Genomic DNA, 115,343 nt, shown 5'->3' on the forward strand with positions numbered 1-115,343 from the left:
AAGTCCCTTGCCTTACCGCTTGGCTATACCCCAATAGCAAAATGCTATAAAAAAACATCTAAGTACTTGACATCGACTATCCCGATTCAGTTTCTTAGACATGGAGAGAGAGGGATTCGAACCCCCGAACCCGAAGGAGCGGATTTACAGTCCGCCGCGTTTAGCCTCTTCGCTATCTCTCCTTAAGAACAAGAAATAGTATATCACAGTTTCTTGACCAAAGCAAGCCTTTACTTTGGATTTTAATGATTAAGATTGTACGATTCAATAATGGCAGCTACTGCATCATCCATTTTTTTGTGGAAACCTGCAACATTTTCCTTATCAACAACGGCAAACTTACTATCAATTTCCACAATTTGTCCAATCACTTTCTTGCCAACAAGAAGTTCAAAACCTTCGATGGTTGCCTTGTTGACGACTACTTTGGCATCATTAATTTGGATTTCAATTTTTTTATCTTTTTTACTCATAGATTTATACCCGATACTTGGCTCGAGCCATCCTTTCTTAATGTATCTCCTTAATTCTACCGAAAAAGAAAAAAGCTTGCAAGAGCAAGCCTTAAAATAATCAATTACTATTAAGAATTAGTCAACTTTGACAATCCATCCTTCTGGTGCTTCAACATCACCAAATTGGATACCTGTCAACTCATCATAAAGTTTACGTGTTACAGGACCTACTTCTGTTTCTGAGTAAAAGACATGGAAGTCATCACCATGTTGTACCCCACCAATTGGTGAGATAACGGCAGCTGTACCGCAGGCACCTGCTTCAACAAATTTATCCAATTCAGAAATCTTAACATCACCTTGGATAGCTTTCATACCGAAGCGATTTTCAGCCAAGTGAAGCAATGAGAACTTGGTGATAGATGGCAAGATAGATGGGCTGAGTGGTGTAATAAATTCGTTATCAGCTGTGATACCAAAGAAGTTTGCAGAACCCACTTCTTCAATCTTAGTGTGAGTTGCTGGATCAAGGTAGATAACATCAGAGAAGTTACGGTCATGTGCAATCTTACCTGGCAACATACTTGCTGCGTAGTTACCACCAACCTTAGCAGCACCTGTACCATGTGGCGCAGCACGGTCATAATCATCTTGAATAAGGAAGTTTGTTGGAGCCAAACCACCCTTGAAGTAGTTACCTACTGGCATAGCAAAAATAGTAAAGATATACTCATCTGCTGGATGCACACCAATAATATCACCAACCCCAATCAAAAGTGGACGGAGATAAAGTGTAGCACCTGTACCATATGGTGGAACGTATTCTTCATTGGCACGCACAACTTGTTTACATGCATCTACAAATTTGTCAACAGAAACTTGTGGCATCAAAAGACGATCAGCAGTACGTTGCAAACGTTTGGCATTTTCATCTGGACGGAACAATTGAATAGAGCCATCTTTAGTACGGTAAGCCTTGAGTCCTTCGAAAGCTTCTTGACCATAGTGAAGGGCTGGAGATGCTTCTGAAATATGCAAAGTTGCATCCTCAGTCAATTGCCCCTCGTCCCATTTACCGTCTTTGAAATATGAGATATAACGGAATGGAAGTTTACGGTAATTAAATCCTAGATTTTCCCAGTCTAAATCAACTGTCATGTGTATGTCCTCTTTTCTGTTACTATGTGCTTTCTAGTATAGTCCTTTTCATTGAAAATTTCAAGGTTGTGTTGCAAAATTCTGACAATTCTTTTTAACATAGTTCTTTAGTCTCTTAAAGAAAAAACTCTGCTCCCTAGTAAGAGAACAAAGCTTTCTTATCATTATTTTTCAATAATCTTAGCAGAAAAGACTTCTTTGTCTGCCAACCCTTCAATAAAACTTCCATTGCTAGTACGATCTGAAAGATTTAGAAGTGACAAATCAACCTCTGCAGTTTCACCTGTCGTGGCTGTCACAAGCAAGGTCTGAGGAGTCTCCTCTGCTGGTGTTGCTAGAAGATCTATCTCACCACCAGAATTTTCTGTAAAGACTGGACCAGCCGTAAAGACGCGATGTGGTTTCGTCTTAAGCTCACGAAGAACTTGGAGACCTCGACCAGCTCGCTTAGCCTGTGGGATATCAGCTGTAGCCACACGTTTGAGACTGGCTCTTTGTGTTAGAAGATAGAAACTTTGAGTATTTGCCACAAAAACAGCCTGAACGATATCATCATCCTTAAGATTGATTGCCTTAACACCTGCTGCCTTGGCCCCAACTACTGGCACTTCGTCCGCGTTAAAGCGAAGGGCATAACCCTTTTGAGTGATAATCATGATATCATCCAATTGAATTGGCGTAACCGTAACAATAAAATCACTATCATCCTTGAGTTTAGCGTATTTAACCGACTTAGACTTGTAGGTACGCCATGGCGTAAATTCCTTGCGTTCGAAACGTTTAATCTGACCCAGCTTGGTAGCTGCTAGGTAAGTACCTGTTTCAAAATCATCCAGGATTTCTGCGTAAAGCACTTCTTCATCCTTAGATAAATTGGTGATAGTTTGTGATAAATGCTCTCCCAAATCCTTCCAACGAATGTCTGGTAACTCATGGATTGGACGATAAATCACATTGGCCTGATTAGTGAAAATCAAGAGGTGTTGTGTCGTCTTAGCTTGCTGAACCAAAATCAAATCATCATCATCACGTTTTCCGACTTCGTCAATCGTTGAAGCATTGAAAGAACGTGGGCTTGTACGTTTGACATAACCACCACGAGTGATGCTGACATAGGTTTCTTCTTCAACAATCAAACTTGCAGTATCAATTTCAATGGTCTTGGTTTCTGCTTGCAACTCTGAACGACGGTCATTACCGAATTTCTTCTTAATGTCACGGAGTTCACGTTTCATGACATTAAACATGGTACGCTCATCACCAATGATAGCAGCCAAGGTCGCAATCTGCTCACGTAAATCAGCTTCCTCATTTTGGAGGGTGACGATATCCGTATTGGTCAAACGATAAAGTTGCAAGGTCACAATAGCTTCGGCTTGTTCTTCTGAAAAATCATAGCTGACCTTAAGATTTTCCTTAGCATCAGCCTTATTTTCAGAAGCTCGGATAAGAGCGATAACCTCATCCAAAATAGAAATAACACGGATCAAACCTTCGACAATATGAAGACGTTTTTCAGCTTTTTCCTTGTCAAATTTTGAACGAGCAACAATAATATCACGACGGTGGGCAATATAGCTAGATAAAATCTTTTGCAAGCCTACTTGACGTGGGGTGAAATTATCAATAGCCACCATGTTGAAATTGTAGTTGACCTGAAGATCCGTATATTTCAAAAGATAGTTAAGAATAGTTTGGCTGTCAGCATCCTTCTTAAGTTCAATAGCAATACGCAACCCAGTACGGTCAGACTCATCACGAACTTCTGCAATGCCTGGAACCTTGTTATTGACTCGAACATCATCGATTTTTTTAACAAGAACTGCCTTATTGACATCGTAAGGAATTTCAGTAACGATGATTTGTTCCTTGCCACCTTTGAGTTGTTCAATTTCAGTACGTGAGCGCACAACGACGCGGCCCTTACCAGTTTCGTAGGCCTTACGAATCTCATCCTTGCCCTGAATGATAGCCCCTGTTGGGAAATCTGGACCAGGCAAGAATTCCATCAATTTATCCAGTTTAGCAGATGGGTGATCAATCATGTAGACAACGGCATCGATGACCTCTGACAGATTATGCGGTGGAATATCTGTGGCATAACCAGCAGAAATCCCTGTAGCCCCATTAACCAAGAGGTTTGGAAAGGCGGCAGGTAATACGGTTGGTTCCTTCTCTGTATCATCAAAGTTCCAAGCCCAAGGAACGGTGTTTTTATCAATATCTTGAAGAAGGTAGCCAGCAATCTCTGACAAGCGCGCCTCTGTATAACGCATAGCCGCTGGTGGATCACCATCCATAGAACCGTTGTTACCGTGCATTTCAACTAAGATTTCACGATTCTTCCAGTCCTGGGACATACGCACCATGGCGTCATAAATGGAACTATCGCCATGTGGGTGAAAATTACCCATAATGTTACCCACCGACTTGGCAGATTTACGATAGCCCTTGTCATGGGTATTGCCATCCTTATTCATGGAATAAAGAATACGACGTTGAACGGGTTTCAAACCGTCACGAATGTCAGGAAGCGCACGCTCCTGAATAATGTATTTGGAGTAGCGTCCAAAACGCTCCCCCATGATGTCCTCAAGGGACATGTTTTGAATATTAGACATAAGATACAAAGCCCGTAAAATACAAAGTGAAAATAAGAAATTTATCTTTTTCACACAGCACTCAGGGCGTGTTCAACTCCTTTCAAAGAATGTTGAGTAGTCTTTTATATATAGAGGAATTCAGTTACACCAAGTAACCAAAGGATCCTATCTGTAGTTTAAAATAGATTAAATTAATGATTAGAAAGTTTCTCTTTAGCATAAGAAATCATTTTCTCAGCTACTTCCTTATCGTAAGTAAATCCCATCTTTTGGGCCAGAATTTGAGCTTCTCGATCGAATCCCTTCATGGAGGAAAATAAGGATTGACTGATCTTCTCTAAACTAGATAGATCAAGCAAAGCTGAGAACTCCTTCTCTTGCTCAGCTGGTAGATACTGGAAGAGGTACTTGTAGTTCTTTCCGATATCAACTGCTCCTCTATCGCTTGTCACCTGCCAAGCTAAGACCTTGAGAAGTTCTTGCTGGCAAATGCCATAGAGGTGGTCGGTCGCATAGATAAGCTGATTTCTTCGAATGGCCTTGACAACATAAGCCGATACCCACCAAAATTCATTGCAGGATGCTGCAAATTCCTCTTCAGTAGGCGGAGCGGTCCAATAGCGCTTCGGACTAGGAATGTAAGAGTCAAACAAACCTTTGTCATCTTTTATAACTTCAAAATTTGCTTCGCTGTCCACCCACTCTTGGATATACTCCTTGAGGCAGAGGGTTAAATCAATACGATTCCCATCTTCAAAGAGCATGAGATACAGACGACGGTGTCCCAGTCGGTTGTGCTGTTCGATGAGTCGATTTCCGAACTGATCCAACCAGGATAAATCTGAAATCAGTTCTTCCAGATCATCAACTATATAGACTACATCGTAATCTTGAAACTCGTCTTTGGTTGCCTGAGGATTCGTTCGGGATCCGGATAAAGCAATCGCTTCTACTTCCAGAGTATCAGCTATTTGCAAAATCAGATTCATCATTTCTGTATCAGTTCTCATGTTGATTCCTTAACATTTCTACATTATAGCTTATTTATTTTATAGTAGAAAGTATTTAAAATACCGTATTTTCTTCCAAAGTAAACTTAACATTATCTTCAATCCATTGACGGCGTGGTGCTGGTTTATCTCCCATAAGGACTGAGACACGACGTTCGGCACGCGCTAGGTCGTCAATCGTCACTCGGATAAGTGTTCTTGTCTCAGGATCCATGGTTGTTTCCCAAAGCTGGTCAGCATTCATCTCACCAAGCCCCTTGTAACGTTGGAGAATCGCTCCACGACCAAATTTTTGACGAAGTTCCTCAAGTTCCCCATCCGTCCAAGCATATTCGACAACTTCCTTCTTTCCTTTCCCTTTAGACATCTTGTAAAGAGGAGGCAAAGCAATATAAACGTGTCCTGCTTCAACCAGTGGACGCATATAACGATAGAAGAAAGTAAGTAGCAAGGTCTGAATGTGAGCCCCATCGGTATCGGCATCGGTCATGATGATAATCTTATCGTAGTTGATATCGTCAAGGTTAAAATCAGCTCCAACACCTGCACCAATAGTGTAAATCATGGTATTAATCTCTTCATTTTTGAGAATATCTGCCATTTTAGCTTTCTCAGTGTTTAGGACCTTACCTCGAAGAGGCAGGATAGCCTGGAATTTACGATCACGGCCTTGTTTGGCTGATCCACCGGCAGAGTCACCCTCGACCAGATAGAGTTCATTTTTCTTAGCATTTTTAGACTGAGCTGGCGTTAATTTCCCTGACAAGAGCCCCTTGTCTTTTTTATTTTTCTTGCCATTTCGACTCGCATCACGCGCTTTTCTAGCAGCTTCACGGGCATCACGGGCCTTGATAGCCTTACGCACCAAGTTAGAAGCTAAGTCCCCATTTTCCATAAGGAAGTAAGTCAGATGCTCTGAAACAATACTATCAACAATAGGACGAGCTAAAGGAGATCCAAGTTTGTCCTTGGTTTGTCCTTCAAACTGAAGGTGTTCTTCAGGAACCAAAAGCGAGATAACTGCTGATAAACCTTCACGGTAATCTGACCCTTCAAGGTTCTTATCCTTTTCTTTGAGAAGACCCGTCTTACGCGCATAATCGTTAAGAGCCTTGGTAATGGCAGACTTAAATCCTGTTTCGTGAGTTCCTCCATCCTTGGTACGGACATTATTGACAAAGGAAAGGATATTGTCAGAGTAACCGTCATTATACTGAAGGGCTAATTCCAAGTGAAATTCTTGCTGATCTCCATCAATATAGATAACTGGTGTCAACGTTTCCTTGTCCTCATTCAGGTATGACACAAAGTCTTGAACCCCATTTTCATAGTGGAATTCTTCACGAACTTCTTCTTCGCCACGCAAGTCTGTCAATGTCATAGTGACATTTTTAAGAAGGAAGGCTGATTCTTTGAGACGCTCTGAGATGGTGTTAAATTTAAAGTCAGTCGTTGAAAAGATGCTTGCATCAGGCATGAAGGTAACTTTTGTACCTGTCTTAGACTTAGGAGCTTTACCAATCTTTTCAAGCCCTGTTACAGGGTGACCACCATTTTCAAAACGTTGGCGATAAACACTACCGTCACGGGTAATTTCTACCTCAAGCCAACTAGACAGCGCATTAACAACTGAGGAACCCACACCGTGAAGACCTCCAGAAGTCTTATAACCACCCTGTCCAAATTTACCACCCGCGTGGAGAACGGTGAAAATAACTTCAACTGTTGGTTTACCCATGGCATGCATACCTGTCGGCATCCCACGTCCAGAGTCAGAAACAGAAACAGAACCATCCTTATTTAGGGTGACAGCGATAACATCACCAAAACCAGAAAGAGCTTCATCGACCGCATTGTCGACAATCTCCCAAACTAGGTGGTGAAGTCCTGTTCCATCTGTTGAGCCAATGTACATTCCAGGGCGCTTGCGAACCGCATCCAACCCTTCTAGTACCTGAATGGCATCATCATTATAATTATTTACATTAATTTCTTTTTTAGCCAAGAGTGACCTCCAAAATTTTCATCCTTATTATTTTATAAGTTTTCAGAAGAATTTGCAAAAGAAATCAAGAAAGTTCAAAAGATATCTTAAGGCTGACTGACTTTGTCAATTACTAGGCTGTATGCTATAATTATCTCATGAAAATCTTATTGTTAATCCTAATCGCCTACTTGCTAGGTTCCATTCAGACCGGCCTCTGGATTGGGAAACTTTTCTTCCATACCAATCTTCGTGAGCATGGCTCTGGAAATACTGGAACAACCAATACCTTTCGTGTTCTAGGTAAGACTGCTGGTACCATCACCTTCTTGGTGGATATGTTCAAGGGTACCTTGGCTGTTCTTCTTCCTATCTGGCTTGGTGTTACAGAGGTTTCACCTCTAGTCATTGGTTTCTTTGCCATTATCGGACATGTTTTTCCAATCTTTGCTGGTTTTAAGGGTGGGAAGGCCGTTGCGACAAGTGCTGGGGTGCTTCTTGGTTTTGCACCACTCTACTGTGTATTCCTACTCTTGGTCTTTGCCCTAACACTCTATCTAACCAGCATGATTTCATTTTCAAGTGTCACTGCTGCAATTGTTGGACTGATTACCTTGGCTGTCTTTCCAGCCATCCATTTCTTGCTAGATGGCTATGACCTTATTTTCACTGGGGTCCTTACCATCATGGCTTTGATTATTATCTTCCGCCACACTGAAAATATGGGGCGAATCCGTAGGCATCAAGAAAACTTGGTACCTTTTGGACTTAATTTAACCAAACAAAATCCAAAGAAATAATCCAGATCTATCAACCACTAGTAAAAAGCTAGTGGTTTTCTTGTCCTCCTAATCAAACAATGCTTCCTAAGACAAAGAATAAAGATCCGAAGTCTACACCTCGGATCTTTTTTAGGCTTAAGCTTTAAAGCTGACACCATTTTCTTTCAATTTTTTAACTGTCGCAGGTCCGACACCCTTGAGGGCAAGAACTTCTTCTTCAGTCACAGTAGCAAAAGCCTCTGCTGAAGTCAAACCTTCATTGTAAAGAGTCTCTACAAGGTTTGAACGAAGGCCTTCAACTTCTGGAAGTTCTGCAAAAGCTTCAAGACTAAGGTCTTTAGCTGCTACTTCTTCCTTAGCAACTGTCTTAGTTTCAGCAACAGGTTGTGGTGCTACTGGTGGGACTGGTGGAACAGGCGCAACTGGTGGGACAGGGGCTTTAACATTATTGAAAAGTCCTTGTTTTTTCAAACGGTGTTTAAAAGCTTTCTTTTTATTTTTTACTTTAGCCATGTTTAGTATTCTCCTATTTTAATCGACGACATCTTTCCATAAAGTACTGTCGCCATTTTCTTTTTCATCCTCTATTAATAGTGACGTTCCCCGAACAAGCCATCTGGCATATCATGGAAACCTTTGCCAGCACGATAGTTGGCAAACTTGCCAATTAGGAAATTGTAAGCATCCAATTTGGCTTCATAACGGTAACTTGCATCACGTGCACGCTCATCGCCATCTTCTTCCCAGATTTTCTTGCTAGCGGCCAAGGCCGTTTCGTTTACTTTAACTTGGGTAACAACCCAGGCTTCGAAGTCTTTTAGAAATTCTTGTTCGTAGGTCATATTTTCCTCTTCATTTTAAAAACCAGCTTAACGCTGGCTTCATTTTCTACTAATAGTGTGTAGAGCTCATAGCCTTACAGTCTCCTATTATAACAAATAATTAGAAATTTGACTAGGTTCTAAACTCTGCATATAAGGCTTTAATGTCATTTGGACGTGTGCGGCAGCAACCACCTAAAATCTTAACCCCAAACTGATCATGCCAATCCTTGCTGTGTTCCACTAAGGTCAGAGCATCCTTATCCTTAGGTTTCCAAGTCTGCGTACTACCATCATAAACCTCACCTGAGTTGGGGTAAGTAATGAGGGCTTTTCCAGTATTTTTAAGAATAGCAAGAGCCTGATTATAGAGCAGAGGCGAACTACAGTTGATTCCTAGGGCCAAGATTTGGTCTGACTGGGAAACAAGCTTGGCAATCTCATCTAAAGAAGTCCCATCACTGATAGTGCCTGATTCTTGGACTGTAAAACTGAGATAAGCTTCTGATTCTGGAAATTCTTCAGCCAGGAGTTCAATCAAGGCTTGTGCTTCTAAACGATTTGGAATAGTTTCCAAAGCTAACAAGTCCACACCTTGATCTAGGAGAATTTGAATCCTAGGCCGATGAAAATCCTTAAGCTCCTCGATAGTAATTTGACCATAATCACCACTATACTCAGAACCATTAGCCAAATAAGCTGCGTAAGGACCGACATCTCCAGAAATCAAAGGATATGGTCGTTTTGCTTTCTCAGTCTCATCTAATGCTGCCCATACCTTATCACGTGCATTCTTTGCCAACTGAACTGTCAAGACAATAATCTGCTCCGCTTCTTTCTCAGTAAGTCCAGCCTCCATCAAGCCTGGCAAGGTCGCCTGATAAGACGATGTGGTAATCAAGTCAGCCCCAGCGGCTACATAGGTTTCGTGGATTTCTTGAATAACTTCTGGCTTTTCAATAAGGTACTTAGCTGACCAGAGCTTACCTGAAATATCATACCCCAAGGCTTCCATCTCTGTTCCTAGAGCTCCATGAAGAATGAGGGGAGATTTATTTTCCAAATAATCTTTAAATGTTGCCATACAAGGCCTCCTTACCATTTTTTAAAGCGAAGGTAGTGATAGAGGTAGCAGAAAATCATGAAAGGAATACCGAAGTAAAGTCCCGCACGTTGTGAACTATCCCAAGCAATCCCAAGCACAGAAATGGCCAAGAGAACGATAGTGATATAAGGTAGGATTGGGTTAAACGGTGTCTTGTAATTCAACTCATCATCAGAATGTTCTAAATTCCACTGTTTACGGAAGTTGATTTGTGCCAAAGGAATGGAGAGCCAGACAACAACAACTGCAAAACCAGCGATTGATACCAAAGCTAGATAAACCGTATCTGCAGCATAGATACTTGAAAAAAGCGATAAAACTGCTCCTGCCATGGAAATCAAAAGGGCTGTCATTGGAACTCCATGTTTATTAATTTTCACTAGCTTTTTATTGAGCATTCCCTCATTGGCCAAAGACCAAAGCATACGGCTTGAAGCGTAGAGTCCCGAATTCCCAGCAGAAAGAATAGCTGTCAAGATTACAAAGTTCATGATGTCTGCCGCAAATGGAATCCCCATCTTGTCAAAAACATCAACGAAAGGTGCTGAAGATACCCCTGCTTCTTTCATGGGAAGAAGCGAAGCCAATACCACAATGGTCAAGACAAAGAAGATAACCAAGCGTCCAATGGTCGTTTTAATAGCACGTGGAACAGCCTCTTTAGGATTATCTGTCTCACCAGCTGCGATACCGATTAACTCTGTTCCCGAAAAGGCGTAGTTAACCGCCAACATGACTGACACAATGGCAAGACCACCATTTGGAAAGAGACCATTAGCCGTCAAATGCTTGAACATAATAGCTTCACGATGACCATCAAAGCTGACCAAACCAAACATAGCCCCCAGACCTAGGATGATAAAAACCAAGATAGCAATAACCTTTATAGAAGAGAAGAAAGATTCCGCTTCCGCAAAAGACCTTACGCTCAGAGCATTAATTCCAAAAATCACCAAGGCAAAGAATGCCGCAAACATCCAAGCCGGAACTGATGGAAACCAACGTTGCATCAACATGGCCGCACCCAGAAATTCTGTTCCCAAGGCTACCGTCCAACAAATCCAATAAAGCCAAGCTACCGTAAAGCCGGTTCCCGGACTGATAAATTTAGTGGCATAGGTGTGAAAGGATCCCGTTACTGGCATAGCAACAGCTAGCTCACCTAATGAAAGCATGACTAAGTAAACAACGATAGCCCCCACAAGATAAGATAGTATCGCACCAAGAGGGCCTGCTTGAGCAATCGTATAGCCTGAACTCAAGAATAGACCGGTACCAATAACACCACCTAGCGAGAGCATAAAGAGGTGGCGTGAGGTCATCTTCCGTTGAAACTGACCTTCATTTTCATAATTATGGTTTTCCATAGATTCCTCCAATAGATGTAATAAAATAAGCTTATCATAATAAAAACCCTTTGGATAATAGGTGGAAACTATCAAAGAGATAGACAAAAACTATCGCAAAAAAACTCGGATCTCTCCGAGCTCTTTTTATAATTCTGCTAAAATCGTATCCCATGCTTCATCATAACCGTCACGTGTGACAGATGAAAAGACGATGAAATGGTCATTTTTATCAAAATTGAGTTTTTTCTTAATAATAGATTCGTGCTTGTTCCATTTTCCGCGAGGAATCTTGTCAGCCTTAGTCCCCACAACGATAACTGGAATTTCATAATACTTAAGAAATTCATACATTTGGATATCGTCTTGAGTTGGTTCATGTCGGAGGTCAACCAAGCTAACAACCACACGAAGATTGTCTCGAGTCACGAGATACTCCTCAATCATTTTCCCCCATTTGGCACGTTCTTTTTTGGACACACGGGCATAACCGTAACCTGGCACATCCACAAAGCGTAGCTTGTCGTCAATATTGTAGAAATTGAGCAACTGAGTTTTTCCTGGTTTCCCAGATGTACGTGCGAGGTTTTTACGACCAAGAAGGGTATTGATAAAGCTTGATTTACCAACATTCGAGCGTCCTGCTAGGGCAACCTCAGGAAGGTCATCTTGGGGATAGTGACTCTTATTTGCTGCACTGAGCAAAATCTCAGCATTGTGCGTATTTAGGACTTGTTCTTCAGCCATAGGTCCTCCTTACGCTGTTTCCAAAACTGGAGCAGCTGTACCGTCAACGGCTTCTTTGGTAATGCGAACCTTAGTCACATCTTCCTGGCTAGGAATTTCAAACATGACATCCATCATAACTTCTTCAATGATAGAGCGAAGCCCACGCGCACCAGTCTTACGTTCAATCGCCTTACTTGCAATAGCTTCAAGAGCATCCTGATCAAACTCAAGTTCAACTCCATCATAAGACAAGAGGGTTTGGTACTGTTTAACCAAGGCATTTCTAGGCTCTGTCAAGATACGAACCAAGTCGTCAACCGTTAACTGTTCAAGGGCAGCAAGGACTGGCAAACGTCCGATAAACTCAGGGATAAGACCGAATTTTTGGATATCTTCAGCCACAATTTCTTGCATGTATGATGAGTCATCATCAATAGCCTTATTATTTTGACCAAAACCAATGATTTTCTCACCAAGACGTTGCTTAACGATATCTTCGATACCATCAAAAGCACCACCCACGATAAAGAGAATATTCTTCGTATCAATTTGAATCATCTCTTGGTTAGGGTGTTTACGACCACCTTGAGGGGGAACACTAGCTACTGTTCCTTCAATAATCTTCAAGAGGGCTTGTTGAACCCCTTCACCAGAAACGTCACGAGTGATTGATACGTTTTCACCTTTTTTAGCAATCTTATCAATCTCGTCGACATAGATAATCCCACGTTCCGCACGTTCAATATTGAAGTCTGCCGCTTGGATCAGTTTGAGCAGGATATTTTCCACGTCCTCACCCACATAACCTGCCTCTGTCAATGATGTCGCATCCGCAATCGCGAAAGGAACATTCAAGCTACGAGCCAAGGTCTGAGCCAAGAAAGTCTTCCCTGAACCAGTTGGTCCAATCATGAGAATATTTGATTTTTGCAAATCCACATCATTGTCTTCACGACTTTCTGTGAAGTTGATACGTTTATAGTGGTTGTAAACAGCTACCGCCAAGGCACGTTTAGCACGGTCTTGCCCCACGACATAGTTGTTCAAAATATCCAAAAGTTCTTTTGGCTTTGGTGTTTCAGCCAAGTCAGCCAAAACTTCTTCTGCCATTTCCTCACGAATGATTTCTTGTGACAAGGCCACACATTCGTTACAGATAAAGACGCCATTCCCAGCGATAATTTTCTTTACTTCTTCTTGGTTTTTGCCACAAAATGAACAATAAACCATTTCTTCATTACGATTTCCAGCCATTTATTCCTCACTCTTTTCTAAAATAGGGTGCCATAGAAGGCGTGAATAGTATTGACAAGGTTGGTAAAAGCATTTAAAAAGAGAAAAACTGCTAACCCATAACGTTTCTTGCGAAAGGCAGGAATGGCAGAGAGCACACAAAGTACTCCCAATAATGCAGTAAATAACCCAAAAACACTACGTTGCATGAACCTAGTCTCCTTCTTTTTCATAGCGACTTATGCTAAAGTCGTAGGCATTTTTATCATCCTTGGCCACACGTTCGTGCGATACCTCTTTAAATGCCGTCATATCTAGTTGTGGAAAATACGTGTCTCCCTCTAAATCAGCCTCAATAGTTGTCTTGATGAGTGCATCATAATGCCCATCAAAAGCCTTGTAGACACCAGCACCACCAGCAATATAGAGATCCTTATCTTGCTGTTCAAACCAAGCTAGGGCTTCCTCAACACTCGTAACGGTCGTTACACCCTCACAGTCGAAGTCCTTGTCTCGTGTCAAAATCAAGGTTTCACGTCCTGGCAGGCAACGACGGTTCATGCCATCAAAGGTCACACGCCCCATGAGAATTGCTGAGCCCATGGTCGTTTTCTTGAAATGTGCCAGTTCAGCAGGCAAATGCCAAGGCATGGTGTGATTCTTCCCAATAACATGGTTATGAGCTTCCGCCCAAATAGCAATGAGTTGTTTAGACACAGTATTTCCTTTTCTTTTTAAGTTTACAATCCATTCTAACAAAAAAAGAGAAAAAGAGCTTGGAAAAACTTTGCCAGCTCTTTATGGGCTTAATTCATAAGCATTTATTAAATTGCTAAGTCAAATTTGAGTTGAGGTTTAACAGGATCATAGTCAACCAATTCGAAATCTTCTGGTTTGATATCGAAGAAATTAGTCCCATCAGGAACATTGAGGACCAAACGTGGTTGGCAATCAGATGGCTGACGTTTGAGAAGTTCTTCAGCTTGCTCAAATTGATTGTCATAGATATGGAGATTGTTGATGAAATAAAAGAATTTACCAACTTTCCAACCAAAGTGCTTGGCAATCATCATCTGAAGAGCCACATACTGCATGGCATTAATATGATGAGCCACCAGCATATCGTTAGAACGTTGCGTCAAAGTGGCGTCCAAATAAATGTCCTCACCCACACGACGAACGTCAAACATGGTTTGGAAGGCACAAGGCTGAAGTCCTGCTGTCTCCTCGAAGGCCTCGTAATCCCAAAGGGAGATGACATTACGGCGATTCCACGGATTAGCCTCCAACTGAGCCAACAAACGGTTAATAATATCGTGCTTCTTAACGACCGCCCCATAACGCTGACCAATCGAACGCTTGTCCCCATTATTGGCAGGTACGCCTTCAACTTCCCAGTCATTCCAATAATGCACATTATACTTGTCTTCAAGGACATCTAGGCTATTTGACTGGTCTTGGTAAATCCAAAGCACTTCTTTGATAGCAGATTTGATAGCAATAGGACGAAGAGTGGTAATAGGAAACTCTCCCTTGCTCAAATCATATTCTGCAAAAGACCCTGTGATGTATTTGGAATTGGCTGTAGTGCCATCCTTGTATTTAGGACGTGCTTGCTCCGACCAAACACCCTCTTCCATGATTTTAGTGATATTTTCTTTAAATATAGTGTCTGCTTTTGTCATGATTTTCCTCTTTATTCAATTGAAAACAAAGTATTTTTTGAGACTTTCCTTAAATGATTACGGACGTCTGCGAACTTCTTCGAAGTTCCAAGACTAATTTTTGAGCCTATGGTCTCAAAAATTCCGAGTGTCTGTAAACAAAACACTTTATTTACAGACACTTATCTCACAGCGGAAAGTCTCACTTAACGCTCGCAATGATTTCAATATATAACAACAATTTTACTTTTCTAACATAGCTAAAAAACAAGTAGATTACCATTTCAATTTTACCTTATTCTGGTGTAAATGAGAAATATAAGCTATGGAATAGCAAATGTAAGTCGTGTAAAATCCCCTAGTTCCTATCAAAAAATGAGATATAATTAACTATCAAAGTTTTTTCAAGGCGAAAGCGCTCTTTTATGGTAAAATCACTATAGATTAGTATCTTCTGGATACTCTACAATGAAGAAAAAAGGAAACATCATATGTCTATTGGAATTGATAAGATTGGTTTTGCGACCAGTCAATATGTTCTAAACATGGCTGATCTCGCTCTTGCCCGTGGGGCGGAGCCTGAAAAATTCAGCAAGGGGCTGATGCTTGATGCAACCAGTATTACGCCGATTACAGAAGATATCGTGACGCTTGCCTCTGATGCGGCGGCTGATTTTTTAAATGACGACGACAAAAATGCTATCGATATGGTCATCGTAGCTACTGAGTCTTCCATTGACCAGTCTAAGGCTGCTGCTGTCTATGTCCACAGTCTTTTAGGTATTCAGCCTTTTGCTCGTTCTTTTGAAATGAAGGAAGCTTGTTACGCTGCAACTGCTGGACTTAACTATGCTAAGTTGCATGTGGCAACTCACCCAGATAGCAAAGTTCTGGTTATCGCTAGTGATATTGCCCGCTATGGTGTCGGATCTTCTGGGGAGTCAACTCAGGGAGCTGGTGCTGTAGCTATGCTAGTCAGTCAGAATCCACGTATTTTGGAACTTGCTGATGATAATGTGGCACAAACTCGTGATGTCATGGACTTCTGGCGTCCAAACTACAGTTCAACGCCTTATGTTCAAGGCATCTATTCAACCAAACAGTACCTTGACAGTTTGAAGACAACTTGGGTAGCTTATCAAGAACGCCATCAGGCTAACTTTGCTGATTTTGCTGCTTTTTGTCTCCATCTTCCTTATCCTAAGCTAGCTCTTAAGGGACTTAATAAGATTATTCCAAAAGATTTGAATCCAGAGAACAAAGAGCGTCTGACAAATAACTTCGATGCTTCAATTACCTATAGTCGTCAAATTGGGAATATCTATACAGGGTCACTCTATCTTGGACTTCTTTCTTTGCTTGAACAGTCGCAAGACCTTAAAGCCGGAGATAAGATTGGCTTCTTCTCTTACGGTTCTGGAGCTGTCTCTGAAATTTTCTCAGGACGTCTGGTTGAAGGTTACAAAGACCTGCTTCGTTCGGACCGCCTAGATACCTTTGCCAAACGTCAACAATTAAGCGTTGCTGATTATGAAAAACTTTTCTATGAGGAGGCGCAGTTGGATGACACTGGTTCTACTCAATTCGCTGATTACCAAACCGGAGCTTTCCGTTTAGCTGAAATCTCTGAACACCAACGTATCTATAAAGGACATTAATATGACTAAACTCTCTTGGACTGGTTTTTCCAAGAAGACACCGCAAGAACGTAAAGAGCATTTGAAAACGAATGCTCTTTTGTCTCAGGAAAATCAAGATCTTCTGGATAAGAACCAACAACTCACCCTTGAAACAGCCAATCAAATGGCTGAAAATGTTATTGGTCGATTCACACTTCCCTTTGCCATTTGCCCAGATGTATTGGTAGATGGTGTGACTTATCAGGTTCCCATGGTTACCGAAGAACCTTCAGTTGTGGCTGCTGCTTCCTACGCTAGCAAGCTCATTAAGCGTTCTGGTGGTTTCACGACTACGATTCATGACCGTCAGATGATTGGCCAAGTTGCCCTCTTTGACGTTCCTGATAAGGCTGCTGCCTCAAGTAAAATTCAAGCAGCCAGTCAGGACCTTATAGAGATTGCCAAAGAGGCTCACCCTTCTATTGTTAAGCGTGGGGGTGGCCCTCGCAAGCTCTGGACTGAGACTAAAGGAAACTTCCTCATTGTCTATCTAGCCGTTGATACCCAAGAAGCCATGGGAGCCAATATGGTCAACACCATGATGGAAGCCCTGGTGCCAGAATTGGAAAACCTCTCAAAAGGTCAAAGCCTCATGGCTATTCTCTCAAATCTAGCCACTGAGAGTCTTGTGACAGCGACTTGTCGTCTTAGCACACGCTTCCTCAGTCGTAATAAGGAAGAGGCACATGACCTAGCCAAGAAAATGGAGATGGCTAGCCAACTGGCTCAGGTGGACCCCTACCGAGCAGCTACCCATAACAAGGGAATTTTCAATGGTATCGATGCCCTAGTTATCGCGACCGGAAACGATTGGCGAGCCGTTGAGGCCGGTAGCCATGCCTATGCTAGCAAGGATGGTAGCTACCGTGGTCTCTCCACATGGACTTATGATCATGAAGCTAAGGAACTAGTGGGAGAATTAACCCTCCCCATGCCAATCGCAACTCGTGGAGGTTCTATCGGACTTAACCCTAGTGCTTCTATCGCCCATGACTTGCTTAATCATCCAGATGCCAAAACTCTAGCCAGTATCATCGTCTCTCTTGGTTTGGCACAAAATCTGGCTGCTCTCAAAGCTCTGACTTCAACAGGAATACAGGCAGGACATATGAAACTCCAAGCCAAATCCCTAGCTTTGTTAGCTGGGGCTATTCCTGAAGAAATGCCTCAGGTTTTGGCTGAACTTCTCAAGGCCAAACATATGAACCAAGAAACTGCACAAGCAATTTTGGAGAAACTCAGAACCCCATAAGAAGTGATCCAAAAGCATAAAAAATCAACCTGCCTTATCACATAAAAAATAAAGATGTTGGAAATTTTATCTCAACATCTTTTTCATATCTTACAAGTTCTGACTTGACTTGAATTTCTATAATGTTATAATCTAGTTATGAAAACTAGATAAAGAGGTTTTTATAATTTGACAACACAACAATACCCTCTCTGGGAAGAATTACCAGAGATTGAACTCTATTTGGATCAGGTTTTGCTCTATGTCAACCAGGTCACCCAAAGTACTTTGGGACCAAACGACAAGGGGCTAACCGCCTCTATGGTCAATAATTATGTCAAACATGGCCATGTCGCAAAACCCATCAAGAAAAAATATAATGCTGCTCAGGTAGCTAGACTTATTGTCATCACAAGTCTGAAGACCGTCTTTGAGATTTCTGAGATTGCTAAAACCTTGGAAATCCTGCGTACAGATGCTGAAAGTCAAAAGAGCTACTACAATGACTTTGTAGCCTGTATGAATGGTCAGTTTCCCCAAGAGGCTCCACAAGTCATCCTTTCAGCCTGTCAGACGCTTCAATGCTACCGAGCTACCCATCAACTTTTGAACGACCTTGAAGGAGGAAACAATGTCTAATACTGCTACTTTTAATACTTCTCCCAACCTCAAACTCAGTAAAAAACTTAGCTTTGGTGAGGAAGTGGCAAACAGTGTGACTCACGCCGTCGGAGCTATGGCCATGCTAGTCTTATTGCCAATTACTGCCGTTCATGCCAACAACGGCTACGGCATGACTGCTGCCATCGGGATGTCCGTTTTTGTCATCAGTCTCTTCCTCATGTTTTTGAGCTCAGCCATCTATCATGCTATGGATTATAACTCACCCCACAAGATGGTTCTAAGAATTATTGATCACAGCATGATTTATATCGCCATTGCTGGAAGCTACACCCCTGTTGCCCTCTCACTAGTTGGCGGATGGCTAGGCTACAGCATCATCGTCCTCCAATGGGGAACAACAATTTTTGGTATTCTCTACAAAATCTTTGCTAAAAAAATCAATGAAAAGTTCTCCCTCTTCCTCTATCTGATGATGGGATGGTTGGTTATCTTCATTATTCCAGCTATCGTTACTAAGACAGGGCCAGCCTTTTGGGGGCTCATGCTTGCTGGAGGATTGTCATACACGGTTGGGGCAGCTTTTTACGCTAAGAAAAAACCATACTTCCACATGATTTGGCACCTCTTCATCATGCTGGCTTCAGCACTCCAATATCTGGGTATCGTCTACTTCATGCTTCCTTAAGCTAATACTAGACTTCAAGGTCTTATGGTATAATAAGGCATACGGAGGTAAATCATATGAAAAAAGAACTCAGACGAGATCCAAACAACAAAATCATTGCCGGTGTTTGTTCTGGTATCGCTAAATATCTTGACATTGACCCTGTCATTATTCGCCTCATTTGGGCTGCAGCGATTTTCTTATTCGGAACAGGCTTTCTTTTCTACATCATTTGCTGGATTATTATCCCAGAAGAAAGCAAATGGTAAGCTATCATTGAATATACAAAAAAGTGATACGGACCTAAATTTCTTACCATTTAGGTCCATATCACTTTCTTTTTTTATTTTCTCAAGCGGAAAATCAAATAGCTGACATTAACAAGGAGTAAAACACTCCAAAGAATGAGAAAGGGAATATTTCCTCGGACAGCATTGTGCCAAATACCTAGGGCGTATAAGGCCATAAAGACTAGTGATCCTAGAATCGCTGTTCCTTTATTGTTTTGTGGTTGTTTAGACATATGAACCTCCTTTGTTTGCTTTTTCTGAATCGATTTAAAGCCATAAACCAGAGCAAGAAAAAGTCTGGCTTGGCGTTTGACATCATTTGCCAAAGACCTATGAGACTGGGCATAAATACCTTTTGGATTGTAGAAAGATTTATCAAACTGTTCAGGCGCTTGCTGTCCCAAACGTTTTTTCAATTTGTTGGGTGAACGAAAGCCCCTAGTCATTCGATTACGAAAATCAGGGTCATGTGGTTGGACCGGCTCCACATCCAGTTGCCAGTGGCGTTTGAAATTACCATAGTTAAAACTGGCACCATTAACCACCCCACTCTCAGTCACCTGCTCCGCATCGACCTCATTGAGAAAGTTTCCCTGACTATCCAGAATAAACTCAATCCGATTATAGAGAAGAATTTTTAGATTAACACTTGGAATCCCATCAGGATAAACCGCCTTGCCATCACAGATAGAAACCTTCTGGTGCAAACGTCCCTGATCAAACATGGTGAAAGGCTTCCATCTCAGATAGACAGCCAAAGCTTCTTTATCTGTCATCCCTGGCTTTTTATAATGCGTCCGCACATACTGTGCCTGTTGACTAGAAATCAGGTATCGTAGCTGATGGATTTGTCGCTCTATAGAAACATTCTTAGACAAACTATCATCAGGAAAAGCCAGATCTACCAATTTCACGACATCCTTCCAGAAGGAATCATGCGGTGCTAAGTCAGAATCGAAATAAGATAAAAGGTGTTGGGTTTCTTCAAGCTCTCCCGATAAGTCCTCTGGCATCTCTATATAAGCTAGCAATAGCTTTAGCACTTGCAATGGTTGGTAGTCCCTTTGCCAGTTCTTCCATAAGTGTCGAAAGGCTTTTGAACCAATGAGCATCACATCTCTCCTCAATAACATACGTAAATTTAATCAGTCGTCTCTTTGATGAACTCCTCTATCTTCTCGGACACCTCTTTGGTCTGATAGTGATAAAGATAATGCGGAGAATCATAAAAAGTCACTTCGATATTTTTCTGGTCCTTTGCAAAGGTAGTCGCATAATGCCGCCAGTCCTCCTGGCTAAAACCTGTACCCTCACCATTCGAGACCATCAGTAAGGTTGGAATATGTGAATCAATGCTAGAAGTAACCTTTTTCGCATTTTCCTTAACAGACAGGCTCTCATTTAACATAGCCTTTGACAATATTTGACGATAGGCTATCCGTTGGTAGAGGCGGCGGTCACTACTACTGAGATTGGCATTAGGCACATATAAGCGACTCGGTAAATACCTTAATAAGCCCAATTGACTTCCCCAACGAGCCATACGTAATATCTGGGGATGCATTTTTAAATGAGCGTAACTTTCTGGTAGGGCCCAATCTAAACCAATGATAGCTTTCACTTCACTAGGATATTTTTCCTGCCACAGAAGTGTCTCTAAGGAGGCCATCGAATGAGAAAGGATAATATAAGGACCTGAGACATGAGCCCTGGCTAGGGCTTGACGTGTCTCTGAAAGAACCTCAGACACATCTCTGGACTTAGATGTGTCCTCACTGTAACCATAGCCAGCTCTCTCTACAACGACTATCTTATACTGCTTAGAAAGCCCATCATCATACAAGTCTTTAAAATCTAGAATGGGAGAGGCCGTTCCAGCACCAGATAGAAAAACTAAGGTTTGTGGACCATTTCCCTTCACAAAGACGCTCATGTCATGGCCATTAACAGACACCATTTGCCCTATAGGGTTGAGAGAGGCCTTTTCTCTTTGCAAGGCTAATCTATGATAGATAAAGCTAGCCAGCAACAAGACTAGAACTGCTCCCATCAGAAATAAAAGTCTTTTCATAAAAACATGCATGGTTTATCCTACTAAAAAGTCAGTTAGCTTAGCTAACCGACCCTTTTTTTATTCGGCATCTGGGCGTGATTTGCGAGCGATATCAGCAAGGATATTTTCTACAAATTCTGACACAGCTTCTGTATGTGTTTGTTTTTGTCCATAACGACGAACGTTAACAGTTCCGTCTTCCATTTCCTTATCACCAACAATCAATTGGTAAGGAATCTTTTGTGTTTGAGACGCACGAATCTTGTATTGCATTTTCTCGTTACGTTCATCCACTTCAACACGGATACCACGGTCACGAAGTTGTTTAGCAACTTCCCAAGCATAATCTGTGTGGGCTTCATTTGAAACTGGGATAACAGTTACTTGTTGAGGTGCCAACCAAGTTGGGAAGGCTCCTTTATAGTTTTCAATAAGAATAGCTGTAAAGCGTTCCATTGTTGAGATAACCCCACGGTGAATCATAACTGGACGGTGTTCTTCTCCATCAGCTCCGATGTATTTAAGGTCAAAACGTTCTGGAAGCAAGAAGTCCAATTGGATAGTAGAAAGGGTTTCTTCATTACCAAGGGCAGTCTTCACTTGGATATCAAGTTTTGGACCGTAGAAGGCAGCTTCACCTTCTGCTTCAAAGTAGTCAAGTTCCATGTCATCCATAGCTGATTTCAACATGCTTTGAGCATTTTCCCACATTTCGTCATTGTCAAAGTATTTGTGAGTATCTTTAGGGTCACGGTATGACAAACGGAAACGATAGTCAGTCAAGTTGAAATCTTCGTAAACATCGATAATCAATTGAAGCGTACGTTGGAACTCATCTTTGATTTGTTCAGGTGTTACGAAAGTATGACCATCATTAAGTGACATTTCACGTACACGTTGAAGTCCTGTAAGGGCACCAGATTTTTCATAACGGTGCATCATACCAATTTCAGCGATACGGATAGGCAATTCACGATAAGAGTGGACATGGTGTTTGTAAACTTCGATGTGGTGAGGACAGTTCATTGGACGAAGGACAAAGGCTTCACCATCTCCCATATCCATTGTTGGGAACATATCTTCACGGTAATGATCCCAGTGTCCTGAAGTTTTATAAAGTTCAACTGAGGCAATTGGTGGAGTGTAGACGTGTTGGTAGCCTGCTGCTACTTCCTTGTCCACGATGTAGCGTTCCAAGACACGACGAATTGTCGCACCGTTTGGCAACCAGAATGGAAGACCTTGACCAACCTCTTGAGAAATCATGAACAAATCAAGTTCTTTACCAAGTTTACGGTGGTCACGTTCTTTAGCTTCTTCAAGGCGTTTAAGGTAAGCCTTGAGATCTTTTTTATCGAACCAAGCTGTACCATAAATACGTTGCATCATAGCATTATCACTATTTCCACGCCAGTAGGCACCTGCAACATTCAAAAGGTGGAAAACTTGGATACGACCAGTTGATGGCACGTGTGGGCCACGGCAAAGGTCAACATATTCACCTTGACGGTAGATAGTCAAACCACCTTCGTCTTCTGAGTGTTCTTCAATCAATTCCAATTTATATGGGTCATTTTTGAAGATTTCACGTGCCTCGTCTTTAGTCACTTCTTCACGAATTGATGGGAAGTTTTCTTTAACGATTTTCTTCATTTCTTCTTCGATACGAGGAAGATCTTCGTTAGAAATTTGACCAGCTTCATTGTCAGTATCGTAGTAGAAACCATCTTCGATAGCTGGACCAACACCCAAGTGGATGTCTGGGAAGAGGCGACGAGCTGCTTGTGCAAACAAGTGGGCCGCTGAGTGACGCAAAATTGGAAGGGCATCTTCGTGATCAGGTGTCACGATTTCGATGCTTCCATCTTCAGTGATGGCACGTGTAGTATCAATCAATTTACCGTTGAATTTACCAGCAAGAGCTTTCTTAGCCAAAGAGTTGCTGATAGATTGTGCAATTTCAAAAGTTGTAACGCCAGATTCGAATTCACGAACAGCGCCATCTGGGAAAGTAATGTTAATCATAATTAAGATGTCAGAGCTCTAAAGGAAGAGCCCTTTCGTCCTTTCTATTTAATGTTTTTGTTGTAATAATTTGTTTCTAGGATACTTTGCAATTCTGTCTTATGCCAACCAGCACCAATCATCATCTTGTTGATATTAAATTCTAATTCCCTACCATCAGTTAGGACGAAGCAAAGTTTGTAACCAATAAACAAACGTTTCTTAAACTGATATGACTTGATCATCTCTTCAGGCAGTGTAGCGATAATCTCCCCTAATTTTCCTAAAGGTGTAATAGAAATAATGAAAATCTCTGTTTCTGTAAAAACAATTAGGAAATAGGCATTGGCTGTTCCACCAAGTCTTTGGGTAGCATAGATAGCGTGCATAGTCTCAGCAAGACTAGCATCCACACCGTGGTCAATCAAGTAGGCCTTGATAGCTCCATATTTGAACCCCATAAATTCTCCTTCAACTAAAAAGATAGTGCCACTTCATTCTAAACAGTCCTTTTTGTAATCAATAGAGAGAATATTTAGTCACAAAGTAAAGCTTTTCTATCTATACTAGACATTCTAAAAAAATCAAAGTATCCCGAACAACATAAAAAGCGACATCCTCAAAAGGACGTCGCAACGTGGTTCCACCTTAGTTCGTGTACGACAAAAAATGCGTCTGTCCTACACCTCTGATTGGCTCTAACGTGGCCACCGTTTTATGTTTGCATAAAAAATTTATCGAGTAGTCCCAATCATGTCCTCTGCGTGATTCCCAGCGACACACGCTCTCTGAAAGATTTCCCATGACTGATATGTCTCTATGCGTTATTATAGCATGAAACTGTAATTTTTCAAGCTAATTATCTCTTTTATTAATCAATTCTAAGATTTTATCTGACTAGGAAAATCTGATAGCTTTCCTAATCCAATAGTTTCGTGATATTTTTGATTTTCTTGACCTGTTTAGCAGAGCCTTTGATGATACGAACAGAGCCGTTAACAGGCAAGGTAATAGCCTTGGTTGGCAAGTAAGTCACCATACGCGTCAAGCGTTTCATGGTACTATCTTCACCATTCAAATCATTGTGGAAATCCTTAGAAATCGTGAGATCCAAGTAATACTCATAGACACGTTTTCCAAAGTTTTCCGCAGAAATTTCATAAAGCTTGTCAGCCCACTTAGTCACGTCTTTTTCTGGCGTTGCAATGGCTGCTTCCAAAATGGCCCCAGCTAAATCATTATCATGATAATAAAGCGTTCCAAACATCTGGTCCGTAATCACATTATCCAAATAAGGATTTCCATGAGCAATAATCGGAGTACCGCTAGCCAAGGCTTCCAGATAGGTCAATCCCTGAGTCTCACTGGTTGATGCCGAGATGAAGAAATCAGCAGCCTTATAGTAAAGAGCTGTTTCGCCAGGTGCAATCATACCTGTGAAAACCACCTTATCCAGAATACCAAGTTTCTTGGCTTGGGACTTCAGGTCTGGTAGGTAAGGGCCATCGCCAGCAACAACTAACCGAACCTTATCGTCTTCCTCTAAAACCGAAGGTAGAGCCGCCAGAACTGCTTGGATATTTTTCTCATAGGACACACGAGACAAGCTCAACAACATGGTTTCATCCGAAGCAATACCAAGCTTGGCTCTCAAGTCCGCTACATCTTCTTCGGTAATCTCTGGACGCTGGAATTTCTCAAGTTCAATGCCTGTTGGAATGACCCGTTTTTCAGCAGCAATCTTGTACTTGAGTAAAAGGTCATAAACAATCTCGCTCGGACAGATAACCCCATCCAGATCGCTCATAAAGCCACGAACAATGTACTTAACCATACTTGGACGGATGACCATACCTTTGGCAATATAGCGGACATAGTCTTCATACTGAGTATGATAGGTATGCACAACAGGAATCCTAAGTTCACGCGCAATGGCAATCCCTAGAAGCCCCAAGGAGAACTCTGTCTGCGTGTGAATAATATCAAGCTTGTATTGTTTTGCAATCTCTAGAGCCTTAGAAAAGCCACGATAAGCCACTCGGCGATCCTTAAAAGCAAAGAAAGGCACACTGGGAATACGGACAATCTGCCAGTCTTCATAGCGGTCAACATCTCTATCAGTCGTGGTAAAGATAAAGACTGTGTGCCCCATTTTTTCCAACTGCGTCTTCAGCGTGCGAATACTGGTCGCAACACCTGATACCTGTGGAAAATAGGTATCTGTAAACAATCCGATACGCATTTAAATCTCCAATACTTCTTTGTAGGCTTCAACAAGTTTCTGAGCCACATCATCAATCGAGCGACTTTCTGCAACCTTGTAACCTTCTTCACGTTTGTCCACTTTACCATCGATAATATCTTGTAAGGCTACTACAAATTCATCCACGTTATGCCCGAATGAGGCAGATTTGTCATCAACCCAACCCTCATAAACAGGAATATCACGCAAAACCACATGTTGGTGACTGGCAAAGGCCTCTAGCACTACGATTCCTTCGGTTTCCTCATAGGACGGAAAAAAGAAGGCGTTAGCACCACTCATAGCTCCCTGGAAGACAGCTCCCTTGAAGTAACCTGGGAAGCTGACATTATCGGGATGCTTACCATTGACAATGTCTCGAATCTTCTTAGGAATTAGCCATTTGCTAATACTACCTAACCAAATGAAACGAACATGAGGCATCTTTTCGGCAACCTTGACGAAATCTTCAATTCCCTTGCGTTGGAAATAAAGACCCGCACAAATAACCACTGGCTGTCCTTCCTCGATACCAAAGTAGTCTCGGAAAACCTCTTCCTTACGTGGATCCTTACCGTATTTTTTCAGATCAATCCCATTTGAAACAGCAATGATTGGTGTGGTAACTCCGTAAGACTGAATCAATTTTTTGGAATACTCAGATGGCGTAATCACGTAATCTGCCTTTTGATACATGTGGGCCAAATATTTCCCAAAAAGTGGGGCCAAAAGGTTAGAACCGATGAATGAATTCTCAAAGTCTTCACGTGTCGAATGACCATGCATGATGACCTTCTTGCCACGGCGTTTTGCAGTATGCAACAACATCAAGCTACGTGGACCATAAGTATTAATATGAACGACATCGTAATCACCCAAGATGTCCGTCGTATAGGGAATCCCCGCCAAGTCCAAGGCATGCATCTGATGGTGGAGAGCCCGTCCGATTCCTGATTTTTCAAGAACCGATTTTCCTTCAAGATAAAGTAGAACTTTCATACTCTTCATTATAGCTTAATTTAGTAGAAATTTCATCCTGCAGTTGGCTTTATCTTGATTTCTCATTTAATGAGATAGGCATTCCAACACTAAAAAAGATCGAGCATTCTCGATCTTTTAGGTCATCATCTTAAACGTCTTTACGGCGACGATGGCTATATGCTACACCCATGACTGCTGCCATTTCTGCTGCCACACCGAGGGCAAGCAAGGCAGTATCGTTAGCTTGACCAGTCTCTGGAAGTTGAGGTCCTGATTTCTCAGAGGATTGAACTGGCTTAGCTGGTTTTGGCGTCACTGGTGGAGTAGGCGGTGTTGGTGGTGTCGGCGGAACCACTGGTGGTTTAGGTGGGACACTTGGTGGTGTCGGTGGTGTTGGCGGTGTAGGAGGTTTTGGAGGAATGTAACTATTGTTAAATTCTGTATCCAAAGGAAGGAGAACTGCTGCTACAAGCAGATTTTCCTTTTCACCCACAGTCTTGGTAACAGTCACCTGGAATTTAGCTACCATGTTATCATAAACCACATCGGCTTCATTGCCCTTGACTTCTTCAACAGTGTAGTAGTAAACACCTGGTTTGTCATAGACAATGTTTTCAAAACTAATGTTTCCTTGTGCATTATTGGTCACTGTTTGGATAACATTACCCTTGTCGTCCTTAAGAACGAAGCTAAATTCACCATCTTTGAGGTTACGGCCCGTAAGAACCTTGGTCAATTCGAATTTGGCCTTGGCTGGTTGCACTTCTTTAACATAGTTATTAAAGACAGTGTCTTTTGGATTAGCGACCGTTGATACCAAAGCATCGCCATCTCGGGTCACTGTAATCCAGACAGTCGCTTTCATACCATCATAGATGATATCTTCGTTAGTTCCCTTAACTTCTTCAACAGTATAAGTGTAAGTTCCTGCCTTATCAAAGTGAAGTTCACTAAATGCAACACGACCATCAGCTGTATTACCAACAGTTTCGACAATATGGCCTGCACTATCTTTGAGGACAAATTGGAACTCATTAGCAGTCAAAGTTTGGTGAACACCTGCCTTAGTCAATTCCTTACTGAACTGAATAGCAGCTTTAGCTGGAGTCACAAACTTGTTGTTAAAGATGGTGTCTTTTGGATTAACTACGGTTGAAACAAGAGCATCACCATCACGTGTTACCGTGATAGAAACAGCAGCTTTCATCGTATCATAGACAATTGCATCATCCTTACCTGCAAGTTCTTCAACAGTGTAGTTGTAGGTACCTACCTTATTAAAGGTCAACTCACTAAAGGCAACCTGACCGTCAGCTGTATTTCCAACAGTTTCAAGGACTTTTCCAAAACGGTCTTTAAGGACAAATTGGAATTGATCTGCTTTTAGATCTTGCTTAACACCTGCCTTGGTCAATTCCTTACCAAATGTAATTTTGGCCTTGGCTGGTGTTACCAATTTATTGTTAAAGATAACGTCATCTGGATAAACCACTTTGGCCACTAATTTTTCTCGGCCATCTGTGGTTTCTCTAGCTACTTGGACAGTCACATCAGCTTGGAGCTTATCATAAACGACGTCACTATCATTACCAGGAACTTCTGTCACACGATAGTGGTAAGTACCTGGTTGGTTAAGTACAAGATTTGAGAAGACAATTTTACCAGAGGCATCATTGGTTGTTTCACCAAGATCAACCATCTTATTATCTGTCATATCAACCAATTTGAAGGTAAATTCCTTATCTTTCAAGGCTCTACCTGCCAACTCTTTGGCTAATTCAAGATTGAAATGTACCTCTTGTTCACCACCTGCATTTCCACGACCTCCAACTAAACGTACTTCAGAAGTATATGTTTTTGACTCAACATCTGCATGAAGGTCAACTTTATTCGTAGGATTATTAGAATCTGATGCTGGGTTGGTCAATCGTGTCTGATACCAAACATAAACCATACGGTCCAAACGACCAAGATTTAACTCAAATTTAGTATTGTCATGAGAGAAACTCTTAATCAATTCCATAGCTGAACCCTTATCAACCCATGGCTCAGCAGAATCAATGTAACGTAACTCTAAAGAATTATCAACAAATCTTTGATTATCAGACCAAGTATCGATCAATTGAAGATTATTCAAGACACGTCTTGCGTAATTAAGACGCATTCCCCAGTTAATTAGGGTTGGATCATTCTTGTCCTGACTACCCCATTTAGCAATGACTTCGTCACTAGGAATAGGATTTGCAGAACCAACTGTCACATTAACGACATGACCATTGAAATTGAGGTGCAATTTTTCGCCACCTTTGAGAGCTTCAGAATAAAGCGTATCTAACTCTAAATTCATATATTTCCCAATAGGGTGATCTTCGAAATAATGATTAAATGTGGTTACAACACTGTTATTCTTAGGATCTACCTGAGCAATACCAACAACTTCGTTATTAGGGTTGTAAACATTAACACTATAGCTTGTCTTAAATTGCAATTCACTTGGAAGAGTGAAGATAACTTTGTCACCTGAATTAATAGCTATATCGTTAGGGAATGAAATATCATGATAAACAACCTTACTTCTTGAGTAAATACTATTTCCGTCTGGAAATTGAAGCTCAACGTTAGGGTTTTGAACATGAATTTCAGTTCCTGTCTTAGTCACCTTAACATCCGCTGGAATTGGACGACTTAGATTGGTAACCTTAAGTCCGAAATTATCAGATGAAGTGGAACTACTATTACTTGCTGCAGCAAGTTCGCTAGCACTAGCTTCTCGTGTTTCACTAACAGTTACAGGTTTCTCACTAAGAGTTTCACTAGTCTTATCTTGCGATGAACTAGTTTGTTCAGAGCTTGCAACCGTTTGCTCTTGACGCGCAACTTCACTAGAAATAGCAGTCACTGAGATAGCACTTGTACTCTCTGCCTGAACAGTAGGTTCAGCTGTCACTTCTTGACTTGAGACGCTAGCGCTTGTCCTTTGGCCCCCACCATCAGACTCACTGGCTTCCTCAAGTATACTCGTAGCTGGCTGTCCCGTAGGCTCTTCAGCTTGTTCTGCATTAGCGGTACTTACACCAAAAACCGCAGACGAAAGTAAGACCGAAGCAACGCCCACCGTAAACTTACGGATGGAGAAACGCTGCCTCGAATCACCGAATAGGTTATTCATGATTCTATCCTCCCATTTTTACAAATCTTAACATTTTTGTAACCCTTTTCAACCAGAATTATACACTATTTTCAGAACTTTGCAAGAAAATTATTTACCCCTTTGGAGGTTTTGTAAAGATTTCTAAGATATCAATAGATAGTGAAATTTTTAAACCCTTATATTATAAGCTTTCTTTCGGAGTCTCTCTTTTAATATTGTTTTTCTTTCTCATTTTATTGCCATAATTTTAATTCAAATTTTGTCTAAAAAATACTAAAATTCAGATTTTCTCTTTGAAAAATGAGAAGATTATCTTGTCTAAAGGAAGAAAAAAACTGCCATTCTTAAAGGAATAACAGTCGTCTTTAAATTTATTAAGAAATTGAGCATAAACACTCATTTAAAGTATTTTAGGCAAGCTCTTTGAGAAACTCCACTAAGATAGCAGCTGATTGTTTTCCCGCCTGAATAATGAATTCGTCAAAAGTAATATTAGCGTCATGGGCTGCTGTATCACTCATAGCACGAACAACGATGAAAGGTTTCTTGACACTGTGTGCAGCTTGAGCAATGGCTGCTCCTTCCATTTCCACGGCTAAGACTTCTGGAAAGTGCCCTTTAATAGCATCAATCTTATCCTGACCTGCAATAAAGCTATCACCAGTCGCAATAAGACCAATTTTAGAGTCGATAGAGGCTTGAGCCAAAACCTTTTCAAAAGTCTCTACAAAGGTAGAGTCACTTTCAAAGTAGAGTGGTTGCATAGACATTTGCCCATAGTCATAGCCAAATGCTGTCAAGTCAACATCGTGATAGGCCAATTTTGATGCCACAACGACATCTCCAATTTTAAGTCCAGGTGCTACTGCTCCTGCAGAACCAGTGTTAATGAGGGCATCAACACCAAAGTGGTCTGCCAAAACAGCCACAGACATGGCTGACATAACCTTACCAACACCTGACTGCACCAAAACGACGTCGTGTTTGCCCAAGCGTCCTGTGTAGTAGGTATTGCCAAGAACAGTTTCTTCAACCTTATTTTCCAATTGCTCCACTAGAAGCACTAACTCCTGCTCCATGGCAGCGATAATTCCAATTTTCATATAGTTCCTTTTCAGCTTGTAATCTTGTCTGAATCAGTAGACAGAGCTATCTGACTCATAGACTTATTAGAAATAAAAGACAGCAATGAAGAGAATAATCAAGAGGACGACAACCCAAAAGAGGATGCGATTAAGCTTGTGTTGAAATTGATTGCGTTTAGCATTCTCAATTCGACGGCTCTTGTAGGCCGAAGGCTGGTAATCAGCCTCATAATCCTCATCGTAGAACTCTTGATCATAGTCCTCATAATAAGGTTGTTCCTCTAAATCGATTTCCCCACGCTTAGCCTGCTCAATGACATCGTCAGTCAAAAGTGGCTTACTCATAACTTATTTTCCTCCAAAATGAAGTGCATAGTATTGGAGAGCGATGATGGTTTTAGCATCTTGAATTGCACCTGAAGCTACGAGTTCCATACACTCCTCATAAGTCAACTCATAGATTTCAAGAAACTCATCTTCGTCAAGTGGGCGTGGATTTTCAACAGGCTTGAGGTTTGTAGCCACATAGAGCTTGATTTTTTCATTACAGAAACCAATGGCTGTGTAAAACTCATGAATCAATTCGAGATCACCCTTATACTGAGTCTCCTCTTCAAGTTCACGCGCTGCTGCAGCCATCTCTTCACCAGCTTCACCGACTTCCAGTTTACCCGCAGGAATCTCGTAGGAAACCGCCTCAATAGCCTTACGGTATTGCTTGACGATAATGATTTTTCCTTCTGGGGTAACCGCTAAAACAGCTACTGCTCCCTTGTGGAAGATGAGTTCACGACCAGCTGTCTTACCGTCTGGCAAGAGGACTTCGTCTACTGCAACTTCAAAAATATGTCCCTTAAATTTTGACTCACGTTTGAGTGTTTTTTCTTCAAACTCCATGAATTGACTCCTTTTACTTCTGACCTCATTCTAAGCTGGTTTTATAAGAACAACCAAGCTCAGATAGCCTTAAGCCTACTTTTGTTGGCTTGGGTGGTGAGGTTTCTTAATGGCATAGCCTTCTTTATTGACCTGACGGCCACGTCCAATGGCGACGCTGTCAGCTGGAACATTCTCTGTAATGGTTGAACCAGCTGCTGTAAGGGCGTTATCCCCAATTTCAAGCGGTGCAATCAAGGTTGAATTGCTTCCGATAAAGACGTTGTTAGCAATTTGGGTCTTGAATTTATGTTGACCATCATAGTTAACGGTAATTGTTCCAGCACCAAAGTTAACGTCAGAACCAACTTCCGCATTACCAATGTAGGTCAAGTGACCAGCCTTAGTATTTTCACCGATGGTAGAACCCTTAACCTCGACGAAGTTACCGATATGAACGCCTTCTTTGAGAATTGAATCCGGACGAACATGGGCAAATGGACCAACAGTAACACCTTCTTCAACCACTGAGTGCTCAATCATAGAGTTAGTGATAACAGTATTGGCACCGATAGTTGAATCAACAATATAAGTCCCATTGGTAAGCACTGACTCTGCACCGACTTTAGTTTGCCCTTTAAGCGTAACATTGGCTTCAATGACAACGTCTGGCTCAATTTCCACATCCACATCGATATAAGTAGCGTTTGGATTTTGGAAAGTAACACCATTAACCATGTGAGCTTGGTTGATGCGACGACGCATAACATCTTCTGCCGTAGCCAAGGCAACACGGTCGTTAACCCCGAGACTTTCTTCAAAGTCACGAAGAGTGAAGGCACCTACTTTTTCACCATTCTCACGGAAAATAGAAATAACATCAGTCAAATAGTATTCCCCTTGAGCGTTGTTAGTGTTGATATTTTTAAGTGCTTCGAAGAGACGTTTATTGTCAAAGACATAAGTCCCTGTATTGATTTCTTTGACCTGTTGTTCGAATTCGTTGGCATCTTTTTGCTCAACAATCTTAGTCACTTCGCCATTTTCGTTACGGATAATACGACCATAACCAAATGGATTGTCTGCAGTTGCAGTCAAGATAGTGGCAACATTTTTGTGATTAACATGGAAATCAATAAGGTTTTTAAGGCTTTCACCAGTAATCAAAGGCGTGTCACCGGCGATAACAAGCGTTTGCCCTTCAAGTCCAGCCAACTCTTCTTCAGCCATCATTACTGCGTGACCAGTCCCCAACTGCTCAGTTTGCATAGTGAAGGCAGATTGACCATCCAAAACCTCACGAACAAGTTCAGCCTTGTGACCAATAACAGTAACGTTTTTAGCTGGTTCGATAGCTGAAACTGCACGGAAGACGTGCTCAAGCATAGTGATGCCCGAAACCTTGTGCAATACTTTTGGAAGATCTGATTTCATGCGAGTTCCTTTACCCGCAGCAAGGATAATAGCGTAATTACTCATTTTCTTTTTCCTTCTTAATATTTTTTGTGATGATTTCTTTCGTGACGGTCTTAGCCTTGAGCCCCAAATCTCAGGGCCTCCACCTCCCACTGGGATAGCCTACGAAAGAAAGGGGCCTTGAAAACATAGTCTCTCATTTCTTAGAAAATATGTCCTCATAACTGACGTTTTTTAGGGCCTCTGATTATCTATAATCGCCCTATTATACCATAAATGAAAAGGTTTTGGCAGAATGAAAGGTAATGAAAAAGAGCTGACGCTCTTTTTCTAAGAATAGTTATCCTATAACCATTCTTTGTATTTCTTAATATAGATATGCTTCACAAAGGTAACACTAAGCATATACAAAGTAATGATGATAAACAAGAGAATGAAATAGAGACCGTTTAGATGGCTGAGTTTTAAGAGACTAGCCAATGGACTGTATGGAAGAGAAGTCACAAAGAAAGCAGCAAATAAGGTTGTCACAACAACTGATAGTGCTGGGTGACTTTGAATAAATGGTAGTTTTGGTGAACGTAACATGTGGATAACCATGGTTTGAGACCACATAGATTCGATAAACCAACCTGTTTGGAAAATAATGATAAAGGCTGCTGCTTCTGGTGAACCATGAACATAGCCATGCCCCAAAATCATTGGCACAATGATGAAATAGAGCAAGATATATGTCAAAATATCAAATACGGACGAAATAGGTCCTATCCAAGCCATGAAACGCATGATTGATTTGGCTTCCCAGATATGTGGCTCTTTAAGAAATTCCTTGTCCACATTGTCAAATGGAAGGGCGATACAAGAGATATCATAGACAAGATTTAGGACAATCAAATGCACAGGTGCCATTGGTAGGAATGGTAAGAAAATGCTGGCAAAGAGGAGAGAAAAGATATTCCCGAAATTTGAAGAAACGGTCATCTTGATATATTTGGTCATATTAGCATAGACCTTCCGTCCTTCAACCAAACCTTTTCCAAGACCATTAAATCCTTATCAAGCAAGATAACATCTGCAGTTTCTTTGGCGATATCAACAGCTGTATCCACAGAAATCCCCACATCTGACACCTTCATGGATGGGGCATCGTTGATACCATCACCCATATAGCCTACCTTATGCCCATTTTCCTTAAGGCTTAGGATAATTCGTGCCTTTTGGTCTGGGGATAACTTAGCAAAGACTGTTGTCGTTTCCACAGCCTTAGCCAAATCTTGATCTGACATGGTATCAAGATCACTTCCAAGTAGAATGTGCGTCACATCTAGACCAACTTTTTCACAGACAGCCTGTGTCACCTTATCATTGTCTCCAGTCAAAATTTTTGTGGTCACACCATATTCCGCCAAAGCCTTGATAGCAGGTGCTGCTGATGGTTTTGGTGGGTCAAGGAAGGCAAGATATCCCGTCAAAATCATATCACTTTCATCTTCAACACTAAAGACGTCATTTTCATTAAGTTGTGATTTGTAGCTAACACCGAGAACACGCAAACCTTGTTCATTCAACTGTGCAACTTCCGCAAGGACTTCCTCACGAACATCGTCAGTCAATGGGATAATGTCTCCCTTGTATTCCACATAGTTAGAAACAGAGAGCATTTCTTCAAGGGCACCTTTTGTCACCATGCTAACAAATCCATCAGTGTCTTGAACAATGACACTCATGCGACGACGTTCAAAATCAAAAGGTAGCTCATCAATCTTGTGGAAGGTCTGGTCAAGGTCACGAACGATGTCATGTTTCTTAGCTTCTCTTTCAGTTCGGCTAATAATGGCACGGTCCATAAGATTTTTTAAGCCAGTTTGGAAATAAGAATTAAGATAGGCTCTCCGAAGTACTGATAGGTCAAGGTCACCATGGATATCAAGAGGGTACTCAAGAACGATTTCATCCTGAGTCAGGGTTCCTGTCTTATCCGTACAAAGGATGTCGATAGCCCCTAGGTCTTGAATAGCATTAAGTTTTTTGATGACCACCTTTTCCTTGGCCATAATGATAGAACCCTTGGCAAGACTGGCTGTGATAATCATCGGCAACATTTCTGGGGTCAAACCGACTCCCACACTAAGGGCAAAGACGCCGGCTTCAAGCCAGTCCCCATCTGTTAAACCGTTAATCACAAAAACAACAGGAACCATAACCAACATGAGTCGAATCAAGAGCCAAGAAATGGAATTCATCTCACGTTCAAATGAAGTTGGTTCGTCATAAGTATTGATGGTCTGCTCAATTGCTCCCATCATGGTTTCATCACCAACAACTAAAACCAAGGCAGTTGCACGACCAGAGATAACATTAGTTCCCATGAAAGCAAGGCTCTCACTTTCAAGCAGGCTCTCTAGATTTTGACCATCTGCTTTAGCCAGACAAGCTTTTTCCACAGCATCGCTTTCACCTGTCAAGCCAGACTGTTGAACAAAGAAATCACGAGAATCTAGTAAGACCACATCAGCCGGAATCATATCTCCCGCACTTAGTTTGACCACATCTCCAACCACAATTTCATCAATTGGGATTTCTTGCTCACTGCCATCTCGAAGTATTGTTGCTGTATTGACAATCATGCGAGACAAATTACTGGCAGCCTTGTCGCTACGAAGTTCTTGAATAAAACGGATACCACCAGATATCAAAACTAGAGTGACAATGATGATAGAAGTCGTTGGGTCTTCTTCACCCGGTTTAGCAAGCCAGACATTGGTGATAAAGGAAACCAGAGCAATGACTAAGAGAATAACAGTAAAGGGATTGATGATAGATTCATAAATCTTTTTGATGATAGAATCCTCTTGTCCTTTGGTTATGACATTTTCCCCATAAAGGTCACGGTTTTCTTCTACTTGGTCTTCCTTCAAGCCATCCAAATGAGTCTTGTAGCGAGTAAGGGTTGTTTCAAGTGGCTCTTGAAGAGCAGCAATAAGTCTTTCTTTATTTGTTGACATTGGAATCTCCTTATTTAATCAGGAGCCAATCACTTATGGAGTCCCTAAGACACTAATCAGCGATTGACTGGTTAGGTGCGGTTCGGGGTGATCGTCGATTAGTCTCATAGGTTTCTCCTTTCATTTTTTTACATAGTGGGTGAACCTCAGACAAAAGAAAAGAGTCCTACCCATATACAGGTAAGACTCTATAAACTCGAGGTTGATTTTTTAATAGATTCTGTCAAAAAATGGACCGTTCAAGCTTTAGCTCCGCAAGGCGATGAAATGAGCTTAGTCTTGACCTTGGCGATCAGGACTGTTGACCAACGAGTAGTGTCTCCACTGCTTTGCGGTAGTCATCCGTATCCTTGTGGTAGCCTCACCTACCGTATTTCACTGAAAATAATACTCCTAAGGCGGTAACTTGTCAAGGGGAAAAGTTACTTTTTTGCTTGAGTGGGTAATAAAAAAAGAGCTTCCGCTCTTTTTTGTAAGATATTCTTTTGTAAAATGGATTTTTTTAGACTTTCCTTAAGTGAGTAGGGACGTCAGCGAACTTCTTCGAAGCTCCATGACTAATTTTTGAGCCCCTTCACTTTTTAATTTCTAGGCTCAGGCTAAAACAGTTCCCCAAACTGTTTTACTCTCAAAAATTCCGAGTTCTAGAAATACTTGTATTTCTAGAACTTTTCTCACAGCGGAAAGTCTCGTTAAGTGCTCGCTTTGCTCGCTAGAAACAAGTCAAATCAAGAATGTCATTATTTATCCTTGACCGGTGTTAAAATCATGTCTCCATAATATCATCGCCTAGAGAAATTGTTTTACCATCTTTAAAAATTAAAAAAGAGCACTTGGCTCTTTCCTACTTTCCTTGCTTGATATATGTCCCTTGCAGCTTACCGTGTAAGATGTAATCAACAGATTTTAGCTCATCAATAGTGCGACAATCGAGGGCACACATGATGAGACGAAGGTCGTCCTTCCAGCCATTAACGATAGCCACAACCTTATCCACAGGGTAACGTTCCACCAATTCAAGCACTGTTCGTGAGAGCCCTACACCTTTTGCTCCTAAGACCAGACATTTAACCATATCAAGTGGATTGCGCACGCCACCAGAGGCTAAGATTTCCACAGCTTCACGAAGGTCTTGGGCTTGCAGGAGGGTCTGAACCGTACTTTGTCCCCAGTCATTTAGGTAATCTCGGTTACCGCCTCTACTATTTTCAATATAGGCAAAGCTAGTTCCACCACGACCTGAGATATCCACAGTTTTGATGCCCTGAGACATGGCGTAACGAATGGTTTCCACATCCATACCAAAGCCGACCTCCTTGAGGACAAGTGGGCACTCTATTTTCTGTGCATAAGCCGCCACATTTTCCTTCCAGGTATGGAAAATACGCTCTCCCTCAGGCATGAGAAGCTCCTGCATAAGATTAACATGGAGCTGTAAAAAGACTGGTTTCATAGCTTCCACCGTCTTAATGCCCAGGTCCACAGACTTATCCACACCGATATTAGTCGCTAGGTCTAAGTCTGGAAACTCTTGGCGATAGTCAAAGGATTCTGGTGCTTCCCCCTTTAGAGCAGCACTGTAGGAACCTGTCACCATGAGAATACCTGTTCGACTGGCCACCTCAGCTAGTTTTCGATTGACAGCCCCACCCTTGGCAGAACCACCTGTCATGGCATTGATATAAAAGGGAAAATTCCAATCTCGTCCCGCAAAATGTGTGGACAAGTCAATCTGATCTAAATCATAAGTCGGTAGAGACTTGTGGATAAGTTCCATATCGTCAAAACTATTGTAGGGCGACTGGTACTTGAGGGCATAACGGATGTGATCGTCTTTACGATTTGTCATAGGTTATTTCTTTACTTTCTTGCGTGATAATGTCTACTTAGCTTACCCCTAAACCTCATACAAAAGCTCTATACCTTCCTGCTGCCAGCGATCAACTAGGCTATCTCGGCTAGCTTGGTCAAAGGCAAAGGCAATACCACAGTCTCCACCTCCTGCTCCAGAGGACTTAGCAATGGCATCTAGGCCTTGCTCAGCTTCTTTGAGTTTTTTCAGCTTGTCCACATAAATATCTGGACTAAGTGATTCCAACTGGTCACTGACAGTTTGAAGGCTGCTCTTAAGTAAATTCTTATTTCCTGTTTCCAGTGCCTTGAGGGCATCTTGGACGGCAACTTCTGTTTCACTTAAATACTTTCTTGATATGCGAGATTTGGCCATTTTAACCATGTCTTTTGAAATAGCAGCTTGCTTGGTCCACCCCACCAAAAAGTGAGCTTTGAGAACTGGCACTACAGGACTGATACGATAGCCCCAGTCTTTTTCCAAAAGCTCTGTTAGAGTTATTTGATCTATAAGCTCTGCTATTTTTGCACGGTCAAAGGAACGATAGGAAATCAGGCTCTCGTATACGATACAAGCTAAATCTCCCATAGAACCATTATCTCCTTGCTTGAGGAGGGTGTAGCTAGCTAGCTTAAAGAGAATGTCTTTGGATAAGTCTTTCTGAAGGGCTGCTGCCAAGGCCTTGAGGGTCAATACCACAACAGAACCCGAAGAACCGATACCAAATTTAACCCCATCTCGTTCCAACTTTCCTGTGATGGAAAGGTCCAGAGCGGGTAACTTCTCACCACAAAAGGCCTCAAAAGTATTCAAAGCCTCTTGAATGAGGGCGTAATTTGCGTCTAGCTCACGGCCCACACTATAGTCAAACATGTCTGAGGACAACTGGGTAGTTTGTGCTTCCTTGACATCTGCTGACATGAAAATGGGAATAAATTGGATTAGGGCTGTCTGCCCAGCTGTTAAGACTGAGTATTCTCCAGCAATGTAGAGTTTCCCACCTGTTTTTACTGTGACCTGATTGACCGACTGCTTAGGCATCTGGCAACTCCTTGGTACGTGAAACAATGACCTGATAGTCCTTACGGAAGTGATCTGCTAGGCGGTCTAGGTCTTCTTCCAGACAGAGCACCTTAACATTTGGTCCTGCATCCATAGTAAAGTAACACTGCTCACCAGAAGCACGGAGGGCCTTAACCTTGTCCATAGCCTGATAAGAGGCTTCCGTTAGATATGAAAATGGTGGGTTAGCCGTGCTTGTGGTTTGGTGCATACGAAGAGCATTAGCTTCAGTGAGCTCACCGACTGCTTGGAAATCATTAGCCTTGAGGTAGTCTAACATATCCTTGTAATCCTGCTCAGACTGTTTAATCCACTCTGGGAAAGAGGTCGATGTTTCGGTGCACAATTTCATACCGTCCCGGCTTGATACGGGTTTCTTTTGATCTGTCAAAACCAGCATAATCATGGCCAATTTAAGGTCTGTTTCAACCGGGTAAACCTCACCACTATCCTTGTCCCAGGCTGCCAATGGTCCAAAGAAGGACCGTGATGACGAACCTGAAGCAAACTTGGCAATTTGAGCTAATTCAGACTGCGTTTTTCCGACTTGGAAGAGCTCGTTAGCTGCTTTAACTAGGGCAGAAAGTCCTGAGGAACTTGATGATAGACCTGCAGCTGTTGGCATGTTGTTCCATGTTTCAATCTTGACATGTTGGTTTGGATTAGTACGGAAGAGGTCTAAAACCTTGCTGGCCTTGATTGTTTCTTTTTCCCCTTGAAGCTCATCATCGATATACATGACATCACCAGTCGCATCCTCAGGCAGAAAAGATAACTTGGTTTCCGTATACATATTTTCCAAAGTCAGTGAGATACTACTGGTTGAAGGAATCATACGCTCCGCATCCGCCTTACCCCAGTATTTGACAATAGCAATATTTGCGTACGATTTGACGCTTACAGGCTTTCTATCCACGTGTTTACGGCTCCTTTTTCTTGAAGTTTTTTAGCAATCGTTCGGGCTTGGTCTTTGGTACTTGTCAGGGCAATAATACAGCCACCAAGTCCTCCACCTGACATCTTGGCTCCCAGTGCACCATGCTCCAGAGCAGTTGCTACTAGAAGATCCGACAAATCACAAGATACCCCTAAAGATTTAAGATGATTATGGGCTTGAGACATGAGTTTCCCAAGAAGCTTTTGATCCTTGGCTTTGAGGGCGCGTTCTGCCTTCTGACTTAATTCGCCCAGTTGGTTGAGATCTGACAAGGCATCTAAACCAATGGCCTCAACCTTTTCCACAGCCTCACGGGTATTTCCATGGATACCCGTATCAGCAATGACCAGATAGGCACCTAAATTGACCTCGATTTCCTTGAAACCGATATTACGCGTAAAGCTAATGGCTTTGTCACTCAAGCAGGTCTTTGCATCTAAACCACTAGGTTTACTATGGGCAATGGTCTCCGCCTGATGAACTAGCATTTCCAAGGTCTCCTGGCTAAGCTCCTGATCAAAATAATCAAAGACCGCTCGAATTGCCGCAATGGCTACAGCCGCAGACGACCCCATGCCACGCTTTTCAGGGACACTAGACTTAATAGCATAGCTAATAGGCTGATTCTTGATTTTCAGATAATTAAGAGCTGAAAAAATCGCCGTCGTCAAGGGATCTTGAGCCTTGAGCGTCAAAGGAGTCTCAGCCGCCTGAATCTGACAGACAACCTCAATATCCTTAAGAGGGAGGGCAAGGGCAGGATGACCATAAACGACCGAGTGCTCCCCCATCAAAATAATCTTACTGTGAGCCTTGCCCACTCCTACTTTCTTAGTCATAAATTACACACACTCACAGACGAATTTGCAGGCGAGTGTCTTTCTAGATTTTTCATACAGATTCTAGTGGTGACTCAAGGTCAATCATGCATTCAAAGGAGACAAAGAGCACCAATATAAAGAATTTTCTTATAGCACTTCTATCTTATCATCAAAGCGCAAAAAAAGCGACATCTAACCTAGAGTGTCGCTTTGTATGGATGATATACTCACAAAAAAGAGCCTCTCGGCTCTTTTCATTTTAAATCGCAAACAAATCGTTTAGGTTCTCAGCCATAGTTGGGTGAGTAAAGATTTGTTTAGCCAAATCTGTATATGGAATGTGATGATTCATCGCTAGGGTAATTAGATTGATAATTTCATGAGATTCTTGACCAAAGAGGGTCACTCCCAAAATTTCCTTAGTTTCAGGATTTACTACAGCTTTGAAAGCACCGCGCAAATCACCGTTAACATGACCACGAGGCATGCCAGCAACTGGAAGTTCCTTGACAGCAACTGGTCCACCTGCTGCTCTGGCTTGGTCTTCAGTAAGGCCAACCTGTGCCAAAGGTGGGTTGAGGAACATGGCAGTTGGAAATGCTCCACGTGTTTCAAGGTTATAGCTACCATCCCCTGTCAAGTAATTAAAGACAATACGGAAATCATCTAGTGAAATGTAAGTGAATTGGAGACCACCATTAACATCCCCCACTGCAAAGACACCGGGAACACTTGTTTCCAAATGTTTATTGACCTGGATACCACCACGTTCAGTCAAGGCAATATCTGTATTTTCCAAGTGAAGGGGTTCGATATTAGGCTTGCGTCCTGTCGCATAGAGGAGAGCATCAAAACGAAACTCACCTTTGTCAGTAACAACGACAACTTCATCCCCGTCATTCTTAACTTCAGAAGTTTTAACACCTTGCTCAAAGACAATGCCATCCTCTTCCATGTATTCCTTGGCCAACTTAGCAATAGATGGCTCCACACGTGGCAAGAAGCTAGTCGCAGCATCCAAGACAGTCACTTGGCTTCCCAAACGGTTATAAAGGCCAGCAAATTCAAGACCGATATTACCACCACCTAGGACACCCAGACGTTTTGGCAAGGCTTTAAGGGTTTGAATACCAGTTGAATCGTAGACATGCTCAGTTGTTGTCAAACCAGGAATAGGTAAGACATTAGACACAGCACCAGTATTGATAACAATAGTCTCAGCTGTAAGCTCTTGGCGGTCATCACCAGCTACTACTTCAATAACCTTATTTGACACAAAATGTGCCTCTGCATCAATGACATCAACGCCATTGTCTGCCAACATTTTATAATTCTTAGCATTAAGACGACCAGTCACCGCACCACGTTCTTTCATAGTGTCCTCAAAAGACCAGCCCTTCTCAGCCGCTACAATCATGGTCTTAGTTGGGATACACGCAATATTAATGCAAGTACCACCATACATGGCTTTACTGCGCTCGATGACAGCAACTTTCTTACCAGCCGCATTCATCTTAGCAGCCAGAGTTTTACCGGCTTTACCGAAACCGATAACAATCAAATCATAGTTTAACATTTCTGTGTCCTCCTATCTATTGCCATTCTATCATTTAATTTTTCAGACTGCACACAATTGAACCGAAAATAAAAAGAGGCTACAAGCTCCACTGTAACCCCTTTCTCATTCTATTTTAATAGGTTTCTATCAGTCCACTACCTAAGCATTCTTTCGCAGAAATTCTAATATCATTTTATTAAATTGCTTACTTTCAATAAAGGCCGCGTGCCCCAGTTTGCTAAATTCATAATAGGAAGCATTTGGAATGCTATTTGCAAGTTCCCTTGCACCATCCACTCCCAGAACCAAATCATTTTTAGCTCCCAAGACAAGAGTCGGGCAGGTAATTTTATCAAGGGACTTATGGCAATCAAACTCAAGAATAGAGTTGGCTAAACGGACAAATCGTTCTTGTTTTTCAACACTCACAGTCTTCAAGAATAGTTTATTAATCACATATAATTTCTTTAAAATAGGAGACGAAAATGTTTTACACATTGAATCCTTATTGAGCTTAGCCATCTCACCATTTTTAGCCATCTCAATCCAGCCTCCGATAGTCTCTCTACTGATATCATTATTTCGAGAGAATGTCAGAGCTAACACCAGACTAGTCACCTTTTGAGGATACTTGATAGCAAACAGCTGAGCAATCATACCACCTTGTGATATGCCTATGATAGAGGCCTTAGCAATATGCAATTCTTGTAAAGAATGGTAGAGGTCATCAGCCATATTCTCAATTGAAACACCTTCTTCGATATGGTCTTTTCTATCAAAAATATAGACCTTATACTCCTTAGCGTATCGATAAAATAACGAGTAAATGGCAAGGTCAGACATATCACTTAAGCCTTGCAAACTTAATCCCGTAATGATAACGAGAACCTTATCTCCTCGACCAAAGGTGACATAGTCAACGCCCTGGTCTGACAAATGATTTCTGTGAATACTATACATTATCTACACTCTTTCATTGCAAGATTTAAGTATTATCATGCGTCCGGTGCATTATTTGATGCCATGATGATAATACTTACCAAGACAACAAAGGTAACTTGCCAAAGAATGAAGGCCATGAAATCCCCACCTTTAAAAATAAGCAGGTCACAAAGTAAAATAGCCAACAGCACAGCATTTTTTCTAAAAAGTTGGTCACAGTTTTTCCAAAAAGTCTCAAAAGAAATATTGGCTCCTATCTTACGAACAAGCCTCACATGATAAATAATCTCAACCAGGGATGCCACAACTACTGTAGTTAGCAGTTCAGTCAAAGAGACATCCATACGAAAACCAAAATAAAGAACGACAAGCTGAGAGAAAACAATTGCTGTGAAAACGCGAATATGGTTGGCCACGATAAAACCTCCTAATGGCAAGCATTATAGATACTCATTACTCCCCTTAATATTTCTACTCATTATAGCATAAAATAAGACCAAAATTAGAAAAAAATCCATCCTTTGCGAGTACTCACCCATCAACTAGCAAAAAAATAATTCACTTCTTATCTCAGATCACAAAAAAAGAGCCAACCAAATCATGGTACGACTCCTCTTTGTTTATGCTAAATAATTTATTTATGCCAATTCATCAATTGATGTATACTCTCTGTCTAAGCCCTTTGCAACCGGTTTGCTAGTAATATGACCTTGGTAGGTTGTAACCCCTTGACAAAGACCTTCGTCGTCGTTAATGGCTTTTCTGAATCCTTTTCCTGCAAGGGCTTCGATATAAGGCAAAGTGACATTGGTAAGGGCAATGGTTGACGTACGTGCCACAGCTCCTGGGATATTGGCAACGGCATAGTGAAGGACACCATGTGTTTCATAAACGGGCTCATCGTGAGTGGTCACGCGATCCGCAGTTGCAACAACCCCACCTTGGTCAACGGCAACGTCAACAATAACAGAACCTGGACGCATTTGTTTAACCATATCGTCAGTAACAAGTTTCGGTGCTTTAGCACCTGGGATAAGAACAGCACCGATAACCACATCAGCATCACGAACACTCGATTCAATATTGAGCGGATTCGACATAAGTGTTTGAATTTGGCTACCAAAGACTTCCTCAAGGACAGACAAACGTTTAGCACTGATATCAAGGATAGTCACTTGAGCTCCAAGTCCAAGGGCAATGCGGGCTGCATGTGTCCCTACGACACCACCACCGATAATAGTCACTTTCCCTTTAGGAACACCAGGTACCCCACCTAGGAGAACGCCAGAGCCACCCTCTTGTTTGGTCAAGAAGTGAGCACCGATTTGAACGGCCATACGTCCTGCAACTTCACTCATTGGAACCAAAAGTGGTAGGTGACCTTCTTGGCCACGTACTGTTTCATAGGCCACACCTGTTGTCTTAGCATTGACCATAGCATCTGCCAATTCTGGAGCTGCTGCCATGTGCAAGTAGGTAAAGAGTAAAAGATCCTCACGAAGGAAGCCATATTCTTCAGCAAGTGGCTCCTTAACTTTAACAACAAGTTCTGCTGCCCATGCTTCTGCAGCAGTTGCAACGATTTTAGCACCTTGATTGGCATAATCTGCATCCGCAAAACCAGAGCCAAGGCCTGCATTTGTTTCGATTAACACGACATGTCCCTTAGCTACAAGACTTTGCACACCAGCAGGCGTTAGAGCCACACGGTTCTCGTTATTTTTGATTTCTTTTGGAATACCAATTAACATACGTTTCTCCTTATTCGGAAGTTATAAGGTCAACCATCAAAAAGATGACTTGACCACTCCCTATCTATTATTTTGAAATGATAACGCTTTCATTTTATCTAAAAAACTCAAAAATAGCAAGTGAAAAATCTTCCCTCCCTTTCTAAGTCCTGAAATCTTGCTTCTAAAATACGACAAAAGAACCCAACCAATCGGCTGGGTTCTTAAGTGTAAACTAAATGATCAAAAGAATATTTTTCCTTAGGCACGTCCTCCTTTTCAATATCAAAAGTAGTACCAATTTAAAGTCCTTAAGCTTTATTTAAAACTCTTAACAAAATAATCAAAGAGTCCTTGGTCTTTTAAGAGCTTATGTCCCAAGAGAAACTCAGGATGCCAATGAACACCTATAAATGGGGCGTCAGTGAAGCTCTCAACTCTCTAACAGGGTTTTCATTACTGGTAATACCGATTAAGGGAATGGTCATTTGCCTTTCTCCTTAAAATAGTCAAGTAGGAAAAGGGCGTTTTCCACATAGTAATTCACAGCTACTGGCAAGGCCTCATCTTTCACAAGGAAATCATCATGGTGCCAGTCTGGTGCATTTTCTTCACCATTTGAGCCAACAAAGGCAAAGACTCCTGGTATTTCCTTTTGATAGGCCGCAAAGTCTTCGCCCCCTGTTGATGGCAGCGTTTCAATCACTTCTGCAAAGGCCTTAGAATTTTCAAAGATGAGTGGTGTGAGTGTCTGGTCATTGTAGGTCACGTAAGGTGAATTACCCCAAGTAATGTCAACTTGAGCACCAAACTGATCCGCTGTCGCCTGAACAACCTTTTCAAAGCGAGCAATGACATCTTCACGAACCTTAGGCTCAAAGGTACGAATTGTTCCTTCAAAAAAGCCTGCTGCTGGAAGAACATTCCAGGTATTTCCAACTTCGATATGAGTAACTGACAATACTGCTGATTCAAAGGGCGATACCGTACGAGCAACAATCTGTTGTAAATTGTTGATGATGATCGTAGTGACCAAGACCGTATCCACACCCAAATCAGGACGGGCCGCATGGGACGAAACACCTTTAATATCAACCCTAAACTGCTCCACACCTGCCATGATAGCTCCCGAACGAAGACCAATCTGACCAGGTTTCAAGTGAGGATTATTGTGATAACCGATGATAGCTGACACACCGTCAAGACCACCCGCTTCAATGACCTGATAGGCCCCTTGGAAATTTTCCTCGGCTGGTTGAAAAATCAAGCGAACAGTCCCCTTAAGCTCGGCTTCTCTTTCTTTTAAAAGCTGAGCAGCTCCGAGAAGAGAGGTCTGGTGAAAATCATGACCACAAGCATGCATGGCCCCATTGTCGCTAGCATAAGGAAGTCCTGTCTTTTCCTTAATCGGTAGGGCATCAATATCAGCACGCAAAGCAATAATCGGATGACCTGACCCAACCTCAGCGATAAGTCCTGTCTTCAAGGGATAATTTAAAGGCTCAATACCTAGATTTCTCAAATAGCCTTTCAAAAAGACTGTCGTCTCGTGCTCCTCCTCAGAAACCTCTGGATGTTGGTGAATCTGATGACGTGTCTTTGCTAAATGATTATAAAATGCTTCTGTCATAATGAACCTCCCTCTCTGATTAGACTTGGTCATTGCTCCTGACTTACTTCAGTTCTCAATCGAATTGATACCATCATACCACCAGAAACAAGGATTGAGAAATTAAAAAAACTTATGGAATGCCATAAGTTTCACTTATACCCCTAGAAAAGACCGTCGTTATGGACCTTACAGTATTAAGCCTAGTGATAGGATAGACCTATCAGGAGATTGAAAGTTCCTATCATACCTTAATAATAAGAAATGACTAGCCAAGATAAGTACGTAAGATTGCTTTTTCCGCTTCGGTCAACGTTCGGTAGGAACCTACAGCTATCCCTTCATCAAGCTTAAACTCTCCAAAAGAAATACGCTTAAGATAGGTTACCTTGACGCCATAAGCCAAAAACATCTTTTTCACTTGATGAAACTTGCCTTCCGAAATCGTAATTCGAGCACAGCTCTTGTCACTCGCAGAACTTAAAACTTCCAGCTGAGCTGATTGACAAATAGTCCCATCTTCAAAGACAACACCAGACTCAAAAAATGCAGGGGCATCAGGCCCCAGAACATCATTGACCTCGACATAATAAGTCTTAGCCACATGATAACGTGGGTGAAGCAGGGCAAAGCCCAAGGGACCATTGTTAGTAATCAGCACCAATCCTTCCGTATCTCTATCCAATCGCCCAACAGGATAAAGCCCCTCTCGCTGATCTTCAGGCTTAATCAAATCAATGACTGTTTGGTGTTCCTTGTCCCTTCGAGCTGACACTACACCTGCTGGCTTATTCATAAGGTAGTAGACTTCTGGCGCATGCTCCAGTTCCTTACCAGAAACCGTGATGGTTTGAAGACTAGCATCCACATTAAGATTATCTTGTTCAGCCAAGATGCCATCCACATATACCTGACGGCTACGAATAAGCTTCTTGACTTGATTGCGAGAACCATAGCCCGCCTGTCCTAATAATTTATCTAAACGCATAACCCTATTGTACCACGGATAAGCTTGGTCTAGCAGACTAAAAAAGCCTACCTAAAAGGTAGACTTATACTACTAACAATTACACATTCACATGGAAGATATGCCCAACCAAGAAGGTCACAAGCATGGTCAAGAGTCCCACTGTCAAATTACGCAACATAGCTTGTTTAATAGGTGCTTTTCCGAGCTTGGCACTAATATAGCCAGTCAAGAGCAAAGTCAGGGCAACCACAACCACTGTTACAGGAATACGGTAAGGCTCTGGGAACAGCATGATAGCTAGTGCTGGTGGCAAGGAACCAACTGAAAATGCCAAGAAACTAGATACGGCAGCATGCCATGGATTGGTAATTTCATTCAAGTCCACTCCATATTTTTCTTCAACCAAGACCTTGATAGGATTTTTACTGAAGGCTTGATTGACCTTGACTTCGGCTGCTGTTTCGCAATCCCCCTGACTGAGGAAGGTTTGGTACAAACTCTCTCTAGCTGCTTCAGGTGAGCGATCCAGGAGAGCTTGTTCCTTAGCGATGGCAGCTTCTTCGGTATCTTTTTGCGTTGAGACACTGACATATTCGCCACCGGCCATCGAAAAGGCACCGGCAAAAATCGCTGACAAGGCAGAAATCAAAATAAACCAGATGTTTGATGTCGCACTAGCCACACCGATAACCACTCCCGCAATGGAAATGATTCCATCATTGGCACCTAAAACACCAGCTCTCAAAATATTTAAACGCTCTGCAAAATTCTTATCTTCCAATTTATTTGCTCCTTATTTAGAATCATTCTAAATAGTATTATAACAGTTATTTAGAATAATTACAAATAAGAAAACTAAAAAGTAGAATTTTTAAGGTTCACTCCAGTCACACGCAAACTCCAATGCTAATAAAGCTACCTTGTCCTTTTCATCCAAATCTGCATGATTCATCAAGTTACGGGCATCCCAATTACCTTCAGAAAGGTGATCTGCAGCATAGAAGAAATGACAGATCTCAACACCTCTAAACTTTGCTAAAGCTGCAACTGCTGAACATTCCATATCCACACAAATGGCTCCTGCTGCCTTTCGAGCTTTGAGTTTACCATTCGTCTCACGGTAAATGCCATCAGTTGTCCAAACTTTGCCTTCCTTATGAGAAATCTGACGTTCATTGAGATAGGAACGAAAACGGTCTAAAACACCCACATTTACCGCAATCTCATCGCTGGCTTCCACATAGTGAAAACTCGTCCCTTCATCTCTAAGGGCATGACTAGGAATAATAATAGAAGTCTCTTTAATATCTTCATCAAGAACACCACAAGTCCCAAAGAGTACAAGTTTATCAGCTCCCAAGGCGAAAATATCCTCTAAAATAGCCACACAGGCAGAGGCGCCTACAGGTGCATTAAAAAGAGCCAACTCCTGCTCTGCAATAACAAGCTTATAAATCGGAATAGCCACATTCGCCATGGACGTCTCATAGATAAGTTCATGGGGAAACATCTCAATCATTCGTTGAAAGGTCGAACGAGAAAAACAGGACACAGCTATTTTAGGAAACCCCTCAAGAGGCTCATTCAAGTCCTCGGGATTGATAATCGCTTGTCTATTCGCATCAAATTCAGTTAGTAGCATACGTGACCTCCTTAATTTTAGGACCCATTATAACATAAAAAAATCAGACCAAACAGAACAGTCTGATTCTATCACTATTTATTCTTCATTCTCCAAATCGTCCAGCTGTTTTTCGAGACGTCTTCTCTCATATCTTCCCAATGCAACGATAGACCAATTCATAAAAAAGACAAAGGGAATATACAAAATATAAGTAAGTGGCCAAGCCATGAGATATCTAGGATCCAGGGGATTATTATGATAGACATTGTGGTTAAACCGATAGTTAGCTGACATTATCATAAGAGTGATAAGCGCAGTCACCAGTAAACAACCTAAGACTGTCATTCCGGAACCCCCAAATGTGTTAACACTAAGTCGTTCAGATCTATAAATAGACCAAATCCATGCTATCAACATTGGAAAGGTCAAGTAATTAGAGGTGATGACCCCCTTGTTAAAGAAGGAGCTATAGACCAAGCATGCAAGTGTCCCTGCAATCATTATGTAAAAACATTCGGCACCAACTTTATTATTTAGAGCTTTTTCGCGTTCATCTGTAACTTTATTATTAACAAGCTTAAATTTCATCATCTTTACTTCCTTCCTAAATCTCCCAAAACAGTTGATCCAAGGTCCTGTCCAGTGTTTTGCAAATGGCAATACATAGGGCTAGACTGGGATTGTACTTTCCAGCTTCAATCAACCCTATGGTTTGTCTTGTTGCACCTACCGCTTCTGCCAAGTCACCCTGGGTCATATCATGCTCTGCTCGAGCTGCTTTTAAGCGTAAATTCTTTGCCACATGCCCCCTCCTTTTTCATCATATCTGATATTATCGTCGAAATTGACTAGGTTCACCATCTGTTTTCATCTTAATTATACACTATATATTTTCATTTGCAATATATATATGTCATTATTTTAGAAATAAATTGCAAAAAAAGAGCCGAGAACTCTCTCAGCTTCTTCACTATTTAAACTTAAGCAGGTGTTACATCCAAGCTTTCACCAATTGCCGCAAGACGTTCGACAACTTCTTCTTGGTTCAAACCATTTTCAGAGACATAACGGTTGCGTGGGTGAACACGGCATTCATGTGAGCAGCCACGAAGGTACTTGTCTTCATTTTCCTCTGAAGCAAGCATACGACGGTTACAGAATGGGTTACCGCAGTTGACATAGCGTTCGCAAGGCGTCCCATCGAACCAATCCTTACCGACAACGACAGGATCTACATGGTTGATGTCAACGGCAATACGCTCGTCAAAGACATACATCTTACCATCCCAAAGCTCCCCTTGAACCTCTGGATCTTTTCCGTAAGTCGCGATACCACCGTGCAATTGACCAACATCTTTGTAGCCTTCACGGACCATCCAACCTGAAAATTTCTCACAGCGTACACCACCAGTACAGTACACAACCACGCGCTTGTCCATGAACTCTTCTTTATGGTCACGGACCCATTGTGGCAATTCACGGAAGTTGCGAATGTCTGGACGAATGGCTCCACGGAAGTGACCAAGGTCATACTCATAGTCATTACGTGTGTCAAGGACAACTGTGTCCTCATCTAGAAGGGCGTCTTTAAACTCTTTTGGTGACAAGTAAGCACCCGTTGTTTCAAGCGGATTGATGTCGCTGTCAAAGTTATCATCCTCTAAACCAAGGTGAACGATTTCCTTCTTGTAGCGAACAAACATCTTCTTGAAAGCTTGCTCCTCTTCCTCATCAATCTTGAACCAAAGGTCCTCCATCCCTGGAAGGCTGTGAACATAGTCCATGTATTTTTGAGTGGTTTCATAGTCACCAGAAACCGTTCCATTAATTCCCTCGTCGGCGACCAAGATGCGTCCTTTCAGACCGATTGACTTACAGAAAGCCAAGTGGTCAGCCGCAAATTGCTCAGCATTTTCGATGGGAAGGTATTTATAATAAAGCAATACTCGAATAGGTTTTGCCATTGTATGTCCTCTTTCTTTATGAAATATCTATATCTGTTGTTTGATAGTCAAAGTCAACTTAACTATTATAGCGCTATCAAAGAGGGCTAGGCAATTGATTTGCTTGGAAGTGACTTTTCACAAAAGAAAAAGGCTGAGCGCTAAATGCCTCAACCTGAGTTTCGTGGATTGATTTTCCACAAGATAGCATTACAATTTCGCAGCGGCTGCCTCATCTAGGATAAGAGTCACATCTGGATGATTTTGTAGGACACTAGCTGGTACTTCCTCTGTCACAGGACCCTTGACCATCTTGAAAATGGCATCTGCCTTCTTGTCACCATAGGCAAACAAGATAATCTTCTTAGCAGCCATAATAGAAGCAATTCCCATCGAAATAGCCTTAGTAGGAACCTGATCACGACTAGCAAAGAAACGGCTATTGGCTTCAATGGTGCTGTCAGTCAAGTCGACCACATGAGTTTGACTATCAAAAGGCGTACCTGGCTCATTAAAACCAATATGCCCATTACTTCCGATTCCTAGGATTTGCAGGTCAATGGCATGTTGTGCCAAGACGTCATCGTAATCCTTAGCCGCCTGCTCCAAGTCCTCAGCCATGCCGTCAGGCAAGAAGCTCTCCTTAAATGGCTTAGCATCAAAGAGTTGAGCCTTCATAAAGGCATGGTAGCTCTGCTCATGGTCTGGTGCTAGTCCAACATATTCATCCAAATTGACGCTGTAAAGTTCTGAAAAATCCACGTCGCTTTCAACCATCTCTTGGTAAAGAGCGATAGGTGAACTACCTGTCGCCAAGCCCAATGTTTGAGCACCTGCTGCAAGGCTCTCTTTAAGAAGATCAAAGGCAACTTGGCCTCCCTCAACTTGATTCTTAACTAAAATCTTTTTCATTCTATTCACCTCAATATTGGTATATACCATTTTCTTTATTATCTCTTTTTTTAACCTTTTTGTCAAGCGCTTTCACTCAACTCCTTTAATGACGGTCGCCCTATATCGTGCTATAATAAAAAGGCTGAACATTTTTAAACGAGGAAAGAAATGAATACAAACGATTTTGATTTTGAACTGCCAGAGGAACTGATTGCTCAAACCCCATTGGAACAACGTGATGCCTCTAAACTCTTGGTCATTGATCCTGTAACCAAGGAAATGACTGATACCCACTTTGACCACATCATCGACCAGCTTAACCCTGGCGATGCCTTGGTCATGAACAATACACGTGTGCTTCCAGCCCGCCTATATGGTGAAAAGCCTGATACCCACGGCCATGTGGAATTCCTACTTTTGAAAAATACCCAAGGGGATAAATGGGAAGTATTGGCCAAACCAGCCAAACGCCTTAAAGTAGGTGCTAAAGTCAGTTTTGGCGATGGCCGCTTGACTGCCACTGTCACTGAGGAACTAGATCACGGTGGTCGAATCGTAGAATTTAGCTACGACGGTATCTTCCTTGAGGTCTTGGAAAGTTTGGGCGAGATGCCACTGCCACCTTATATCCATGAAAAATTAGAAGACCGTGACCGTTACCAAACGGTCTATGCCAAGGAAAATGGCTCTGCCGCTGCTCCTACAGCTGGCCTCCATTTCACTCCTGAATTACTTCAAAAGATTGAAGCTAAAGGTGTAAAATTGGTCTACCTCACCCTTCACGTTGGACTGGGAACCTTCCGACCTGTTTCTGTCGATAATGTCGACGAACATGAGATGCACTCAGAATTTTACACCCTCAGCCAAGACGCTGCCGATACACTCAATAGTGTCAAAGCCGCTGGAGGACGCATCATTGCAGTGGGAACAACCTCTATTCGAACACTAGAAACAATCGGCAATAAATACGATGGTCAACTCCAAGCCGACTCAGGCTGGACCAATATCTTTATCAAACCAGGCTACCAATTCACAGTCGTAGATGCCTTTTCAACCAACTTCCACCTTCCAAAATCAACCTTGGTGATGTTGGTTTCAGCCTTTGCTGGCCGTGAATTCGTCCTTGATGCCTATAAACACGCCGTCCAAGAACGCTACCGCTTCTTCAGTTTCGGAGATGCCATGTTCGTCACACGACCTGCTGAGAAATAATATTGATTTTGAGACTTTTCCCTATAGGAGAAGTCTCTTTTATTGCTCGTCAAATTCAGAAAAAATCCACCAGCTATGAACTGATGGATTTTTTATTTATTTCTCTGCAAACTGGCTATTATACAAGTCGTAATAGAAGCCTTTATCTGCAAGGAGGGATTCATGGTTCCCTTGTTCGATGATTTGACCATCTTTAAGGACCAAAATCTTGTCTGCTTCTTGAATCGTTGATAAGCGGTGGGCAATGACAAAGCTTGTTCGACCCTGCATGAGAGTCTTCATAGCCTTTTGAATCAAGAGTTCCAGACGAGTATCAACTGATGAGGTTGCCTCGTCCAAAATCAAGATTTTAGGATCAGCCAAAAGCGCACGCGCAATGGTCAAAAGTTGCTTTTGTCCCAGTGAAATGTTACTTGATTCCTGGTTCATTTCCATGTTATAACCGCCAGGTAGCATACGGATAAAGTGGTCCACATTGGCAGCCTTAGCGGCTTCAACAATTTCTTCATCAGTTGCCTCAAGATTACCAAAACGAAGATTTTCCTTGATAGTTCCTTCAAAGAGCCAAGCATCCTGAAGCACCATACCAAACTGTTTACGATAATCCTGACGTGATAAGTTACGAATATCATGACCATCAACCGAGATAGAACCTGCAGTCACATCATAGAAACGCATGAGAAGATTGATAATCGTTGATTTTCCGGCACCAGTTGGGCCGACAATAGCGACCATTTCGCCAGGATTGACTTCAAGATTAAAGTCACGAATCAAAGGTTTATCAGCCACATACTGGAAGTCTACATGCTTAAAGCTAACTTGACCGGTCAAATCTCCTTCAAGCACTTCAGTAGCATCATTAGCCTCGTCTGGTTCATCCATCAGTTGGAAAATACGGTCCAAGGAAGATTTAGCACTCTGCAATTGCCCAGCCAACTGAGTCAAGTTCTGAATAGGTTGGTTAATCTGCCAAACGTACTGAACAAAGGCCTGCATATTACCAATCGTCAGACGACCAGCCAAGACTTGCAAACCACCTAGAACAGCGACAATTAGATAGGTCAAGTCAGATAAACCGTTAAGAACCGGCATCATAAGTCCTGAAATGAAATTAGCCTTAAAGCCTACCTTCTGAAGGTCTTCCGTGATTTCTTTAAAGTCGTCCAAGGATCTATCCTCACGGCCAAATAGCTTAAGCACATTGAAGCCGGTCAGATTTTCCTGAACAAAACCATTAAGAGTACCTAGGGCATCAGCCTGCTGTTTAAAGTAGGGCTGAGACTTACTCATGATAAAGCGGGCACCAAAGAAAGTAATCGGAATAGTGATGACAACTATAGTTCCTAATTGAAGATTAAGGTAAAGCACTGTTCCAATAACCAAGGCTAGAGTAAAGACGGCATTAACAACCTGCAAGAATGACTGCTGCAAGGCATTAGATACTGTCTCGACGTCACTAGTAAAGCGGCCCAAGAGGTCCCCAAACTGGTGCTTATCAAAGTATGACACTGAGGTACGATTGATTTTCTCAGTCATCTCATTACGCATATCTTGAACCGTTGCTTGCACAGCATTGGTCATGAAATAGTTGGAATAGTAGGCGGCCAACTCATAAATAAGACCACGCAAGAGATAAACAACTAGAACCCAACCAACATAGGAGACGTTGATACGAGCACCTTCCACACCTTTGATGATGGCCAGCGTATTTTTAGTTAACTCGGTAATAGCTAAACCAATGACCACTGGCTCAAGAACACTCATGATAACACTAACAATTTTCAGGAAAATGGCTAGGTAAAGCGGGAAACGATAAGCCTGCAAGTAGGACCAAAGGCGGCCAAAACTTGAGGAATGATTTGTTTGCATTTTATTTTTCTTCATTTTGACCTCCTTCTAGTCTTCTGTAAGACTCTTTTGATTTAGTTGAGAATTGGCAATTTCACGGTAAATCTCATTGGTTTCCATAAGCTCTTCGTGGCGGCCACGACCCACGATTTCACCCTTATCAAGAACGATAATCTGGTCTGCATCCATGATAGTCCCTACACGTTGAGCCACAATCAAGACTGTCGCATCCTGGGTCACTTCTTTCAGACGACGGCGCAAGGTCGCATCAGTCTTGTAGTCCAAGGCAGAGAAGGAATCATCAAAGATGTAAAGATCAGGACGTTTAACCACAGCACGTGCAATTGACAAACGTTGCTTTTGTCCCCCAGAAAGGTTGCTACCACCCTCAGCCAAGTGAGAATCGTAGCGTTCTTCCTTGCTGTCGATGAATTCCTTCGCCTGAGCGACATCCGTAGCTTGATTCAATTCTTCATGACTGGCATTTTCCTTACCATAACGGATATTTTCACCGATGGTTCCTGTAAAGAGCAGGGCTTTTTGTGGAATAAAGCCAATCTTACGACGAAGAGCCTTAAGATTATAGTCACGAACATCCACACCATCAACAAGAATGCGTCCAAGTGTCACATCATAAAAGCGTGGAATCAACTGTACAAGTGATGATTTTCCTGAACCCGTAGACCCAATAACGGCAATGGTTTCACCAGGTTTTGCCTTGAAAGAAATGTTGTGTAGGACAGGACTTTCAGTTTCACCAGGATAGGCAAAGGTCACATTGTCAAATTCCAAATATCCCTTAGTCTCGGTTTCTGTCACGCCATCTTCATTTGGATTGATAGAAATCGGCATGTCCATAATTTCCTGCAGACGTTCACTAGACACCGCCGTACGAGGATACATGGTAAAGAGGTTGGCTAGGAAAAGGAAAGACAATAGCGCATGGAAACTGTACTCAATAAAGGCAACCAAATCCCCGATTGCCAAAGTCCCAGAACCTAATGGCTCAAGGGCAAACCAAACAATTGCCACAATCATGGCGATGATGATTTGCACAAAAAGTGGCTCAGTCAAACCAGTTAATTTAAAGAGCTTGTTTGAATTATCCGCATAGACAGCATTTTCAGAAGCAAACTTCTTCTCTTGAAAATCTTCTCTAGCGAAAGCTCGGATGACACGAAGTCCAGTCAGATTTTCACGAGCGTACTGGTTAATCTTGTCGAGTGTTGCCTGTTGCTTCTCAGAAAGCGGACGTGTTTTTACCGCCACATACCAGACTACTACGGCTAGGAAAGGCAAGGAAATTGCCACAATCCAAGCCAAAGATGGACTTGTCGTCAAAATCAAAAAGACACTGGAAACCATCATCAAAGGAGTGATAACCCCTAGCTTAAGAACCTGATCCGCAAACTGCATAAGCACAAAAGCATCTGATGTAATACGAGTCACCAAAGAGGATACCCCTATCTGCTCATACTCGTGGTGGGAATACTCCTGAAGCTTAGCATAAATGTCATTACGCATGACTTGCACCATAGTAGTGGTCAACTTTCCAACCGCATAGGACAGAAGTATACGACCAACAATCCCAGTCAAAACTACACCAAACATGACCCAAGCATAAGCGTAAAGCTTATCAACATCACCACGGTTTATTCCCTCATCAATCATTCTGGCAAGAACCGTCGGCAAACCCAAGTTAGCAATAACAAATAAAATGGCTGCCGTAAAATTCATTGCTAGCCACTTAGGATAACGTCTGAGATAAGACCAAATATAAGCCATAAATTTCTCCTTTTCTTTTTAGCATTTACCATGCCTTTAAGATTTTTATAGTTATTTACAACCACTAAAGCCGTAAAAGACACAGAAAAAAGGGCGTGACAAGCACGCACATCACCTACATTCTAACAAATGAAAATATTAAAAGCAATAGAAAAAACCAGAGCTGATGCCCTGGTTTTCTTTATTAAGCGACTTGATATGTTCACGGATAAAAAGAGGTTCACCAAGTTCCTGCTCCAAATCTTTTAACTGACGACTGAGTGTCGGCTGAGTAATCATCAGCTTCTCAGCTGCCTTGGAGATACTCCCCTCCTCAGCAATAGTAATAAAATAACGAAGCACTCTTAACTCCATGCCATCCTCCTAATTTTCCTCATAAGATTTAAACGGTTGATTCTTCTCAGGATATCGGTCTGGTGTAATGGCGAGTCCCATTTGCTCTTTTTCGTGATATAACTCTTTCATAAGCGACCACATCATCAACACTAGTACTATGGAAAATGGAAAAGCGACAATAATGAGCGTGTTTTGTAAAGCTGTCAATCCACCAGAAAACATGAGTGCAATAGCAATCAAGGCCAGCATGACACCCCAAATCACCTTTTTACGATTACTTGGATTTAGATTGCCATCTTCAGACAACATGGCCAAAACATAGGTGGCAGAATCCGCCGAGGTCACAAAGAAGGTTAAAACTAAAATAATTGCCAGGAGTGAAAGGACACTTCCCAGAGGATATTCATTAAAAGAGGCAAAAAGAATTTCTTCTGTGGCAAAACGTATCAAATTAACCCCCGAATCTTGTAGTGAAGTAGATAAGGTACCAAAAGCAGAAAACCAGATAAAACTAAGGACTGTTGGTGCCAAAAGCACTACTGTCAAAAATTCGCGAATAGTCCGACCTTTTGAGATACGGGCAATAAAGACGCCCACAAAAGGTGACCAGGAAATCCACCATGCCCAGTAAAAAATGGTCCATTGGTTAATCCAAGCCCGCTTGGTCTCATCAAAAGCCGCCGCCCGAAAACTCATACGGAAGAAGTTTTGAAAATAAAGGCCGATAGAGTCTGTCATGGTGTCAAATATCTTAACCGTTGGCCCCAAAACTATGACTCCAGCAAGCAAGACAATAGCTAAAATCAAGTTTGTATTAGATAGGATTTTAACACCCTTTCCTAAACCTGATAAGGCAGAAATAAGAAAAAGAATTGTCGCAATGATGATAATGATGACTTGCACAAGACTATTATTAGGAATACCAAAGACATAGGAGAGACCACCATTGATTTGTGAGGCACCAAAGCCGAGCGTTGTCGCTACCCCAATCACTGTCGCAATAATGGTGATGGTATCGATAATGGTTGCTATTGGTCCGTCCGCATATTTTCCAAAAAGAGGCTTAAAGACGACTGAGAGCTGATATTTCTCCCGTTTACGAAAGCCAAAATAAGCCAAAGACAATCCCACCAGGGCATAGACCGCCCAAGCATGAAATCCCCAGTGAAAAAAAGTAAAACGAAAAGCATCTGCGAGAGCATCCGCACTGCCTATTTCTGCATTGGGCGTCGAGATAGCAAAGTGACTCAAAGGCTCTGCTGCCCCATAAAAGACCAGACCAATCCCCATTCCAGCAGAAAACATCATGGCAATCCATGACGTCGTCGAATGCTCTGGCCGACTCGTGGGATTACCCAAGCGAATCTGCCCTATCGGACTTACAATTAAAAAGACACAAAAAATTAAAATCCCCGTAACCAATAACAAGTAAAACCAGCCAACACTAGTTGTTAAGAGATTTTTTAAGTAAGAACTAATATTTTGAAACTGCTGGGGAACAAAGAGCCCTAACAAGACTAAAATAAATATGATGACGAGCGAAAGCTGAAAAACTTTTGTTATTTTAGAATGCTTCACCATTTTACCTCCTTATGTGTTCTTAGTTATAGAAAGTTTTTGAGAAAACTTAAAATTCTATATGGTTTCATTGTAACACAATTGTTTAATTTATACATATAACAACCGAATTCATCAAATCAGATTAAACCTGTTTGTTCCATTTCATTTACCAGTTGAGTTGCTTTTAGATTATCAACTCCCATGATGGTCATGATATGGCTCTTCACGATTTGACGTGATGACTGTTCTTCCTTTTGCATAATTACCTCCGAAACGCAAAAAAAGGGTAGACAATCTAGTGTCTACCCCCGAAAGTTTATTAAAACAAAAAACTGCCAAAGAATTTTTGGCAGGATTTTTGGCAGGAAACCAAATCAATTTATCAGTTTCTATCAATCGCTTATCGTAATAAAAAACCAGAGCTTATGCCCTGGTTTTCTTTATTAAGCGACTTGAGTCGTTACCTTATTATTTAAGAGTAACTGAAGCTCCAGCTTCTTCAAGTTTAGCTTTGATTTCTTCAGCTTCAGCTGCAGCAACACCTTCTTTAATAACTGATGGTGCACCGTCAACGATAGCTTTAGCTTCTTTAAGACCTTCGCCTGTGATTTCACGTACAACTTTGATAACGCCAACTTTTTTGTCGCCTGCAGATGTCAATTCAACGTCGAATGAATCTTTAGCAGCACCAGCGTCAGCAGCACCAGCTGCAGCAGCAGCTACAGGAGCAGCAGCAGTTACGCCAAACTCTTCTTCGATAGCTTTTACAAGGTCGTTCAATTCAAGGATTGAAGCTTCTTTAATTTCAGCAATAATGTTTTCAATGTTCAATGCCATTGTGATTTCCTCCAAATGTGTTTTTTAATATAGTGTTTTAAACGTAGCTTAGGCTACGAGTTGTGAAGATGGGCTTATGCAGCACCGTCTTCTTTGCTTTCTGCAACCGCTTTGACAGCGTATGCAACGTTGCGCACTGGCGCTTGAAGTACAGAAAGGAGCATAGAAAGCATACCTTCTTTGTTTGGAAGTGATGCAAGAGCGTTGATTTCTTCGACTGAAGTGAACGCACCGTCAACAACACCACCTTTGATTTCAAGAGCTTCTGCGTCTTTAGCAAATTCGCTAATAACTTTTGCTGGTGCGATAACATCTTCGTTTGAGAATGCTACTGCAGATGGACCAACAAAAAGTTCTTTAAGGTCTTCAAGACCTGCTTCTTCAGCTGCACGGCTCAAGATAGAGTTTTTGATAACTTTAAATTCAACGCCTGATTCACGAAGATTACGACGAAGAACTGTATCTTGGTCAACTGTAAGTCCACGAGAGTCAACAACAACGATAGATGCTGCTGCTTTCATTTTCTCAGCGACGATAGCAACCTGTTCAGCTTTTTTAGCAATAATAGCTTCACTCATTAGTAGTTTTACCTCCGTTTTTATTTTTGGGCTAGGCACAAAAAAATCGTACCTAAACCTAGACACGAAAGTACAATACGTTACAAAAAAATAGTTACGTTTTGTGCCTCGGTTGGATGTTTACGAGTCTTGCTCCCCAACTGTCTTAGGTCAGTTTTTTCAAACCTTATTTATAATATCATGACCTAAATCAGACGTCAAGAAAAAAATGCAATTTTTTTATTTTTTTCTCTATCTTTTTTCGAAGACCATAAAACCTCTCAAAATCTAAAGATTTCAAGAGGTTATTTCTAATCATACCTAAGGGCCTCGATAGGATCGAGTTTTGAAGCTTTATTAGCCGGTAGAAGGCCAAAGATAATCCCTACAGCTGCTGAGAAGGCTATGCTTCCCATGGCTACACCAAGAGAAACCGTCGCTTTAAGGTCCATGGCATTCCCAATTGGTCCAACAACTAGGGCTGCAAAGCCTAGCCCAATCAAACCTCCCAGAATGGTCAGAACCATCGACTCAATCAAAAACTGAGTCAAGATTTTACGACGTGTAGCACCTAAAGCCTTACGAAGACCAATCTCTCGTGTCCGCTCAGTTACCGAAACCAACATGATGTTCATAACACCGATTCCGCCAACTAATAATGAAATCCCAGCAATAGCTCCGACAACGGTGGTAATGGTTCCAAAGATCGTATTCACCTGATCTAGGGCCGAACTCATATCTGCTGCCTTATATTCTCCATTGTCATCTTGGGCCAACTGGGTCAAGCGTTTAGCAGCATCCTTAGCAACGCTACTACTATTTTTCACATCGGTCACATGGAAAAAAATCTGGCCAATAGCATCAGTGTTATTTTCAGCCGCTAACTGGGTATTGGCCACAAGAGCTGTTCCAATTTCACCATAAGCACCGATTGCTGTGTCTTTATTCTTATAAACACCAATCACACGATAATCATTGTTCCCAATAGTAACCACTTGGTTAAGGGCATCCCCATTCGTCTCAAAGAGTTTTTTAGCCACCATCTGATCAATGACAATAACTCGTGAAAAGTTTTTATAATCATTGTCTTGCAAGGAACGTCCTGTCAACATTTCTAACTTTTTAGCTTTAAAGTAGCCCTGACTGGCACCTGTGATATTAACATTCTTCACGGTCTTTTTTTGGAGGGAGATAGAGGAAGTTAGGCTGTTAGTCACAAAATAACTATCAATACCAGGCGTCTGCCTAGCCACTTGCTCCAACCAAACTTCTTTAACCGGTTTGGTAGGTTGTGCCAAATCTGCATAGGCAGGATCTAGCTCCTCACCCTTGGCTTCATAGTAGACTTGAACTGTATCCTTGTCACCAGTCACACTATCGGTAACACTCTGACGCATTCCATTTCCTAGCCCCATGATAAGTACTACCGCAGCAACACCAATGATAATTCCCAACATGGTCAGGAAGGACCGCATCTTGTGTGAACGAATAGAACTAAGAGCAAATTTCCAATTTTCCATTCTTACCTCCTAGTCAATCCGAACGCTGTCCGTCGTGTCCTGGGTGATTTCACCATCACGAATGACAATCTTACGTCGGGCATAGTCCGCAATCTCTGGCTCATGAGTAACCATGATGATAGTCTTTCCTTCACGGTTCAGCTGGGTTAAGAGCTCCATAATCTGCATCCCTGTCTTGGTATCAAGAGCACCTGTAGGTTCATCCGCCAAAATGATTGCCGGATCGTTAGACAGTGCACGCGCAATGGCAACCCTCTGCTTCTGTCCACCAGACAGCTCCGATGGTAGGTGATGGCTACGGTCTGACAAGCCAACTTTTTCCAAGAATTGTTGTGCCCTTTGCTTACGTTCACGTGGAGATTTCCCTGCATAAATCAAGGGAAGCTCTACGTTCTTTTGGGCACTTAACTTTGGCAAGAGAAAAAACTGTTGAAAGATAAAGCCAATCTGGTCATTTCTTACCTTGGCTAGACGATTTTCAGAGAGTTCAGCCACATCCTCGCCCTCGAGTTGATAGGAACCTGTAGTCGGTTGATCAAGAAGTCCGATAATATTCATGAGGGTTGATTTCCCTGAACCAGAAGGACCCATGATAGCCACAAAATCACCTTCTTCAACTGACAAGTCAATACCCTTAAGGACCTGCAAAGACTCTTGACCATTTTTGAAAGACTTGGTGATGCTCTTTAAAACCATAAGTGCTGGCTTAGTCACTAGACCTCACCTCTTCTCCACTAGTGTCTTTTGATTGTTTGCTATCAGCATCCGTCACATCTTTTAGGGTTTCGCCATCCTTAAAGGATTTATCTGCCTTGGTGATAACTTTTTGACCTTCTTTAAGTCCTGAAGCAATTTCCTGTTGCTTGGCATCCGCATTGCCAAGTTTAACCTTGACTTGCTTAATTTTCTGAGTTTCATCATCGTAAACCCAGACATAGTTGTCAGAGCCTTTCTTGGTCACAGCAGTTACAGGAACCAACAAGGCATCATCATCTTTGGTCACTTCAAGTGATACATTAAAACCTTGCTTCAGTTTTCCGATTGGACTGGTCAATTGAACCTTGTATTCATACTGAGAACCTGACTGACCTGAGTTGCCAGATGTCCCCGTTGACTGGTTGGCATTTTGCTTAGGATAATTGGAAACATAGCTGACCTTCCCTGTCCAAGTTTGGTCTGGGTATACTTTGGAAGTAATCTTGACCTTTTGCCCCACTGAAATATTTGGAATGTCATATTCTGTTAAGGTCCCTTGAATCTCAAATTGGCCTTCACTTGTCACATGAACTAGGGTTTGGCTCTCTTTTGAAGCAGGGTCCACAGAGTCCGCAACTTCTACGACTGTCCCATTAGCATCTGAAACAATCACTGTTTGGTTGAGAACATCTTGTGCCTTTTCTAGCTCCGATGCTGCATTGGCAATAGCATCATTATAATCTTGCAAGGTTTGGTAATTACTTGCCTCGGTTTGCTGACGCTGTTGAGGACTAACGGTAGTTGTCGAATCATCCTCATCCGAATCACTACTTGTTTGTGCTGAAGCCGCAGGAGTCGTCCCATACTGTTGGAAATAATTACGGTCACGAACTGCCTTATTGTAGGCACGACTAGCCGTATCATAAGCCGCTTGGGCTGAGGTGCTGTCGTATTGGACCAGTTGCTGACCGACGCTAACTTCCTCACCCACAGAGACTGTCACAGTGGCATTGCGTCCAATGGTATTGTCAAAATAAACATACTGTTCCGACTGAGCCTTCACCATGCCAGTCAGAAGGGTCGACGAGGCTAGCTGCCCCTTAGTTACCTTACTTGCTGTAGGGGACTCAGAAGCCTTATCTTTCTTGCCACCACCTGCAAAAAGGTTAAAGCCTAGAACCAAAAGGACAAGGAAGCCGATTCCTCCAATGATCCAAACTCTTTTTTTATTTTTAAATAACTTTGGACTGATTTTCTTTCGCATATGTCTCTCTTTTCTTTTTGTATCACATAAGTAAAACAATTGTAATACTTTTAACTTTCAGTGTCAATGGCCTTCGTTTACATCCATGACACCATAATGTAGCTTTTGATTGGGCCGAACCTGGCGTTCAAAACCAAGTTCTTCAAAAACGATATCTCGAAAATGTGCCTTGATGATAATTTTTTCCCGTGCAACACGTTTAGCTTCTTTTAGCCATTCTTCTGTCAGACGGCTACCATTAGCTAGAGGTTTGATAGCTTGTAGATTTTCCGATTCCTTGATGATCTCTGAAAACATAGGATCGGCATAGATGATATCAAAAGAGTGATCAGACTGAGATTTCAAAAAGGATAGGCTATCGCTCTTAATAGCTTTAATAGAACGCATGGCCTTTTCAAGCTGCTTATCATCCGTCTGATAAGAGGCAAGACCACGAGAAACCACCTGAAAAATCACATCTTGACTCTCAAGGGCAGTCACCTGATTTCCCGCTGCTGCCATCACTAGGCTATCAGAAGCCAAACCCATAGTCGTGTCAAGAATAGCCTTGGGAGACTTACCTAAAAGACTGACTAAAGCGTCATGGGGAGCCTTAATCCTGAGAGCAGCCGTATCTGGATGGAAGGTCAACTCACTAGCATCCGAATTGATAAAAGACAGTCTATCTTTATATAGGAGATAGAAAGGTCCAAAGTGCTCTAAACATTTCGCCAAAGATAACTTGCGCCGAGGCTGGTAGTCAGCTCCGAGGTCGAGAGCTAGTTCTTGGGCACGCGCAATCAAGGTCTCGTTTCCCCGTAAAGATGTCGTAATAATCATGTTTCTAGTATAGCAGAATTTAAGTAGTCTAAACCATGGTCTTAGCTTTCATTTTTAACTTTCTAGCTTACATTTGTGTAAGAAAACTCCTCAGCAAGGTTGAGATTCAGAACATAATTAAACTATTTTTAAATATGAAATAGATTTTGCGAACCTAGTCAGCTTAGACCGAGACTTTTGGCAGTGATGAAAACGCCTGAAGCAATTAGTCTCAGGCGTTCGGAAGTTTTGAGACGTTCGGCTCAAAACTTAGTCATGGAACTTCGAAGAAGATCGCTGACGTCCGCCATCACCCAAGAAAAGTCTCAAAAGAAAACTGTGTCTTCAATAAAAAAAGTCCCAGCAATGCTGAGACTCTGTTTTAAAATTAGATAGCTTCTGTTGTAAAGCTACGGCTTTCAAGCACACGCACCATAGCATCTGCTGTATCAAGCGCTGTGAAGAGTGGAATTCCAGCTTCAATAGCTGAGCTACGGATAGCTGCTCCGTCTTCGTCATAAGTACGTTTGTTACCAACCGTATTGATAATAGCTTGCGCTTTACCTGTACGAACGAGGGCTGGAATGTCGTTATCATCATTTTCACCCAATTTGTTAACAAGCGTTGCGTGAACCCCGTGTTCATTCAAGAACTTAGCTGTTCCTTCAGTTGCGTAGATACCATAACCGATAGCATCGAAACGACGGGCCAAGTCAAGGGCTTCTTCTTTAGTATCATCATGAATAGTAAAGATGACATTACCAAAGGTTGGCAAGTGGAGGTAAGATGCTTCAAAGGCTTTATAGAGCGCTTTTTCAAGAGTCGCATCTGTACCCATAACTTCACCAGTTGACTTCATTTCAGGTCCAAGGAGGCTATCTACCTTAGCCAATTTTGTGAATGAGAAGACTGGTGCTTTGACATGGACATGGTTACTTTCTGGGTAAAGACCATCTTTGTAACCTTGCTCAGCCAATGATTTACCAAGAATCAAGTTTGTAGCAACTTGAGCCATTGCGATATCAGTAACCTTAGACAAGAATGGTACGGTACGGCTAGCACGTGGGTTAACCTCGATAACATAGACCGTTTCATCCTTAATAACGAACTGAATGTTCATCATACCGATACAGTTAAGACCAATAGCCAAGCGTTTAGTGTAGTCAGCGATAGTCTCTTGGATTTTCTTAGAAAGGGTTTGTGGTGGGTAAACTGCCATTGAGTCCCCTGAGTGAACCCCTGCACGCTCGATGTGTTCCATAATACCTGGAATCAAGACATCCTTACCATCAGAGATGGCATCCACTTCACACTCACGTCCGATGATATAGCTATCAACAAGAACTGGGTGGTCTGGACTTGCCTTAACGGCTGTACGCATGTAAGAACGAAGGTCATCTTCATTTTCAACAATTTCCATGGCACGTCCACCCAAAACGTATGATGGACGAACAAGAACTGGGAAGCCAATCTTACGAGCTGCTTCAACCGCTTCTTCTTCATTTGTCGCTGTTTGTCCTGGTGGTTGTGGAATGTCCAAATCTTTAAGGGCTTGTTCAAAGAGGTCACGGTCTTCGGCACGGTCAAGGTCGGCAACCTGTGTACCCAAGATTTTCACACCAGCTTTAGACAATGGCTCTGCCAAGTTGATGGCTGTTTGTCCACCAAACTGAACCACGACACCCTTAGGTTGTTCCAATTCGATAACGTTCATCACGTCTTCGAAAGTCAATGGTTCGAAGTAAAGTTTATCTGAAACTGAGAAGTCTGTTGAAACCGTCTCAGGGTTAGAGTTCATGATGATAGCTTCGTAACCTGCAGCCTGGATAGCTTTTACAGAGTGAACTGTCGCATAGTCGAACTCAACCCCTTGTCCAATACGGATAGGACCTGAACCAAGAACGATGACAGATTCTTTATCAGATTTGATTGATTCATTTTCCCACTCGTAAGTTGAGTAGAAATACGGTGTTGATGACTCGAACTCAGCTGCACAGGTATCAACCATCTTGTAGACAGGAACAATATGATTTTCCAAACGTGTCGCACGAACTTGGTCGGCTGTTTGATTCCAAAGATCAGCAATCTTACGATCAGAGAAACCGTTACGTTTAGCTTCTTTCAGAACATCAACATCGCCTACGTGAGTAGCCAATTCTTGTTCCAATTCAAAGATATGGAGCAATTTGTCAAGGAAGAAGATATCAATCTTAGTCAACTCTGACAATTCTTCAATAGTGTATCCACGACGGATGGCTTCAGAAAGGTAGAAGAGACGGTCGTCTTGAGCTTTGACAATCTTTTCAACCAAGGCATCGTCTGTGACATCCGCAAGCTCAGACATTTCATTGTGGTAAACACCGATTTCAAGTGAACGGCAGGCTTTAAGAAGTGACTCTTCGATGTTACGACCGATAGCCATAACTTCACCTGTTGCTTTCATCTGAGTACCAAGGCGACGTTCACCATGTTCAAATTTATCAAATGGGAAACGTGGAATCTTAGCAACCACATAGTCAAGAGCTGGTTCAAACATGGCATAAGTTGTACCAGTGACTGGGTTAATCATTTCATCAAGTGTCAAACCAACAGCGATCTTGGCTGCCAATTTGGCAATTGGGTAACCAGTTGCTTTTGAGGCAAGGGCTGATGAACGTGATACACGAGGGTTTACTTCGATAACATAGTACTTGAAGCTATTAGGGTCAAGAGCCAACTGTACGTTACATCCACCCTCAATTTTAAGGGCACGGATAATCTTCAAGCTGGCATCACGAAGCATTTGGTTTTCAATATCTGACAAGGTTTGCGTTGGGGCAAATACGATTGAGTCCCCTGTGTGGATACCCACTGGGTCGAAGTTTTCCATGTTACATACCACAAGAGCATTGTCTGCGGCATCACGCATAACTTCGTATTCTATTTCCTTGAAACCAGCGATAGAACGCTCAATCAAACATTGTGTTACTGGTGACAATTTCAAGCCATTTTCAGCGATTTCACGAAGTTCTTCTTCGTTGGCACACATACCACCACCAGTACCACCAAGGGTAAAGGCAGGACGCACGATAACTGGGTAACCAATTTCTGTCGCAAAGGCAACTGCTTCTTCAACCGTATTGACGATTTCAGATTCTGGAATAGGTTGTTCCAAATCTTCCATCAATTGTTTGAAGAGGTCACGGTCTTCGGCTTGGTCAATGGCAGACAATTTTGTTCCCAAAAGCTCTACTCCAAGCTCTTCAAGAATACCAGCTTTTGACAATTTCATTGCCATGTTCAAACCAGTTTGTCCCCCAAGTGTTGGCAAGAGAGCATCAGGACGCTCTTTACGAAGAATACGTGTAACAAATTCAAGCGTAATTGGTTCAATGTAAACCTTGTCTGCGATTTCTTTATCAGTCATGATTGTCGCAGGGTTAGAGTTGACAAGGACAACACTGTAACCTTCTTCTTTCAAGGCCAAGCAGGCTTGCGTACCAGCGTAGTCGAACTCAGCAGCCTGACCAATGATGATAGGACCAGACCCGATAACCATAATTTTTTTAATATCAGAACGTTTAGGCATAATTTATGATACAAAGCCCGTTAAGGACCCAGTGAAAATAGGAAACGTGACGACGCCTAAGCGTCTAGTCACCGTTTATCTTTTTCACACAGTCCTTAGGGCATGTTCACTTCCGTGAACCTGTATCTTCTCCTTTCTATTTGACAACTCTCTGGTTGTCATTAAATAAGGTAGTAGACTGGGGCGAACAAGAGTCACACCCCACTATAGTCACTAGACAGTTGCAATTAACGACGTGCTTTTTCAGCTTGGAAAGCATCAATCAATTCCAAGAACTCATCAAAGAGATAGCTAGCATCGTGTGGACCAGGTGCTGCATCTGGGTGGAATTGCACTGAGAATGCAGGGAAGTCACGGTGACGAACACCTTCAACTGACTTATCGTTAATTTCTTCATGTGTTACCATGAGGCAATCTGGAAGTGACTCACGGTCAATGGCATAACCATGGTTTTGGCTGGTGAAATCAACACGACCAGTCGCAATTTCACGAACCGCATGGTTAAATCCACGGTGACCAAACTTCATCTTGTAGGCCTTGGCACCATTCGCCAAACTAAACAATTGGTGACCCATACAAATACCAAAAATTGGAATTTTACCTTGGATGCCACGAATCATATCAAGTGCATACGGTACATCTTCAGGGTTACCTGGACCATTTGACAACATCACACCATCTGGATTAAGGTGGAGAATTTCTTCAGCAGTGATATCATGTGGCACAACAGTCACGTTACAATCACGTTTTGAAAACTCACGCAAGATAGAGTGCTTGAGACCAAAGTCAACCAAAACGATATTTTTACCAACACCTGGTGCTGGGTAGGCTGTCTTAGTTGATACCTGCTCAATATTGTTGGTTGGCAAAACAGTCGCACGCAATTGATCTTGCAAGTGCTCGATACTGTCACCAGGATTAGCCAAAGTGGCTTTCATGGTACCGTGTTGACGGATAATCTTAGTCAAGGCACGTGTATCAATACCAGAGATACCAGGGATGTTTTTCGCTTTCAAAAACTCATCCAAGGTCATTTGGTTACGCCAGTTGCTGGCACGACGGCTAGCCTCTGACACAACGACACCCTTAGTCGTTGGCGTAATTGACTCATAGTCGTCACGGTTAACACCGTAGTTACCAACAAGTGGATAAGTAAAAGTCAAAATTTGACCATTGTAAGACTGGTCTGTGATAGATTCTTGATAACCTGTCATACCAGTATTAAAGACGATTTCACCCGTCACATCCACATCAGCACCGAAGGCCTGACCTTCAAAAATAGTGCCGTCTTCCAAAATAAGTAAACGTTTTGCCATTATAGTAAATTGTTCCTTTCACTAAGATACAAAGGGCGTTAAAATCTGAATGAAAATCAAATCTAACAAAGAAGCTCTAGCCTCTAGGAAGATTTGTCTCTTTTCAAAGATTTAGCCCATGTTCTTTTTCGTCTGATTCTCTCAGGAATCGGTTAACGTTGTTTACGCTTTGCCATTTAAAATAGCTTCAATAATTGCCATACGGACAAAGACCCCGTTTTGCATCTGAGCAACGATACGAGCCTTAGGCGCCTCAACCAGGCTATCAGCAATCTCCACATCACGATTAACCGGAGCAGGGTGCATGATAATCGCCTGATCAGCTAACTTGGCATAACGTTCTTCAGTCAAACCATAGAGAGCATGGTAGTCTTCTTTTGAAAATCCTTTATCGTCCCCATGACGTTCGTGCTGAACACGAAGCAACATGAGAACATCCAAGTCCTCAATGACGTCGTCAATGGCCACATGCTGACCATAAACATCAAACTCATTCGAGTACCACTCTGCAGGACCAGCAAAATAAAGCTGAGCACCCAAACGCTTGAGAATCTGCATATTGGACTTAGCGACACGCGAATGCGTAATGTCACCCGCAATACAAATCTTAAGATTTTCAAAGGTTCCGAACTCTTCGTAAATGGTCATCAAGTCAAGCAAACACTGACTTGGGTGTTGCCCTGAACCATCACCACCATTGACAATAGAGGTCTGAATAGTCCTACTATCAATCAACTGCTTGTAGTAATCGACTTCCGAGTGGCGAACCACACAGATGTCAACGCCCAAGGCAGACATGGTCAAAATGGTATCATAGAGAGTCTCACCCTTATTCACCGAGCTAGTTCCAGCATCGAACTCAATCACATCCAAGCCAAGTTTTTTCTCAGCCACTTCGAAGGACTTGTGTGTTCGTGTTGAATTTTCAAAAAAGAGATTGGCAGCGAAATACTGTCGATCCAGCTGGAAATCAGCTCTGCCATTTTTAAAATCTCCACCTCGACGAATCAGGCCCAAGACCTCTTCATTCGTGAGGGTTTCCATGGTCACCAAATGTATCAGTGACACTTTTCCATCTGCAATCGCCATAGTTTTTCCTTTTAAATTGATTGACTAATCTTTACTACCTTTTTTAGGATCTGGCAAAATTTGATAGAGCAAGATACCAAGAATAGTTGAGCTTGCCACACCCGTGATTTGAAGACCACCAAGGTCAATCATCAAACCACCGATACCAGAAACCAAGATAACACTAGCAATCAAGAGATTCTTTTTATTATCAAAATCAATCTTATGTTCAACTAAAATTTTCAAACCGCTAGCAGCGATAACCCCAAAGAGGGCAATAGATAATCCCCCTAATACAGGAGTTGGAATAGAATGCAAGAGTGCTGATAGCTTACCAATAAAGCTCATCAAGACCGCAATCACTGCTGCGCCCGCAATAACGTAAACTGAGTAGACCTTACTGAGGGCCATAACCCCAATATTTTCACCATAAGAAGTTACCGGAGGAGCTCCAAAGAATCCAGCGATAATCTGTGCCAAACCATCACCAGTAAGGGTACGGTCAAGACCTGGATCTTTAAAGTAATCACGCTCAGTCAAACTGTTTAGAACCATGACGTGACCAAAGTGTTCAGTCATCGTCACAAAGGCAATCGGAGCCATGGTCAAAATCGCACTTGGATAGAGCTTGAAGCTATAATCCACAAATGGAATGTCAAAGTTTGGAACCTGAATCCAATGTGCCGCTGCTACCTCTGAGAAATTGATAAAGCTATGTCCTGTCAGCAAACCAAGAACCGCTGAGAAAATATAGCCCACAATTAAACCAAGTAAAATTGGGATAACACCGATAATCTTCTTGCCATACATGTTAAAGAGGATAACCGCAAAGAGGGTCACCATAGAAATCAAGAGAGCATAGATACTATAGCTTTTATTTAAAGTTGTCGCATCATTGACTGCATTAGCCGCAAGGTTCAAACCAATCACCATGATAATAGGGCCAACCACAATTGGTGGAAGGACCTTATCAATCCAGTCTTTACCCGCATACTTAACAATCAGAGCCACAAGCAAGTAAACCAAACCACCTGCCATGGCACCTTGAGCCACGGCCGCAATGCCATCAGTCTTCATAAGTGTCTGCATAGCCGCAATATAGGCAAAACTAGACCCCATGTAAGCTGGAATTTTGTACTTGGTCACCGTCAAGTGAGCCAAAGTTCCCAAACCAGATGAGAAAAGAGCAATAGCGGGATCAATCCCAACCAAAATCGGCACAAGCACCGTCGCACCAAACATGGCAAACAAGTGCTGGAATGACAAACCAACCAATAAACCAGGTTTTGGCATATCATTCACATCATATTTTACGTTATTCACGATATCAAAGGACTCCTTAAAATTAAGATACAAAGGGACGTTTTAGCGTAGCTAAACATTTCTGTAGAAAAATAGGAAGTCGACAAGGCACTCCAAAGAGTGCTAGGAGACTTATCTTTTTTCCTAAGAAATGAGTCCCGTGTTCAATTAACAAGATACAAAGCCCGTCTAAAGCCTAAAGCAAAAATAGGAAATACGATGACGGAGCGCCAGCTCCTAAGAGTATTTATCTTTTTTGCACAAGGCTTAGGGCGCGTTCAATTAACAAGATACAAAGGGCGTATAAAGAGCAAAGTAAAATTAGGAAATCTGACGCCGAAGCTTTAGCTTCTAGGAAGATTTATCTATTTTACACAGCTCTTAGCCCGTGTTCAATTAACAAGATACAAAGGGCGTTTCACCCTATCTGTCAGCCAACTTAGCTTGGATCAATAATGTTGACGCTATCTTTGCCATCAACTTCTGTCACCAAAACTTCGATTTCTTCTGACTCACTTGTTGGGATATTTTTACCAACATAGTCCGCACGGATTGGCAATTCACGGTGACCACGGTCAACCAAGACAGCCAAACCAACACGCGCTGGACGTCCATGGCTAACGATATTGTCAATAGCTGCACGGATAGTACGACCTGTGTAAAGCACATCATCCACAAGGATAACATCCGTTCCATCAATTTCAATAGGAAAAACAGATGTGTCTTGTTCAGCCTTAACATCATCACGGAAAGCCTTAGTATCAAGCTCAATCAATGGCACATCAAGGTTTTCCAACTGTTTCAAGCGCTCTTGGATACGCTGAGCAATATAAACACCACGTGTCTTAATACCAGCCAAGACAATCTTGTCGAGATTTTTGTTACGCTCAATAATCTCATAAGTGATACGTGTAATGGCACGTTTCATGGTTACGTCATCGACGATCTCTTTTTTCTTCATAAAAAGAACCTTTCTAAATACAAAAAAATCCCCTCGAAAACAAGGAGATACACAAAAATATGAGTACAGTTCACCCGTACACTTCTCATGGCTCCTTGCCTGCCTCTCTGGACAGTGATTAAAGGACTTATTTAATTAGGTAAATTATAGCAAATTTCAGACTCTTTTACAAGAAAAAAACGGACGCCTCTCCCAAGAAAGACTATCCGTTTAATAACTGTTAAGCTTCTCTCAGCTTCTCCAAGGTTTCCTTGAAAATAGCAGGTTCTTCCGCTGTAAATTCAACCAATTCTCCAGTCGTAGGATGCGTGAAACCAAGGGTCTTGGCATGTAGAAATTGGCCATGGCCCTTGAGGGTCTTGCGTGGCCCATAAAGAGGATCTCCCGCCACCGGGTGACCGATATAAGCCATGTGCACACGAATCTGGTGCGTGCGACCTGTTTCCAGCTGCAACTCTACCAAGGTATAGTTGCCAAAACGTTCAAGAACGGTAAATCGTGTAACTGCAGGTTTTCCTTTAGCTGTAACCGCCTGCTTCTTGCGGTCCTTGTCTGAGCGCCCAATCGGAGCCTCAATCACGCCTCGATCGTTAGGCAGATTGCCATGCACGATAGCCACATACTTACGAAGGGACTTCTTATCCTTAAGCTCCGCCGCCAAAGCATTGTGAGCCTTATCATTCTTAGCAATCATAAGAAGACCAGACGTGTCCTTGTCGATACGGTGGACAATTCCTGGACGAACCACACCATTGATAGACGAGAGGTCCTTGACATGATACATCAGGGCATTGACCAAGGTACCAGACGTGTGACCAGCTGAGGGATGGACCACCATACCTTGAGGTTTGTTGACCACTGCCACATCCGCATCTTCGTAGATAATATCCAAAGGAATATCCTCAGCCTTGTACTCCAAGACCTCTTCTTCTGGCAATTCATAGGTGATGACATCACCCTCTTTAACCGCATACTTGGCCTTTGCCGACTTACCATTAACCAAGACTGTCCCAGCCTTGATTGCTTCATTGGCCTGACTACGTGACAATTCTGTCAAATCTGCCAAAGCCTTGTCCAGACGGTTTCCCGCCTCTTTAATGATGACTTCCATTTTCCTCTTTCCATAAGATTAAAATCAAGAGTAGCACACCCACCGTTAGATAGGAGTCTGCCACGTTAAATATCGCAAAATCAATAAAATCAAGCTGAACCATATCAACCACGTAACCCAAGTGCAGACGGTCAATAAAGTTACCAATACCACCTGAGATAATCAAAACCAAAGATAGCACCAGCCAAAGACTCTTCTGATAATTCTTAACCAGATAAACCAAAGCCGCACCAATCACTAGAACCGTCAAAATCACAAAGAAATATTTCTGATCCTGTAAAATCGAAAAGGCAGCACCACGGTTCTGTAGATAGGTCAAGCTGAAAAGTCCAGGAATAGCCTTGATAACTTGGTTAAGGGCAATATTTGCCACAACCCAATGCTTAAACCACTGATCCAAACCAATCAGAGCTAGAATAGCCAAAGGAATCACAACCTTACGCATAAATCCTCCTATGGTTTGTATGTATCAAAGTAGTCAAACATAACATTGACAAACTTGAGAGCACAAGACGACAAGTTAATCCCCTTACGACGGACATAAACCATCTTGTTATCCAAATTATCCTCAAGCGGAATCACCGTAATCCCATTCACACTTTGTGCATCCAAGAAGCCAGACCCCGTCGCATAAGCATCCGTACGTTCCAAGATACCGTTCAAAGTCGCACGGTCTGTCACGTTAAACATAAGAGATGAATCTGACGTATCCACAAAGTTCTCAGAATAGTAAAGGTACTCGTCCTTCTCCTGAGTGAAACGCACCGTAGGCAAGGCTGCCAAGTCCTCCATGACCAGACTTTCTTTTTTAGCCAGAGGATGCCCCTTACGGAGATAAATGTGAGTCTTAAACGGAATCAAATCAATAGCCTCAAGCCCAAGCTTGTCCATATTTTGCTGGATTCCCTTGCTATTTTGACGATTCAAATAGATAATCCCAATCTCACTGTGCCCCTTGGCTACCTCATCCAAAATCTGAATGGTCGTAGACTCAAAGATACGGAAATCCTTGTAATCAGGGTAACGCTCTGAAAAAGTCGTAATCAAAGGTGGCAAAAAGTCATAGTGCTGGCTGGCAATCGAAAACTGGTTCCCCTTTTCAGAAGCATTGAGATAGCGATTTTCAAAACTATCAAAACTGCGTACCACTTCAAGTGCACGTTCGTAAAAGGTCATGCCCTGACTGGTCAAGACAGCCCCCGTCGTTGTACGGGTGAAAATTTGAAAATTCAACTCCTGCTCCAAATCCTTGATAGCCACTGATAGGCTAGGCTGGCTCACAAAGAGCTTGCTGGCTGCCTCACGAAAGGTTCCGCTGTTGGCAATGGCTACGACATAACGTAGTTGTTGTATGTTCATCTGTGACACTTCTTTCTTGAAAAATCAATCAATTTTATTATACCAGATTTTATCCTCTTTTGTTGATACTAAAAAGCCCAGGCAACCCTGAGCTTGAATGACTAACAAAGTAGTCTTATTCGTCTGATTTATCTGTCAAGAAGTACTCGTTTTCACGTTTGTCATAGTCGAAGGTCAAACGAACAGTATCTACCTTACCATTTTCTGGATTATAATCTCGGTAGCTAAGACTCACTGACTGAGTGAGATCGCCCTGTTCAGTTTGTGTCATTTCATGATAAGTGAAGCTAGCCTCTGGGTGTTTTTCAACCACTTCAGAAAGTCGTGTCCCCTTAAGCAAATCAGCTTGTGTACCTACAGCCAACTTTTCATAGTCATCTTTTGTCCAGTTGCTATGATAGTCATCGACTTCTTTGACCTTATCATAGTCGAAGGTTGCTGAGGCAGATTTCAAAACATAGACACCGTCTTTTATCTCGAAAGTCAAACGAACATAGTTGTTTCCATCTGTATTTTCTTTTCTATAGGTGAGGTCTAGCAAATCTGGTTTATCTTCCTCGTAAGCATCACTATACTCGGCATCAGTCGCCTTACCGTGAGCGTCCAAGACCTCGTCCAATGTCAAAGTACCAACCTTCAACTCCTTAAACTGATCCTCAGTCCAGTCAAACTTATAATTCTCATCGATGTACAGATAAGCTCTATCGTGACCGTCACTTTGGAACTGTTCAGCATGGTTCATGACATATTTCACCGCTTGATAACCTGCTCCAGCAAGCGAAGTCATGAAGAAGATAATTGACATGACTAGGGCAATAATAGATAGTACCTTGCGTGTCGATTTCAGACTCAAAACCAAAGTCACAATAGCCAAAATGATAAGGAAGAAGGCAAGGAAGGTAAAGACAAAACCGATAGGAAGTGTCCAAGACAAAACGACAAATAGAATCCCCAAAACTAGAATAATGATTGGCAAAGCAATATTAACAAAAGCATTGTTCTTGGTTACTTTTGGTTTGTAATAAGGGTTTTCCAAAGGTATCTGACTTGCCTTTGGAGTTTCTTTTTCTTGCTCTTTCTCCAGATTCAACTCAGGCATGTGATTAGGAGCTTCCTCCTCTAATGTCACCTGAACTTCGTCTAGTTGCGTATCTGCTACTGAGTCAGCAGACACCTCTTCAGTAGTTTCAGAGCTATCCACTTGCTGAGACTCAACCTGCTCAGACACTTGGGCACTTGGTTCCTCCGAAGCGATGACAAAGCCCTCTTTCTTAGCTTCCATAAACTCCTCAGGACTTGGTTTACGACCATTGACGTCCTCAAAGTGACGCACCCATTCTTCTCTAGTTGCCATAGCTGACTCCTTTATTTCTTTTTCTTTATTTTATCATACTTTAATCTGGTCTTATGAAAATAAGGTCGGATATAAGAGAGAATTTTTTGAGACTGCCTGATGCGCTTTAGTGTCAAGCTATCTCATAGAAAATGGATGAAAGTCGAAAAAAACTGCATCCTAAAGTTTGATTTTCTCTGTCACACTTTTTGGGGCAGTTCACATTGTGGTTTATTTATTACTCATCAGACAACATCAATTCATCTATCTTTTCTCTATCTTCAGCAATACCCTTATATGACTCAATTGTATTACTAAGGAATTCCATACTTACTTCATGATTTCCTTCGTATAAATATATTTGTGCACCTAATGTTTCAAGACTTTCTAGGAGGGGCCTCATTTTTATTAATTCCTCTAAATCTAGAAAATTACATTCTAATAAAACTTCTCCCTTTTGAATCCTATTTTTTATCTCACCAATTGGTATACTCATAAAGTTTCTTACCAATTTACAAGCTTCAAAAATATTATTTGACATTTTTACTTTTGAGTAGATTACTGACATAACCTCATCCTTTAGAAATCTTGCACATATATACAGTCTAGTATTAGTAAGAGTAGTTTTTTATATTTATATGTATATCTAGGTATCTAATCCTTTTTGATTTCCAAACTAAGCTTATAAAAACTATAAAGGCTATAAGATATTGCAATAATTCCCAAGAAACCAAAGTATACATTATCCTTTAAACTCTTCATATAAATGCCAATTATTACAAAGAGAAAGGTATTAATCAAAATGACTAATCTTTTATTTTCTATCTTGCCTATTTTAACTACCAATAGTCTAATAATAAGTATCGATGGAGAGAATAAAACGGCAATTATTGTAAGTAAAATATTTTTTCTGCTAATTAATTTAGCTTTAATGCCTTTTTGAGATTCTTTTTCAATATTCATCTCTTTAAATAATAAATCCAGTGAAACATTATCAGGTTCACTTTTTCCTAATTCCCATTTAGAAATGGTCTGACGAGTAACAAATACTTTATCTGCAAGTTCTTGCTGAGTCATACCCGTTTTAGTTCTATATTCTTTAATCAACGTAGCAATGTCCATTTTAATACCCCTAGCTTATTTCTATTCTTTGATAAAAGGTTCTGCTAGCAAAATTACTATTAATATTATATAGAGAGGATGTTTATAAATAAAGTAAACAGCAACGAGTAATAGAAACAATAAAATTCTCGTAACCCACGGATATTTGTTTGATAAACTGACCGATAAATTAACTAAAGGTTTCAGTATCAGCCCCATTAATCCAAAAGTAAGTACCCATATAAAATTAGTTTTGTTTTTCTTAATAAATTGTAACATTAAGAATACCTCCTTAAATTTGTTACTTTAAATTTATCAAGACCTATGACTAAAAGCACGCAACGAATAGTAAAATATGCGCAACTCCCTTAAAAACTAGGGTGCAACGCCCCATTTCATTATGCAACGAGGAGAATATTACCTCTTAAAAGTGCGAAATGGCAGTACATTAGAATCTAAAGACAGTAAAATTTTATAATAATTAAGCCGTACTATTTTAAAGTCTATATTTACATAAACTTCTGTTTGTCTTCGAGACCAAAACGTTGGACTACGACCTTCATATTTTTGAAGCTTCTACTTTTGTAGTTACACTTTCATTAACTTTAATCATCTTTATTACGTTTCCATCAATCTTATAATTAACTTCAAAACCTGTTGGTCTTCTCTATGCACCTTACCCCTGCATACTCCTATACTCCTTCGACTTCTCGCCATACCAGTCCTTAGCTGAGTAGCCAAACTGCTCTCTATATCGCTCGGAGTATTTGAAGAGGTAATAGCCTCGTAGCAAATCAATGGAAAAGACATAAGTCGCAAAGACAAAAATAGCAGGCATTAGGGGCATCAAAACTGCATCAATACTCCCTCTGATGTCGCTCCCGGTAGAGCGGTCAAACAGTACCAGTCCAGCTGTAATCCCCGTTCCTCCTAAAAAGACCAAGCCATCTGAAATTTTTTCGGTTACAAGAGCTACCATAGGGCTAAACTCTGTCTGATTTTGAACGGCTTCTCTCAGTTTACGGGGAACCGTTCGAATCAAATAATAAATGGACAGAAGAAACATAGCCCCCGATAGTATACTGACAATATTTCGTCGTGTCATCATCATTATACCAGCACATACTGTAAAGATAGCGAGTAAGACGACCATATAAAAGTAGGTGCAGAATTTTAGTTTCATCGGGCTTCTTCTGTACTTTATTGAAAAGAAAAGATAGATCAGATACATGACTACATACAAGAGAATGACTGGCCACTGAATCCAAGAAAATGTTGGATTTTGATCAACTGTCAATCCTTTTATAAACATGGGCATAGCAATGGAGAAGAAATAAATAACAATTGAAGTGATTAACAAGCCAATAAATCGTTTCCAGCTTCCTTTTTGATTGAGCTTTTCTACGGTCTCCTTAGTGACAAGAGACTGACTTTGCTCGAATGTATAATTTAAGAATTTCAATAGCTTTCTCCTTTTATCAAGAAAAAAAAGGAAGGTTTCCCCTCCTGTCCCTTAATTAATCCTCATCTGGACCTGATTTATAAGTAAGGTAGAATGTATCTTCACCTTCTTTGGTATCAAATGACAAGTAAACACTCTTGAGTTTGCCATCTTCAGCCTTATAATCACTATAAGAAATAGTCATTTCTTTTTTGAATTCACCTTGACGAGATGTTGAAATCGTGTATTCTGCACTTGAAGCTTTAGGGTGATCCTTAACGACATCTTCAAGTTTTGTACCGTTTGATGGATCAGTGTAATCCCCCTTATTGAGAGCATCAAACTGTTCTTTTGTCCAGTCAGCTTTATAAGACTTATCAACTTCTACCTTATCTTGAGGGAATCTACCTGAAGCATATGACAAGATAAATGTACCATCATATTGTTTCGTAAAGGTTAGGTAAACACTTTCACCATAGTCTTTACCAGAGTAGTTCAACTTCATCTCATCGCCAGAGATTTGTGCATCAGAAGCCTTACCATAAGTCTTGATGATAGACTTAACGGTATCTTTACCGACTTTCAATTTCTGGAACTTAGATTCATTCCAGTCAAATTTAGCATTTTTGTCAATGTAATCGTTGACGTCAGTGCTATCACCTTTTGAATCAGATTTAGAATCAGATTTAGAGTCAGATTTTGAATCGCTGTCATCATCTTTCTTGTCAGCGTCATCATCATCTTTATCAGCAACTTTTGATGTCTTGCTTGAGCTTGTGTTGTCACTAGCGTTTTGAGAGATTTGGAAAATCAAACCACCAATAGAAACAAAGAGCATGAGACCAGCAACACCTGTTGCAATAATTGAGAGCAATTTCTTACTTGATTTAAGGCTAAAGACAAGTGAAACAACTGCCACCGCAACTGCGAGGACTGTCAAGATGATGAAGAGCCAAGCAGGACCTACGAACCATGCCAAGATTGCAAAGATTACTGAAAGTGCAATCGCAACGATTGGCAAGATAAGATTGAAAAGAGGTTTATCTGCTGAGCCAGCTGCTGCTGGATTAGGAACTGTTCCAAATCCTTGAGCTGAAGAGATAGGTGCCTTTTCAAACATGCTTGAATCAAATTGTGGGGTTGGTTGTTGCACAGGTGCTTCTGAGAAAGCTTCTGCACCAACTGGTGATTCACTGCTTGCTTGTTCTGCGACAGCATCTTCAGCTGTTTCAGCCACATCTGCGATGTCATCTTGTTCTGTGACTTCTTCAGTAGCAACTGGTTCTGTCGCTACTTCTTCAGCGACAGGTTCATTAGCTGGTGCTTCTACAGATGCTGCTTGAGCAGTCAAAGCGCTAGTATCAAAGTCAGCTGCTTTAGCGTCCAAAAATTCTTGGGGGCTAGGTTTACGCCCATGTACCGACTCAAAGAGTTCAGCCCATTCTGCTTTAGTTGACATAAAAATCTCCTTTTATCAAGAAATCTAAACAAGAGGTCCCTTCGACTTGGCGAAGTTTTCTATAGTTAGGATTTAGACACCTCTCTCTGATAAGAGCAAGTAGCATATGTCCCTTAAAAAGTCCGACCTCACTTTATAACTTGAGGCAACCTTTCCCTATATCTAGTCCCGTGTTCATTTTCTTGTTGATAGTTCCATTCTACCATATTTAAAGACCTCTGTTAACCGTTTCCCAAAAGGTTTTTTTCTGCTACAATAGTAGGTATAATGCACCAAAGGAGTTATATATGAAAAACATTAAAAAGTACATTCCATTAATTATTGTACTTGTTATCGCAGGCCTAGGTTTTGCCTTTCGTGAGAACATCTCACGCGCCGTTCGTGGAGATGCCTACGTTGATAACAAGATATTCACTAAACAATTAGAAAAGGCTCAAAAATCTGGAAAAGATGCCTTTCCACAGTTGTCAGACAAGGTTGGTAAGGACGAAGCTGAAGTTATCCTCCACACTTCAAAGGGGGATATCACAGTCAAACTCTTCCCTACACTTGCTCCTAAGGCTTCTGAAAACTTCTTGAAGCATGCCAAGGACAAATACTATGATGGGCTTACCTTCCACCGTGTAATCAAGGACTTCATGATTCAAAGTGGTGACCCTAAGGGTGACGGTACTGGCGGAGAATCTATCTGGAAGAAAGGTTTCGCTGTTGAGCCTACACCGTTCCTATACAACATCCGTGGCGCACTTGCTATGGCTAATACTGGTGCTAAAGAGTCAAACGGCAGCCAATTCTACATTGTTCAAAACAAGGATGATCAAAGCAAACAGCTAGGAAATGCTGGCTATCCAAAACCTATCATTGACGCCTACAAAAAAGGTGGTTACCCAGCTGGTGATACCAAATATACTGTCTTTGGACAAGTCATCAAAGGCATGGATGTCGTTGATACCATTGGCAATCTTGAAGTCGATGACAACAGCAAACCAAAAGAAAATGTAACGGTCAATTCCGTTGAAGTCGTTAAAGACTACAAATTCAAATAAACAAAAATCCGAGAAGGTGATTCTCGGATTTCTTTTTTATTTAACAGCAGTGAGGAGATAATCACCAGTGTTAACACGAGCTTCTTTAGTTGTTAAGACATCATCAAAGTCAGCTGTATTGGTTACAATGACTGGTGTGATAACTGGTAATTTAGCGTCTCGGATAGTTGCTAGGTCAAATTCTATAAGTTTTTGACCCGCTTCTACGACATCCCCTGCTTCCACATAGGTCTTGAACCCTTTTCCAGCAAGAGAAACAGTGTCCATACCGATATGGATGAGAAGCTCTGCACCATTTTCAGTTGTCAAACCAATCGCATGACCAGTAGGAAAGACTAAATTCACCGTTGCCTTAGTTGGTGCAACAACAACACCATCGGTAGGATCAATAGCGATACCTTTACCCATAGCTCCTGAAGCAAAGACTTGGTCAGGCACTTGGTCAAGTGGTACGACATTCCCGATGAGTGGGCTAGCAATGATTTCTTGTTGAATTTCTTTAGGAGCAGGTGCAGCTTCTTCAGCTTTTTCCTCAACCTTAGCTGCTCCACCACCGTATAGATTTGGTACTCGCACAAAGAGTTGGATGAGGAAGGCAAGAACACCACCCACAATGGCAATAATAATGGCAAAGATAACTTTAGAAAGGTTACCATCCGGTCCAATAAGGCTTGGGAAGACAAAAACACCCAGACCACCTATTGAATACGTCTTAATATCTAGGGCCATCATGGCAGCCCCCATAAGTCCTGAAACACCACATGAAATGTAGAATGGTGTTTTCATTGGAAGAGTCACCCCATAGATAGCAGGTTCTGTTACACCAAAAATAGATGAAACAAAGGCTGGCATAGAAATGATACGGACTTTTTCTTCTTTTGTCTTAAGCATGATAGCCCCCAATACACCTGTTTGCGTGAAACATGGAAGGATAGCTGCTGAAAGAATCGTAGAACTTCCGTTTGTTGCCACATCTAAGATAGCAAGGGGAACAAGCGCCCAGTGCATTCCGAACATAACCAAGACTTGCCATAGGATACCAAGTACAAGACCAAAGACAATCGGACTAAAGTTCATGATCGCTTGGAAAAGACTTGTCAATCCATCAGAGAAAGTGTTGGCAATTGGTCCCACCACCAAGAATGTTAATGGTACTGTAATGAGCAATGTAAAGAAAGGTACTACGAAGACTTTAATGACATCTGGAGTAATCTTAGTAAAGAATTTTTGAATGTAAGAAGCCACCCAGATTGCCAAGATAGAAGGCATTACTGTTGAGAGGTAACCCCCTGCAGGAAGCGTAAACGGAATAACCCCTAGAACATGACCTTGACCTGCCTTTTGAAGAGCTGTCACTAGCGTAGCAATATCAGGATAAACAAGTGCTCCTGCAACCGCAATAGCTGTAAACTCATTAACCTTGAAACGACGAGCAGAAGTCAAGGCAATCAAGATTGGCAAGAACTGGAAGAAACCATCCCCCGCCGCATTAAGGATGACATACATAGGGCTTGTTGCAGCTGACAGGCCACATGCTGCCATGACAGCGACTATTCCTTTGATAATCCCGGCTGCAGCCAAAGGCCCAAGGAAAGGTTGGAAAATACTTGATACCAAAGATACAAAGCGGTCAAAGAGATTTCCCTTTGGTGCATCCCCCTCATCAAGATCAAGACTTCCACCTGCTGGAAGACCACCAACTTGGAGAACCTCCGCATAAACATCAGGCACATGGTTACCGATAACCACCTGATATTGTCCACCTGCCTTAACAACAGTAACAACTCCGTCACGGTTCTTAAGGTAGTCATCATCTGCTTTAGATTCATCTTTCAAATCAAAGCGCAAACGTGTCACACAGTGTTTCAAGCTATTGACATTTTCCTTGCCACCAACGTGTTTGAGAATGTCCTCAGCTAATTCAGTATATTTAGCCATAAGGGCTCCTTTCTTGTCTAGGATTCTAGTTTTCTTTGAGGCTTTTTCAACGAAAAAAACCTAAATAAATACCAAGAACCAATTGGGATAAGCATACACTACTCCCATTAGTTTTTCGTATTTATCTAGGTTTTGCCTGCTGACCAGTAACAATCCTTTTGCTATGGTTCTATCTTATCAGAGTCCAAACATTTTTGCAAGCCCTTACATAATTGTTTTTTGTTTTTCGAGGTAAATTCTTGACCAAGAGTATAAGTCATGATAAACTATCGTTAGTTTATAAACTAACAGAAAGAGAGTTACACGATGAAAACAAGAGCAATTATTGAATTTAAAGATACATACGCTAGCATGGAATGCCACAAGCTTGGTTACCAAACCAAGGAAACTGCCTTGGCTATTATTTCCCCTACTGGACATATTCTATCAAGTACACCGCTTTTCAGAAAGGCATATGGTTCGAACACTGCTCACATCGACCAGCTTCCTTTCAATATAGATAATCTCAGTATCACAGCAAAAGGTCTCAGTAAGAAAGCCAAAGCCAACTTGGAAGATTGGATTGCCCATACTATCATTCTTCCAATGGACTATGATAAGTACTTTACTAAGCATCAAGAACTTTTGCACCTCCTAGCAGAATCACCTATCGTTGAGTCTGTCCAAGCCTTGACTTATAAGACAGTTAAAATCCATTTTTCTGAAGCACTCAATGATGAGCATATTCGTCAACTACAAGGGTTTATTCTTGCTCAGGCAGGTATTTATAGCTATATTGGGACATCTACAGTTTCAGACCGAAATGCCTACCAGGCTCTTGAATGGGCTAAACTTGATGTTAATGGTCGTTCACACAACGATCATAAGCCTGCTATTTTTCATCGTAGCAAAGGCCTCTTAGGTGGCTTCTTTCACCACGGAAATCAAGAAAGTATTGCATAACTAATAACTGGGACACCTTGTGTCCTTTTTTGCAACAAAAAACTCACCATAAAGGTGAGCTAGATTGATTTATTTACTATGTTTCCAGTTACTATAGATACTAAATACGACAATCCAGATGGCTGCTCCAATAGCTCCGACAACTGTTGACTTTTGCAAGAAGAGACAAACAAAGACGAAGATGAAGAAAAGAATAGTCAATGGATTGAGAATCTTATAGGCTGGCATAAGGAATCCATCTGCCATGAACTCTTGAGATTTACGGTACTTGAGATGAGCAAGCATGGTCAAGATATAGATAGCGATGTAGACACCTGATGATGATGCCGTAATCAAAGCAAATGCATCAGATACACCAGGCAAGACATTGATGAAGGCTGAAACACATACTACAATGGCTGAAACAATGATAGCACGTGAAGGAATACCATTACGTGACAAAGTATCTAGCTTCAATGCTTTCATGACTTTACTATTTGGTGTTTCCTTAGCAATTTGGAAGAGGTGACGACCTGTTGAGTAAAGTGTTGAATTCAATGATGACGCCGCTGCTGTCAAGACAACAAAGTTAATGAAGGCTGCTGCCCACTTGATACCAGCCATTTGGAAGACCGTTACGAACGGTGATTCATTAACTGGAAGTTTTTGCCATGGGAAGATAGCCATGAGGGCAATGAGGGCACCCACATAGAAGATGACAATACGAATCGGAATCTCCTTGATTGCCTTTGGTAAGACCTTACGTGGATTCGCTGTCTCAGAAGTTGTAATCCCTACAAATTCGATGGCTTGGTAAGCAAAGAAGACCATTTGGAAGGTCATAACAAAGCTTACCCAACCTTTAGGGAACATCTGAAAGCCGTGTGTAATATTGGCAAGGCTAGCATGTCCAGCAGGCGTTTCAAAGTTGGTTGCTACCATGAAGATACCTGTTGCGATAAGAGCAAGAATGGTGATAATCTTAATCATCCCAAACCAAAACTCAACTTCCCCGAAAATCTTAACCGCAATCAGGTTAACCGAGCTCAGGATAATCAAGAAGACAATCTGAATCTGCCAGGCAGGCCAACTTGGGAACCAATATTGCACATAGGTTGATACTGCCGTAATTTCTGCCATCCCGAGGAATATCAGTGATACCCAGTAAGACCAACCCGAGAAGAATCCCCAGCCCTTACCAAGGTATTTGGTAATAAAGTTGATAAAGGTGTGCTGGTCAGGATCCATATAGAGCATCTCACCGATCGCTCGCATCATAAGATACATGAAGATACCAGTTAGTATATATACTAAGATGATTGAAGGTCCTGTTAGGGAGAGAGAACGCCCTGCCCCGAGGAAGAGACCTGTACCGATTGTACCAGCGATGGCAATCAGCTGGACGTGACGGTTTTGAAGACCACGCACCATCCCATTCTCAGTCTGGTTGTCGTCGTCTTTATGATGTTGCTTTTGCGACATTTTTTTCACTCCAATTCTATTGAGCACGACTCATTGAATCATGCCATTTTTTAACATAACTTATATTTTACCATTTTTGAAATAATTGGTCAATTTTATACAGAATATTCAGAATTTTATACTTCAAAACAAGGGCTTGGAAAAATTCCAAACCCTTGTACATCGTTATTATGATTCAGGATCATCGAGGCTACGGCCATGCAAACCTTTTTCACGTTGTACTTGACGTAGTTTTTCAGGTGTCACATCGTTACCTTCTTCGTCAACCACTTTAATTCCTTCGATATGGTGACGAACTGAGCGACGGTAACCTTCAATGTATTCTTCACGAAGTTTTGCTTGCTCCACTTCTTCTTCTGGAGTCAAACCTTCGGTTTTTTTCTTTTTAGCAAGCTCATTGATACGAGCGATTTTTTCAGGTGTCATAATAAAACCTACTTCCTACCTGTTACCAGATCATTATTTTGTGTTCAATTGGTTGAAAGCTGCAACAGCTTTGGCTTTGGCTACAAGACCTGCAAGAAGGGCCAAACGGTTGTTTTTAACCGCTTCATCTTCTGCCATGACCATAGTGTTGTCAAAGAAGGCATCGATGACTGGGCTAAGAGCAAAGAGCTTAGCCAATTTGTCACTAGCTGAACCAGTCAATTCAAGCTCTTCAATCGCTTTAGAAAGGGCTTTTTCTTGGTCATTTTCAAAGAGACTGGCATCGACTGCTACTGAAGCATCTGCTTTTTCTGCCAAGTTGAAGGCACGTGAGAGTGATTCAACAGCTGCCTTGTAACCATCAGCCTTAGCAGCTTCTGAGAGGGCGTCAGCTGCTTCAAGCATATCCGCAACCACGAAGTTTGAACCAGCAAGAACGGCTTCTTTGATATCTTTTGATGTGCGTCCCATCATCTTGTCCACACGCGCTTTGATGAAGTTGATTACTTCTGCTTGATTGTCATAAGAAAGACTATCAAATGAAAGGGCGTAAAGGCTGTCGATCAACTCATCCATAGGGATGTGCCAACCAAAAGCATCCAAGATACGAACAATCCCTTGCGTTGCACGACGAAGCGCATAAGGGTCATTAGAACCTGATGGAATCAAGCCAACTGAGAAGAAGGAAAGGAGAGTATCCAATTTATCTGCAAGCGCAAGGATAGCACCAACCTTAGTCTCTGGAAGGGCTCCATCTGCTGAATCAGGAAGGTAGTGCTCACGGATAGCTGTCGCAACCGCAGCATCCTCATCAGCAAGGAGGGCGTATTTTTCACCCATGATTCCTTGCAATTCATCGAACTCTCCGACCATACCAGTCAAGAGGTCAAATTTATAGATTTCAGCTGCACGCGCTACGGCTGCCGTTTCTTCGGCAGTCAAACCAGCTTGCTCAGCCAATGACGCGGCAATGACACCAGCACGGGCCATGTGTTCTGAGAGAGAACCGATTTTTTCATGGAAAGTCACGTTAGCCAATTTAGCAACGAGGTCTTCAATCTTAAGTTTTTGGTCTTCACGCCAGAAGAATTCACCATCTTCAAGACGGGCCACCAATACTTTTTCATTTCCTCGAATAACATTTTCCAAGTGCTCAGCGTTACCATTACGGACTGAGATGAAGTTTGGTTTAAGCTTACCGTCAAGGTCACGTACAACAAAGTAACGTTGGTGCGTTTCCATTGATGTCACCAAAACTTCTTCTGGAACGTCCAAATACTTAGTATCGAAACTTCCCATAAATGCAGTTGGGTATTCGACCAAGTTCAAGACTTCATTCAAAAGCCCTTCTTCGATTTGGACTTGAACACCTTGTTCTGCTTCGATAGCTTTGATTTGCTCACGAATCATGTTTTCACGTTCTTTGCTATCCGCAATCACGTAAACAGTACGAAGGTCTTCCTCATAAGAATCCGCATTGGTAATTTCCACTTCATGTCCAAGGAAACGGTGTCCACGGCTCACACGACCTGACTTGATATCCAAGAAATCAAGGTCAAGTGCTTCGTCGCCCAAAAGAACTGTCAAGGTGTGAACTGGGCGAATGTATTCAAATGTGTTGTTAGCCCAGTGCATGCTGACAGGGAAAGTCAATGAAGCAAGCACTTCTGGAACGCCAACCAAAACTTCTTTAGCAGGTTTTCCAGCTTCGTGTTTAGTAACATAAACGTACTCTTCACCTTTGACTTCACGGAATTCGATATCGTCAACAGTCAAGCCTTTCCCACGGACAAATCCTTGCGCCGCTTTTGAGAAGTTACCTTCTGCATCCAAAGCGATTTTCTTAGAAGGGCCTTTAAAATCTTCGGTCAAATCGGATTGTTGATCAGCCAAACCAATCACACGGACTGCCAAACGGCGTGGTGTTGAGAAGGTTTGAATGCTTTCGTACGAGAGACGGTTATCATCCAAGAAGGCTGCCATTTTCTCCCCGAGTTGTTTTTCACTTGGTGTGACAACGTAGGCTGGCAACTCTTCAAGTCCAAGTTCTACTAATAAGTTTTTTGTCATGTTTCTTCCTTTACAAAATTCTTTTTTTGATAGGCGCCTTAGGTACTGGGGACGTTGCTAACTAACTTTGTGAGGCTGTATGGAAATCTGGTGTCTCCTTGACATAGATTTCCAACAGTCTCATCAAAGTGGATTTAGCTAACTGATTTTTGAACCTAACGTTTCAAAAATCTCCATATACCAGTACGGCGGCGCCTATCCCTTTAGCAAGTCTTCGACTTGCCTCTAGGTAGCCATGTGGGCTCACTTTGTTTGCCCATTTTCCATTCTTGTAACTTTGCTTATTCTTCCTCTTCTGCTAGGAGTTTTGCGCGTGTGGCTTCGTCAAGAAGTGGGTAACCAAGTTTCTTACGTTCTGCGACGAAGGTTTTAGCTACGACACGGGCCAAGTTACGGATGCGGGCAATGTAACCGGCACGTTCTGTAACAGATACTGCTCCACGAGCATCTAGCAAGTTAAAAGTATGTGAACATTTCAAAACATAGTCATAGGCAGGGTGAACAAGACCCAATTCCAAAGCACGTCCTGCTTCTTTTTCAAATTTTTCGAAGTTTTCAAGAAGCATGTCTTGGTCAGAAACTTCAAAGCTGTATTTTGAGTGTTCGTATTCTGGTTGAAGGAAGATTTCTCCGTATTTAACGCCTGGAGCCCACTCAATATCGTAAACAGAATCTACTTCTTGGATGTAAGAAGCCAAACGTTCCAAACCGTAAGTGACCTCAGAAGTTACCGGACCAGTTGCCAATCCACCAACTTGTTGGAAGTAGGTGAACTGAGTGATTTCCATACCGTCAAGCCAAACTTCCCAACCAAGACCAGCTGAACCAGTTGATGGGTTTTCCCAGTTATCTTCAACGAAACGAATATCGTGTTCCAAAGGATTGATGCCCAATTTTTCCAATGACTCAAGGTAGAGCTCTTGGATGTTTGATGGTGATGGTTTCATAACCACTTGGAATTGGTGGTGTTGGTAAAGGCGGTTTGGGTTTTCTCCGTAACGACCATCTGCTGGACGACGAGATGGCTCTACATAAGCCGCATTCCATGGCTCAGGACCAATGGCACGAAGGAAGGTGTAAGGACTCATAGTTCCCGCACCCTTTTCATTATCATAAGCCTGCATCAGCATACAACCCTGGTCATTCCAGTATTGTTGCAAAGTCAAAATTATTTCTTGAAATGTTAATTTCTTAGACATTGAATACTCCTTGATTAAAAATGATTTCTTGCGACACGAGTCTGCCTCGTCGATTATACGAGGCAAGACGAGTTAGTACTGCGTTTAGCTCAGGCACCCTAGTGCTGAGCGTGGGGCAGTCCGACTATAAGGAGGTCTCTGCCACTGACGCAGTGGAAAGTCAATTTTTTAGACATGTTGTACTCCTTATTCATAAAGTTTCTTGTGACTCAGGATACAAAAAGAACCGTGTCTCTGCTCCTAAGTCGTTTGACCTAGGGGCGTCAGAAACGCGGTTCCACCCTAATTTATTACTTCATTTTATCTGTTTGTCTTCAGCCATTTGCTGAGAGAAAGCGCCACTTGCCTACTTTGCTCTACTTGGCTTCCACTGTCCCAAGCTCGCTAGAAAAACGCCATAAGCCCTTCTTTCTTGTCAGTATTATAGCAGAAATAGAGAAACTTGTAAAATAAAATTCTAATCCTTCTTACTAATCCCCATTTCCTGACGAACATGTGCATGAGAGTCTTCATGGAGAATCTCATTATCAATAATTGAAGCTTCTCGAAGTTCTTCGGCCTTTTTCTTGTCCCGATGGGTCAAGTCTTGATTGGGATCATAAGCTTTCTCAACGATAGACAAGAGATGATTTCGAATTTCCTTTTCCTTACGAATCTTAGCTTTTTTGCGGTAGTTAGCCACAACCAGCACGACCAACATCAGCATTCCCAGATAACCGATAATAGGATACATAACCGCTACCAGTTGACGGAAACCCATGAAGGAAATAGCAAAACCAGCAAGGGCAAATGCAGCCACAAAGAACTTGAAGCGTTTCTCACTACCTGCTGAGAAGCGTTTCCCAAGGGCATAGTAGAGACTAAAGACGGTATTAAAAATCAAACCAAAGATCACCAAGGCGTAAAGTGTCGCAAAGATAGGATTCACTGCCTTAGCAATAGCCAACATAGGAACATCCGAGCTAGCAATTCTATCACTGTTAGCAAAGAGAATCAAGGTTGTGACGAAGAAAATCACACCAACCATAAATCCTCCCCAGGCTCCGCTCTTTTCAGCTTCATTGATTTTGAGAATAGAGCCACCCATGACAAAGGCCATGGCTATGGCTGACATGACACAAACGGCAAAATAGTTAACCACAGACAGCCAAATACTCGGAAAAGGAGATTGAATGGTTTGCGACACCTTATCCATCTCAGCAAAATCCCAATGACGTCCTAAAACATTGGTCACGAATATCATGGCAATCATAACCAAAATCATAGGGGTAAAAACTCCAATAACACCGATGATTTTTTTGAAATCTAAGAAACTCACAAAGATAGTCAGAGCTGTACACAGGAAGGCACCTACCCAAATCGGAAAGCCGAACTGTTGGTTTAGGTTAGCCCCTGCCCCCGCTGTCATAACAAAGCCAAACAGGAAACAAGTGATAATCAAAGCGATATCTAAAATACGGTAGATAACAGGATGACTGATTTCTGCCAGGACTACTGAGTGATCGTCTGAGCGATAATAACTTCCCAGAGCAATCATGAGTCGCCCAAAGCCAACATGCAAGATTCCTAGAACTATGACACCTATCAGTCCCCAGGCTCCAAAACTAACAAAATACTGTAAGAGGTCCTGTCCTGAAGATACCCCTGCACCAATCATCACACCGACATAGGCCAGGGCAATGCTCCAAATACGTTTTGACATATTACCTCCTGTAAAATACAAAGTATTTCTATTTTACACTACTCTAACACCTTTGTAAAAATCAATAAAAAACAGCACCTTCATAAGAAAGTGCTACTCATACTCTTATTTTTCCCAACCTTTTCGTCCATCAACAAAGGTTGCTTGTAATTCCAAGGAGTCATCTAATACAATAAAATCAGCTGGTAAACCTGCTTTTAGGCTTCCGCAAGTATTTTCAAGCCCAACCGATTTAGCTGGAACACTAGTGGCCATTTGTAAGGCTTGAGCAACTGTCACAAGTCCCCAATCAACCACATGTTTGACACCGTCTTTAAGTTGTAAGATAGATCCAGCTAGATTACCACCTTCTTTGAGGCGGGCGGTACCATTTTCAACAATAACAGGAAGTTCGCCTAACATATAGTCGCCGTCCGGACAGCCTCCCGCTGACATACAGTCTGTAATTAGGGCAACTCCTTGAGGTGCCTTTTGCTTGATAAGAACCTTACAAGCTGCAGGGACCACGTGATGACCATCTGCAATCAGCTCACCAATCGTTTCAGGACTATCGAAGGCTGCACCAACCATACCTGGCTCACGGTGGGTAAAGCCACGCATCCCGTTGTAGACGTGAACCCAAACGGACGCCCCGGCTTCCACTGCTGCCATGGCTTCTTCATATGTAGCATTGGAATGACCTAGAGCGATTGTCACACCTTGCTTGGTTGCTTCTTGGATAAATTCAGCTACTCCCTCACGTTCAGGAGCAAGGGCCAATTTAATCAGTTTTCCTTGAGCCGCCTCCTGCCATTCCTTCAATTGTTCCACGCTTGGATTGCCCATGTATTTAGGATTTTGAGCCCCCTTATAGGTTTCAGTAAAATAAGGTCCTTCAAAGAAGAGCCCTTGAATTTTGGCACCAGTTTCCTTACCAATAGTATTAGCTGTTGTTTGGCAAATAGCCTTCAGCTCTTCAAATGGCGCTGTTAGGGCTGTCGGTAAGAAAGAGGTCACACCTGCTGAAAGCAAGGCTTGACTCATGCCTAGAAGACTTTCCTCAGAATTATCCATGACATCATAACCCGCAAATCCATGAATATGAGTATCTACAAGACCCGGAGCAATCTGATAATTACTGTAATCCAGTACTTCTGCACCTTCTGGTACCTTTTCTGTCCAGTCACCGAAATGACCATCCACAACCTCTAGGTAGCCACCTTCCTTGATTTTATTCTCAAAGTAAAAACGTTTGGCTGAAATATAATAGGTCATAGGACCACCTCTCATCATTTTTCTATATTCTTAATACGCTTTCATTATATCAAAAAAGCCGAGAATTTTTCTCGGCTTTCTCTATTAAATCACACCCTCTGTAACCTTTTCAACAAGATTAATCGCATGGTCTGCGATACGTGTGTAATGTGAGAGGTAATCAACATAGTTGATACCTGCTTGCGCAGTACATTCACCATTGTTAAGACGTTTGGTATGTATTTTACGCAATTGTTTTTCAAGTTTTTCCAACTCTTCATGACGAAGGATGACTTGACCTGCAAGTACCTTGTCATCATCTACAACCACACGAATACTATCAAGGGCGATGCGGTGAGTACGGTTGTAAACATCCGCAAGCTCAGCCTTGGCAGTATCAGAGAATTCAATTCCCTTACTATGAATGTGTTGTGAAAGGTTAGCACTTGCAAGGGCAAGGTCACCCATACGCTCCAAGTCACGAACAGAATCAAGCACACTTGCCAAAACTTCATTCTCGGAAACGCTAAGAGATTCGTTAGAGATGTCAATCAAGTAAGTTGTCAACTCTTCGTCAATACTATTAACTGCTGTTTCATACTTCTCAACCTTATCATAGTATTTCTCATCTCCCTTAGCAAAGAAAGCGTATGAAGCTTCCAAAGACTGGATGGCGTATGACGCCAAGTGCACCAATTCTTTCTTGGCATTACCAAGGGCGATAGCTGGTGCCTGTGTGATAAGCAAACGGTCCAAGTAAAGTGCTTCGTACTTGTTAATTTCGTCCTCACCAGGAATAATCTTAGTTACAAGGTAAGCTAGAACTCCGATGAATGGGAATTGAACGATAGTATTTGCAATGTTAAAAGTACCGTGAGCAAAGGCGATGGTCATCTCAGGTGTCAATCCAAGCACAGACTTAAACCATTGAATCAAGGCTGTGAATGGTACCAAAAGAATCAAACACAAGACCGTCCCAATAACATTGAACAGGACGTGAGCCCCTGCCACACGTTTAGCCGCAATGTTCGAACCAAGAGCTGCTAGTACCGCTGTGATTGTTGTTCCGATATTATCCCCAAAGAGGATTGGAAGGGCACCTTGCAGATCAAGCAAACCACCTGAGTAGAGACTCTGAAGAATACCGATGGTCGCTGCTGACGACTGAATCAACATGGTCAAGCCAGCACCGATGATAACCCCCATGACTGGGCGATCACCCAAGGTTGCCAAGTAGTCCTTAAAGGCTGTAACTGACTTCAAAGGTTCTACCGCATCTCCCATAAGGTTAAGGGCAAAGAAAATCCCCCCAACACCAAACAAGATACGTCCTAGATTATTGAGCTTCTTATTGCTTGTAAAGAAGAGAAGCGCAGCCCCCAGGAAAATCACTGGAAGGGCATAGTCACCAAGCTTGAAACCAATCATGAAGGAAGTTACGGTTGTACCGATGTTTGCCCCCATGACAATACCAATAGCCTGACGAAGACTCAAAAGCCCTGCCGAAACCAGACCGACGACAATAACGGTAACCCCTGAACTCGATTGAATCAAGGCCGTCATGACAATACCAATCAAAACCCCTAAAAACGGGTTGCTGGTATACTTATCGATGTAAAAGCGCAACTTATCTCCGGCTGCTTGTTGAAGACCATCTCCCATGTACTTGATACTAAAGAGGAAAAGCCCCAAACCACCGAGGAAAGAAAACGCAATATCTTGCCAATTTACTGACACATTTTTGTCCTCATTATTTAAAATTTTTCGGTAAAACCGACCTTTCTATTGTATCGATTTATTAGGGAATAGACAAGGCTTTTTTCCACAAAATAATAGAAAGATCAGAAGAAATTCTGACCTTTCTAGATGTCTCAATTAATCCACTTGAATATAACGTCGAACACCACTATAGCTAATGTAAGAAATCCAACTATGACCGTCTTGCGTAACCTTCATATCAAAGTTAATCTGATCACCTGCTTCTAAGTAAAATTCAACTGGAGCCGTATCACTAGGAGTATTTTTGACAGCCGTACGTTTGGTAAGCTTGTAGCTGCCAGATTCTGCTATGCCACCATCAATTGGAAGTTGATTGTCAGTAACTGTCACGTCTTTAGGTAGCGTCATATTATCTGATTCTTTTAAGTAGACCTTTGTTCCTCCAGTACTGGTTACTTGAATGGTATCTTGTTCGTAGCTTGGACCAGAAATAGCTGCTTTTTTAGAGACAAAGCTAATATCTCCAACGATACCAGAGGTGTCCCCCCTATCTCTTGAGAGGGTAGCATCATACTTACCTGAGCCCTCTTGATAATCATCTTTCGGATGCACATAATTGTGAACTGTCGCTTGACCTTGGGCAGTGATATCTCCTACTAGGCTGGTGTTATTAAAGACCAGACGACTGCCATCACTAGACTTCCAAGTTCCGGCAATACTATCAAACTGACCACGCGCTACCGCACTCACATCCATATCTACAGTGGTCACTTGCGTATCCGTTTTAGCTTGAGCTTGGCTGCTAGATTGACTACTTGAAGCTTGACTATCACTTGAGCTCTTTGGCGCTTGGGATTGACTGGCTGAAGATTGATTCTCGCTTGAAGATTTAGGAGCCTGTGACTGACTGCTTGAGGGAACTGATGAACTATTTGAAGATGATGACTGAGTCTGACTACTGCTTGAACTTGGTGCAGAAGACTTTTTACTACTTGGTGCACTTGAAGATTCAGTATTTGAACCAGAAGACTCCTTGACTTTAGCACTAGGCTTGCTGGTCTTACCACTATCTTTATTGGATGATTTAACTCTACTTGATGAGGTCACCTGGCTGCTCTTAGGCGTCTTATCTGCTGAACTCGATTCCTTATGGCTGGAACAGGCCGTCAGCAAAGCCATTGAGGAAAGGGTAACCATTGAAAGCACGATTGCTTGGGAAAATTTGTTTTTCATAATCATTTCCTCATTTCTAGTCTTTCATAAAAAGTAAAGATAGGGCCTATGTTATAAGGAAACATCAGGTTCTCTCTACTTTTAAGGGAACAATCTTTTCTACACTTTTATTATATCATTTTCTAATGTAAACGCTAACATATTAGCCTTGTAAATTCTAAAAAAGAGATGAAAATATCTTGAATCCTTGTGATATAATGGAGACAAAAATTGAAAGTTATATCATGATAGTCTATCTTCTAGCACAAGTATTCTCAGCCATAGGTGCCCTATGTGTCGCCATATCCTCTTTTGCAAAATCAAAAAATAACATGCTAGTCTGGCAAATTACCGACTACATTTTTACTGCTATTGCTAACCTCTTATTGGGTGGCTATACCGGTGCTTTAACCATTAGTATTTCCATCATACGTAATAGCCTAATGGTCAAAAAGAAGATGACCAAGACAATCTTGACCATCCTCATCATTATTCAAATCATCGTCGGAACCTATCTCAATCAACTTGGGATTATTGGTTATTTACCTATCATCTCTTCAGTTTCCTATAGCCTAGCTATTGCTGCCACACCAAACCTTCAGTGGCTTCGCTGGGTCATTATTGAAAATATGTTACTTTGGCTAATTTACGATTTAACCATTCAGGCTTACCCAGCTGCCATCACTGATGTCACTATCACACTTACTACTCTCATTGCCATTATCAGAAATAGAAAAACCTTTAGCAAACAATAAAGCTAAAGGTCTTTTTCTTATAGAGCCCAAGTACGAATGGCGTGTGCTACACCTGCCTCGTCATTTGTCAAAGTCACATACTTACACAAAGCCTTAATGTCGTCACTCGCATTACCCATGGCAACGCTTTGACCGACGAATTGAAGCATTTCAAGGTCATTGGCAGCATCGCCCAGAGCCATGATTTGATCTGGGTTAATGTCAAGCTTTTCTGCTAAATGTTTAAGCCCGCTAGCCTTTGTTGCCCCCTGCGGCATGATTTCAAAGATATAGTCTTGACTACGAACTGTGCTATAGCTCTGATTAAGTCCATCTTGCACGGCGTTTTGGAAGGCGTCCAAAGATTCAGAATCTGCCATATACATGGCTTGGAAAATCACTTGCCCTTCCGCAAAGATTTCTTCCAAACTCCTAGCTTTCGCTTCTGTGAAGACAGTGCCAGCATCATAAGCTACTAACTCAGGCACCTCATCGCCCACAACATAGTAAGTCTTTTCTCCAGTCAAGGTTAGAGTCACCTCTGGAAAGTCTTCGCAAGCCTGCAAGAGTTCTTCCATCTCAGTGCGAGATAAACTTTCAGATTGAAGCAAGGTCCAATTTTTAGTTTCATAAGTAGAGCAACCATTGTTCATGATAATATACTCTTCTTCACTCAGTCCTAATTTCTCAAAATGAGGAAGAATCCCCGAACGTGGGCGACCCGTACAAAGTACGATTTTAATGCCTGCTTCAGCCGCTTCTTGAATAGCCTTGATATTCTCTTCAGGAATCTCTTTTTGGCTATTTAAGAGCGTCCCGTCCATATCTATTGCAATGAGTTTCACTTGATTCTGATTCATTTTACTCTCCTTCGACCCTAATAAGTGTCATAAATGGTTAACTGGTATTGTTCAATGATACTGTTTAATTTGTCTCCATAGGTTGTATCCGTAGCGTAGACCCCTGTTAGGGCAGCTGTGGCATCCTTATAATTCTTAGTCTTGGAACGGTGTACCCCTACATAGTAGCTTCCCTCAAGGAAGTCTACGTAGTCCTGTAAAGAATTTTCCACAGAGCCATAAGAACGAAAAGCTGCATCAATATAGTAAGGATTGCCCTTACCATCATCCTCCCAGGTTGGTAGGGTTACACTTTGACCTTTGTAGTCCCCCTTAATTCCAAAGAAGTTATAGGACGGCTTCTGACTCAAAGTAGATTGTCCAGAGTCAGATTCCAAGATGGCCTGAGCAATCATGACAGATGCATAAAGATCGTTTCTAGCCGCCAAATAGCGGGACGTCTCGCCAATCTCGGCAATAAAAGCAACCGTCGTCTCATCCGTAGATGTCATGTTCTTTTCCATGGTCAACCTTGGAAAATTTAAACTAGCTAGGAGTCCCAATAAGGCAAATAGGCCAATAAAAATCAGACTCCACTTCTGGAAAAATTTAGGAAAGAGCAAGAAAGACTTCTTTTTCTTTTTAGTTTTCTTAGGTCTAGCTTTCGTGTTGCTTTTCTTTTTTCCTTTTGCCAATCGGTCACCCCCTCAATCATACTAACTCCTCTAAGTATATCAAAATTCACTAAAAAAGACCCAAACCAACCGGTTTAAGCCTCCATTATATTAAATGGCGTCTCCACCACGTTCACCAGTACGAATACGGATAACATCATCAATAGGAACAATAAAAATCTTCCCATCACCAACTTCTCCTGTCGCCACGGCGCTACGAATAGCGTCAACAACTTCGTCAACTGCCATGTCCTTGACTACAATCTCAACCTTAACCTTAGCTAATAAGGTAGGAACAATGCGCTGTCCCCGAACAAACTCTGCAAAGCCACGTTGATTACCATAACCTAGTACTTGACTCACAGTCATCCCTTTGGCCAAGCCACTACCAGTCAAGGCGTTTTTCAAATCTTCTAATTTATCCGAACGAATAATCGCTTCTACTTTTTTCATCTGTATTCTCCTACGAATCTAAGCCCATAAAGGTTGGATAGGCTGTTTCCTTGTGTTCACAGTCATCGAGACCAATAGCTTCATCACGGTCACTAACACGTAAAGGCATATAATGAGCAATTACTTTAATAATACCATAGGTCACAAGAGCAGACCAAATAGCTGTAAAGATAATAGCTAAAATAGTCACTATAAACAGATGCGCCTTTCCATAGATTAAACCAATATTGGCCTTATCTAGGGCTAAATCTGGTGTCGTAAAAATCGCAGTGGCAAAACCACCAAAGATACCTCCAACACCATGGCAACCAAAAGCGTCCAAAGCATCATCATAAGCAAAACGTTTCTTCAAGACTGAAATAGCATAGAAACAAATCGGACTAACCATAAGACCAATTAGAATAGCACTCCAAATTGAAACAAAACCTGCTCCAGGTGTGATTGCAACTAGACCTGCTACCAAACCGGTTGAACCACCAACCAAGGATGGATGTCCTGTGACATGTTTTTCAATTGCCAACCATGAAAACATGGCTGCAGCAGCTGACACATGAGTGGTTACTAGCGCATGAACTGCCAAACCATTGGCAGCCAAGGCTGATCCTGCATTAAAGCCAAACCAACCAAACCATAAGAGACCCGCTCCCAATAGGACAAAAGGAACATTATGAGGACGATGTTCTAAAATGCCAAAATCACGCCGTTTACCAACAACGATTGCCAAAACTAGGGCTGATACACCTGAGGTAATATGAACCACATCACCACCTGCAAAGTCAATCGTCCCCCATTTTGCAAGGAGCCCTTCATCCCAAACCATATGTGCAAATGGATAATAGACCAAAAGTAACCAAAAGACAACAAAAATGGCTAAAGGTGTGAAGCGCATCCGTCCTACCACTGAACCCGTCAATATCGCCACACAGATAATCGAAAACATCATCTGAAAAGCAGCAAACAGCATATCAGAAATGGTTAAACCACGGCTTGAGGCCGTTTCAGACACACCATTTAAAAAAAGGTGACTGAAATTACCGAAGAAATTCCCATGACCGCCAAAAGAAAGCGAGTAGCCAGCAACAATCCACAAGAGAGAAGCTATAGCTAAGGGAAGAACAGACATCATCATGGTATTGATAACATTCTTACGACGTCCAAGCCCACCATAGAAGAAGGCCAAGGCCGGTGTCATCAAACAAACCATGGCAGAACAAATCAATATAAAGGCACTGCTACCTGTATCCATGAAACCACTCCAATGCGTAAATTATTTTATGTCAGATAATATAACACAAAATCATGAGACAAACAAGTGTATTTACGGAATTTTTTGATAATTCTTTCTTTTCTAACATCTTGTGTTGCCACAAAAAAAGAGCCTCTTAAACCCCATGAAAAAGGTTATAAAGCTCTTGTCTATTTATTTTTCGCTCTTTAGCAACGGTTTTTATAGCCTGATTAGGTTTCATTCCAGAGGCAATTAAAGCTTCTACAGCCTCTACCGGGGTAACATTTGATGTTAGATTTTCTTCCTTGTCATTTTCAGAAGCTCCAGCCACAATCAGTAAACATTCACCCTTGAGAGGATTACTAGCAATATAATCTAAAACTTCTGAAATAGATCCTCGTTGGTACTCTTCATAAAGCTTGGTCAATTCTCGAACTAAAGTTACTTGACGGTTGCCATAGATCTCATGCATATTTTCAAGAGTATCCGCCACACGGTAAGGTGACTCGTAAAAAATCTGTGTCTCAGGATAAGACAGTTTTTCCCTGAAGAAATCAATCTGCTGTCCTTTTTTACGGGGAAGGAAGCCATAAAAAATATGAGGTTGGGGTGCTAAACCACTGGCAATCAAGGCTGTAATACCAGCCGATGCTCCCGGTAAGGCCACCACTGGAATATCCTCTGCAATGGCAGCTTTGACCAAATCATGCCCAGGATCCGAAATAGAAGGCATCCCCGCATCAGAAACCTGAGCCAAAGAAAGACCTGACTTCAAGCGCTCCAGTAAATCTGGAATTTTCTCATAAGCATTGTGCTCATGAAAAGAATACTGCTTCGTTTCAATCTCAAAATGCTTGAGCAAGAGACCCGTATTGCGCGTGTCCTCCGCACAAATAAGATCCACCTCTTTCAGGATTTGCACACTACGAAAAGTCATATCCTGCAAATTCCCAATAGGAGTGGGAACCAGATAGAGGGTGCCGTAGCTAGATTGCCCCTTAAAACTCTTTTGAACCTGCATGTTTAGTCTCCGTACAACAATTCTGCACAGAAGCCACAAGCTTCATTATTATCACGACGTTGGCCATAAAAATCTGGACAAATATGGAATCCATCATCATAAATAGCCTCGAGGTTCACCTTACCATGAGACATTTTAGTCCCTGTCTCCTCTTGAACCACTTGACTCAAGTGCTCACGTAGCTTGTCGTTTTCCAACTTGAGGGCCGTATTTTCATCAAGAATCCCTGAGAAGTTCGCCTTAATCGCTTCCACTTCTGCCAACATCGACATCAAATTTTGTGATAATTCCTCGAATTTATCATACAATTCACGCTTTTCCATTTAGCTGAACTTCCTCCACTCCATAAGTTAGGGGCACACGCCCTTTTTCAAATACAACCTTAATGGTCCCTGCAATTACATCAATGGCAACAACCTGACCTTTACCATCCTTGGTTTCAATATCATCACCCAAATCAGGATAACTAGCCTTACTATCTCGGTAAAAGTCATCTTCATAACTGAGACAACACATAAGTCGACCACAGACCCCGTTCATCTTACCAGAATTCAAAGATAAACTTTGGTTTTTAGCCATCTTAATTGATACTGGTGGGAATTCACCCAAAAAACTAGAACAACAAAGTGCCCGCCCACAAGGTCCTAAGCCACCATAAATCTTTGATTCCTCACGACTTGAAATTTGGCGCAACTCAATACGTGTCTTAAAGTAAGAAGCCAGATCTTTGAGCAATTGACGAAAATCTACCCGTTTTTCAGCAACAAAACTGATTAGTACATAAGAGCAATTTAGCGGAAAGACAATATCAACGACCTTCATTTCTAGCTGATTTTGAGCAATTAAATCAGCTACTACTCCCATACTCTTTTCAGCCTTCAAAAGATTTTCATCATATCTAGCAAAATCTTTCTCTCCTGCCAATCCTTCAACCCGATTCAAATCCGCAGGCAAACTAAGCTCAGGAAAATCAGAGTTTTCCATGACAACCTGAGCTAGGCGTTTATCTTTTTTCTCCAAAACGACTACAAAGTCATCTTTGGCGTAATTTTTATCAGGAACAACATATTCTACTGCTCCAGTTTCCTCAAATTTTATTCCAATGACTTCTGTCATGATAATACCATATACTCCATCGCATTTTGAAAGCTGACATTAGCTAGCCACATTTTTCGTGCCTCATAAACCAAGTCTAGCCATCGTCTTGCTTGTGGATTTTGTATATCCTTCCCCAATTGATAAGTTAAAAAAGCCCAGACCATCTCTTGTTCCGACTTTTCACTACACTGGACAGCCAGTTTTGCAACATCCAAATAAAGCAGATCCTGATTAGATAGCAGGGACTGTGTAAAACGCTCTACTGTATTAATCAGATCAAGAATCCTATTATCCTTAGCTAAGTCTAAAGCCTGAACATCATCTTTAGCAAAATCCGCCAACACTTTGGCTTGTGTCAGCAACAAGCCTTCCTTCTGCAGCAATTCTTCCAGATAAGCCCGATTCTTAGGAAAATAAAAGAGTTGAGCTCGACTTTTAATCGTCGGTAACATACGACTATCATCAGCTGTCAAAAGAAAAATATAAATCTGACTTTGAGGTTCTTCAATAAACTTTAATAGACTATTGGCAGCATTGACATGCATCTTATCTGCATCACGAATGATAAACACCTGAGCCTGTCCCTCAAAACTCGATTGACTAAACTCTCTGGTCAACTGACGAATCGTGTCCGTCTTAATAATCTGTCCTTGTGGCTCTACTAATTTAACATCAGAAAAGTCCCCCTGTGCAATCAAGCGACAGGGACGACAATGACCACAAGGTAGACCATTCTCAGGAGTCACACAAAATCGACTCTGTGCTAGCCAAATAGCCATGTCGAGACTTCCAAAATCACCCGAAAACAAATAAGCATGACTCAAACGATTTTCTCTGATAATTTGTGAAAACTCTTCAAATAGTTTGCTTTGACTTTCAGCTAACTTCATCTTGCTCCTTATAAATAGTCTTTAATTACATTCCAAGCTTGCTCTACAACATCCTCAAAATCCTGTGAAGCATCGATTAGCTTGATACGTTCTGGTTCAGCCTGTGCTAAATCTAAATAACCTTGACGTACACGCTGATGTAGGTCAAGTTTCTCTAAATCCAACCGATTGACTTCACGTTCGCTGCTAGCTGCAATGCGGGCCAAACCAGTCTCAGAATCCACATCAAACAATAGGGTCACATCAGGTTTATACCCATCAGTCGCATAGGCATTTAACCAGGCAATCTCATCCTGATCCAAGCCACGACCAGTACCTTGATAGGCAACTGATGAATCAATAAAGCGATCCATGATGACCATATTGCCCTTTTCAAGCTCTGGCAAAACCTTCTCAACCAGATGTTGACGGCGAGCAGCAATATAGAGCAAGAGCTCTGTCTTAGCATCCATAGCCGTATTATCTACATCCAGAATAACCTCACGGATTTGCTCTGCAATAGCTACTCCTCCTGGTTCACGTGTCGTCACAACCTGAGCTGGATAAACCTCTCTTAAACGTGGTAAAAGAGCCTCCAAAACTGTAGTCTTTCCAGCACCATCTGGCCCTTCGATTGAGATTAATAACCCTTTTGACATGATACTTCCTTTATTTTTTTTCATCTTCTATTTTATCAAATTTTAGCTTAAAAGAACAATCAAGGACAAAAGAAAACAGAGGTTTCTAAAAAACCCTGTTTCTATCTGAATACCTCTGACCATGCCGATTGCAGGTTTCGAACCTGTGACCTACGCGTTACGAGTGCGTTGCTCTACCAACTGAGCTAAATCGGCTGACACAGTCATTCTAACACTCTAGACCCAAAAGTCAAGCACTGTGTGAAGTTAAACACTTTTTACAAGAAAAAAGAACTTGGACGAGCCAAGCTCTTTCTTTTCTTACAATGATTTGTAAAGTTGACTTGCATTCTCAACAGTGAAACCATATTCTTTAAAGATACGGTCACCAGGTGCTGAGGCACCCCAAGTATCAATAGTAAGTGTTTTACCTGCAAGACCAACGTATTTGCCCCAACCAAAGCTAGTTCCAGCTTCGATAGCCAAACGTTTTGTCACAGCTGCTGGAAGAACTTCTTCTTTATATGCAGCATCTTGTTCATCAAAGAGATTTTGTGATGGCATTGAAACAACACGGACATGCACGCCTTCAGCTTCAAGAGCCGCTTGAGTATCAAGAGCCAATTTCACTTCAGAACCAGTCGCAATGATGATACCGTCAAGATCACCTTTAGCTTCTGAGATGATGTAAGCCCCTTTATTGACACCAGCTTCAGCATTTTCAGCTGTACCGTCAAGGACTGGCAAGTTTTGACGTGTCAAAACTAGCATTGTTGGACGTTCAGTCTCAGCCAAGGCACGTTTCCATGCAGCATTAGTTTCATTACCATCTGCAGGACGGATAACGTTAAGGTTAGGCATTGAACGCACACTTGCCAATTGTTCGATTGGTTCGTGAGTAGGTCCATCTTCACCAACTGCCACTGAGTCGTGTGTCATAACATAAGTTACTGGCAAGTTTTGAAGAGCTGCCATACGTACTGCTGGAAGCAAGTAGTTTGAGAAGACGAAGAAAGTACCACCATAAACACGAGTACCACCATGAAGAGCAATACCATTCATCGCTGCAGCCATAGCAAACTCACGTACACCAAACCAAATATTACGTCCAGCATAGTTGTCTGCTTGGAAATCAGACTCAGCCTTAACCATAGTATTGTTAGAAGCTGAAAGGTCTGCTGAACCTCCCCAGAATGAAGGAACTTGTTCAGAAATCTGTTGGATAGCTTGTTGGCTTGACACACGGCTAGCTACTGCTGAACCCAATTCATGAGCATTCAAGTCAACGTGTACAGTTTCATTTGCAAAAGCAGTCTTGTATTCAGCAGCCAATTCTGGGTAAGCAGCTTCATATTCTGCAAATTTAGTTTGCCAAGCATTTTCAGCAGCTTCACCACGGAATTTAATACCAACTTCAAAACGACGAGCGACTTCGTCTGGTACTGTAAAGGCTGGGGCATCATATCCGTAAACACCTTTAGCACGGTCGATACCCTCTTGACCAATTGGAGCACCGTGGACAGCTGATGTTCCTTGGCCTTCAGCTCCATAACCAATGATTGTCTTAACTTCAATGATAGATGGTTTATCTGTCTCTGCCTTAGCCTCTTCGATAGCCTTAGCAATAGCTTCCAAATCATTACCATCTTTAACAAGGATGTGTTGCCAACCATAAGCTTCAAACTTAGCCTTAACATCCTCAGTGAAAGCCATTGATGTTGGTCCATCAAGTGAGATATCATTTGAATCGTAAAGAAGAACCAACTTACCAAGTTTAAGATGACCAGCAAGACTAGCAGCTTCTTGAGAAACACCTTCCATCAAACAACCATCTCCATGGAGGGCATAAGTATAATGATCAACAATATCAAAACCAGGCTTGTTAAATTTAGCAGCCAAATGTGCTTCAGCCATTGCCATACCTACTGCATTAGCAATTCCTTGACCAAGAGGACCTGATGTTGCTTCAACACCATCAGTATGATTAACTTCAGGGTGACCTGGAGTCTTAGAACCCCATTGACGGAAGTTCTTCAAATCATCCATTGATACATCATAGCCTGAAAGGTGCAAGAGGCTATAAAGCAAAGCAGAACCATGACCTGCAGAAAGAACAAAACGGTCACGGTTTGTCCAGTTACGGCTAGTCTTTGGATTAACATTCATCACATGGTTCCAAAGTACATATGCCATTGGCGCTGCACCCATAGGAAGACCTGGGTGTCCAGAATTCGCGGCTTGAATGGCCTCGATCGAAAGCGAACGAATAGTGCTGACCGCCATTTGGTCAATTGCATCAAAAGTCATGATTTCTAATTCTCCTCTTCTTGGAAAAATGCGGAGCAAACAGACTATCAGTGCCTGCGCTCTAGTTATACTACTCTCATTATAGCATATTATCTGCCTCTTGGGACAATCCAATTGTACTTGCCTAGGCTCAAAGTTTTAAAAAATCCAAACAAAAAGATAGGGCTTACAAAATAGGAGTTTTTGTTCTACATTTAAGCACCTTTGCTCCCCAAAACAGGATAAGAGAAACCTGGCTTTTTTTAGAAAAACACTTAAGACAAACAAGAAAAAAGCCGAGGGAAACCTCGACTTTATCTAAAATTATTTAACGAAGTCAAGCAATGCCAAGAAGCTTTCAGCTTCAAGTGATGCACCACCTACAAGAGCTCCGTCAACGTCTGGACAAGCCATGTATTCAGCAACGTTTTCAGGTTTAACTGATCCACCGTATTGAACACGTACTTTGTCGGCAACTTCTTGACCAAAATCAGCAGCTACAACGTCACGAACAACTTTACACATTTTTTGTGCGTCGTCTTGTGAAGCTGATTTACCAGTACCGATAGCCCAGATTGGTTCGTAGGCGATTACTGTTGAAGCGACTTGTTCTGCAGTCAATCCAGCAAGAGCAGCTGAAACTTGAGCACCTACGAATTCTGCTGCTTTACCAGCTTCGTAAGTTTCAAGTGATTCACCACAACAGATGATTGGAAGCATACCGTTAGCAAAGATTGCTTTTGCTTTTTTGTTGATGTCTTCATCAGTTTCGTGGAAGTAGTCACGACGTTCTGAGTGACCGATAACAACGTAGTCAGTACCGATTTCTTTCAAAACTTGTGGGCTAGTTTCACCAGTGAAGGCACCAGCATTTTCAAAGTAAGTGTTTTGTGCAGCAACTTTAAGGTCTGAACCTTTAGCGGCAGCAAGTACAGCTGTCAAGTCAACTGCGGGAGCTGCGATACCAGCTTCAACAAGATCTGATGAAGGAAGTTTTGATGCTACAGCTTCAACGAATGCTTTTGCTTCTTCTGGATTTTTGTTCATTTTCCAGTTACCAGCGATAAATGGTTTACGTGACATTTCACATACCTCTTCTTTTATTTATTTACTCGTTTATTTTATCACAAATCCCCTACTATTACTAGGATTTTAGGAAAATTCCGAAAACTCAGCCTGCTTTATGTCTATTTATCACTGTCAAAACTCAGCTTAAGCACCTTAAACAGTTAAAAAGTATAGAATACAAACATTTTCAAACGCCAAAAAGAGCCGAGTAAACTCGACTCTCTCAATTATTGTCTGACGAATAATTGTATTGGGAACTTAATATTAATTAAGCTTCGATTTCAGATACGATACCTGAACCAACAGTACGTCCACCTTCACGGATAGAGAATGTTGTACCTTGTTCAACGGCGATTGGGTGGATCAACTCAACGTCGATAGTCACGTTATCACCAGGCATAACCATTTCAGTACCTGCAGGAAGTTCGATTGAACCTGTTACGTCAGTTGTACGGAAGTAGAACTGTGGACGGTAGTTGTTGAAGAATGGAGTGTGACGTCCACCTTCTTCTTTAGAAAGGATGTAAACTTCACCTTTGAATTTAGTGTGTGGGTTGATTGAACCAGGTGCAGCCAATACTTGACCACGTTCGATTTCATCACGTTGGATACCACGAAGAAGAACACCGACGTTATCTCCGGCAATACCTTCGTCAAGTTGTTTACGGAACATTTCAACACCAGTAACAACTGCTTTTTGGATGTCTTCTTTAAGACCAACGATTTCAACTTCGTCATTGACACGAACAACACCACGGTCGATACGTCCTGAAGCAACAGTACCACGACCAGTGATTGAGAATACGTCTTCGACTGGAAGCAACAATGGTTTGTCAGTGTCACGTTCTGGTTCTGGGATGTATTCGTCAACAGTGTTCATCAAGTCCATGATGATGTCTTCGTATTTAGAATCACCTTCAAGAGCTTTAAGAGCTGAACCTTGGATAACTGGAATGTCATCACCTGGGAAATCGTATTCTGAAAGAAGGTCACGGATTTCCATTTCAACCAATTCAAGCAATTCTTCATCGTCAACCAAGTCAACTTTGTTCATGAAGACGATAAGGTGTTTAACACCAACCTGACGTGAAAGAAGGATGTGCTCACGAGTTTGTGGCATTGGTCCGTCAGTAGATGCTACTACAAGGATCGCACCGTCCATTTGAGCGGCACCAGTGATCATGTTTTTAACGTAGTCCGCGTGTCCTGGCGCATCGATGTGAGCGTAGTGACGTTTTTCAGTTTCGTACTCAACGTGTGCAGTGTTGATTGTGATACCGCGTTCACGTTCTTCTGGAGCAGCGTCGATTGAAGCGTAGTCTTTTGGTGTGTTAACTGCGCTAGGAAGACGACGAGCCAATACAGTTGTGATAGCAGCTGTCAAAGTAGTTTTACCGTGGTCAACGTGTCCGATTGTACCAATGTTAACGTGTGGTTTACTACGATCGTATTTTTCTTTTGCCATTTAGGAAAAGCCTCCAATAAAATATATTTTATAGATAGACAGTAGGCAATACAGTCTAACTTTACTCTACTATTCTATCAAAATGTCATAGAATTGCAAGTATTTTATATAGTTTTCAATTTTTCTTTAGAGTAATCACAAATATTTCTTTCCGTATTTCTATTTCTACTACTTCTATAAGCTTTTAGTAATCTCCTTGCTAATGCAAAAACGCTACCAAGTAAAAAAAGAAGCCGTATTAACGACTTCTTCTTAAAGGTACAATTTTTTCATCTTGACTTTCTAATTCTTGAGTATGAGACAATTCTTCCTCAATAGCTTGAACAATATTATCACGCTTTTCATTAGCAGCGATGTTCAAGACAAAGGCTATCCCAACTGAAGTTACCAAAAGCGAGTTACCACCTTGCGAAAGGAAAGGGAAGGTAACCCCTGTTGATGGAATCAGTCCTGAGATTCCTCCGATATTAACAAAGACCTGCATAAGCATGAGAGCCCCTACACCAAGCGCCATCATAGAGTTAAATGGATTTCTAGCCTTAACTCCCACAATCATAATACGAAGAATGAGGAAAAAGAGAAGGGCCAGAATCAAGCCAGCTCCGATAAGACCTAACTCTTCAATGACAATCGAAAACACAAAGTCTGTTGTAGCTTCTGGGAGATAGCCAGTTTTCTCAATCGAATTTCCAAGCCCGAGACCAAACCATCCTCCATTACTCATAGCATAGTATGAATGAGATAGCTGAAGACCAGATCCTGTCAAATCCTTGAACGGATTAAAATATGCTGCGAAACGCTTGGCAACATATCCAAAGATAGGTACCTTAGCCATGGTTTGAACCCCAACCAAGGCAATTAAACCAAGGAAGGCTGACGAAATCCCTACAATACTGGCAAACAAGGCCGTAAACCAACGGTAGCCAACACCAGAAATTGAAAACATAACTACCGTAGTCAATACAATAATGGCCGCATTACCCAAGTCAGGCTGGATAGCAACCAAACCAATCATAACGAGCAAATAAACACGCCAGTCATTCAGTTCCTTACCATTCCTTGGAATCCATCTATTCTTCGTCAAAGCTTGGTAGTCATAACGTTCTATGGCAGACTGTTTTTTTGAAAAGGTGTGTGCCAAGAACCAGACAACAATGATCTTAAGGTACTCTGCTGGTTGGAAAGACAAGGGTCCAAGCACAATCCAACCATTGGCACCATTGATTTCCCTGGTGAAAAATTTGGCAATGACCAAAAGTAAAATCTCAAAGGCAATAACAACACCCAAAAGCTTATCTTTCCTGAGAAAGTTCAATTTCAGTCGGTAGATGAAAAAAATAGAGAACAAGGATACCAACCAAAAGGCTCCTTGGTTCACAACAGACGCGAAGGGATTGGCACCCAAGGCTACTAAACGAGCACTGGTTGTTGAATACACTACTATCAAACCAACCACGGATAAGATTAAATAAGGTATCAAGATGGTGTAATCTAAAAGATGCTTCTTTTCAATTTTCATATCTTTAAAAAACTCATACTTTCTATTACGTTACTCTACATTCTTTCTAAAAATATAAAGCTAACAGCTTATATTATAACACTTTGATACCTTAAACTAAAGTAAAAGCTAAATTAACCGTTTTCAAGACTGGAAATCTAATTTTTTAACTTACCTTCAGATAGGTTTTACAATGAGCTTTCTTTGATAACCTTGTTACTTCTTATGTTTTCTTTTAAGACAAACAAAAAACAAGACCTAAGTCTCGTTTTTTGTTTATCTTATTTTGTACCGACACTGATACGATTAAGTGCTCGACGGAGAGCAACCTGAGCACGTTGAACTTCATCAATACGGTCAGATTTGGTTGCTTCTTCCAAGTCACGTTCGGCACGTTGCTTGGCACGTTCGGCACGAGAAACGTCAATGTCGCGTTCACGTTCTGCTGAATCGGCAACGATAGTAATAAAATCATCTTTAACTTCGATGATACCACCGTTTACGGCAATCCAATCGACGTGACTCTCGTCATCCACACGACGAACCTTGAGTTCATCCACTTCAAGTGGCGCAATCAAGTTAATATGGCCTGGCAAGATACCAATTTGACCATCTTTAGTAACCGCGTGGATAAAGCTGGCATGGTGGTCGTATTTGAGACCATCCGGAGTTACCACTTGTACGGTCATTTGTGCCATATATTCACCTCATTAGTAGCCCATAGCTTTAGCTTTAGCTACTACATCCTCAATTGGACCTACGCTACGGAAGGCATCTTCTGGAAGATTGTCATATTTACCTTCAAGGATTTCCTTAAAGCTACGAACGGTTTCAGCAACTGGAACATAAGAACCTGGTTGACCTGTAAACTGTTCAGCAACGTTGAAGTTTTGTGACAAGAAGAATTGGATACGACGAGCACGTCCAACCAATGTTTTTTCTTCGTCTGACAATTCATCCATACCAAGGATAGCGATAATATCTTGCAATTCACGGTAACGTTGAAGCACACGTTGAACTTCAGTCGCAACAGCGTAGTGTTCTTCACCAACAATTTCAGGTGAAAGGGCACGTGAGCTTGATGCCAATGGGTCAACGGCTGGGTAAATACCCATTTGTGTCAACTTACGTTCAAGGTTGGTTGTTGAGTCCAAGTGAGCAAATGCTGTAGCTGGCGCTGGGTCAGTATAGTCATCGGCTGGAACGTAGATGGCTTGGATAGATGTAACAGAACCTTTTTTAGTTGATGTGATACGTTCTTGCAATTGACCCATTTCAGTAGCAAGTGTAGGTTGGTAACCAACGGCTGATGGCATACGACCAAGAAGGGCAGAAACCTCAGAACCTGCTTGAGTGAAACGGAAGATGTTATCGATGAAGAGAAGAACGTCTTGACCCTCGACATCACGGAAGTATTCCGCAATTGTCAAACCAGTAAGGGCAACACGCATACGTGCTCCAGGTGGTTCGTTCATTTGACCGAAGACCATGGCTGTTTTCTCGATAACGCCAGATTCTTTCATTTCCCAGTAAAGGTCATTACCTTCACGTGTACGTTCACCAACACCTGTAAACACGGAAATACCACCGTGCTCTTGGGCAATGTTGTGAATCAACTCTTGAATAAGAACGGTTTTACCAACACCGGCACCACCGAAGAGTCCGACTTTACCACCCTTAAGGTAAGGGGCTAGCAAGTCGATAACTTTAATCCCTGTTTCAAGGATTTCAGTAGATGTTGACAATTCATCGAAAGTTGGTGCTTTTTTGTGAATTGGTTCACGCTCTGCATCGTCTGCAAAAGGTGCTTCCAAGTCAATGGTATCACCAAGAACGTTAAAGACACGTCCAAGGGTATCTTTACCAACAGGAACGCTGATTGGACGACCAGTGTCCAGAACTTCTAGTCCACGAGTCAATCCATCAGTAGATTCCATGGCAATGGTACGAACCACACCTTCTCCAAGTTCAAGAGCTACTTCGAGCACGATACGTTTAGACTTTTGTTCATCAGTATAAACGACCAATGCATTGTTAATCTCAGGAAGTTTATCACCAGCTGCAAACGCTACGTCTACAACAGGACCAACAACCTGAGCAATTTTGCCTGAGCTCATTGTTTTCTCCTTATGATAGTTTTCTGGATGACAATCATCCTTTTTTCATGTGTGTCTAATTAAGACAAATCTCTAGCTATTCAAGTGCACTTGCACCACCAACGATTTCAGTAATTTCCTGAGTGATGGCAGCTTGACGCGCACGGTTATATTGGATTGTCAAATCGTTAATCACATTCTTAGCATTATCAGTGGCTGTCTGCATTGCAGTCATACCAGCTGCGTGCTCAGCTGTTTTGGCATCTACGATAGCACCGTAGATAAGGCTCTCAGCATATTGTGGCAAGAGTTGATCCAAAATAGTGTCACGATCTGGTTCCAATTCAAACTTGGTCAACACATGACCTTCTGATTCATTGGGATCCAAATCAGCGATAGGAAGCATTTGTTCAACACGAACCTCACTAGACAAACTATTAACATGATGGTTGTAGCACACATAGAGTTCATCAAAAAGTTCATTTTGATACATTCCTACAGCTTTAGAAATGATTTTTCCGACTTGTTCAAAACTAGGTTGATTTTCAAGGCCACGAAGTTCAAAAGCAACATTCATGTTACGAGCCTTGAAGAAATCTGAACCTGTTCCACCAATAGAAATGATAGCATATTCATCTTCAGAATCATGGTCACGTTTAATCATGTCTAACACAGCTTTAAGAATTGTTGAGTTATAACCCCCAACAAGTCCCTTATCTGAAGTAATGACAATGTAACCTGTCTTACGAACTGGGCGTGCATCCAACATTGGATTTGACGAACCATTAATCAATTCTGAATGTAGAAGATCTGTTGTGATCTGTCTAATTTTTGAGGCATAGATTTGGAAATCTTTAGCAGCTTGCTCAGAACGTGTCAATTTTGAAGCAGAAACCATTTGCATGGCTCCTGTGATTTGACTCGTTTTCTTTGTTGAAGCAATTTTTGCTTGGATTTCTCTTAGAGAGCCTGCCATATGCTGTCCTCCCTATTTCTATTTGTATTCTGACTGATCTTTGAAAGCTTGGATAGCTTCATTAAGTACAGATTCCTCAGGAAGATCCTTAGTTGTACGAATAGTTTCAAAGATATCCTCATGGTGACTATCAAAGTAGTCATAGAGTGCTTCTTCAAAATCCAAGATTTGATCAACCGGAACACTATCCAAGAAACCGTGTGTCAAAGCGTAAAGGATAACAACCTGTTTCTCAACTGGAAGTGGTTTATGAAGCGGTTGTTTCAAAACTTCGATTGTACGACGACCACGGTTCAATTTCGCTTGAGTCGCAGCATCCAAATCTGAACCAAATTGCGTAAAGGCTTCAAGTTCACGATATGAAGCCAAGTCAAGACGAAGTGTACCAGCAACCTTCTTCATCGCTTTAATTTGCGCTGATCCACCTACACGTGATACAGAAGAACCCGCATCAATGGCTGGACGAATACCTGAGTTGAACAAGTTTTCTTGCAAGAAGATTTGTCCATCTGTGATTGAGATAACGTTTGTTGCGATGTAAGCTGAGATATCTCCGGCTTGCGTTTGAATGATTGGCAAGGCAGTAATTGAACCACCACCAAGATCATCTGAAACTTTAGCTGAACGTTCCAAAAGACGTGAGTGGAGATAGAAGACATCCCCTGGGTAGGCTTCACGACCTGGTGGACGACGGAGAAGCAATGAAAGTTCACGGTAGGCCACGGCTTGTTTAGACAAATCATCATAAACAATCAATACGTGTTTTCCGTTATACATGAACTCTTCAGCCATTGCAACACCAGCATAAGGCGCAATGTAAAGCAATGGTGATGGTTGTGATGCAGAGGCAGTCACAACGATTGTGTAATCAAGAGCACCGTGTTTACGGAGAGTTTCTACTTGTGTACGAACTGTTGATTCTTTTTGACCAATAGCCACATAGATACAGATCATATCTTGACCTTTTTGGTTCAAGATAGCATCAATGGCTACTGAAGTTTTACCAGTTTGGCGGTCTCCGATGATCAATTCACGTTGACCACGTCCAATTGGAACCAAGGCATCAATGGCCTTAAGACCAGTTTGCAATGGCTCAGAAACTGATTTACGTTGCATAACACCTGGAGCAGGTGTTTCAACTGGACGGAAACCTGTTGTTTCGATGTCACCAAGACCATCAACTGGTTGCCCAAGTGGGTTTACTACACGACCGATAAGGGCTTCACCAACTGGAACTTCCATGATTTTTCCAGTACGTTTAACAATATCGCCTTCACGAATTGCAACGAAATCCCCCAAGATAATGATACCGACATCATTAGTTTCAAGGTTTTGGGCCATACCATAGGCACCATTTTCAAATTCGAGCAACTCACCACTCATAGCATTATCAAGACCACGAGCACGTGCGATACCGTCACCGATATAGGTAACGACACCAGTTTCAGTGACGTCAAAGTTTGGCTGGAAGTTTTCAATTTGCTTTTTAATTAAAGCGCTAATTTCTTGTGCGTTAATTGCCAAAAGTCACACCACTTTCTATTTCAAATTCGTTTTAAAGGTTTGCAATTGACTGCGAATTGACGTGTCAACAACCTTATTTTTTGCTTTGATGACGAATCCTCCGATGAGGTCCTCATCAATTTTTTCTACTAAACGACGTGTCTTAATCTCAAATTTTTGTGAAACAATCGCCAAAAGTCGGGCTTTTTGTTCCTCAGACAAGGGACTTGCTGATGTCACTGTAACATCGTAAGTATTGTCTTCTTGATCAAAGAGCTCAAGGACCAATTTCAACACATCATAGAGAATGTTGGCACGGTCATTGAGTAAGATTACCTCAAGAAAATTGTTCATATACACTGAACAAGACTCTTGAAACAAGCTCAAACTTTCTTTTTTAGCTTCACTTGTCACATTTTCCTGCGACAAGAAGGTTTTTAGATTTGTTTCAGCAAAAACTGTTAGGATTTGCCTTACTTCTTCTTGGATTGTTGACACGGCGTCTTGTTCAAAAGCGACTTCTACCAGACTTCTGGCATACTGCTCAACAAGAGCTTGTGTTTTCTTATCCATTAAGCATCTCCTAATTGATCAAGATAGCTATCAATCAAGTCAGATTGCGCTTTAGCATCAAGGTTTTGTTTCATAACTTTTTCCGCCAAGAGGACAGTCAAGTCTGCAACTTCACCTTTAACGCCAGCAAGTGCTTCCACACGGCTTTGGGCGATGTCTTGATTTGCTTTTTCTTTCAAGCGTTTAGCTTCATCATGTGCTTCTGCAATGATTTTAGATTCTTGAGTTTTACCAGTTTCCTTGGCCCCATCAATAATTTGAGCCGCTTCAGTGCGAGCACCTGCTAACTCATCTTGACGTTTTTGTGCCAAGCTTTCTGCTTCTTGACGAGCATTTTCAGCACTATCAATATCTGTGGCAATTTTCTTTTCACGAGCAGCAAAGATTCCTGTAATTTGATCCCATGCGAATTTACGGATGAGGTAATACAAGAGAAAAACTGAGCCGAGTGTGATAATGATATTACCAAGTGTCGTACTATTAATCAGTAATGACATTTCATTTCTCCCTTTCTTAATTATTCTTCGTTGACTTTATCACCAATATAGTTTGAACTTAGGATAATAAAGACATAGGATTGGATAAAGCCGATAAAGGCTGAAAAGGCAACCCAGACAAGGTTCAAAGCAAAGGATACAGGTGCTGCAAAAGCAGACCATGTCACCAATTTAAGAATCAAGCCAGTAAGTACCTCACCAGAATAAATGTTACCAAACAAACGCAAGGCCAATGAAGCAAGGTTGGTTAATTGTTCCAAAATGTTCATTGGGAGCATAGCTGGGTATGGTGAAAGGTAGCCTTTTAGATAGCC

At 41.8% G+C, this 115,343-nt stretch carries 103 protein-coding genes, 2 tRNA genes, 3 pseudogenes, 1 riboswitch and 1 other annotated feature (1 of these 110 running past the window's edge); of the genes and pseudogenes, 10 read left to right on the plus strand and 98 right to left on the minus strand.

Annotation, left to right across the window (positions count from 1 at the left end):
* Nucleotides 1–101: 101 nt before the first annotated feature.
* The 6 genes and pseudogenes from HMPREF2867_RS05720 to parE form a co-directional block, all read right to left on the minus strand.
* Nucleotides 102–182: transfer RNA gene (locus tag HMPREF2867_RS05720), tRNA-Tyr, on the minus strand.
* Between the two features lie 60 nt (nucleotides 183–242).
* The gene (locus HMPREF2867_RS05725; protein WP_060775851.1) at nucleotides 243–473 is read right to left on the minus strand and encodes a DUF2969 domain-containing protein; all 231 of its coding nucleotides are present in this window, start codon (nucleotides 471–473) and stop codon (nucleotides 243–245) included.
* A 117-nt stretch (nucleotides 474–590) separates the two neighbouring features.
* Nucleotides 591–1,622 (minus strand): annotated as a pseudogene (locus HMPREF2867_RS05730) (branched-chain amino acid aminotransferase); the annotation flags it as partial.
* A 155-nt stretch (nucleotides 1,623–1,777) separates the two neighbouring features.
* Nucleotides 1,778–4,234 (minus strand): DNA topoisomerase IV subunit A, encoded by a 2,457-nt coding sequence (gene parC / locus HMPREF2867_RS05735; RefSeq protein ID WP_070576628.1) that lies wholly within the window; start codon nucleotides 4,232–4,234, stop codon nucleotides 1,778–1,780.
* A 173-nt stretch (nucleotides 4,235–4,407) separates the two neighbouring features.
* Entirely contained in the window at nucleotides 4,408–5,226 is an 819-nt protein-coding gene (locus HMPREF2867_RS05740; RefSeq protein ID WP_002886205.1) for an aminoglycoside 6-adenylyltransferase, read from the minus strand.
* A gap of 55 nt (nucleotides 5,227–5,281) precedes the next feature.
* On the minus strand, nucleotides 5,282–7,231 hold the full coding sequence (gene parE / locus HMPREF2867_RS05745) for a DNA topoisomerase IV subunit B (protein WP_070576385.1): 1,950 nt from the start codon (nucleotides 7,229–7,231) through the stop codon (nucleotides 5,282–5,284).
* 137 nt (nucleotides 7,232–7,368) lie between these two features.
* Here parE and plsY point away from each other — a divergent pair, with 137 nt between their 5' ends.
* Nucleotides 7,369–8,010: a glycerol-3-phosphate 1-O-acyltransferase PlsY gene (gene plsY, locus HMPREF2867_RS05750; RefSeq protein ID WP_070576386.1), complete on the plus strand. Its 642-nt coding sequence runs from the start codon at nucleotides 7,369–7,371 to the stop codon at nucleotides 8,008–8,010.
* A 117-nt stretch (nucleotides 8,011–8,127) separates the two neighbouring features.
* On the opposite strand, the gene HMPREF2867_RS05755 is transcribed toward plsY, so the two are convergent.
* The 9 genes from HMPREF2867_RS05755 to HMPREF2867_RS05790 all read right to left on the minus strand — a co-directional run bounded on the left by HMPREF2867_RS05755 (nucleotide 8,128) and on the right by HMPREF2867_RS05790 (nucleotide 14,911).
* A complete protein-coding gene (locus HMPREF2867_RS05755; protein WP_002885939.1) occupies nucleotides 8,128–8,505 on the minus strand; it encodes a helix-hairpin-helix domain-containing protein in 378 nt (125 codons plus the stop codon).
* A 74-nt stretch (nucleotides 8,506–8,579) separates the two neighbouring features.
* A complete protein-coding gene (locus HMPREF2867_RS05760; RefSeq protein ID WP_002886199.1) occupies nucleotides 8,580–8,834 on the minus strand; it encodes a DUF1912 family protein in 255 nt (84 codons plus the stop codon).
* A 112-nt stretch (nucleotides 8,835–8,946) separates the two neighbouring features.
* Nucleotides 8,947–9,897 (minus strand): homocysteine S-methyltransferase, encoded by a 951-nt coding sequence (gene mmuM / locus HMPREF2867_RS05765; RefSeq protein WP_070576389.1) that lies wholly within the window; start codon nucleotides 9,895–9,897, stop codon nucleotides 8,947–8,949.
* An 11-nt stretch (nucleotides 9,898–9,908) separates the two neighbouring features.
* Entirely contained in the window at nucleotides 9,909–11,285 is a 1,377-nt protein-coding gene (locus tag HMPREF2867_RS05770) for an amino acid permease (RefSeq protein ID WP_070576392.1), read from the minus strand.
* 126 nt (nucleotides 11,286–11,411) lie between these two features.
* Nucleotides 11,412–12,011, minus strand: a complete 600-nt coding sequence (gene yihA / locus HMPREF2867_RS05775; protein WP_038675553.1) for a ribosome biogenesis GTP-binding protein YihA/YsxC — start codon at nucleotides 12,009–12,011, stop codon at nucleotides 11,412–11,414.
* 9 nt (nucleotides 12,012–12,020) lie between these two features.
* Nucleotides 12,021–13,247: an ATP-dependent Clp protease ATP-binding subunit ClpX gene (gene clpX, locus HMPREF2867_RS05780; RefSeq protein ID WP_002890340.1), complete on the minus strand. Its 1,227-nt coding sequence runs from the start codon at nucleotides 13,245–13,247 to the stop codon at nucleotides 12,021–12,023.
* Nucleotides 13,248–13,264: 17 nt separating this feature from the next.
* Nucleotides 13,265–13,435, minus strand: coding sequence for a hypothetical protein (locus tag HMPREF2867_RS11190; protein ID WP_002886174.1), 171 nt, complete (start codon nucleotides 13,433–13,435; stop codon nucleotides 13,265–13,267).
* A 4-nt stretch (nucleotides 13,436–13,439) separates the two neighbouring features.
* Nucleotides 13,440–13,943 (minus strand): dihydrofolate reductase, encoded by a 504-nt coding sequence (locus HMPREF2867_RS05785; RefSeq protein ID WP_038675550.1) that lies wholly within the window; start codon nucleotides 13,941–13,943, stop codon nucleotides 13,440–13,442.
* A gap of 107 nt (nucleotides 13,944–14,050) precedes the next feature.
* Nucleotides 14,051–14,911, minus strand: coding sequence for a thymidylate synthase (locus HMPREF2867_RS05790; RefSeq protein WP_049546158.1), 861 nt, complete (start codon nucleotides 14,909–14,911; stop codon nucleotides 14,051–14,053).
* 470 nt (nucleotides 14,912–15,381) lie between these two features.
* Between HMPREF2867_RS05790 and HMPREF2867_RS05795 the strand changes: the two genes are divergently transcribed.
* The 5 genes from HMPREF2867_RS05795 (at nucleotide 15,382) to HMPREF2867_RS05815 (ending at nucleotide 19,357) form a co-directional block, all read left to right on the plus strand.
* Nucleotides 15,382–16,548: a hydroxymethylglutaryl-CoA synthase gene (locus tag HMPREF2867_RS05795; protein WP_070576397.1), complete on the plus strand. Its 1,167-nt coding sequence runs from the start codon at nucleotides 15,382–15,384 to the stop codon at nucleotides 16,546–16,548.
* Nucleotide 16,549: 1 nt separating this feature from the next.
* Nucleotides 16,550–17,821 (plus strand): hydroxymethylglutaryl-CoA reductase, degradative, encoded by a 1,272-nt coding sequence (locus HMPREF2867_RS05800; protein WP_021144513.1) that lies wholly within the window; start codon nucleotides 16,550–16,552, stop codon nucleotides 17,819–17,821.
* A 168-nt stretch (nucleotides 17,822–17,989) separates the two neighbouring features.
* Nucleotides 17,990–18,439: a DUF1836 domain-containing protein gene (locus HMPREF2867_RS05805; RefSeq protein WP_002885964.1), complete on the plus strand. Its 450-nt coding sequence runs from the start codon at nucleotides 17,990–17,992 to the stop codon at nucleotides 18,437–18,439.
* Nucleotides 18,432–19,109 carry a PAQR family membrane homeostasis protein TrhA gene (locus HMPREF2867_RS05810; RefSeq protein WP_070576402.1) on the plus strand — a complete coding sequence of 226 codons (678 nt, stop codon included), beginning with the start codon at nucleotides 18,432–18,434 and terminating at the stop codon, nucleotides 19,107–19,109. The genes HMPREF2867_RS05805 and HMPREF2867_RS05810 overlap by 8 nt, the downstream gene beginning before the upstream one ends.
* A 56-nt stretch (nucleotides 19,110–19,165) precedes the next feature.
* Nucleotides 19,166–19,357: a PspC domain-containing protein gene (locus HMPREF2867_RS05815; protein WP_002886147.1), complete on the plus strand. Its 192-nt coding sequence runs from the start codon at nucleotides 19,166–19,168 to the stop codon at nucleotides 19,355–19,357.
* Nucleotides 19,358–19,431: 74 nt separating this feature from the next.
* On the opposite strand, the gene HMPREF2867_RS05820 is transcribed toward HMPREF2867_RS05815, so the two are convergent.
* The 28 genes and pseudogenes from HMPREF2867_RS05820 to HMPREF2867_RS05955 form a co-directional block, all read right to left on the minus strand.
* Nucleotides 19,432–20,490: a DUF3114 domain-containing protein gene (locus HMPREF2867_RS05820; protein WP_070576405.1), complete on the minus strand. Its 1,059-nt coding sequence runs from the start codon at nucleotides 20,488–20,490 to the stop codon at nucleotides 19,432–19,434.
* Between the two features lie 29 nt (nucleotides 20,491–20,519).
* Entirely contained in the window at nucleotides 20,520–21,461 is a 942-nt protein-coding gene (locus tag HMPREF2867_RS05825; protein WP_070576410.1) for an alpha/beta fold hydrolase, read from the minus strand.
* Between the two features lie 48 nt (nucleotides 21,462–21,509).
* The gene (gene thrS, locus HMPREF2867_RS05830; RefSeq protein WP_002890325.1) at nucleotides 21,510–23,456 is read right to left on the minus strand and encodes a threonine--tRNA ligase; all 1,947 of its coding nucleotides are present in this window, start codon (nucleotides 23,454–23,456) and stop codon (nucleotides 21,510–21,512) included.
* A 44-nt stretch (nucleotides 23,457–23,500) separates the two neighbouring features.
* Nucleotides 23,501–23,896 (minus strand): hypothetical protein, encoded by a 396-nt coding sequence (locus HMPREF2867_RS05835; protein ID WP_070576412.1) that lies wholly within the window; start codon nucleotides 23,894–23,896, stop codon nucleotides 23,501–23,503.
* 458 nt (nucleotides 23,897–24,354) lie between these two features.
* Nucleotides 24,355–25,677, minus strand: a complete 1,323-nt coding sequence (locus HMPREF2867_RS05840) for a glycosyltransferase family 4 protein (protein ID WP_070576413.1) — start codon at nucleotides 25,675–25,677, stop codon at nucleotides 24,355–24,357.
* Nucleotides 25,678–26,676 carry an LTA glycolipid anchor biosynthesis glycosyltransferase, IagA/BgsA family gene (locus tag HMPREF2867_RS05845; protein ID WP_070576415.1) on the minus strand — a complete coding sequence of 333 codons (999 nt, stop codon included), beginning with the start codon at nucleotides 26,674–26,676 and terminating at the stop codon, nucleotides 25,678–25,680.
* Nucleotides 26,677–26,806: 130 nt separating this feature from the next.
* Entirely contained in the window at nucleotides 26,807–29,827 is a 3,021-nt protein-coding gene (locus tag HMPREF2867_RS05850; RefSeq protein WP_070576416.1) for a Spy0128 family protein, read from the minus strand.
* Nucleotides 29,828–30,219: 392 nt separating this feature from the next.
* The gene (locus HMPREF2867_RS05855; protein WP_002886153.1) at nucleotides 30,220–30,912 is read right to left on the minus strand and encodes a 5'-methylthioadenosine/adenosylhomocysteine nucleosidase; all 693 of its coding nucleotides are present in this window, start codon (nucleotides 30,910–30,912) and stop codon (nucleotides 30,220–30,222) included.
* 66 nt (nucleotides 30,913–30,978) lie between these two features.
* Nucleotides 30,979–31,239 (minus strand): cell wall synthase accessory phosphoprotein MacP, encoded by a 261-nt coding sequence (gene macP, locus HMPREF2867_RS05860; RefSeq protein ID WP_037601533.1) that lies wholly within the window; start codon nucleotides 31,237–31,239, stop codon nucleotides 30,979–30,981.
* Nucleotides 31,240–31,242: 3 nt separating this feature from the next.
* Entirely contained in the window at nucleotides 31,243–31,791 is a 549-nt protein-coding gene (locus tag HMPREF2867_RS05865; protein WP_002890318.1) for an NUDIX domain-containing protein, read from the minus strand.
* 75 nt (nucleotides 31,792–31,866) lie between these two features.
* Nucleotides 31,867–33,249 carry a bifunctional UDP-N-acetylglucosamine diphosphorylase/glucosamine-1-phosphate N-acetyltransferase GlmU gene (glmU, locus tag HMPREF2867_RS05870; protein WP_070576424.1) on the minus strand — a complete coding sequence of 461 codons (1,383 nt, stop codon included), beginning with the start codon at nucleotides 33,247–33,249 and terminating at the stop codon, nucleotides 31,867–31,869.
* 282 nt (nucleotides 33,250–33,531) lie between these two features.
* Nucleotides 33,532–36,191 (minus strand): annotated as a pseudogene (gene mgtA, locus HMPREF2867_RS05875) (magnesium-translocating P-type ATPase).
* Nucleotides 36,192–36,415: 224 nt separating this feature from the next.
* A riboswitch (M-box (ykoK) riboswitch) is annotated at nucleotides 36,416–36,571 on the minus strand.
* Between the two features lie 464 nt (nucleotides 36,572–37,035).
* Nucleotides 37,036–38,040 (minus strand): type 2 isopentenyl-diphosphate Delta-isomerase, encoded by a 1,005-nt coding sequence (gene fni, locus HMPREF2867_RS05880; protein WP_048790625.1) that lies wholly within the window; start codon nucleotides 38,038–38,040, stop codon nucleotides 37,036–37,038.
* A 48-nt stretch (nucleotides 38,041–38,088) separates the two neighbouring features.
* The gene (locus HMPREF2867_RS05885; RefSeq protein ID WP_070576426.1) at nucleotides 38,089–39,084 is read right to left on the minus strand and encodes a phosphomevalonate kinase; all 996 of its coding nucleotides are present in this window, start codon (nucleotides 39,082–39,084) and stop codon (nucleotides 38,089–38,091) included.
* Nucleotides 39,077–40,021, minus strand: coding sequence for a diphosphomevalonate decarboxylase (gene mvaD / locus HMPREF2867_RS05890; RefSeq protein WP_048790623.1), 945 nt, complete (start codon nucleotides 40,019–40,021; stop codon nucleotides 39,077–39,079). Before mvaD ends, HMPREF2867_RS05885 begins: the two co-directional genes overlap by 8 nt.
* Nucleotides 40,003–40,881 (minus strand): mevalonate kinase, encoded by an 879-nt coding sequence (gene mvk / locus HMPREF2867_RS05895; protein ID WP_048790622.1) that lies wholly within the window; start codon nucleotides 40,879–40,881, stop codon nucleotides 40,003–40,005. Before mvk ends, mvaD begins: the two co-directional genes overlap by 19 nt.
* Before the next feature lie 241 nt (nucleotides 40,882–41,122).
* A complete protein-coding gene (locus tag HMPREF2867_RS05900; RefSeq protein WP_048790621.1) occupies nucleotides 41,123–42,439 on the minus strand; it encodes an FAD-containing oxidoreductase in 1,317 nt (438 codons plus the stop codon).
* Between the two features lie 141 nt (nucleotides 42,440–42,580).
* Nucleotides 42,581–43,381: an alpha/beta fold hydrolase gene (locus tag HMPREF2867_RS05905; RefSeq protein ID WP_070576429.1), complete on the minus strand. Its 801-nt coding sequence runs from the start codon at nucleotides 43,379–43,381 to the stop codon at nucleotides 42,581–42,583.
* A 35-nt stretch (nucleotides 43,382–43,416) separates the two neighbouring features.
* The gene (locus tag HMPREF2867_RS05910) at nucleotides 43,417–43,779 is read right to left on the minus strand and encodes a hypothetical protein (protein ID WP_070576431.1); all 363 of its coding nucleotides are present in this window, start codon (nucleotides 43,777–43,779) and stop codon (nucleotides 43,417–43,419) included.
* A 222-nt stretch (nucleotides 43,780–44,001) separates the two neighbouring features.
* A complete protein-coding gene (gene ald, locus HMPREF2867_RS05915; protein ID WP_070576433.1) occupies nucleotides 44,002–45,114 on the minus strand; it encodes an alanine dehydrogenase in 1,113 nt (370 codons plus the stop codon).
* A gap of 463 nt (nucleotides 45,115–45,577) precedes the next feature.
* Nucleotides 45,578–46,723, minus strand: coding sequence for an amidohydrolase (locus HMPREF2867_RS05920; protein WP_060971300.1), 1,146 nt, complete (start codon nucleotides 46,721–46,723; stop codon nucleotides 45,578–45,580).
* A 247-nt stretch (nucleotides 46,724–46,970) separates the two neighbouring features.
* Nucleotides 46,971–47,690, minus strand: coding sequence for a 16S rRNA pseudouridine(516) synthase (locus HMPREF2867_RS05925; protein WP_037599696.1), 720 nt, complete (start codon nucleotides 47,688–47,690; stop codon nucleotides 46,971–46,973).
* 79 nt (nucleotides 47,691–47,769) lie between these two features.
* Nucleotides 47,770–48,453 (minus strand): VIT1/CCC1 transporter family protein, encoded by a 684-nt coding sequence (locus HMPREF2867_RS05930; protein ID WP_060971299.1) that lies wholly within the window; start codon nucleotides 48,451–48,453, stop codon nucleotides 47,770–47,772.
* A gap of 90 nt (nucleotides 48,454–48,543) precedes the next feature.
* Nucleotides 48,544–49,314, minus strand: a complete 771-nt coding sequence (locus HMPREF2867_RS05935) for a nucleoside phosphorylase (protein ID WP_060971298.1) — start codon at nucleotides 49,312–49,314, stop codon at nucleotides 48,544–48,546.
* 78 nt (nucleotides 49,315–49,392) lie between these two features.
* Nucleotides 49,393–49,887, minus strand: coding sequence for a DUF6773 family protein (locus HMPREF2867_RS05940; RefSeq protein WP_060971297.1), 495 nt, complete (start codon nucleotides 49,885–49,887; stop codon nucleotides 49,393–49,395).
* Nucleotides 49,888–49,900: 13 nt separating this feature from the next.
* On the minus strand, nucleotides 49,901–50,098 hold the full coding sequence (locus HMPREF2867_RS05945; protein ID WP_014621323.1) for a helix-turn-helix transcriptional regulator: 198 nt from the start codon (nucleotides 50,096–50,098) through the stop codon (nucleotides 49,901–49,903).
* Between the two features lie 178 nt (nucleotides 50,099–50,276).
* Nucleotides 50,277–51,260 carry an oxygen-dependent tRNA uridine(34) hydroxylase TrhO gene (locus HMPREF2867_RS05950; RefSeq protein ID WP_037602037.1) on the minus strand — a complete coding sequence of 328 codons (984 nt, stop codon included), beginning with the start codon at nucleotides 51,258–51,260 and terminating at the stop codon, nucleotides 50,277–50,279.
* A gap of 189 nt (nucleotides 51,261–51,449) precedes the next feature.
* Nucleotides 51,450–52,151 carry a glucosamine-6-phosphate deaminase gene (locus HMPREF2867_RS05955; protein WP_060971296.1) on the minus strand — a complete coding sequence of 234 codons (702 nt, stop codon included), beginning with the start codon at nucleotides 52,149–52,151 and terminating at the stop codon, nucleotides 51,450–51,452.
* A 150-nt stretch (nucleotides 52,152–52,301) separates the two neighbouring features.
* Between HMPREF2867_RS05955 and queA the strand changes: the two genes are divergently transcribed.
* Nucleotides 52,302–53,345, plus strand: a complete 1,044-nt coding sequence (gene queA / locus HMPREF2867_RS05960; protein WP_060971295.1) for a tRNA preQ1(34) S-adenosylmethionine ribosyltransferase-isomerase QueA — start codon at nucleotides 52,302–52,304, stop codon at nucleotides 53,343–53,345.
* Between the two features lie 96 nt (nucleotides 53,346–53,441).
* Here the strand turns inward: queA and HMPREF2867_RS05965 are convergent, their stop codons facing one another.
* The 25 genes and pseudogenes from HMPREF2867_RS05965 to HMPREF2867_RS11360 form a co-directional block, all read right to left on the minus strand.
* On the minus strand, nucleotides 53,442–55,229 hold the full coding sequence (locus HMPREF2867_RS05965) for an ABC transporter ATP-binding protein (RefSeq protein WP_070576436.1): 1,788 nt from the start codon (nucleotides 55,227–55,229) through the stop codon (nucleotides 53,442–53,444).
* Nucleotides 55,230–55,241: 12 nt separating this feature from the next.
* Entirely contained in the window at nucleotides 55,242–56,978 is a 1,737-nt protein-coding gene (locus HMPREF2867_RS05970) for an ABC transporter ATP-binding protein (protein ID WP_060971293.1), read from the minus strand.
* Between the two features lie 186 nt (nucleotides 56,979–57,164).
* Nucleotides 57,165–57,332, minus strand: a pseudogene (locus HMPREF2867_RS05975) (LysR family transcriptional regulator); the annotation flags it as partial.
* A 9-nt stretch (nucleotides 57,333–57,341) separates the two neighbouring features.
* Complete coding sequence (locus HMPREF2867_RS05980) at nucleotides 57,342–58,895, minus strand: BCCT family transporter (RefSeq protein ID WP_013990980.1); 1,554 nt, start codon at nucleotides 58,893–58,895, stop codon at nucleotides 57,342–57,344.
* A gap of 116 nt (nucleotides 58,896–59,011) precedes the next feature.
* Nucleotides 59,012–59,134 carry a hypothetical protein gene (locus HMPREF2867_RS11575; protein ID WP_002269975.1) on the minus strand — a complete coding sequence of 41 codons (123 nt, stop codon included), beginning with the start codon at nucleotides 59,132–59,134 and terminating at the stop codon, nucleotides 59,012–59,014.
* Nucleotides 59,135–59,342: 208 nt separating this feature from the next.
* Nucleotides 59,343–59,711 (minus strand): 50S ribosomal protein L7/L12, encoded by a 369-nt coding sequence (gene rplL, locus HMPREF2867_RS05985; RefSeq protein ID WP_004183006.1) that lies wholly within the window; start codon nucleotides 59,709–59,711, stop codon nucleotides 59,343–59,345.
* Nucleotides 59,712–59,785: 74 nt separating this feature from the next.
* On the minus strand, nucleotides 59,786–60,289 hold the full coding sequence (gene rplJ, locus HMPREF2867_RS05990; protein ID WP_003095623.1) for a 50S ribosomal protein L10: 504 nt from the start codon (nucleotides 60,287–60,289) through the stop codon (nucleotides 59,786–59,788).
* Nucleotides 60,290–60,320: 31 nt separating this feature from the next.
* Nucleotides 60,321–60,457, minus strand: a sequence feature (ribosomal protein L10 leader region).
* A 122-nt stretch (nucleotides 60,458–60,579) separates the two neighbouring features.
* Nucleotides 60,580–61,788 (minus strand): ABC transporter permease, encoded by a 1,209-nt coding sequence (locus HMPREF2867_RS05995; RefSeq protein WP_060971850.1) that lies wholly within the window; start codon nucleotides 61,786–61,788, stop codon nucleotides 60,580–60,582.
* Nucleotides 61,789–61,797: 9 nt separating this feature from the next.
* Complete coding sequence (locus HMPREF2867_RS06000) at nucleotides 61,798–62,484, minus strand: ABC transporter ATP-binding protein (RefSeq protein WP_155124436.1); 687 nt, start codon at nucleotides 62,482–62,484, stop codon at nucleotides 61,798–61,800.
* Between the two features lie 10 nt (nucleotides 62,485–62,494).
* On the minus strand, nucleotides 62,495–63,748 hold the full coding sequence (locus HMPREF2867_RS06005) for an efflux RND transporter periplasmic adaptor subunit (RefSeq protein ID WP_060971851.1): 1,254 nt from the start codon (nucleotides 63,746–63,748) through the stop codon (nucleotides 62,495–62,497).
* A 63-nt stretch (nucleotides 63,749–63,811) separates the two neighbouring features.
* Nucleotides 63,812–64,567 (minus strand): class I SAM-dependent methyltransferase, encoded by a 756-nt coding sequence (locus HMPREF2867_RS06010; RefSeq protein ID WP_060971852.1) that lies wholly within the window; start codon nucleotides 64,565–64,567, stop codon nucleotides 63,812–63,814.
* Between the two features lie 367 nt (nucleotides 64,568–64,934).
* Nucleotides 64,935–68,114, minus strand: a complete 3,180-nt coding sequence (gene carB, locus HMPREF2867_RS06015; RefSeq protein ID WP_070576438.1) for a carbamoyl-phosphate synthase large subunit — start codon at nucleotides 68,112–68,114, stop codon at nucleotides 64,935–64,937.
* Between the two features lie 227 nt (nucleotides 68,115–68,341).
* The gene (locus HMPREF2867_RS06020; RefSeq protein ID WP_060971854.1) at nucleotides 68,342–69,430 is read right to left on the minus strand and encodes a carbamoyl phosphate synthase small subunit; all 1,089 of its coding nucleotides are present in this window, start codon (nucleotides 69,428–69,430) and stop codon (nucleotides 68,342–68,344) included.
* 162 nt (nucleotides 69,431–69,592) lie between these two features.
* On the minus strand, nucleotides 69,593–70,519 hold the full coding sequence (locus HMPREF2867_RS06025) for an aspartate carbamoyltransferase catalytic subunit (protein ID WP_060971855.1): 927 nt from the start codon (nucleotides 70,517–70,519) through the stop codon (nucleotides 69,593–69,595).
* Between the two features lie 24 nt (nucleotides 70,520–70,543).
* A complete protein-coding gene (locus HMPREF2867_RS06030) occupies nucleotides 70,544–71,821 on the minus strand; it encodes a uracil-xanthine permease family protein (protein ID WP_048676126.1) in 1,278 nt (425 codons plus the stop codon).
* Nucleotides 71,822–72,239: 418 nt separating this feature from the next.
* Nucleotides 72,240–72,761: a bifunctional pyr operon transcriptional regulator/uracil phosphoribosyltransferase PyrR gene (pyrR, locus tag HMPREF2867_RS06035; RefSeq protein WP_002890254.1), complete on the minus strand. Its 522-nt coding sequence runs from the start codon at nucleotides 72,759–72,761 to the stop codon at nucleotides 72,240–72,242.
* Nucleotides 72,762–72,981: 220 nt separating this feature from the next.
* A complete protein-coding gene (locus HMPREF2867_RS06040) occupies nucleotides 72,982–73,872 on the minus strand; it encodes an RluA family pseudouridine synthase (protein ID WP_002886027.1) in 891 nt (296 codons plus the stop codon).
* Nucleotides 73,856–74,317 (minus strand): signal peptidase II, encoded by a 462-nt coding sequence (lspA, locus tag HMPREF2867_RS06045; protein ID WP_021144555.1) that lies wholly within the window; start codon nucleotides 74,315–74,317, stop codon nucleotides 73,856–73,858. The genes HMPREF2867_RS06040 and lspA overlap by 17 nt, the downstream gene beginning before the upstream one ends.
* Nucleotides 74,318–74,325: 8 nt before the next feature.
* A complete protein-coding gene (locus HMPREF2867_RS06050) occupies nucleotides 74,326–75,231 on the minus strand; it encodes a LysR family transcriptional regulator (RefSeq protein WP_021144556.1) in 906 nt (301 codons plus the stop codon).
* A gap of 115 nt (nucleotides 75,232–75,346) precedes the next feature.
* Nucleotides 75,347–76,585, minus strand: coding sequence for a CD20-like domain-containing protein (locus tag HMPREF2867_RS06055; protein WP_060971856.1), 1,239 nt, complete (start codon nucleotides 76,583–76,585; stop codon nucleotides 75,347–75,349).
* 217 nt (nucleotides 76,586–76,802) lie between these two features.
* A complete protein-coding gene (locus tag HMPREF2867_RS06060; RefSeq protein ID WP_070576440.1) occupies nucleotides 76,803–77,132 on the minus strand; it encodes a hypothetical protein in 330 nt (109 codons plus the stop codon).
* Between the two features lie 86 nt (nucleotides 77,133–77,218).
* Entirely contained in the window at nucleotides 77,219–77,686 is a 468-nt protein-coding gene (locus tag HMPREF2867_RS06065) for a helix-turn-helix transcriptional regulator (RefSeq protein WP_070576443.1), read from the minus strand.
* A gap of 21 nt (nucleotides 77,687–77,707) precedes the next feature.
* Complete coding sequence (locus tag HMPREF2867_RS06070) at nucleotides 77,708–77,944, minus strand: hypothetical protein (RefSeq protein ID WP_070576446.1); 237 nt, start codon at nucleotides 77,942–77,944, stop codon at nucleotides 77,708–77,710.
* A gap of 397 nt (nucleotides 77,945–78,341) precedes the next feature.
* Nucleotides 78,342–78,848 (minus strand): hypothetical protein, encoded by a 507-nt coding sequence (locus HMPREF2867_RS11580; protein WP_231848736.1) that lies wholly within the window; start codon nucleotides 78,846–78,848, stop codon nucleotides 78,342–78,344.
* 334 nt (nucleotides 78,849–79,182) lie between these two features.
* Nucleotides 79,183–80,565 (minus strand): hypothetical protein, encoded by a 1,383-nt coding sequence (locus HMPREF2867_RS11360; protein ID WP_070576448.1) that lies wholly within the window; start codon nucleotides 80,563–80,565, stop codon nucleotides 79,183–79,185.
* 287 nt (nucleotides 80,566–80,852) lie between these two features.
* Between HMPREF2867_RS11360 and HMPREF2867_RS06085 the strand changes: the two genes are divergently transcribed.
* Nucleotides 80,853–81,611 carry a peptidylprolyl isomerase gene (locus HMPREF2867_RS06085; protein ID WP_021144561.1) on the plus strand — a complete coding sequence of 253 codons (759 nt, stop codon included), beginning with the start codon at nucleotides 80,853–80,855 and terminating at the stop codon, nucleotides 81,609–81,611.
* Nucleotides 81,612–81,647: 36 nt separating this feature from the next.
* On the opposite strand, the gene HMPREF2867_RS06090 is transcribed toward HMPREF2867_RS06085, so the two are convergent.
* Entirely contained in the window at nucleotides 81,648–83,549 is a 1,902-nt protein-coding gene (locus tag HMPREF2867_RS06090; RefSeq protein ID WP_070576450.1) for a beta-glucoside-specific PTS transporter subunit IIABC, read from the minus strand.
* A 306-nt stretch (nucleotides 83,550–83,855) separates the two neighbouring features.
* On the opposite strand from HMPREF2867_RS06090, the gene HMPREF2867_RS06095 reads away from it, so the two are divergent.
* Nucleotides 83,856–84,491 (plus strand): hypothetical protein, encoded by a 636-nt coding sequence (locus HMPREF2867_RS06095; protein WP_013990993.1) that lies wholly within the window; start codon nucleotides 83,856–83,858, stop codon nucleotides 84,489–84,491.
* 69 nt (nucleotides 84,492–84,560) lie between these two features.
* On the opposite strand, the gene HMPREF2867_RS06100 is transcribed toward HMPREF2867_RS06095, so the two are convergent.
* From HMPREF2867_RS06100 to HMPREF2867_RS06135, 8 genes are all read right to left on the minus strand, one after another.
* Entirely contained in the window at nucleotides 84,561–85,952 is a 1,392-nt protein-coding gene (locus tag HMPREF2867_RS06100; protein WP_002885919.1) for an amino acid permease, read from the minus strand.
* A gap of 168 nt (nucleotides 85,953–86,120) precedes the next feature.
* A complete protein-coding gene (locus HMPREF2867_RS06105; RefSeq protein WP_002886085.1) occupies nucleotides 86,121–86,378 on the minus strand; it encodes a DUF896 family protein in 258 nt (85 codons plus the stop codon).
* A gap of 33 nt (nucleotides 86,379–86,411) precedes the next feature.
* Nucleotides 86,412–88,448 carry a glycine--tRNA ligase subunit beta gene (gene glyS, locus HMPREF2867_RS06110; protein WP_038675492.1) on the minus strand — a complete coding sequence of 679 codons (2,037 nt, stop codon included), beginning with the start codon at nucleotides 88,446–88,448 and terminating at the stop codon, nucleotides 86,412–86,414.
* 281 nt (nucleotides 88,449–88,729) lie between these two features.
* Complete coding sequence (gene glyQ / locus HMPREF2867_RS06115) at nucleotides 88,730–89,647, minus strand: glycine--tRNA ligase subunit alpha (protein ID WP_002886077.1); 918 nt, start codon at nucleotides 89,645–89,647, stop codon at nucleotides 88,730–88,732.
* A 457-nt stretch (nucleotides 89,648–90,104) separates the two neighbouring features.
* Nucleotides 90,105–91,349 (minus strand): YkvI family membrane protein, encoded by a 1,245-nt coding sequence (locus tag HMPREF2867_RS06120; protein WP_070576453.1) that lies wholly within the window; start codon nucleotides 91,347–91,349, stop codon nucleotides 90,105–90,107.
* A gap of 105 nt (nucleotides 91,350–91,454) precedes the next feature.
* Nucleotides 91,455–92,603, minus strand: a complete 1,149-nt coding sequence (nagA, locus tag HMPREF2867_RS06125) for an N-acetylglucosamine-6-phosphate deacetylase (protein ID WP_070576631.1) — start codon at nucleotides 92,601–92,603, stop codon at nucleotides 91,455–91,457.
* Between the two features lie 84 nt (nucleotides 92,604–92,687).
* Entirely contained in the window at nucleotides 92,688–94,319 is a 1,632-nt protein-coding gene (locus HMPREF2867_RS06130; RefSeq protein WP_022496591.1) for a Na/Pi cotransporter family protein, read from the minus strand.
* A gap of 138 nt (nucleotides 94,320–94,457) precedes the next feature.
* Nucleotides 94,458–95,534: an SH3 domain-containing protein gene (locus tag HMPREF2867_RS06135; RefSeq protein ID WP_070576456.1), complete on the minus strand. Its 1,077-nt coding sequence runs from the start codon at nucleotides 95,532–95,534 to the stop codon at nucleotides 94,458–94,460.
* 224 nt (nucleotides 95,535–95,758) lie between these two features.
* On the opposite strand from HMPREF2867_RS06135, the gene HMPREF2867_RS06140 reads away from it, so the two are divergent.
* Nucleotides 95,759–96,268: a YgjV family protein gene (locus HMPREF2867_RS06140; RefSeq protein ID WP_070576633.1), complete on the plus strand. Its 510-nt coding sequence runs from the start codon at nucleotides 95,759–95,761 to the stop codon at nucleotides 96,266–96,268.
* A 17-nt stretch (nucleotides 96,269–96,285) separates the two neighbouring features.
* Here the strand turns inward: HMPREF2867_RS06140 and HMPREF2867_RS06145 are convergent, their stop codons facing one another.
* The 21 genes from HMPREF2867_RS06145 to atpB form a co-directional block, all read right to left on the minus strand.
* The gene (locus HMPREF2867_RS06145) at nucleotides 96,286–97,107 is read right to left on the minus strand and encodes a Cof-type HAD-IIB family hydrolase (protein WP_070576458.1); all 822 of its coding nucleotides are present in this window, start codon (nucleotides 97,105–97,107) and stop codon (nucleotides 96,286–96,288) included.
* Nucleotides 97,108–97,124: 17 nt separating this feature from the next.
* Complete coding sequence (locus tag HMPREF2867_RS06150) at nucleotides 97,125–97,781, minus strand: glucosaminidase domain-containing protein (RefSeq protein WP_070576461.1); 657 nt, start codon at nucleotides 97,779–97,781, stop codon at nucleotides 97,125–97,127.
* A 90-nt stretch (nucleotides 97,782–97,871) separates the two neighbouring features.
* Nucleotides 97,872–98,213: a P-II family nitrogen regulator gene (locus tag HMPREF2867_RS06155; RefSeq protein WP_002886165.1), complete on the minus strand. Its 342-nt coding sequence runs from the start codon at nucleotides 98,211–98,213 to the stop codon at nucleotides 97,872–97,874.
* 10 nt (nucleotides 98,214–98,223) lie between these two features.
* Nucleotides 98,224–99,459, minus strand: a complete 1,236-nt coding sequence (locus tag HMPREF2867_RS06160; RefSeq protein WP_070576464.1) for an ammonium transporter — start codon at nucleotides 99,457–99,459, stop codon at nucleotides 98,224–98,226.
* 136 nt (nucleotides 99,460–99,595) lie between these two features.
* Complete coding sequence (gene rsmI / locus HMPREF2867_RS06165) at nucleotides 99,596–100,462, minus strand: 16S rRNA (cytidine(1402)-2'-O)-methyltransferase (RefSeq protein WP_070576467.1); 867 nt, start codon at nucleotides 100,460–100,462, stop codon at nucleotides 99,596–99,598.
* Nucleotides 100,463–100,464: 2 nt separating this feature from the next.
* On the minus strand, nucleotides 100,465–100,785 hold the full coding sequence (yabA, locus tag HMPREF2867_RS06170) for a DNA replication initiation control protein YabA (RefSeq protein WP_002887582.1): 321 nt from the start codon (nucleotides 100,783–100,785) through the stop codon (nucleotides 100,465–100,467).
* Nucleotides 100,772–101,578, minus strand: coding sequence for a regulatory iron-sulfur-containing complex subunit RicT (gene ricT, locus HMPREF2867_RS06175; protein ID WP_070576469.1), 807 nt, complete (start codon nucleotides 101,576–101,578; stop codon nucleotides 100,772–100,774). The genes yabA and ricT overlap by 14 nt, the downstream gene beginning before the upstream one ends.
* Entirely contained in the window at nucleotides 101,575–102,450 is an 876-nt protein-coding gene (locus tag HMPREF2867_RS06180; protein ID WP_060972514.1) for a DNA polymerase III subunit delta', read from the minus strand. The genes ricT and HMPREF2867_RS06180 overlap by 4 nt, the downstream gene beginning before the upstream one ends.
* Nucleotides 102,451–102,458: 8 nt before the next feature.
* Nucleotides 102,459–103,088, minus strand: coding sequence for a dTMP kinase (gene tmk / locus HMPREF2867_RS06185; RefSeq protein WP_070576472.1), 630 nt, complete (start codon nucleotides 103,086–103,088; stop codon nucleotides 102,459–102,461).
* 122 nt (nucleotides 103,089–103,210) lie between these two features.
* Nucleotides 103,211–103,283, minus strand: a tRNA-Thr gene (locus tag HMPREF2867_RS06190).
* A gap of 105 nt (nucleotides 103,284–103,388) precedes the next feature.
* Complete coding sequence (tkt, locus tag HMPREF2867_RS06195) at nucleotides 103,389–105,374, minus strand: transketolase (RefSeq protein WP_038675476.1); 1,986 nt, start codon at nucleotides 105,372–105,374, stop codon at nucleotides 103,389–103,391.
* A 303-nt stretch (nucleotides 105,375–105,677) separates the two neighbouring features.
* Nucleotides 105,678–106,436 carry a triose-phosphate isomerase gene (gene tpiA, locus HMPREF2867_RS06200; RefSeq protein WP_002885895.1) on the minus strand — a complete coding sequence of 253 codons (759 nt, stop codon included), beginning with the start codon at nucleotides 106,434–106,436 and terminating at the stop codon, nucleotides 105,678–105,680.
* A gap of 253 nt (nucleotides 106,437–106,689) precedes the next feature.
* On the minus strand, nucleotides 106,690–107,886 hold the full coding sequence (gene tuf / locus HMPREF2867_RS06205; protein WP_002886182.1) for an elongation factor Tu: 1,197 nt from the start codon (nucleotides 107,884–107,886) through the stop codon (nucleotides 106,690–106,692).
* 238 nt (nucleotides 107,887–108,124) lie between these two features.
* The gene (ftsW, locus tag HMPREF2867_RS06210; RefSeq protein WP_038675474.1) at nucleotides 108,125–109,405 is read right to left on the minus strand and encodes a cell division peptidoglycan polymerase FtsW; all 1,281 of its coding nucleotides are present in this window, start codon (nucleotides 109,403–109,405) and stop codon (nucleotides 108,125–108,127) included.
* Nucleotides 109,406–109,665: 260 nt separating this feature from the next.
* A complete protein-coding gene (locus HMPREF2867_RS06215) occupies nucleotides 109,666–110,082 on the minus strand; it encodes a F0F1 ATP synthase subunit epsilon (protein ID WP_002890211.1) in 417 nt (138 codons plus the stop codon).
* Between the two features lie 12 nt (nucleotides 110,083–110,094).
* Nucleotides 110,095–111,501, minus strand: coding sequence for a F0F1 ATP synthase subunit beta (gene atpD / locus HMPREF2867_RS06220; protein ID WP_002885994.1), 1,407 nt, complete (start codon nucleotides 111,499–111,501; stop codon nucleotides 110,095–110,097).
* A gap of 76 nt (nucleotides 111,502–111,577) precedes the next feature.
* A complete protein-coding gene (locus HMPREF2867_RS06225; RefSeq protein ID WP_070576475.1) occupies nucleotides 111,578–112,456 on the minus strand; it encodes a F0F1 ATP synthase subunit gamma in 879 nt (292 codons plus the stop codon).
* A gap of 18 nt (nucleotides 112,457–112,474) precedes the next feature.
* Nucleotides 112,475–113,980 (minus strand): F0F1 ATP synthase subunit alpha, encoded by a 1,506-nt coding sequence (gene atpA / locus HMPREF2867_RS06230; RefSeq protein ID WP_038675472.1) that lies wholly within the window; start codon nucleotides 113,978–113,980, stop codon nucleotides 112,475–112,477.
* Nucleotides 113,981–113,995: 15 nt separating this feature from the next.
* A complete protein-coding gene (locus HMPREF2867_RS06235) occupies nucleotides 113,996–114,532 on the minus strand; it encodes a F0F1 ATP synthase subunit delta (protein WP_002885901.1) in 537 nt (178 codons plus the stop codon).
* Nucleotides 114,532–115,029 (minus strand): F0F1 ATP synthase subunit B, encoded by a 498-nt coding sequence (atpF, locus tag HMPREF2867_RS06240; RefSeq protein WP_002886161.1) that lies wholly within the window; start codon nucleotides 115,027–115,029, stop codon nucleotides 114,532–114,534. Before atpF ends, HMPREF2867_RS06235 begins: the two co-directional genes overlap by 1 nt.
* A 20-nt stretch (nucleotides 115,030–115,049) precedes the next feature.
* Nucleotides 115,050–115,343, minus strand: partial view of a F0F1 ATP synthase subunit A gene (gene atpB / locus HMPREF2867_RS06245; RefSeq protein WP_038675470.1) — the 3' portion only. It continues 414 nt past the right edge of the window; the window shows 294 of its 708 coding nt (coding positions 415–708); the start codon falls outside the window, past its right edge; the stop codon is at nucleotides 115,050–115,052.

The organism is Streptococcus sp. HMSC064H09 (assembly GCF_001812625.1).
Classification (GTDB): Bacteria; Bacillota; Bacilli; order Lactobacillales; family Streptococcaceae; genus Streptococcus.

Excerpts from the sequence above, each read along its gene's own strand:
- HMPREF2867_RS05725 (WP_060775851.1), bottom strand. The coding sequence starts at position 473 with ATGAGTAAAAAAGATAAAAAAATTGAAATCCAAATTAATGATGCCAAA.
- parC (WP_070576628.1), bottom strand. The coding sequence starts at position 4,234 with ATGTCTAATATTCAAAACATGTCCCTTGAGGACATCATGGGGGAGCGT.
- HMPREF2867_RS05740 (WP_002886205.1), bottom strand. The coding sequence starts at position 5,226 with ATGAGAACTGATACAGAAATGATGAATCTGATTTTGCAAATAGCTGAT.
- plsY (WP_070576386.1), top strand. The coding sequence starts at position 7,369 with ATGAAAATCTTATTGTTAATCCTAATCGCCTACTTGCTAGGTTCCATT.
- HMPREF2867_RS05755 (WP_002885939.1), bottom strand. The coding sequence starts at position 8,505 with ATGGCTAAAGTAAAAAATAAAAAGAAAGCTTTTAAACACCGTTTGAAA.
- HMPREF2867_RS05760 (WP_002886199.1), bottom strand. The coding sequence starts at position 8,834 with ATGACCTACGAACAAGAATTTCTAAAAGACTTCGAAGCCTGGGTTGTT.
- mmuM (WP_070576389.1), bottom strand. The coding sequence starts at position 9,897 with ATGGCAACATTTAAAGATTATTTGGAAAATAAATCTCCCCTCATTCTT.
- HMPREF2867_RS05770 (WP_070576392.1), bottom strand. The coding sequence starts at position 11,285 with ATGGAAAACCATAATTATGAAAATGAAGGTCAGTTTCAACGGAAGATG.
- yihA (WP_038675553.1), bottom strand. The coding sequence starts at position 12,011 with ATGGCTGAAGAACAAGTCCTAAATACGCACAATGCTGAGATTTTGCTC.
- clpX (WP_002890340.1), bottom strand. The coding sequence starts at position 13,247 with ATGGCTGGAAATCGTAATGAAGAAATGGTTTATTGTTCATTTTGTGGC.
- HMPREF2867_RS11190 (WP_002886174.1), bottom strand. The coding sequence starts at position 13,435 with ATGCAACGTAGTGTTTTTGGGTTATTTACTGCATTATTGGGAGTACTT.
- HMPREF2867_RS05790 (WP_049546158.1), bottom strand. The coding sequence starts at position 14,911 with ATGACAAAAGCAGACACTATATTTAAAGAAAATATCACTAAAATCATG.
- HMPREF2867_RS05795 (WP_070576397.1), top strand. The coding sequence starts at position 15,382 with ATGTCTATTGGAATTGATAAGATTGGTTTTGCGACCAGTCAATATGTT.
- HMPREF2867_RS05800 (WP_021144513.1), top strand. The coding sequence starts at position 16,550 with ATGACTAAACTCTCTTGGACTGGTTTTTCCAAGAAGACACCGCAAGAA.
- HMPREF2867_RS05810 (WP_070576402.1), top strand. The coding sequence starts at position 18,432 with ATGTCTAATACTGCTACTTTTAATACTTCTCCCAACCTCAAACTCAGT.
- HMPREF2867_RS05815 (WP_002886147.1), top strand. The coding sequence starts at position 19,166 with ATGAAAAAAGAACTCAGACGAGATCCAAACAACAAAATCATTGCCGGT.
- HMPREF2867_RS05820 (WP_070576405.1), bottom strand. The coding sequence starts at position 20,490 with ATGCTCATTGGTTCAAAAGCCTTTCGACACTTATGGAAGAACTGGCAA.
- HMPREF2867_RS05825 (WP_070576410.1), bottom strand. The coding sequence starts at position 21,461 with ATGCATGTTTTTATGAAAAGACTTTTATTTCTGATGGGAGCAGTTCTA.
- thrS (WP_002890325.1), bottom strand. The coding sequence starts at position 23,456 with ATGATTAACATTACTTTCCCAGATGGCGCTGTTCGTGAATTCGAATCT.
- HMPREF2867_RS05835 (WP_070576412.1), bottom strand. The coding sequence starts at position 23,896 with ATGGGGTTCAAATATGGAGCTATCAAGGCCTACTTGATTGACCACGGT.
- HMPREF2867_RS05840 (WP_070576413.1), bottom strand. The coding sequence starts at position 25,677 with ATGCGTATCGGATTGTTTACAGATACCTATTTTCCACAGGTATCAGGT.
- HMPREF2867_RS05845 (WP_070576415.1), bottom strand. The coding sequence starts at position 26,676 with ATGAAAGTTCTACTTTATCTTGAAGGAAAATCGGTTCTTGAAAAATCA.
- HMPREF2867_RS05850 (WP_070576416.1), bottom strand. The coding sequence starts at position 29,827 with ATGAATAACCTATTCGGTGATTCGAGGCAGCGTTTCTCCATCCGTAAG.
- HMPREF2867_RS05855 (WP_002886153.1), bottom strand. The coding sequence starts at position 30,912 with ATGAAAATTGGAATTATCGCTGCCATGGAGCAGGAGTTAGTGCTTCTA.
- macP (WP_037601533.1), bottom strand. The coding sequence starts at position 31,239 with ATGAGTAAGCCACTTTTGACTGACGATGTCATTGAGCAGGCTAAGCGT.
- HMPREF2867_RS05865 (WP_002890318.1), bottom strand. The coding sequence starts at position 31,791 with ATGGAGTTTGAAGAAAAAACACTCAAACGTGAGTCAAAATTTAAGGGA.
- glmU (WP_070576424.1), bottom strand. The coding sequence starts at position 33,249 with ATGAGTAATTACGCTATTATCCTTGCTGCGGGTAAAGGAACTCGCATG.
- fni (WP_048790625.1), bottom strand. The coding sequence starts at position 38,040 with ATGACAAATCGTAAAGACGATCACATCCGTTATGCCCTCAAGTACCAG.
- HMPREF2867_RS05885 (WP_070576426.1), bottom strand. The coding sequence starts at position 39,084 with ATGCCTAAGCAGTCGGTCAATCAGGTCACAGTAAAAACAGGTGGGAAA.
- mvk (WP_048790622.1), bottom strand. The coding sequence starts at position 40,881 with ATGACTAAGAAAGTAGGAGTGGGCAAGGCTCACAGTAAGATTATTTTG.
- HMPREF2867_RS05900 (WP_048790621.1), bottom strand. The coding sequence starts at position 42,439 with ATGTTAAACTATGATTTGATTGTTATCGGTTTCGGTAAAGCCGGTAAA.
- HMPREF2867_RS05905 (WP_070576429.1), bottom strand. The coding sequence starts at position 43,381 with ATGTATAGTATTCACAGAAATCATTTGTCAGACCAGGGCGTTGACTAT.
- ald (WP_070576433.1), bottom strand. The coding sequence starts at position 45,114 with ATGTTAATTGGTATTCCAAAAGAAATCAAAAATAACGAGAACCGTGTG.
- HMPREF2867_RS05920 (WP_060971300.1), bottom strand. The coding sequence starts at position 46,723 with ATGACAGAAGCATTTTATAATCATTTAGCAAAGACACGTCATCAGATT.
- HMPREF2867_RS05925 (WP_037599696.1), bottom strand. The coding sequence starts at position 47,690 with ATGCGTTTAGATAAATTATTAGGACAGGCGGGCTATGGTTCTCGCAAT.
- HMPREF2867_RS05935 (WP_060971298.1), bottom strand. The coding sequence starts at position 49,314 with ATGCTACTAACTGAATTTGATGCGAATAGACAAGCGATTATCAATCCC.
- HMPREF2867_RS05940 (WP_060971297.1), bottom strand. The coding sequence starts at position 49,887 with ATGATGAAATTTAAGCTTGTTAATAATAAAGTTACAGATGAACGCGAA.
- HMPREF2867_RS05950 (WP_037602037.1), bottom strand. The coding sequence starts at position 51,260 with ATGGCAAAACCTATTCGAGTATTGCTTTATTATAAATACCTTCCCATC.
- HMPREF2867_RS05955 (WP_060971296.1), bottom strand. The coding sequence starts at position 52,151 with ATGAAAAAGATTTTAGTTAAGAATCAAGTTGAGGGAGGCCAAGTTGCC.
- queA (WP_060971295.1), top strand. The coding sequence starts at position 52,302 with ATGAATACAAACGATTTTGATTTTGAACTGCCAGAGGAACTGATTGCT.
- HMPREF2867_RS05965 (WP_070576436.1), bottom strand. The coding sequence starts at position 55,229 with ATGAAGAAAAATAAAATGCAAACAAATCATTCCTCAAGTTTTGGCCGC.
- HMPREF2867_RS05970 (WP_060971293.1), bottom strand. The coding sequence starts at position 56,978 with ATGGCTTATATTTGGTCTTATCTCAGACGTTATCCTAAGTGGCTAGCA.
- HMPREF2867_RS05980 (WP_013990980.1), bottom strand. The coding sequence starts at position 58,895 with ATGGTGAAGCATTCTAAAATAACAAAAGTTTTTCAGCTTTCGCTCGTC.
- HMPREF2867_RS11575 (WP_002269975.1), bottom strand. The coding sequence starts at position 59,134 with ATGCAAAAGGAAGAACAGTCATCACGTCAAATCGTGAAGAGCCATATC.
- rplL (WP_004183006.1), bottom strand. The coding sequence starts at position 59,711 with ATGGCATTGAACATTGAAAACATTATTGCTGAAATTAAAGAAGCTTCA.
- rplJ (WP_003095623.1), bottom strand. The coding sequence starts at position 60,289 with ATGAGTGAAGCTATTATTGCTAAAAAAGCTGAACAGGTTGCTATCGTC.
- HMPREF2867_RS05995 (WP_060971850.1), bottom strand. The coding sequence starts at position 61,788 with ATGGAAAATTGGAAATTTGCTCTTAGTTCTATTCGTTCACACAAGATG.
- HMPREF2867_RS06000 (WP_155124436.1), bottom strand. The coding sequence starts at position 62,484 with ATGGTTTTAAAGAGCATCACCAAGTCTTTCAAAAATGGTCAAGAGTCT.
- HMPREF2867_RS06005 (WP_060971851.1), bottom strand. The coding sequence starts at position 63,748 with ATGCGAAAGAAAATCAGTCCAAAGTTATTTAAAAATAAAAAAAGAGTT.
- HMPREF2867_RS06010 (WP_060971852.1), bottom strand. The coding sequence starts at position 64,567 with ATGATTATTACGACATCTTTACGGGGAAACGAGACCTTGATTGCGCGT.
- carB (WP_070576438.1), bottom strand. The coding sequence starts at position 68,114 with ATGCCTAAACGTTCTGATATTAAAAAAATTATGGTTATCGGGTCTGGT.
- HMPREF2867_RS06020 (WP_060971854.1), bottom strand. The coding sequence starts at position 69,430 with ATGGCAAAACGTTTACTTATTTTGGAAGACGGCACTATTTTTGAAGGT.
- HMPREF2867_RS06025 (WP_060971855.1), bottom strand. The coding sequence starts at position 70,519 with ATGGCGATTGCAGATGGAAAAGTGTCACTGATACATTTGGTGACCATG.
- pyrR (WP_002890254.1), bottom strand. The coding sequence starts at position 72,761 with ATGAAGAAAAAAGAGATCGTCGATGACGTAACCATGAAACGTGCCATT.
- HMPREF2867_RS06040 (WP_002886027.1), bottom strand. The coding sequence starts at position 73,872 with ATGGAAGTCATCATTAAAGAGGCGGGAAACCGTCTGGACAAGGCTTTG.
- lspA (WP_021144555.1), bottom strand. The coding sequence starts at position 74,317 with ATGCGTAAGGTTGTGATTCCTTTGGCTATTCTAGCTCTGATTGGTTTG.
- HMPREF2867_RS06050 (WP_021144556.1), bottom strand. The coding sequence starts at position 75,231 with ATGAACATACAACAACTACGTTATGTCGTAGCCATTGCCAACAGCGGA.
- HMPREF2867_RS06055 (WP_060971856.1), bottom strand. The coding sequence starts at position 76,585 with ATGGCAACTAGAGAAGAATGGGTGCGTCACTTTGAGGACGTCAATGGT.
- HMPREF2867_RS06060 (WP_070576440.1), bottom strand. The coding sequence starts at position 77,132 with ATGTCAGTAATCTACTCAAAAGTAAAAATGTCAAATAATATTTTTGAA.
- HMPREF2867_RS06065 (WP_070576443.1), bottom strand. The coding sequence starts at position 77,686 with ATGGACATTGCTACGTTGATTAAAGAATATAGAACTAAAACGGGTATG.
- HMPREF2867_RS06070 (WP_070576446.1), bottom strand. The coding sequence starts at position 77,944 with ATGTTACAATTTATTAAGAAAAACAAAACTAATTTTATATGGGTACTT.
- HMPREF2867_RS11580 (WP_231848736.1), bottom strand. The coding sequence starts at position 78,848 with ATGAAACTAAAATTCTGCACCTACTTTTATATGGTCGTCTTACTCGCT.
- HMPREF2867_RS11360 (WP_070576448.1), bottom strand. The coding sequence starts at position 80,565 with ATGTCAACTAAAGCAGAATGGGCTGAACTCTTTGAGTCGGTACATGGG.
- HMPREF2867_RS06085 (WP_021144561.1), top strand. The coding sequence starts at position 80,853 with ATGAAAAACATTAAAAAGTACATTCCATTAATTATTGTACTTGTTATC.
- HMPREF2867_RS06090 (WP_070576450.1), bottom strand. The coding sequence starts at position 83,549 with ATGGCTAAATATACTGAATTAGCTGAGGACATTCTCAAACACGTTGGT.
- HMPREF2867_RS06095 (WP_013990993.1), top strand. The coding sequence starts at position 83,856 with ATGAAAACAAGAGCAATTATTGAATTTAAAGATACATACGCTAGCATG.
- HMPREF2867_RS06100 (WP_002885919.1), bottom strand. The coding sequence starts at position 85,952 with ATGTCGCAAAAGCAACATCATAAAGACGACGACAACCAGACTGAGAAT.
- HMPREF2867_RS06105 (WP_002886085.1), bottom strand. The coding sequence starts at position 86,378 with ATGACACCTGAAAAAATCGCTCGTATCAATGAGCTTGCTAAAAAGAAA.
- glyS (WP_038675492.1), bottom strand. The coding sequence starts at position 88,448 with ATGACAAAAAACTTATTAGTAGAACTTGGACTTGAAGAGTTGCCAGCC.
- glyQ (WP_002886077.1), bottom strand. The coding sequence starts at position 89,647 with ATGTCTAAGAAATTAACATTTCAAGAAATAATTTTGACTTTGCAACAA.
- HMPREF2867_RS06120 (WP_070576453.1), bottom strand. The coding sequence starts at position 91,349 with ATGTCAAAACGTATTTGGAGCATTGCCCTGGCCTATGTCGGTGTGATG.
- nagA (WP_070576631.1), bottom strand. The coding sequence starts at position 92,603 with ATGACCTATTATATTTCAGCCAAACGTTTTTACTTTGAGAATAAAATC.
- HMPREF2867_RS06135 (WP_070576456.1), bottom strand. The coding sequence starts at position 95,534 with ATGAAAAACAAATTTTCCCAAGCAATCGTGCTTTCAATGGTTACCCTT.
- HMPREF2867_RS06140 (WP_070576633.1), top strand. The coding sequence starts at position 95,759 with ATGATAGTCTATCTTCTAGCACAAGTATTCTCAGCCATAGGTGCCCTA.
- HMPREF2867_RS06145 (WP_070576458.1), bottom strand. The coding sequence starts at position 97,107 with ATGAATCAGAATCAAGTGAAACTCATTGCAATAGATATGGACGGGACG.
- HMPREF2867_RS06155 (WP_002886165.1), bottom strand. The coding sequence starts at position 98,213 with ATGAAAAAAGTAGAAGCGATTATTCGTTCGGATAAATTAGAAGATTTG.
- HMPREF2867_RS06160 (WP_070576464.1), bottom strand. The coding sequence starts at position 99,459 with ATGGATACAGGTAGCAGTGCCTTTATATTGATTTGTTCTGCCATGGTT.
- rsmI (WP_070576467.1), bottom strand. The coding sequence starts at position 100,462 with ATGCAGGTTCAAAAGAGTTTTAAGGGGCAATCTAGCTACGGCACCCTC.
- yabA (WP_002887582.1), bottom strand. The coding sequence starts at position 100,785 with ATGGAAAAGCGTGAATTGTATGATAAATTCGAGGAATTATCACAAAAT.
- ricT (WP_070576469.1), bottom strand. The coding sequence starts at position 101,578 with ATGACAGAAGTCATTGGAATAAAATTTGAGGAAACTGGAGCAGTAGAA.
- HMPREF2867_RS06180 (WP_060972514.1), bottom strand. The coding sequence starts at position 102,450 with ATGAAGTTAGCTGAAAGTCAAAGCAAACTATTTGAAGAGTTTTCACAA.
- tmk (WP_070576472.1), bottom strand. The coding sequence starts at position 103,088 with ATGTCAAAAGGGTTATTAATCTCAATCGAAGGGCCAGATGGTGCTGGA.
- tkt (WP_038675476.1), bottom strand. The coding sequence starts at position 105,374 with ATGACTTTTGATGCAATTGACCAAATGGCGGTCAGCACTATTCGTTCG.
- tpiA (WP_002885895.1), bottom strand. The coding sequence starts at position 106,436 with ATGTCACGTAAACCATTTATCGCTGGTAACTGGAAAATGAACAAAAAT.
- tuf (WP_002886182.1), bottom strand. The coding sequence starts at position 107,886 with ATGGCAAAAGAAAAATACGATCGTAGTAAACCACACGTTAACATTGGT.
- ftsW (WP_038675474.1), bottom strand. The coding sequence starts at position 109,405 with ATGAAAATTGAAAAGAAGCATCTTTTAGATTACACCATCTTGATACCT.
- HMPREF2867_RS06215 (WP_002890211.1), bottom strand. The coding sequence starts at position 110,082 with ATGGCACAAATGACCGTACAAGTGGTAACTCCGGATGGTCTCAAATAC.
- atpD (WP_002885994.1), bottom strand. The coding sequence starts at position 111,501 with ATGAGCTCAGGCAAAATTGCTCAGGTTGTTGGTCCTGTTGTAGACGTA.
- HMPREF2867_RS06225 (WP_070576475.1), bottom strand. The coding sequence starts at position 112,456 with ATGGCAGGCTCTCTAAGAGAAATCCAAGCAAAAATTGCTTCAACAAAG.
- HMPREF2867_RS06235 (WP_002885901.1), bottom strand. The coding sequence starts at position 114,532 with ATGGATAAGAAAACACAAGCTCTTGTTGAGCAGTATGCCAGAAGTCTG.
- atpF (WP_002886161.1), bottom strand. The coding sequence starts at position 115,029 with ATGTCATTACTGATTAATAGTACGACACTTGGTAATATCATTATCACA.